At 70.2% G+C, this 113968-nt stretch carries 108 protein-coding genes and 1 tRNA gene (2 of these 109 cut by a window edge); 45 read left to right on the forward strand and 64 right to left on the reverse strand.

From position 1 onward, the window contains the following. Nucleotides 1-76 carry the 5' end (the start) of an exonuclease domain-containing protein gene (locus ASF17_RS07990; RefSeq protein WP_055798496.1) on the reverse strand. Its footprint begins 635 nt before the window's first position, so only the first 76 of its 711 coding nucleotides appear in the window; it begins with the start codon at nt 74-76; its stop codon lies off the left edge, out of view. A gap of 90 nt (nt 77-166) precedes the next feature. Beyond that, nucleotides 167-1906: a maltose alpha-D-glucosyltransferase gene (gene treS / locus ASF17_RS07995; protein WP_055797557.1), complete on the reverse strand. Its 1740-nt coding sequence runs from the start codon at nt 1904-1906 to the stop codon at nt 167-169. A 69-nt stretch (nt 1907-1975) separates the two neighbouring features. Here treS and ASF17_RS08000 point away from each other — a divergent pair, with 69 nt between their 5' ends. After that, nucleotides 1976-2881 carry an alpha/beta fold hydrolase gene (locus ASF17_RS08000; RefSeq protein ID WP_235476432.1) on the forward strand — a complete coding sequence of 302 codons (906 nt, stop codon included), beginning with the start codon at nt 1976-1978 and terminating at the stop codon, nt 2879-2881. After that, nucleotides 2878-3957, forward strand: coding sequence for a glycosyltransferase family 4 protein (locus ASF17_RS08005; protein ID WP_055797559.1), 1080 nt, complete (start codon nt 2878-2880; stop codon nt 3955-3957). Before ASF17_RS08000 ends, ASF17_RS08005 begins: the two co-directional genes overlap by 4 nt. Before the next feature lie 15 nt (nt 3958-3972). On the opposite strand, the gene ASF17_RS08010 is transcribed toward ASF17_RS08005, so the two are convergent. Next, the gene (locus tag ASF17_RS08010; RefSeq protein WP_055797563.1) at nt 3973-4617 is read right to left on the reverse strand and encodes a histidine phosphatase family protein; all 645 of its coding nucleotides are present in this window, start codon (nt 4615-4617) and stop codon (nt 3973-3975) included. 27 nt (nt 4618-4644) lie between these two features. Continuing rightward, nucleotides 4645-5511, reverse strand: a complete 867-nt coding sequence (locus tag ASF17_RS08015; RefSeq protein ID WP_055797566.1) for a Sir2 family NAD-dependent protein deacetylase — start codon at nt 5509-5511, stop codon at nt 4645-4647. Between the two features lie 102 nt (nt 5512-5613). Between ASF17_RS08015 and ASF17_RS08020 the strand changes: the two genes are divergently transcribed. Both ASF17_RS08020 and ASF17_RS08025 read left to right on the forward strand, forming a co-directional pair. Then, on the forward strand, nt 5614-6438 hold the full coding sequence (locus tag ASF17_RS08020; RefSeq protein ID WP_055797569.1) for a TrmH family RNA methyltransferase: 825 nt from the start codon (nt 5614-5616) through the stop codon (nt 6436-6438). After that, the gene (locus ASF17_RS08025) at nt 6435-7700 is read left to right on the forward strand and encodes a D-alanyl-D-alanine carboxypeptidase family protein (RefSeq protein ID WP_055797572.1); all 1266 of its coding nucleotides are present in this window, start codon (nt 6435-6437) and stop codon (nt 7698-7700) included. Before ASF17_RS08020 ends, ASF17_RS08025 begins: the two co-directional genes overlap by 4 nt. Nucleotides 7701-7733: 33 nt before the next feature. Here ASF17_RS08025 and ASF17_RS08030 read toward each other — a convergent pair whose 3' ends face one another. Further along, nucleotides 7734-8522: an SGNH/GDSL hydrolase family protein gene (locus ASF17_RS08030; protein ID WP_055797575.1), complete on the reverse strand. Its 789-nt coding sequence runs from the start codon at nt 8520-8522 to the stop codon at nt 7734-7736. Nucleotides 8523-8561: 39 nt separating this feature from the next. Here ASF17_RS08030 and ASF17_RS08035 point away from each other — a divergent pair, with 39 nt between their 5' ends. The 4 genes from ASF17_RS08035 to ASF17_RS15525 all read left to right on the forward strand — a co-directional run bounded on the left by ASF17_RS08035 (nt 8562) and on the right by ASF17_RS15525 (nt 13299). Next, a complete protein-coding gene (locus ASF17_RS08035; RefSeq protein WP_235476433.1) occupies nt 8562-9755 on the forward strand; it encodes an acyl-CoA dehydrogenase family protein in 1194 nt (397 codons plus the stop codon). A 36-nt stretch (nt 9756-9791) separates the two neighbouring features. Next, complete coding sequence (gene dinB, locus ASF17_RS08040; RefSeq protein ID WP_055797578.1) at nt 9792-11090, forward strand: DNA polymerase IV; 1299 nt, start codon at nt 9792-9794, stop codon at nt 11088-11090. Between the two features lie 77 nt (nt 11091-11167). Continuing rightward, nucleotides 11168-12946: a DEAD/DEAH box helicase gene (locus ASF17_RS08045; protein ID WP_055798502.1), complete on the forward strand. Its 1779-nt coding sequence runs from the start codon at nt 11168-11170 to the stop codon at nt 12944-12946. Nucleotides 12947-13044: 98 nt separating this feature from the next. Beyond that, on the forward strand, nt 13045-13299 hold the full coding sequence (locus ASF17_RS15525) for a hypothetical protein (protein WP_055797583.1): 255 nt from the start codon (nt 13045-13047) through the stop codon (nt 13297-13299). On the opposite strand, the gene ASF17_RS15530 is transcribed toward ASF17_RS15525, so the two are convergent. From ASF17_RS15530 to ASF17_RS08085, 7 genes are all read right to left on the reverse strand, one after another. Beyond that, entirely contained in the window at nt 13248-13814 is a 567-nt protein-coding gene (locus tag ASF17_RS15530; protein ID WP_156357343.1) for a hypothetical protein, read from the reverse strand. The two genes, ASF17_RS15525 and ASF17_RS15530, sit on opposite strands and share 52 nt — an antisense overlap. Before the next feature lie 130 nt (nt 13815-13944). Then, nucleotides 13945-14946 carry a glycine betaine ABC transporter substrate-binding protein gene (locus tag ASF17_RS08060; RefSeq protein WP_055798504.1) on the reverse strand — a complete coding sequence of 334 codons (1002 nt, stop codon included), beginning with the start codon at nt 14944-14946 and terminating at the stop codon, nt 13945-13947. A 45-nt stretch (nt 14947-14991) separates the two neighbouring features. Continuing rightward, complete coding sequence (locus ASF17_RS08065; protein ID WP_055797588.1) at nt 14992-15768, reverse strand: ABC transporter permease; 777 nt, start codon at nt 15766-15768, stop codon at nt 14992-14994. Then, complete coding sequence (locus tag ASF17_RS08070) at nt 15765-17090, reverse strand: ABC transporter ATP-binding protein (protein WP_055797592.1); 1326 nt, start codon at nt 17088-17090, stop codon at nt 15765-15767. The genes ASF17_RS08065 and ASF17_RS08070 overlap by 4 nt, the downstream gene beginning before the upstream one ends. Next, nucleotides 17077-17727 carry an ABC transporter permease gene (locus ASF17_RS08075; RefSeq protein WP_442855738.1) on the reverse strand — a complete coding sequence of 217 codons (651 nt, stop codon included), beginning with the start codon at nt 17725-17727 and terminating at the stop codon, nt 17077-17079. The genes ASF17_RS08070 and ASF17_RS08075 overlap by 14 nt, the downstream gene beginning before the upstream one ends. Before the next feature lie 118 nt (nt 17728-17845). Then, nucleotides 17846-19234: an LLM class flavin-dependent oxidoreductase gene (locus tag ASF17_RS08080; RefSeq protein ID WP_055797595.1), complete on the reverse strand. Its 1389-nt coding sequence runs from the start codon at nt 19232-19234 to the stop codon at nt 17846-17848. Nucleotides 19235-19311: 77 nt separating this feature from the next. Beyond that, nucleotides 19312-19944: a helix-turn-helix domain-containing protein gene (locus ASF17_RS08085; protein WP_055797599.1), complete on the reverse strand. Its 633-nt coding sequence runs from the start codon at nt 19942-19944 to the stop codon at nt 19312-19314. Nucleotides 19945-20089: 145 nt separating this feature from the next. Here ASF17_RS08085 and ASF17_RS08090 point away from each other — a divergent pair, with 145 nt between their 5' ends. From ASF17_RS08090 to ASF17_RS08100, 3 genes are read left to right on the forward strand one after another with little or no spacing between them, the layout of a single operon-like run. After that, a complete protein-coding gene (locus ASF17_RS08090; RefSeq protein ID WP_235476434.1) occupies nt 20090-21670 on the forward strand; it encodes an NCS1 family nucleobase:cation symporter-1 in 1581 nt (526 codons plus the stop codon). 11 nt (nt 21671-21681) lie between these two features. Beyond that, on the forward strand, nt 21682-22425 hold the full coding sequence (locus ASF17_RS08095; protein ID WP_055797606.1) for an aspartate/glutamate racemase family protein: 744 nt from the start codon (nt 21682-21684) through the stop codon (nt 22423-22425). Between the two features lie 27 nt (nt 22426-22452). Continuing rightward, nucleotides 22453-23700 carry an MFS transporter gene (locus ASF17_RS08100; RefSeq protein WP_055797609.1) on the forward strand — a complete coding sequence of 416 codons (1248 nt, stop codon included), beginning with the start codon at nt 22453-22455 and terminating at the stop codon, nt 23698-23700. 16 nt (nt 23701-23716) lie between these two features. Here the strand turns inward: ASF17_RS08100 and ASF17_RS08105 are convergent, their stop codons facing one another. From ASF17_RS08105 to ASF17_RS08120, 4 genes are all read right to left on the reverse strand, one after another. Further along, nucleotides 23717-25066 carry an NAD(P)/FAD-dependent oxidoreductase gene (locus ASF17_RS08105; protein WP_055797612.1) on the reverse strand — a complete coding sequence of 450 codons (1350 nt, stop codon included), beginning with the start codon at nt 25064-25066 and terminating at the stop codon, nt 23717-23719. Between the two features lie 91 nt (nt 25067-25157). Continuing rightward, nucleotides 25158-25379: a hypothetical protein gene (locus ASF17_RS08110; RefSeq protein WP_055797616.1), complete on the reverse strand. Its 222-nt coding sequence runs from the start codon at nt 25377-25379 to the stop codon at nt 25158-25160. Between the two features lie 79 nt (nt 25380-25458). Further along, complete coding sequence (locus tag ASF17_RS08115) at nt 25459-26436, reverse strand: aldo/keto reductase (protein WP_055797617.1); 978 nt, start codon at nt 26434-26436, stop codon at nt 25459-25461. Nucleotides 26437-26595: 159 nt separating this feature from the next. Beyond that, nucleotides 26596-26680 (reverse strand) — tRNA-Leu (locus tag ASF17_RS08120). Between the two features lie 98 nt (nt 26681-26778). Here ASF17_RS08120 and ASF17_RS08125 point away from each other — a divergent pair. The 5 genes from ASF17_RS08125 to ASF17_RS08145 are packed head-to-tail and all read left to right on the forward strand — an operon-like array spanning nt 26779 to nt 32333. Beyond that, nucleotides 26779-28116, forward strand: coding sequence for a M20/M25/M40 family metallo-hydrolase (locus ASF17_RS08125; RefSeq protein WP_055798510.1), 1338 nt, complete (start codon nt 26779-26781; stop codon nt 28114-28116). Nucleotides 28117-28141: 25 nt separating this feature from the next. After that, on the forward strand, nt 28142-28984 hold the full coding sequence (locus ASF17_RS08130) for an undecaprenyl-diphosphate phosphatase (protein ID WP_055797620.1): 843 nt from the start codon (nt 28142-28144) through the stop codon (nt 28982-28984). Further along, nucleotides 28981-30312: a cysteine--1-D-myo-inosityl 2-amino-2-deoxy-alpha-D-glucopyranoside ligase gene (gene mshC, locus ASF17_RS08135; protein WP_055797623.1), complete on the forward strand. Its 1332-nt coding sequence runs from the start codon at nt 28981-28983 to the stop codon at nt 30310-30312. Before ASF17_RS08130 ends, mshC begins: the two co-directional genes overlap by 4 nt. A gap of 6 nt (nt 30313-30318) precedes the next feature. Further along, complete coding sequence (locus ASF17_RS08140) at nt 30319-31605, forward strand: sensor histidine kinase (protein ID WP_055797625.1); 1287 nt, start codon at nt 30319-30321, stop codon at nt 31603-31605. After that, nucleotides 31602-32333, forward strand: a complete 732-nt coding sequence (locus ASF17_RS08145) for a response regulator transcription factor (RefSeq protein ID WP_055797627.1) — start codon at nt 31602-31604, stop codon at nt 32331-32333. Before ASF17_RS08140 ends, ASF17_RS08145 begins: the two co-directional genes overlap by 4 nt. Before the next feature lie 37 nt (nt 32334-32370). Here the strand turns inward: ASF17_RS08145 and ASF17_RS08150 are convergent, their stop codons facing one another. Beyond that, nucleotides 32371-33291: a proteasome assembly chaperone family protein gene (locus tag ASF17_RS08150; protein ID WP_055797629.1), complete on the reverse strand. Its 921-nt coding sequence runs from the start codon at nt 33289-33291 to the stop codon at nt 32371-32373. 121 nt (nt 33292-33412) lie between these two features. On the opposite strand from ASF17_RS08150, the gene ASF17_RS08155 reads away from it, so the two are divergent. The 9 genes from ASF17_RS08155 to lnt all read left to right on the forward strand — a co-directional run bounded on the left by ASF17_RS08155 (nt 33413) and on the right by lnt (nt 43695). Then, nucleotides 33413-34105, forward strand: a complete 693-nt coding sequence (locus ASF17_RS08155) for an HAD family hydrolase (protein ID WP_055797630.1) — start codon at nt 33413-33415, stop codon at nt 34103-34105. 79 nt (nt 34106-34184) lie between these two features. Then, on the forward strand, nt 34185-35216 hold the full coding sequence (locus tag ASF17_RS08160; protein ID WP_055797633.1) for a tRNA (adenine-N1)-methyltransferase: 1032 nt from the start codon (nt 34185-34187) through the stop codon (nt 35214-35216). Nucleotides 35217-35320: 104 nt separating this feature from the next. Further along, nucleotides 35321-36244, forward strand: coding sequence for a hypothetical protein (locus tag ASF17_RS08165; protein ID WP_055797637.1), 924 nt, complete (start codon nt 35321-35323; stop codon nt 36242-36244). Between the two features lie 74 nt (nt 36245-36318). Continuing rightward, nucleotides 36319-37359 carry a helix-turn-helix transcriptional regulator gene (locus ASF17_RS08170; RefSeq protein ID WP_055797640.1) on the forward strand — a complete coding sequence of 347 codons (1041 nt, stop codon included), beginning with the start codon at nt 36319-36321 and terminating at the stop codon, nt 37357-37359. After that, complete coding sequence (locus ASF17_RS08175; protein WP_055797643.1) at nt 37352-38347, forward strand: helix-turn-helix transcriptional regulator; 996 nt, start codon at nt 37352-37354, stop codon at nt 38345-38347. The genes ASF17_RS08170 and ASF17_RS08175 overlap by 8 nt, the downstream gene beginning before the upstream one ends. 76 nt (nt 38348-38423) lie before the next feature. Then, a complete protein-coding gene (tatA, locus tag ASF17_RS08180) occupies nt 38424-38693 on the forward strand; it encodes a twin-arginine translocase TatA/TatE family subunit (RefSeq protein WP_055797646.1) in 270 nt (89 codons plus the stop codon). Between the two features lie 75 nt (nt 38694-38768). Next, a complete protein-coding gene (gene tatC, locus ASF17_RS08185) occupies nt 38769-39524 on the forward strand; it encodes a twin-arginine translocase subunit TatC (protein WP_055797650.1) in 756 nt (251 codons plus the stop codon). 4 nt (nt 39525-39528) lie between these two features. Continuing rightward, nucleotides 39529-42030, forward strand: a complete 2502-nt coding sequence (locus ASF17_RS08190) for a DEAD/DEAH box helicase (RefSeq protein ID WP_055797654.1) — start codon at nt 39529-39531, stop codon at nt 42028-42030. Nucleotides 42031-42078: 48 nt separating this feature from the next. Continuing rightward, nucleotides 42079-43695, forward strand: a complete 1617-nt coding sequence (lnt, locus tag ASF17_RS08195) for an apolipoprotein N-acyltransferase (protein WP_082475156.1) — start codon at nt 42079-42081, stop codon at nt 43693-43695. A gap of 12 nt (nt 43696-43707) precedes the next feature. Here lnt and ASF17_RS08200 read toward each other — a convergent pair whose 3' ends face one another. The 4 genes from ASF17_RS08200 to ASF17_RS08215 form a co-directional block, all read right to left on the reverse strand. After that, nucleotides 43708-44073: an RNA polymerase-binding protein RbpA gene (locus ASF17_RS08200; RefSeq protein WP_055797658.1), complete on the reverse strand. Its 366-nt coding sequence runs from the start codon at nt 44071-44073 to the stop codon at nt 43708-43710. A 106-nt stretch (nt 44074-44179) separates the two neighbouring features. Then, nucleotides 44180-44959 carry a glycerophosphodiester phosphodiesterase family protein gene (locus ASF17_RS08205; protein WP_055797662.1) on the reverse strand — a complete coding sequence of 260 codons (780 nt, stop codon included), beginning with the start codon at nt 44957-44959 and terminating at the stop codon, nt 44180-44182. Then, nucleotides 44956-46044 carry an SPFH domain-containing protein gene (locus ASF17_RS08210; RefSeq protein WP_082475158.1) on the reverse strand — a complete coding sequence of 363 codons (1089 nt, stop codon included), beginning with the start codon at nt 46042-46044 and terminating at the stop codon, nt 44956-44958. Before ASF17_RS08210 ends, ASF17_RS08205 begins: the two co-directional genes overlap by 4 nt. 4 nt (nt 46045-46048) lie before the next feature. Continuing rightward, nucleotides 46049-46528 carry an NfeD family protein gene (locus ASF17_RS08215; RefSeq protein ID WP_055797665.1) on the reverse strand — a complete coding sequence of 160 codons (480 nt, stop codon included), beginning with the start codon at nt 46526-46528 and terminating at the stop codon, nt 46049-46051. A gap of 165 nt (nt 46529-46693) precedes the next feature. On the opposite strand from ASF17_RS08215, the gene ASF17_RS08220 reads away from it, so the two are divergent. From ASF17_RS08220 to ASF17_RS08245, 6 genes are all read left to right on the forward strand, one after another. Next, nucleotides 46694-47461 (forward strand): SDR family oxidoreductase, encoded by a 768-nt coding sequence (locus ASF17_RS08220; protein WP_055797668.1) that lies wholly within the window; start codon nt 46694-46696, stop codon nt 47459-47461. Next, nucleotides 47458-47904: an NUDIX hydrolase gene (locus ASF17_RS08225; protein WP_055797670.1), complete on the forward strand. Its 447-nt coding sequence runs from the start codon at nt 47458-47460 to the stop codon at nt 47902-47904. The genes ASF17_RS08220 and ASF17_RS08225 overlap by 4 nt, the downstream gene beginning before the upstream one ends. 176 nt (nt 47905-48080) lie before the next feature. After that, nucleotides 48081-48593 (forward strand): hypothetical protein, encoded by a 513-nt coding sequence (locus ASF17_RS08230; RefSeq protein ID WP_055797672.1) that lies wholly within the window; start codon nt 48081-48083, stop codon nt 48591-48593. A 12-nt stretch (nt 48594-48605) separates the two neighbouring features. After that, nucleotides 48606-49199 carry a GTP cyclohydrolase I FolE gene (gene folE / locus ASF17_RS08235; RefSeq protein WP_055797675.1) on the forward strand — a complete coding sequence of 198 codons (594 nt, stop codon included), beginning with the start codon at nt 48606-48608 and terminating at the stop codon, nt 49197-49199. Continuing rightward, a complete protein-coding gene (gene folP, locus ASF17_RS08240) occupies nt 49196-50137 on the forward strand; it encodes a dihydropteroate synthase (RefSeq protein ID WP_055797677.1) in 942 nt (313 codons plus the stop codon). The genes folE and folP overlap by 4 nt, the downstream gene beginning before the upstream one ends. Then, complete coding sequence (locus tag ASF17_RS08245) at nt 50134-50889, forward strand: pyrimidine reductase family protein (protein WP_055797680.1); 756 nt, start codon at nt 50134-50136, stop codon at nt 50887-50889. Before folP ends, ASF17_RS08245 begins: the two co-directional genes overlap by 4 nt. An 83-nt stretch (nt 50890-50972) precedes the next feature. Here the strand turns inward: ASF17_RS08245 and dhaM are convergent, their stop codons facing one another. Genes dhaM through dhaK form a run of 3 tightly spaced genes read right to left on the reverse strand, consistent with a single transcriptional unit; the run spans nt 50973 to nt 53349 of the window. Further along, a complete protein-coding gene (gene dhaM / locus ASF17_RS08250) occupies nt 50973-51656 on the reverse strand; it encodes a dihydroxyacetone kinase phosphoryl donor subunit DhaM (protein ID WP_055797683.1) in 684 nt (227 codons plus the stop codon). A 3-nt stretch (nt 51657-51659) separates the two neighbouring features. Next, nucleotides 51660-52310 carry a dihydroxyacetone kinase subunit DhaL gene (gene dhaL / locus ASF17_RS08255; protein ID WP_055797686.1) on the reverse strand — a complete coding sequence of 217 codons (651 nt, stop codon included), beginning with the start codon at nt 52308-52310 and terminating at the stop codon, nt 51660-51662. Nucleotides 52311-52347: 37 nt separating this feature from the next. Further along, nucleotides 52348-53349 carry a dihydroxyacetone kinase subunit DhaK gene (dhaK, locus tag ASF17_RS08260; RefSeq protein WP_055797690.1) on the reverse strand — a complete coding sequence of 334 codons (1002 nt, stop codon included), beginning with the start codon at nt 53347-53349 and terminating at the stop codon, nt 52348-52350. A 245-nt stretch (nt 53350-53594) separates the two neighbouring features. Between dhaK and ASF17_RS08265 the strand changes: the two genes are divergently transcribed. Both ASF17_RS08265 and glpK read left to right on the forward strand, forming a co-directional pair. Continuing rightward, the gene (locus ASF17_RS08265; RefSeq protein ID WP_055798513.1) at nt 53595-54269 is read left to right on the forward strand and encodes an MIP/aquaporin family protein; all 675 of its coding nucleotides are present in this window, start codon (nt 53595-53597) and stop codon (nt 54267-54269) included. Nucleotides 54270-54388: 119 nt separating this feature from the next. Beyond that, nucleotides 54389-55906: a glycerol kinase GlpK gene (gene glpK, locus ASF17_RS08270; RefSeq protein WP_055798518.1), complete on the forward strand. Its 1518-nt coding sequence runs from the start codon at nt 54389-54391 to the stop codon at nt 55904-55906. A 117-nt stretch (nt 55907-56023) separates the two neighbouring features. Here the strand turns inward: glpK and trpD are convergent, their stop codons facing one another. Then, nucleotides 56024-57079 (reverse strand): anthranilate phosphoribosyltransferase, encoded by a 1056-nt coding sequence (trpD, locus tag ASF17_RS08275; RefSeq protein WP_055797693.1) that lies wholly within the window; start codon nt 57077-57079, stop codon nt 56024-56026. Between the two features lie 106 nt (nt 57080-57185). Between trpD and ctaE the strand changes: the two genes are divergently transcribed. The 4 genes from ctaE to qcrB are packed head-to-tail and all read left to right on the forward strand — an operon-like array spanning nt 57186 to nt 61415. Beyond that, nucleotides 57186-57827, forward strand: coding sequence for an aa3-type cytochrome oxidase subunit III (ctaE, locus tag ASF17_RS08280; RefSeq protein ID WP_082475160.1), 642 nt, complete (start codon nt 57186-57188; stop codon nt 57825-57827). A 21-nt stretch (nt 57828-57848) separates the two neighbouring features. Next, complete coding sequence (gene qcrC / locus ASF17_RS08285; protein ID WP_055797696.1) at nt 57849-58658, forward strand: cytochrome bc1 complex diheme cytochrome c subunit; 810 nt, start codon at nt 57849-57851, stop codon at nt 58656-58658. 34 nt (nt 58659-58692) lie between these two features. Continuing rightward, nucleotides 58693-59760, forward strand: coding sequence for a cytochrome bc1 complex Rieske iron-sulfur subunit (gene qcrA / locus ASF17_RS08290; protein WP_055797700.1), 1068 nt, complete (start codon nt 58693-58695; stop codon nt 59758-59760). Continuing rightward, nucleotides 59757-61415 carry a cytochrome bc1 complex cytochrome b subunit gene (gene qcrB, locus ASF17_RS08295; protein ID WP_235476435.1) on the forward strand — a complete coding sequence of 553 codons (1659 nt, stop codon included), beginning with the start codon at nt 59757-59759 and terminating at the stop codon, nt 61413-61415. Before qcrA ends, qcrB begins: the two co-directional genes overlap by 4 nt. Before the next feature lie 1397 nt (nt 61416-62812). Here qcrB and ASF17_RS08300 read toward each other — a convergent pair. From ASF17_RS08300 to ASF17_RS08320, 5 genes are all read right to left on the reverse strand, one after another. Next, nucleotides 62813-63229, reverse strand: a complete 417-nt coding sequence (locus ASF17_RS08300) for a cytochrome c oxidase subunit 4 (RefSeq protein WP_055797702.1) — start codon at nt 63227-63229, stop codon at nt 62813-62815. A gap of 6 nt (nt 63230-63235) precedes the next feature. Continuing rightward, the gene (gene ctaD / locus ASF17_RS08305; RefSeq protein ID WP_055797705.1) at nt 63236-64981 is read right to left on the reverse strand and encodes an aa3-type cytochrome oxidase subunit I; all 1746 of its coding nucleotides are present in this window, start codon (nt 64979-64981) and stop codon (nt 63236-63238) included. Nucleotides 64982-64992: 11 nt separating this feature from the next. Further along, nucleotides 64993-65886, reverse strand: coding sequence for an aa3-type cytochrome oxidase subunit II (gene ctaC / locus ASF17_RS08310; RefSeq protein WP_055797708.1), 894 nt, complete (start codon nt 65884-65886; stop codon nt 64993-64995). Nucleotides 65887-66070: 184 nt separating this feature from the next. Next, entirely contained in the window at nt 66071-66451 is a 381-nt protein-coding gene (erpA, locus tag ASF17_RS08315) for an iron-sulfur cluster insertion protein ErpA (protein WP_055797711.1), read from the reverse strand. Between the two features lie 94 nt (nt 66452-66545). Then, a complete protein-coding gene (locus tag ASF17_RS08320) occupies nt 66546-67964 on the reverse strand; it encodes a dipeptidase (protein WP_055797715.1) in 1419 nt (472 codons plus the stop codon). 40 nt (nt 67965-68004) lie between these two features. On the opposite strand from ASF17_RS08320, the gene ASF17_RS08325 reads away from it, so the two are divergent. Beyond that, nucleotides 68005-68583, forward strand: a complete 579-nt coding sequence (locus ASF17_RS08325) for a DUF3043 domain-containing protein (RefSeq protein WP_082475162.1) — start codon at nt 68005-68007, stop codon at nt 68581-68583. A 77-nt stretch (nt 68584-68660) separates the two neighbouring features. Here ASF17_RS08325 and ASF17_RS08330 read toward each other — a convergent pair whose 3' ends face one another. Genes ASF17_RS08330 through hisD form a run of 3 tightly spaced genes read right to left on the reverse strand, consistent with a single transcriptional unit; the run spans nt 68661 to nt 71540 of the window. Continuing rightward, nucleotides 68661-69704: a quinone-dependent dihydroorotate dehydrogenase gene (locus ASF17_RS08330; protein WP_055797718.1), complete on the reverse strand. Its 1044-nt coding sequence runs from the start codon at nt 69702-69704 to the stop codon at nt 68661-68663. After that, entirely contained in the window at nt 69701-70183 is a 483-nt protein-coding gene (nrdR, locus tag ASF17_RS08335; RefSeq protein WP_055797721.1) for a transcriptional regulator NrdR, read from the reverse strand. Before nrdR ends, ASF17_RS08330 begins: the two co-directional genes overlap by 4 nt. 46 nt (nt 70184-70229) lie before the next feature. Beyond that, complete coding sequence (gene hisD / locus ASF17_RS08340; protein ID WP_055797724.1) at nt 70230-71540, reverse strand: histidinol dehydrogenase; 1311 nt, start codon at nt 71538-71540, stop codon at nt 70230-70232. A gap of 87 nt (nt 71541-71627) precedes the next feature. Between hisD and ASF17_RS08345 the strand changes: the two genes are divergently transcribed. Continuing rightward, the gene (locus tag ASF17_RS08345; RefSeq protein ID WP_055797727.1) at nt 71628-72158 is read left to right on the forward strand and encodes a flavin reductase family protein; all 531 of its coding nucleotides are present in this window, start codon (nt 71628-71630) and stop codon (nt 72156-72158) included. Between the two features lie 13 nt (nt 72159-72171). Here the strand turns inward: ASF17_RS08345 and dnaE are convergent, their stop codons facing one another. From dnaE to ASF17_RS08450, 21 genes are all read right to left on the reverse strand, one after another. Beyond that, entirely contained in the window at nt 72172-75633 is a 3462-nt protein-coding gene (dnaE, locus tag ASF17_RS08350; protein WP_055798528.1) for a DNA polymerase III subunit alpha, read from the reverse strand. Nucleotides 75634-75731: 98 nt separating this feature from the next. Beyond that, entirely contained in the window at nt 75732-76655 is a 924-nt protein-coding gene (locus ASF17_RS08355) for an RluA family pseudouridine synthase (RefSeq protein ID WP_055797731.1), read from the reverse strand. Continuing rightward, the gene (gene lspA, locus ASF17_RS08360) at nt 76652-77266 is read right to left on the reverse strand and encodes a signal peptidase II (protein ID WP_235476437.1); all 615 of its coding nucleotides are present in this window, start codon (nt 77264-77266) and stop codon (nt 76652-76654) included. The genes ASF17_RS08355 and lspA overlap by 4 nt, the downstream gene beginning before the upstream one ends. Nucleotides 77267-77270: 4 nt before the next feature. After that, on the reverse strand, nt 77271-78041 hold the full coding sequence (locus ASF17_RS08365; RefSeq protein ID WP_055797733.1) for a DivIVA domain-containing protein: 771 nt from the start codon (nt 78039-78041) through the stop codon (nt 77271-77273). A 214-nt stretch (nt 78042-78255) separates the two neighbouring features. After that, nucleotides 78256-78549 carry a YggT family protein gene (locus tag ASF17_RS08370; RefSeq protein WP_055797736.1) on the reverse strand — a complete coding sequence of 98 codons (294 nt, stop codon included), beginning with the start codon at nt 78547-78549 and terminating at the stop codon, nt 78256-78258. 80 nt (nt 78550-78629) lie between these two features. Then, nucleotides 78630-79178, reverse strand: coding sequence for a cell division protein SepF (locus tag ASF17_RS08375; RefSeq protein ID WP_055797739.1), 549 nt, complete (start codon nt 79176-79178; stop codon nt 78630-78632). Between the two features lie 35 nt (nt 79179-79213). Continuing rightward, nucleotides 79214-79909, reverse strand: coding sequence for a YggS family pyridoxal phosphate-dependent enzyme (locus ASF17_RS08380; protein ID WP_055797742.1), 696 nt, complete (start codon nt 79907-79909; stop codon nt 79214-79216). A 2-nt stretch (nt 79910-79911) separates the two neighbouring features. Beyond that, nucleotides 79912-81075, reverse strand: a complete 1164-nt coding sequence (gene ftsZ, locus ASF17_RS08385; protein ID WP_055797745.1) for a cell division protein FtsZ — start codon at nt 81073-81075, stop codon at nt 79912-79914. A 137-nt stretch (nt 81076-81212) separates the two neighbouring features. Next, nucleotides 81213-82340, reverse strand: a complete 1128-nt coding sequence (locus ASF17_RS08390; protein ID WP_235476439.1) for an FtsQ-type POTRA domain-containing protein — start codon at nt 82338-82340, stop codon at nt 81213-81215. 34 nt (nt 82341-82374) lie between these two features. After that, the gene (gene murC / locus ASF17_RS08395) at nt 82375-83805 is read right to left on the reverse strand and encodes a UDP-N-acetylmuramate--L-alanine ligase (RefSeq protein ID WP_055797748.1); all 1431 of its coding nucleotides are present in this window, start codon (nt 83803-83805) and stop codon (nt 82375-82377) included. Next, nucleotides 83802-84935, reverse strand: coding sequence for a UDP-N-acetylglucosamine--N-acetylmuramyl-(pentapeptide) pyrophosphoryl-undecaprenol N-acetylglucosamine transferase (locus ASF17_RS08400; protein WP_055797751.1), 1134 nt, complete (start codon nt 84933-84935; stop codon nt 83802-83804). The genes murC and ASF17_RS08400 overlap by 4 nt, the downstream gene beginning before the upstream one ends. Continuing rightward, complete coding sequence (gene ftsW, locus ASF17_RS08405) at nt 84932-86209, reverse strand: putative lipid II flippase FtsW (protein WP_235476442.1); 1278 nt, start codon at nt 86207-86209, stop codon at nt 84932-84934. The genes ASF17_RS08400 and ftsW overlap by 4 nt, the downstream gene beginning before the upstream one ends. Next, complete coding sequence (gene murD, locus ASF17_RS08410) at nt 86202-87770, reverse strand: UDP-N-acetylmuramoyl-L-alanine--D-glutamate ligase (protein ID WP_055797752.1); 1569 nt, start codon at nt 87768-87770, stop codon at nt 86202-86204. The genes ftsW and murD overlap by 8 nt, the downstream gene beginning before the upstream one ends. Beyond that, on the reverse strand, nt 87767-88870 hold the full coding sequence (gene mraY, locus ASF17_RS08415) for a phospho-N-acetylmuramoyl-pentapeptide-transferase (protein WP_055797754.1): 1104 nt from the start codon (nt 88868-88870) through the stop codon (nt 87767-87769). Before mraY ends, murD begins: the two co-directional genes overlap by 4 nt. Then, nucleotides 88867-90267, reverse strand: coding sequence for a UDP-N-acetylmuramoyl-tripeptide--D-alanyl-D-alanine ligase (locus ASF17_RS08420; RefSeq protein WP_055798541.1), 1401 nt, complete (start codon nt 90265-90267; stop codon nt 88867-88869). Before ASF17_RS08420 ends, mraY begins: the two co-directional genes overlap by 4 nt. Beyond that, complete coding sequence (locus ASF17_RS08425) at nt 90264-91751, reverse strand: Mur ligase family protein (protein ID WP_082475164.1); 1488 nt, start codon at nt 91749-91751, stop codon at nt 90264-90266. Before ASF17_RS08425 ends, ASF17_RS08420 begins: the two co-directional genes overlap by 4 nt. Nucleotides 91752-91828: 77 nt before the next feature. Next, on the reverse strand, nt 91829-93616 hold the full coding sequence (locus tag ASF17_RS08430) for a peptidoglycan D,D-transpeptidase FtsI family protein (RefSeq protein ID WP_235476445.1): 1788 nt from the start codon (nt 93614-93616) through the stop codon (nt 91829-91831). Between the two features lie 72 nt (nt 93617-93688). After that, nucleotides 93689-94363 carry a hypothetical protein gene (locus ASF17_RS08435; RefSeq protein ID WP_055797765.1) on the reverse strand — a complete coding sequence of 225 codons (675 nt, stop codon included), beginning with the start codon at nt 94361-94363 and terminating at the stop codon, nt 93689-93691. Continuing rightward, nucleotides 94360-95310 (reverse strand): 16S rRNA (cytosine(1402)-N(4))-methyltransferase RsmH, encoded by a 951-nt coding sequence (gene rsmH / locus ASF17_RS08440; RefSeq protein WP_055797768.1) that lies wholly within the window; start codon nt 95308-95310, stop codon nt 94360-94362. The genes ASF17_RS08435 and rsmH overlap by 4 nt, the downstream gene beginning before the upstream one ends. 102 nt (nt 95311-95412) lie before the next feature. Beyond that, nucleotides 95413-95844 (reverse strand): division/cell wall cluster transcriptional repressor MraZ, encoded by a 432-nt coding sequence (mraZ, locus tag ASF17_RS08445; protein WP_055797771.1) that lies wholly within the window; start codon nt 95842-95844, stop codon nt 95413-95415. A 297-nt stretch (nt 95845-96141) separates the two neighbouring features. After that, a complete protein-coding gene (locus ASF17_RS08450) occupies nt 96142-96549 on the reverse strand; it encodes a DUF3040 domain-containing protein (protein WP_055798544.1) in 408 nt (135 codons plus the stop codon). 98 nt (nt 96550-96647) lie between these two features. Between ASF17_RS08450 and ASF17_RS08455 the strand changes: the two genes are divergently transcribed. Further along, on the forward strand, nt 96648-97769 hold the full coding sequence (locus ASF17_RS08455; RefSeq protein ID WP_055797776.1) for a polyprenyl synthetase family protein: 1122 nt from the start codon (nt 96648-96650) through the stop codon (nt 97767-97769). A gap of 77 nt (nt 97770-97846) precedes the next feature. On the opposite strand, the gene ASF17_RS08460 is transcribed toward ASF17_RS08455, so the two are convergent. Next, on the reverse strand, nt 97847-98206 hold the full coding sequence (locus ASF17_RS08460; protein WP_326934179.1) for an Rv2175c family DNA-binding protein: 360 nt from the start codon (nt 98204-98206) through the stop codon (nt 97847-97849). A 204-nt stretch (nt 98207-98410) separates the two neighbouring features. Between ASF17_RS08460 and ASF17_RS08465 the strand changes: the two genes are divergently transcribed. Beyond that, the gene (locus ASF17_RS08465) at nt 98411-99724 is read left to right on the forward strand and encodes a muramidase family protein (protein ID WP_082475165.1); all 1314 of its coding nucleotides are present in this window, start codon (nt 98411-98413) and stop codon (nt 99722-99724) included. Nucleotides 99725-99799: 75 nt separating this feature from the next. Then, entirely contained in the window at nt 99800-101767 is a 1968-nt protein-coding gene (pknB, locus tag ASF17_RS08470) for a Stk1 family PASTA domain-containing Ser/Thr kinase (protein WP_055797781.1), read from the forward strand. A 120-nt stretch (nt 101768-101887) separates the two neighbouring features. Here pknB and ASF17_RS08475 read toward each other — a convergent pair whose 3' ends face one another. From ASF17_RS08475 to ASF17_RS08485, 3 genes are read right to left on the reverse strand one after another with little or no spacing between them, the layout of a single operon-like run. Further along, nucleotides 101888-103258, reverse strand: a complete 1371-nt coding sequence (locus ASF17_RS08475) for a class II 3-deoxy-7-phosphoheptulonate synthase (protein ID WP_055797785.1) — start codon at nt 103256-103258, stop codon at nt 101888-101890. A 55-nt stretch (nt 103259-103313) separates the two neighbouring features. Continuing rightward, entirely contained in the window at nt 103314-104003 is a 690-nt protein-coding gene (locus ASF17_RS08480; protein WP_055797788.1) for a lysophospholipid acyltransferase family protein, read from the reverse strand. Nucleotides 104004-104043: 40 nt separating this feature from the next. After that, nucleotides 104044-104994, reverse strand: coding sequence for an ROK family glucokinase (locus ASF17_RS08485; RefSeq protein ID WP_055797790.1), 951 nt, complete (start codon nt 104992-104994; stop codon nt 104044-104046). A gap of 103 nt (nt 104995-105097) precedes the next feature. Here ASF17_RS08485 and ASF17_RS08490 point away from each other — a divergent pair, with 103 nt between their 5' ends. Continuing rightward, complete coding sequence (locus tag ASF17_RS08490) at nt 105098-106936, forward strand: AMP-dependent synthetase/ligase (protein ID WP_055797793.1); 1839 nt, start codon at nt 105098-105100, stop codon at nt 106934-106936. Between the two features lie 55 nt (nt 106937-106991). On the opposite strand, the gene ASF17_RS08495 is transcribed toward ASF17_RS08490, so the two are convergent. Then, nucleotides 106992-107489, reverse strand: a complete 498-nt coding sequence (locus tag ASF17_RS08495; RefSeq protein ID WP_055798553.1) for a peptide deformylase — start codon at nt 107487-107489, stop codon at nt 106992-106994. A gap of 103 nt (nt 107490-107592) precedes the next feature. On the opposite strand from ASF17_RS08495, the gene ASF17_RS08500 reads away from it, so the two are divergent. After that, nucleotides 107593-108405: a ParA family protein gene (locus ASF17_RS08500; RefSeq protein WP_055797797.1), complete on the forward strand. Its 813-nt coding sequence runs from the start codon at nt 107593-107595 to the stop codon at nt 108403-108405. Nucleotides 108406-108502: 97 nt separating this feature from the next. Here ASF17_RS08500 and ASF17_RS08505 read toward each other — a convergent pair whose 3' ends face one another. From ASF17_RS08505 to ASF17_RS08515, 3 genes are all read right to left on the reverse strand, one after another. Then, nucleotides 108503-109051 carry a MerR family transcriptional regulator gene (locus tag ASF17_RS08505; protein ID WP_055797800.1) on the reverse strand — a complete coding sequence of 183 codons (549 nt, stop codon included), beginning with the start codon at nt 109049-109051 and terminating at the stop codon, nt 108503-108505. Nucleotides 109052-109208: 157 nt separating this feature from the next. Continuing rightward, nucleotides 109209-109907 (reverse strand): transcriptional regulator FtsR, encoded by a 699-nt coding sequence (gene ftsR / locus ASF17_RS08510; protein WP_055797803.1) that lies wholly within the window; start codon nt 109905-109907, stop codon nt 109209-109211. After that, nucleotides 109907-110395: an FHA domain-containing protein gene (locus ASF17_RS08515; protein WP_055797807.1), complete on the reverse strand. Its 489-nt coding sequence runs from the start codon at nt 110393-110395 to the stop codon at nt 109907-109909. The genes ftsR and ASF17_RS08515 overlap by 1 nt, the downstream gene beginning before the upstream one ends. A 231-nt stretch (nt 110396-110626) precedes the next feature. Here ASF17_RS08515 and ASF17_RS08520 point away from each other — a divergent pair, with 231 nt between their 5' ends. Then, nucleotides 110627-112141 (forward strand): S1C family serine protease, encoded by a 1515-nt coding sequence (locus ASF17_RS08520; protein ID WP_235476452.1) that lies wholly within the window; start codon nt 110627-110629, stop codon nt 112139-112141. Nucleotides 112142-112291: 150 nt separating this feature from the next. Here ASF17_RS08520 and ASF17_RS08525 read toward each other — a convergent pair whose 3' ends face one another. Together ASF17_RS08525 and ASF17_RS08530 are read right to left on the reverse strand one after the other, a co-directional pair. Beyond that, nucleotides 112292-113194: an NUDIX domain-containing protein gene (locus tag ASF17_RS08525; RefSeq protein ID WP_235476453.1), complete on the reverse strand. Its 903-nt coding sequence runs from the start codon at nt 113192-113194 to the stop codon at nt 112292-112294. A 38-nt stretch (nt 113195-113232) separates the two neighbouring features. Further along, nucleotides 113233-113968: the 3' portion of a J domain-containing protein gene (locus tag ASF17_RS08530; RefSeq protein WP_055797814.1), read on the reverse strand. The gene runs 206 nt beyond the window's last position; 736 of the gene's 942 nt are visible here — the last part of the coding sequence; the start codon falls outside the window, past its right edge — the gene reads right to left on this strand; its stop codon occupies nt 113233-113235.

Here is a 113968-nt window from a genome sequence, read left to right on the forward strand (position 1 = left end):
TCCGGGCCGTCTCGACGTCGATGCCGGTCGTCTCGAGGTCGAAGACGCCGAGTGCCTTCCACCACTCGGTCGGCACGGGGCCGACGGGGATCGGCTCACCGGACGCGACCGCGTCCGATGATGCGGTCGGGGTCGGGGAGAGGTCGGTGTCGGTCACGCCTCGAGTTTAGGAGGCACCACCGACGACGCCCTGCCCGGTGTTCGGCACGTCACCGACGTGGAGCCAGAAGAACGCCTGCGTGCCGAGGGTGAGCGTCACGCGACCCTCGTCGTCGAGCGAGGGGAACTGGGCTCCGCCGAAGAGGTCGTAGAGCGTCCGACCCGCGAACTGCGGGGCGTGGATCGTGACCGACGTCGGGTTGTGAGCGAACGAGAAGACGCACAGGATGTCTTCGGCAGAGTCGCCGAACTGCGTCTCGGACCCCTCGTACGAGCGGACGAACGAGAGCACCGACTCGTGGTCGGTGTCGAGCACCGAGAGGGTCCCCATGCCGAAGGTGGGGTGCGCCTTCCGCACGTGGATCACGTTGCGGATCCAGTGGAGCAGCGAGCGCGACTGCGCCAGCTGGCTCTCGACGTTGACCAGGTTGTAGTTGAAGACGAGCGACTGCACGACGGGCAGGAACAGCTTGCCCGGATCGGCGGTCGAGAACCCGGCGTTGCGGTCGGGCGTCCACTGCATGGGCGTCCGCGACGAGTCGCGGTCGGGCAGCCAGATGTTGTCGCCCATGCCGATCTCGTCGCCGTAGTACAGGAACGGGCTGCCGGGGAGGGCGAAGAGCAGGGCGTGCACGAGTTCGAGCTCGGCACGGGAGTTGTCGAGCAGCGGCGCGAGGCGACGACGGATGCCGATGTTGGAGCGCATGCGCGGGTCGTACGCGTACCAGCCGTACATGGCCTGCCGGTACTCCTCGCTCACCATCTCGAGGGTCAGCTCGTCGTGGTTGCGCAGGAAGACCGCCCAGGCGGCCCCCGGGGGGACCTCGGTCGTCTCGGACAGGATGCGCTTGAGCTCGCCGCCGTGCTGGGCGCGCAGGGAGTAGAAGATGCGGGGCATGACGGGGAAGTCGAACGCCATGTGGCACTCGGGCTCGTCCTCGGTGCCGAAGAACGCCGCCGTCTCGGCCGGCCACTGGTTCGCCTCGGCGATCAGCACCCGGCCGGGGAACTCCTCGTCGACCATGGCGCGCAGTCGCCTGATGAACTCGTGGGTGGCCGGCTCGCCCTCGCCGTTGCCCTCCTCCGTCTCGAAGAGGTAGGGGATGGCGTCGAGACGGAGCCCGTCGACGCCCATCGACAGCCAGTGCCGGACGACGTCGAAGACGGCCTCCTGGACGGCCGGGTTCTCGAAGTTGAGGTCCGGCTGGTGCGAGAAGAAGCGGTGGAAGAAGAACTGGCGCCGCACGGGGTCGAAGGTCCAGTTGGACTCCTCCGTGTCGACGAAGATGACGCGGATGTTCTCGTACTCGTCGTCGGTGTCGCGCCAGACGTAGAAGTCGCCGTAGGGGCCCTCGGGGTCCTCGCGGCTCTGCTGGAACCACTCGTGCTGGTCGGAGGTGTGGTTCAGCACCATGTCGATGACGATGCGCATGTTGCGTTCGTGCGCCTTGGTGACGAGGTCGCGGAACTCGTCGAGCGTGCCGAACTCGGGCAGGATCGACTTGTAGTCGGCGATGTCGTATCCGCCGTCGCGCAGCGGCGACTGGAAGAACGGCGGCAGCCAGAGGGCGTCGACTCCGAGCCACTGCAGGTAGTCCAGACGGGAGTGGAGTCCCTGCAGGTCACCCGCCCCGTCCCCGTTGCTGTCGACGAAGGATCGGACCATCACCTCGTAGAAGACGGCACGACGGTGCCAGTTCGGGTCGAGGGTCAGTCCGGGCTGCTGGATCGGGGCAGTGAAGCTCACCCGTGTCACTCTACGGTGGCGCGCGCGGCTTCGCGCATCGCGTTCGGATCCGACTCGTAGACTCGCCGGGTGATCGTCCGAGAGCCCCGCGTCCCGTCTCCCTACCGCTCGCGCCTGGCCGCCTCCGACGTCTCCGAGCACGTCGTCGACGTCGGCGGGAGTTCGACGCGCTACTGGATCTACGAGACACCCGATGCCGAGGAGGCGCGGGTCACGATCGTCGCGGTCCACGGCTTCCGAGGGGATCACCACGGTCTCGAGCCGGTGGTCGCCCATCTCACCGGCGTCCGCGTCGTGATGCCCGACCTCCCGGGCTTCGGCGAGTCGTCGCCTCTGACGGGGGAGCACACGGTCGCCGCCTACGCGCGGTGGCTGACCGCCTTCGTCGCCGCGCTGGGACTCGGCGACGACGTCGTCGTGCTGGGTCACTCGTTCGGGTCGATCGTGACCTCGGCCGCGCTGGCGGACGGACTCCGCGCCTCCCGCCTCGTCCTCGTCAATCCGATCGCCGCGCCGGCGCTGCGCGGTCCTCGCGGCGTCGTGACGCGGCTGGCCGTCCTCTACTACTGGGCCGGGGCCGCCCTTCCCGAACGCGCCGGGCTCGCGGCCCTGCAGAGCGCCCTGGTGACCCGGTTCACGAGCCTCGCGATGGTCAAGACGCGCGACCGGGGACTCCGGCGGTGGATCCACGACCAGCACGACGCGTACTTCTCGCGCTTCGCGGATCGTCGGGTCGTCCTCGACGCCTTCCGTGCCTCGGTCTCGAGCGACGTCAGCTCGTACGCGGCCCGGGTCGACGTGCCGACGCTGCTGATCGCGGCCGATCGCGACGACATCACCGCGCTCCCGGCCCAGCACGAGCTGCGCGCGCTGTTCCCCGACGCCACCCTCGACGTCATCGACGGGGTCGGGCACCTGATCCACTACGAGAAGCCCCGTGAGGCCGCCGCGGCCGTCGAGGCCTTCGTCCGATGAGGATCGTCGCCGACTGCCGGTACGTCCGCGTCGGCCGTCACGACGGCATCAGCCGCTTCACGGCGGGTGTCGTCGGGGCGCTGGCCGAGACCCACGACGTCACGCTGCTCGTCAACGATCCCCGTCAGCTCGAGAAGCTGCCCGACCGACCCCACGTCGTCATCAGCTCGCCGACGAGCCCGCTCGAGCCGCTCGTCGCGCTGCAGGTCAATCGTCTGCGACCCGACGTCGTCTGGTCGCCGATGCAGACCATGGGCTCGTTCGGACGCCGGTACCCCCTCGTCCTCACCCTGCACGATCTGATCTACTACACGAACCGCACCCCGCCGCCCGAGTTCGCGCTGCCGATCCGTCTGCTGTGGCGGCTGTATCACCTCGCCTGGTGGCCCCAGCGTCTGCTGCTCGACCGGGCCGACGCGGTGGTCACGGTCAGCCGGACGACGCGCGACGAGATGCGCCGACACCGCCTGACGCGTCGGCCCGTCACGGTCGTCGGGAACGCCACCGACCCGGTGGCACCGAGCGCGCCGCGCACCGCACCGGAGCGCCGCGACCTCGTCTACATGGGGTCGTTCATGCCGTACAAGAACGTGTCCGCGCTCGTGAGGGCGCTGCCCCTGCTCGACGGGTACCGGCTGCATCTGATGAGCCGGGTGTCCGAGCGCGAGCGCGCCTCCCTGTCCGCTCTGGCGCCCCGTGACGCGCTCGTGTTTCATCACGGGGTGGGGGACGACGAGTACCACGACGTGCTGAGGCGTGCGACGGCCGTCGTGACGGCGTCGCGCGCCGAGGGGTTCGGCATCCCGATCGTCGAGGGGATGGCGCTCGGCACGCCCGCCGTCGTCAGCGACATACCGATCTTCCGGGAGATCGGGGGAGAGGCCGCCCTGTACTTCGACCCGGAGTCCCCGGCCTCGATCGCCGCCGCCGTGAGACGTCTCGAGTCGGAGTGGGCGTCGCGGTCGAGGGCCTCGGTCGAGCAGGCCTCGCGATTCGACTGGGACGCCTCGGCGGCCGCTCTGGCCGCCGTGCTCGCCTCGGTCGCGTCGACGGGCGCCGCCGAGCCGACGGCCTGACCGAGGAGTCGCGGTTCAGTCCCTCCCGCTCGCCCCGTTCTCGAGAGCGTTCTGGTACTCGAAGTCGAACGTCCCCGGGCGCTCGGACTCGAGCTCGATGGGGTCGTCGAACTCGCGGAGCACGAGACCGCCCCCGTCGGACACGAAGGAGTGGATCGAGCCGTTGCGGATCGGCACGCCGACATGGGCCTCGGTCTCGGGCGAGACGTGATTGACGACGGCTCGGATCACGGCGCCATGCGTGGCCACCACCACCAGACCGCCGGCGTGGGAGCGGGCGATGTCGTCCAGTGCGGGCAGGACCCGCGCGACGAGATCGCGGCGGCTCTCGCGACCGGGCACCGGCGTTCCGGTCGGGAACCGGGTCTCGACCTCGGTTCCGGTGAGACCCTCGGCCTCGCCGTACCGGCGCTCGGCGAGTGCGGCCGCATGCGTCGGCGGAGCGAGGCCCAGGACCTCGGCGATGATGGCGCCCGTCTCGGCGGCCCGCGACAGCGGGCTCGCGACGACGGCCGAGACGCGGCGTCGCGCGAGCAGCGCACCGGCCTCACGGGCCTGCGAGCGGCCCAGGTCGTTCAGGGGGATGTCGGTGGCGCCCTGGATGCGCCTCGCGCGGTTCCAGTCGGTCTCGCCGTGGCGCACGAGGTAGAGAAGAGTCACGCGGGTTCCTCCGATCGGCGGAACGGGTCAGGGGATCAGTCGCTCCGCGAGGGCCGCCAGGGTCTCCGACGTGCCGGCGTTCAGCTTAACCGCCGCTCGGCCGTCGCCCTTGGTGACGCCGCGGTTCACGACGACGACCGGCAGTCTCCGCCGGGTGGCCTGATCGAGCAGCCGGATGCCCGAGTTGACGACCAGCGAGGACCCGGCGATCAGCAGGGCCTCGGCCCCGACGACCAGGGAACGGGCCTCGGCGAACCGCTCGACGGGCACGAACTCGCCGAAGAACACCACGTCGGGCTTGAGCATGCCGCCGCAGACGGTGCAGACGGGCACCTCGAAGGCGTCGATGTCGTCCACCTCGACATCGCCGTCCGGGGCGAGCCGCACGCTCTCGGGGTGCTCGAGCCACGGGTTCGCCTCGGCCAGACGAGACGAGACCATGTCGCGGGCGAACGACTGGCCGCAGGTCAGGCAGACGACGCGGTCGACCGTGCCATGCAGATCGACGACCCGTTGCGAGCCCGCCCGCACGTGCAGGTTGTCGACGTTCTGCGTCACCACGCCGTTCGTCACCCCGGCGCGCTCGAGCTCCGCGAGGGCGCGATGGCCGCGGTTCGGCTCGGACGCGCGGAAGGCCTTCCAGCCCAGGTGGCTGCCCGCCCAGTAGCGCTTGCGGTACCGGTCGCTCGACAGGAACTGCTGGAAGGTCATCGGGTTGCGCGGCGGCGCCCCGGCGCCGCGGTAGTCGGGGATCCCCGAGTCGGTGCTGACGCCGGCCCCGGTCAGGACCGCCACCCGCCGACCCCGCAGGAGCCCCACCGCCTCGTCTAGGGCCTCGGCGTCGAGAGGGGGATCGACGACGCTCCCGCCCCGGGGCGTGGTGTTCGAGACCATCGAGGCTCCTTCCGATCCGTGGACGTTAGCCTAAACGTCGTCACCTCCCGTTTCGTCTCCGTCAGCCGACCTCGGCCCGGACCCCACCGCCTCCGGAGCCCCGTGCGCATCACCCGCATCACCGATCTCGACCACCCGGCCCTCGCCGACTACCGCCGACTCACGGACGTCGCGCTGCGCCGGGTGAGCGAACCCGAGGGCGGGCTCTACATCGCGGAGTCGTCGAAGGTCATCGAGCGGGCCCTGCGGGCGGGCCATGTGCCCCGGTCTGTGCTCATGACGGAGCGCTGGCTCGCGGACATCGAGCCTCTGGTCGCCGACTTCGAGGGCGAGATCTTCATCGGCGACGCGGCCCTGCTCGAGACCCTGACGGGGTATCACCTGCACCGCGGGGCCCTCGCGGCGATGCACCGCCCCGCACTCCCCGACGTCGCCGCGGTCCTCGCCGACGCCAGACGGGTCGTCGTGCTCGAGGACATCGTCGACCACACCAACGTCGGGGCCATCTTCCGGGCCGTCGCCGGACTCGGGGCGGACGCCGTGCTCGTCACGCCCCGATGCGCCGATCCGCTCTACCGCCGGAGCGTGCGCGTCAGCATGGGCACCGTCCTGCAGGTCCCGTGGACGCGCCTCCCGGAGTGGCCCGAAGGCGGCGACCTGCTGCGGGCGGCGGGCTTCGAGGTGGCCGCCCTCGCGCTGTCCGACGACGCGGTGCCCCTCGACGCCTACTCCGCCGACCCTCCCGAGAAGGTGGCGCTGCTGCTCGGGACCGAGGGCGACGGACTGAGCCGCGCCGCCCTGCGATCGTCCGACGTCGTCGTCACGATCCCCATGCTGCACGGCGTCGACAGCCTCAACGTCGCGGCCGCTTCGGCGGTGGCCCTCTGGGCGCTCCGGGTGCCCACGATGACGTCCGTCGAGCGATGACGGCTGCGACCGGCCCCACCGCCGGGTCGCGGCTCGGCGCACGGCGCCGTCGGCGCGGGGTCGTCGCCGCCCTCACGGCGCTGGTCGTGGTCGCCGGGTCGTACACGTCGGTCATGCTGCTCGGCCCCACCTCGCCCGCGGCGGCGACGGCCTCGACCTTCGAGGCGCCCGAGCAGGCGGCCCCCGATCTGACGTTCCCCGGCTACGGGGCGACGGCCGTGCAGGCCCTCGGCTACGACGACAGCCTCACGACGAGCGGCGACGATCGCGCCCGTCCCATCGCCAGCATCAGCAAGGTCGTCAGCGCGCTGGTCGTGCTCGACGAGCGGCCCCTGGATGGCGGAGACGGTCCGACCATCACGTTCGACGCGGACGACGAGGCGCTCTACGACTCCTATCTGGCGCAGAACGGCAAGGTCGCGCCCATGCCCGCCGGCCTCCGCCTGACCGAGCGTCAGGCCCTCGAGGTCTCGCTGATCGAATCGGCGAACAACTACGCCGACGCGATCGCCCTGTGGGCCTTCGGCAGCTCGGAGGCGTTCGTCGAGGCGGCCGACGCCTGGCTCGACGACAAGGGCCTCACGTCGACCACGATCGTCGAGCCGACGGGCATGTCACCCGCGAACACGAGCACGGCCACCGATCTGGTCGCCCTGGGGCGACTCGCCCTCGAGGACCCCGTCGTGGCCGAGATCGTCCGCACCGACAGAGCGGTCATCCCGGGAGTCGGCGAGATCGAGAACTCCAACGAGCTGCTGGGCATCGACGGCGTGACCGGCATCAAGACGGGCACCCTCGACGAGGCGGGCGCGTGCCTGCTGTTCTCGGCGGACTACACGATCGGGGACGACACCGTGACGGTCGTGGGCGTGATGCTCGGCGGGGTCGACCACGACTCGCTCGACGTCGACGTCACGGCGCTGCTCGGCAGCGCGCTCGCGCGGTTCCAGACGATCGATCTGACCCGCTCGGGCGACCCCTTCGCGCGGTACGACCTCCCCTGGGGAGCGACGTCCGAGGCCGTGACGACCGAGGACGCCTCCGTGCTCGTCTGGGGGGACGAGACGATCGAGGCTCGCGTGACGACCGATCCGATCGGGCCCGACGCCGCTGGCGCCGAGGTGGGGGTGGTCCGTTTCACGGTCGACGACGAGACGGTCGAGGTGCCGCTCGTGCTCGCCCGCGACATCCCCGAGCCGGGCGCCTGGTGGCGGCTGACCCACCCGGGCGAGATCATCGACGGGCTGACGCGCGCCTCCTGACCCTCGCCTCCTGACCCTCGCTTCGGCGCGGCGTCAGACCTCGTCGCGGTAGACGACCGTGACGGCTTCGGGCCGTTTGGGCTGCCGGCCGTCGCCCGACGACTGATGGCGGATGCGACGGACCACCCAGGGCACGAGGTACTCCCGCGCCCAGCCCATGTCCTCGGAGCGGGCCTGACGCCAGGGTCGTCTCTGGAGCGGCTCCGGCTGGAAGGGCTCGAGGTCGTTCTCGACCGCCAGTGCGGCCAGGACCATCCGCGCGATGGTGTGATGACCGAGGGGGCTGAAGTGGAGGCGATCCGGCGCCCACATGCCCGGGCCCGACAGCTCGCGAAGCGCCCACATGTCGGCCACGACGGCGTCGTGACGCTGCGCGATCGCATGGACGTGCTCGTTGTAGATGGCGACCTTGCCCCGCATCCGACCGAGGACGGGGGTGGCGCCGATGTCGGGGCCGGTGAAGACGACGACGGTGGCGCCCTCGCTGCCGAGGCGCTCGACGAGACCCTCGAAGCCCGCCGCGACCTGGTCGGGGTCGGTGCCGGGGCGGATGATGTCGTTGCCCCCGGCGGAGACCGTGACGAGGTCGGGGCGGAGAGCGAGCGCGGCGTCGGCCTGCTCGTCGATGATCTGCTGCAGCAGGCGACCGCGGACGGCGAGGTTCGCGTAGGCGAAGTCGTCCGTCGACGATCCGAGGACCTCGGCCACCCGGTCCGCCCATCCCCGGTGCCCGCCGGGGGACTTCTCCTCCGGGTCGCCGATGCCCTCCGTGAACGAGTCTCCCAGAGCGACGTACCGCGACCAGGGGTGCTGCTGTGACATGCCCACCACGTTACCCGGCGACCGGAATACTCTCGACCCGTGCAGACACCAGGACCTCGGATCAGGATCGACCGCGACACATCGCCGGAGGACGCCCTGCCGGCCGACCTCCTCGACCGGTTCCGGGCCCGTGCGGCGGTCGCGGACCGGGAGAACGCGTTCCCCGGCGAGGACCTCGCCGAGCTCCGCGAGCGGGGGTGGCTGCGCCTGTTCGTCCCGCAGGACCGAGGAGGCGCGGGTCTCGGACTCGAGCAGGTCGCGGCCCTGCAGACCCGCCTCGCCACGGCCGCCCCGGCCACCGCCCTCGCGGTCGGGATGCACCTGGTCTGGACGGGCTGCGCCGCCGTGCTGCGGGCGAGAGGCGACGAATCGCTCGACTACGTCCTGGACGAGGCCGCCCGCGACGAGATCTTCGCCTTCGGCGTCAGCGAACCGGGCAACGACCTGGTCCTGTTCGATTCGGTCACCCGGGCGGAGCCGGACGACGACGGCGGCTACCGCTTCAGCGGGACGAAGATCTTCACCTCGCTGTCTCCTGTCTGGACCCGACTCGGGGTGTTCGGCCGCGACGACGCGGACCCGGGTCGACCGACGCTGGTGCACGGGTTCCTGAGGCGCGAGGACGGCGGCCACGAGTCGCTGGGCGACTGGGACACCATCGGCATGCGCGCGACCCAGAGCCACACCACCCGACTCGACCGGGCACCCGTCGCCGCCTCGCGGATCGTCCGACGACTGCCCGTCGGCCCCTCGTCCGACCCCTTCGTCTTCGCGGTGTTCGCCGTCTTCGAGACCCTCGTCTCGGCCGTCTACCGGGGGATCGCACGACGCGCCGTCGAACTCGCGGTCGAGGCGGCCACCACGCGCACGTCGCGTCGCGCGGGCGGGGCGCCGCTGTCGTCCGACGCGGTGATCCGGTGGCGGATCGCGGACGCCGCCATCGCCCTCGACGGCATGGAACCGCAGGTGGACACGGTCGCCCGGGACGTGGACCGGCTGGTCGACCACGGGGCGGCCTGGTTCCCGCGCGTGGTCGGGTTGAAGACGCGGACGACCGAGACCGCGCGCGCCGTCGTCGACCAGGCCGTCGCCGTGACGGGCGGCGCGTCGTACCGGACGTCGTCCGAGCTCGGCCGACTGCAGCGCGACGTGCTAGCCGGGCGCTTCCACCCGTCGAGCACGGACTCGGCTCATGCGACGACGGCCGCCTGGCTGCTCGGTCCCGCCTCCTGATCTCCGGATGTCGGAGGCCCGTGTGAGGATGCACGGGTGAGCAAACAGGACGGCAGCGGGCGACTGGTCACCAGCCATCCCACCGACGACGCGACGGCTCCGATCCTCCACGTCGACATGGACGCCTTCTTCGCCTCGGTCGAACTGCTCGATCGCCCCGATCTGGTCGGTCAGCCGGTCGTGATCGGTCATCGGTCGGAGCGCTCGGTCGTCACGGCCGCGACGTACGAGGCACGGAAGTACGGCGTGAACTCCGCGATGCCCATGGCGATCGCGCTCCGGCGATGCCCGCAGGCCGTCGTCCTCGAGCCCCACGGCGAGAAGTACCGTCACTACTCGTCGATCGTCATGTCGATGTTCGACGACGTCACGCCGATGGTCGAGCGGCTCGGCATCGACGAGGCCTTCCTCGACGTCTCGGGGTCCATCCGCCTGATGGGGTCGCCCTTCGAGATCGCGACCGAGCTCCGCCGCAGGGTGCACGACGAGACGGGACTGCACTGCAGCATCGGCGCCGCCTCCACGAAGTTCGTGGCGAAGCTCGCGTCGAGCGTCGCCAAGCCGGACGGCCTGCTCATCGTCCCTCACGACGAGACGCTCGGGTTCCTGCACCCGCGGCCGATCAGCGGGCTCTGGGGCGTCGGGGGCAAGACGGAGGAGACCCTGCTCAACCTCGGCCTGCGGACCATCGGCGATGTGGCCGCCGCACCCCTCGACACGCTCGTGCGGGCCGTGGGCCCGGCAGGCGGTGCGAAGCTGCACGCCCTCTCCTGGGGCCGCGACCCGCGGTCCGTCACGACGACGACCGAGGAGAAGAGCGTCGGGCACGAGGTCACGTTCTCGAGCGACGTGACCGACCCCGTCGAGATCCGTCGCGAGCTGCTGCGGCTCAGCGACAAGGTCGCCGTCCGTCTCCGTGCCGCCGGCATGAGCGGACGCACCGTCGTGCTGAAACTGCGGACCACCGACTTCGTCACCATCACGCGCTCGAAGACGCTCGCCGAACCCACGGATCTCGGTCGACGCATCTACGACGAGGTGCGTTCGGTGTACGAGGCGACGGGCAAGCAGCACGAACGCATCCGGCTCGTGGGCGTCCGGGTCGAGCAGCTGGTGGCGGGTGCAGGGGGCGGCTTCTCGCTCGGGCTGTGGGACGACGACGCCGACTGGCGCGAGGCCGAGTCGACGATGGACGCCCTCCAGGCGAAGTTCGGTTCGGCGATGCTCACGCCGGCGTCGCTCCTCCGCCCCGGCAACGGTCGGCCGGGCCGGCGCCGCACGGGCGCTTCGCCGGTCGAGCCGCCCGCCGACCCCGGGTACAGTGGGGTCGAGTGAGCACAGCTAGCGTGGACGACCCCTCGGGGCGCGACGACCCCCGCGGCGACAGCACCCTCGACCTCACGGACGTCGGCGTGTCCGCCGGCAACTCGGCCGCCGAGCACCTGTCTCCCGCCTTCCCCGAGCGAGCCGCCTGGGGCACCGCGGCCAAGCTCCGTGCCTGGCAGGCCGAAGCCCTCGAACAGTACTTCGCGACCTCGCCGGTCGACTTCCTCGCGGCAGCCACACCGGGCGCGGGCAAGACGACCTTCGCTCTGCGACTCGCGACGGAGCTCCTCTCGCGCGAAATCGTCGACCGGGTCGTCGTCGTCGCCCCCACCGAGCACCTCAAGAGGCAGTGGGCGGACGCGGCCGATCGGGTGAATCTCCGTCTCGACCCGATGTTCAAGAACGCCGACGTGACCTTCGGCCGCCACTACCACGGTGTCGCCGTGACCTACGCGCAGGTGGGCATGAACCCCGAGGTGCACCGGGCTCTGACCGAGGCCGGTCGCACCCTCGTCATCCTCGACGAGGTGCACCACGGCGGCGACGCCCTCAGCTGGGGCGACGGCATCCGCGAGGCCTACGGCAAGGCGACGAGGCGGCTCTCCCTGACCGGCACCCCGTTCCGCTCCGACACCGCACCCATCCCGTTCGTCACGTACACGGCCGACGAGCAGGGCATCCGGACCTCCCGCTCCGACTACGCCTACGGCTACGGCCGGGCTCTCGCCGACGGCGTCGTGCGCCCCGTGCTCTTCATGGCCTACGCCGGTCAGATGCGCTGGCGGACCCGCATGGGCGACGAGATGAGCGCCTCCCTCGGCGAGGCCGTCACCAAGGACATCACGGCGCAGGCCTGGCGCACGGCGCTCTCGCCTCAGGGCGACTGGATCCCGGCCGTGCTGTCCGCAGCCGACAAGAGGCTCACCGAGGTCCGGCGCGGCGTCCCCGACGCCGGCGGGCTCGTGATCGCGACCGACCACACCGCCGCCCGCCAGTACGCGGCCGTGCTGCAGAGGATCACGGGGGAGCGCCCCACGGTCGTCCTCTCGGACGAGAAGGCGGCCAGCGACCGGATCCAGGCGTTCTCGGACAGCGACAGCCGGTGGATGGTGGCGGTCCGGATGGTGTCGGAGGGCGTCGACGTGCCTCGGCTCGCCGTCGGCGTTTACGCGACCTCCGCCTCGACCCCGCTGTTCTTCGCCCAGGTCGTCGGCCGGTTCGTCCGAGCCCGTCGCCGCGGCGAGACGGCCTCGATCTTCCTGCCGAGCGTGCCGAGTCTCATGGCCCTGGCTGGGCAGCTCGAACTCGAGCGCGATCACGCCCTCGACCGGCCGACCACGGCCGACGACGGCATCTTCGCCCCCGAAGAGGACATGATGGCCGCCGCCAACCGCGAGGAGAAGGCCTCGAGTCTGCTCGAGCAGCAGCCGTTCGAGGCCCTCGATTCGCAGGCGTCGTTCGACCGGGTCCTCTACGACGGCGGCGAGTTCGGCACCGGTGGCGAGATCGGCAGTCTCGAGGAGCTCGACTTCATCGGCATCCCCGGTCTGCTGGAACCCGACCAGGTGCGCGATCTCCTCCGTCAGCGTCAGGCCACGCAGGCGCGCCGATCATCGAAGACGGGGATGCCGGCCGCGGCCGCCCCGATCGAGACCGCCCGACCGCTCTATCAGACCATCAAGGAGCAGCGTCAGGAGCTCAGCCGGCTGGTGTCCATCTGGTCGCGGCACTCGAACGAACCCCACGGCCTCATCCACGCGGACCTCCGTCGGATCAGCGGCGGCCCGTCGGTGGCTCAGGCCAGCACGGAGCAGATCCAGAAGCGGATCGACGTGCTCCGGGGACGCATCGGCAACCGCAAGTAGCCCCTGCGCCGCCGTGATCCGCCCCGGATCCGCTTGACCGGCTTCTCGGGCCGGGGCTCGCGCCGGACCCTGCCCCGGGGTCCGCGTACGATCGGGGGATGCTCGATCCGCTCGGAGAACGTCGCTGGGTCGTCCGTCGCGAAGACGGTTCCGCCCCGTTGGCGCTCGTGGAGCGGTTCGGCGGGGGTTACCGACTGACGCGGTGGTCCATCGTCGAGAGAGAGCAGCGCCCCCTCGGGGTCTTCACGTCGGCGGAGCAGGCCGAGACCGCCTGGTGGCGGCATCTCGACCGAGACCACGGTCACCGCAGCGGCAGCACCTCGGCGAGGGCGAGACGCCTCGGCGAGGACTGAATGCGCTCCCGTCTCGCCCCTCCGCCGATGTCCCGGCTCAGGCCGCCCTGATCCGCCCTCGACGACGCGCCCGCGATCGACGCGGACGCCGCGGACGCCGGTAACGCCGGCGCCACCACCCAGGGGCGGACGCCGACGTCGGTGCAGCCCAGCACGGAGCGGACGACGAGCCCCGGCGACGAGTCGAGCGTGCTGAGGGACTCGCACCACGCCCTGTCCGAATCGTTCGGCTCTGCCCCACCCGGGCGTTCGATGACGAACGACACCCAGGCGACCTCGAACTCGGCGACCACCGCCTCCAGGGCACGGCCCCATGCGAGGACGGCCGACCGCGACGGCCGCTCGGGGATCCCCTCGAGGGGGACCATCATCGGGAGCTGCACGTCATCGCGGTCGAAGAACAGCGTCCACAGCTGACGGCGGACGGCCACGGGCAGCAGCTCGGCCACCCGATCGGCGAGATCGTGAACGCTCGAGACGGGCAGATGGGCGGGTGAGGGAGGGCGGCAGGTCATGGCTTCAGCCTGCCGGGGGCCTGCAGCTGATCGGAGCCGCTCCACAGCCCGGGTCGCTCTCCGTGCCCGGCCTTCTGATGGGGAGGGATCATGGCCCTCTCGCCGGACGACCGTGCCACGACACCGGCCGTCAGGGACGCGTGACGAACCCCTTCTCGATCATCCAGTCGAAGGCCACGTCGGCCGGCTCCTCCCCTTCGACGTCGACCCTGAGATTGAGACCACGGAGCTCCTCGTCGGTGAGCTCGGGCGAGATCAGGTCGAACACGTCGGCCAGTTCGGGGTACGTCTCGAGCGTCGCGGTCGACAGCACCGGGGCCGCGTTGTAGGCGGGGAAGAACCCCTGGTCATCTTCGAGGACGGTGAGGTCGAGGGCGTCGATGCGACCGTCGGTGGTGAAGATCTCGCCGAAGTTGCAGTTGCCGCGATCGGTCGCCTCGTAGACGGTGCCGGTGTCGAGGATGCTCACGTTGCTCGTCGGCACCCCGTCCGGAGCGCCCAGCTCGAGGCCGTACCTCTCGAGCATGGGCTTGAAGCCGTCGGCACGACTGTTGAACTCGGCCTCGACGCAGAACGTGCGCTGCTCGACGGGGAGTGCGGCGATGTCCGAGAGCGTGGCGACGTCGCCCAGCTCGGCCACCGCCTCCGATCGGACGGCCATGGCGTACGTGTTGTTCAGGGGCGCCGGCTCCAGCCAGGTCAGGCCGTTGGCCGTGTCCGCGTCGCGGACCGCCTCGTACTGCTCCTGCTGGTCGGGGATGCCCGCGGCCTCGCCGAGGTAGGTCAACCAGGCCGTGCCCGTGTACTCGTACGTCATGTCGGCGTCGCCGTCGAGCATGAGCTGTCGGACGGCGACGCTGCCCGGCACGTTCGTGAGGTCGGTCACCTCGAAGCCCGCGGCCTGTGCCGCGAGGACGGCGATCTTGCCGAGGACGAGCTGCTCGGTGAAGTTCTTGGCGGTCACCGTGAGCGCCGCGTCGTCGGGCAGGCCCTCGATCGCCTCGATCGACCCGGGCGCCACGGCGGGCACGAAGGCGGTGGCGGGCTGCAGGCCGCACCCGGCGAGCCCGGCCACCGTCGCTGCGGCGAGCACGCCCGCGAGAGCGCCGCGGACGGCCGGCCGACGGTGGATGCGCGAGGTCGATGAGCGCGGGCGGGAGTCGTGATGGACCACGGGTCAGAGTCCCTTCGGCCGGGCGACGTGTTCGACGAGTCGCCCCAGCCAGTCGATGAGCAGGGCCAGCAGGGCGATGAGGATCGCGCCCGAGACGAGGACCCGGGGGAGGAACAGATTGACGCCGGTCGTGATGAGGAGCCCGAGCCCGCCCGCCCCGATGAACGTGGCGAGGGCGGCCGAACCGACGAGGAGGACGAGGGCGGTGCGGATGCCCGACAGCATCACCGGCACGGCGAGGGGCAGCTCGACCCTGAGCAGCACCGAGAAGGCGCTCATGCCCATCCCTCGTCCCGCCTCGACGAGTCGGGAGTCGACGCTCTGCAGACCGATCATCGTGTTGCGGAGCACCGGCAGGACGGCGTAGAGCACGAGGGCCACGACCGCTGCTCGGAACTCGAAGCCGAGCCAGAACGCCAGGAGGACGATGAGGCCGATCGCGGGGGCCGCCTGTCCGAAGTTCGCGACGGCGAGCACGCCCCCGCTGATCTTGACGAAGGGACGACGCGTGAGCAGGATCCCGAGGGGGATCGCGATCACGAGCACGATCAGCGCCGAGACGAAGGTCAACGAGAGGTGCTCGCTCATCAGCGACACCAGGGTGTCCGGGTTGAGCGTCGTCCGTTCGCCGGCGCTGAGGTCCGCTGCCGACAGCCAGACGGCGAAGGCCCCGAAGCCGAGGAGGACCGCCACCGGTTGCGGGACGAGCCCCAGCCAGGTCGGACGGTGTGCGCGACTCGACCCCGCGCCGGCGGTGCCGACTGCGGTGGCCGCGCTCACGATCGCCCCTCGGACGAGGCCGGGGTCTCAGCGCCGGTCGACCCGGGCTCGTCGACCGGTCCCGGCCCGCCCGAGGGCCGGGCGTCGCGCGCCGTGACGTCGACCACGTCGAGCTGGCCCGTGTTGGTGCCGACGGGCGTGTACTCGGCGGCCACGGCGGCCGCCTTCCGGGCACGGGTGATCGCCTCCATGACGACCTCGACCGTGATGACGCCGATGAACGAGTCACGGCGCCCGGTCACGAGCGCGGCCCCCGCGCTCGAGACGAGCATGGTGTCGAGCGCGTCGTTCAGGGTCGCCCCGCTGCCGATCACCGGGAGGTCGGCGTCGACGGTCGCGGCGACGGTGTCGACGCGCGAGAGCCGGCGCGTCGACGGCCAGGCGATGGGCCGGTTGCGCTCGTCGACGACGACGACGTGGTTGTGCCCGGCGGCCTTCGCCCGGGCGAGCACCTCAGCACCGGACTCGCCCGGGGACGCGACGACCGCCTCCTCGAGATCGACGTCGCCGACCCGGGACAGCGTCAGCTGCTTGAGCCCGGCGCCGGAGCCGATGAAGTTCTCGACGAACTCGTTCGCCGGCTCGGCGAGGATCCGCTCGGGGGTGTCGTACTGCACGATGTGCGCCCCCTCCGAGAACACGACGATCCAGTCGCCCAGCTTGACCGCCTCGTCGAAGTCGTGCGTCACGATGACGATGGTCTTCTGCAGCTCGTGCTGGATGTTGATGAGCTCGTCCTGAAGACGCTGCCGCGTGATCGGGTCGACGGCCCCGAACGGCTCGTCCATGAGCAGCACCGGCGGATCCGCGGCCAGGGCCCGGGCGACGCCGACGCGCTGCTGCTGCCCACCCGAGAGCTCGCGGGGGAATCGATCGCGATAGGTCTCCGGGTCGAGCGACACCAGCTCGAGCAGTTCGTCGACGCGGGCGGCGATGCGCTCCTTCGACCAGCCGAGCATCTTCGGAACGATGCCGATGTTCGTCGCGACGGTCATGTGCGGGAACAGCCCGCCGGCCTGGATGACGTAGCCGATCCGACGGCGCAGATCATCACCGTCGATGTCCGTCACGTCGTCGTCCCCGAGCACGATCCGCCCCTCGGTGGGCTCGATGAGGCGGTTGATCATCTTCAACGTGGTCGTCTTGCCGCAACCGGACGGGCCGACGAGCATGACGATCTTGCCGGCGGGGATCTCCAACGTGATCCCGTCGACGGCCGGCCTCGTCTGGCCGGGGTACCGCTTGGTGACCTGCTCGAGGCGGATCGCCTTGCCCGAGACCTCTCCGGTCGACGAGACGGCGGGGGAGTCAGTTCTGGACACGGATACCTCGCGAGATGGTCAGGCGGCCGAGGCCGACGAGCAGGAGATCGAGCACGGCGGCGAGGACGACGACGCCGACGACACCGGTGACGACGGAGGCGAGCGCGTTGGCGCCGCCGGTTCGGGACAGACCCGAGAAGATGAAGCCGCCGAGCCCGGGCCCCAGGCTGTACGCCGCGACGGCCGCGATGCCCATGACCATCTGAGCGCTGACGCGGACACCGGTCAGGATGATCGGCCAGGCGAGCGGCAGCTGGACCGTGAGCAGGGTCCGCATCGAGCCCATGCCCGCGCCGCGCGCGGATTCGAGCAGCGAGGCGTCGACCTCGTTCAACCCGACGACCGCGTTCCGGAGGATGGGCAGGGTCGCGAAGAACGTGACGATGGCGACCGCCGGAGGCACGCCGAAGCCGAGGAACGGGATGAGGAGGCCCACCAGGGCGAACGACGGGAGCGTCAGACCGACGGCGGACACGCCGTTCGCGACGGCGCTCAGCCAGGGGGTCCGGTGGACCAGCACGGCGATGACGACGGCGAGGACGACTGCCAGCACCACGCATTGGACCACGAGGCTGAAGTGCTGCCAGGAGGCGAACCAGATCTGGTCCCACCTCGCCGCCACGTACTCGAACACCATCGCCGCCCGCCCCTCGTCAGCCGGGCCGATCCGACCCTCACCCCACGGCCCGGACGGGCTGCACAGCACGTCAACCCTAACCGGGATGCGCGCCGGGCGTCACGGAGAGGCCGCGGGGTCAGCCGTCGGTCGGCTCCGCAGCGACCTTGTACCGCGCGCCGTGGTGCTCGTCGGGGAGACGATCGCCGCGACCGAAGAGCTTCTGCCGCAGGGTGCCGGGCTCGTACTCCGTGGGGTAGACGCCGCGGGCCTGCAGCACCGGGATCACGTGCTCGACGATGTCCTCGAAGGTCCCGGGGGTGATGGCGTAGGCCAGGTTGAACCCGTCGACGTCGGTCTCGTCCACCCACTCCTGCAGCTGATCGGCGATCTGCTCGCCCGAACCCACGATGCGCGGACCGAGACCCCCGATGCCGGCCGCCTCGGCGATGTCCCTGATCGTCCACTCCCTGCCGGTGTCGCCCTCCTGGGCCTGGAAGTTGGCGAGCGCCGACTGGATCGCGTTGCTCTCGACGTCTCCGACCGGATCGTCGAGCGAGTAGGTCGAGAGATCGACGCCCATCCAGCCCGACATGAGCGTCAACGCGCCTTCGTGCGACGCGTACCGCTGGTACTCCTCGTGCTTGGCCGCCGCGGCCTCGGGGGTCGCGTCCGTGATGACGGTCAGGAGCGTGTAGATGCGCGCCGAGTAGCGATCGCGCCCCGCCTCCTCCAGGGCGTCGCGCAGCTTCGTCACGGTGGACGCGAGGCGCTCCTTGGTGGGGGCCGCCACGAAGATCGACTCGGCGTTCCCGGCGGCGAAGCGGATGCCTCGGGGCGAGGCCCCGGCCTGGTAGATGACCGGGGTGCGCTGGGGGCTGGGCTCGGCGATGTGGATCCCCGGCACCTTGTAGTAGGTGCCGTCGTGCCCGATCGAGTGCACCTTCAACGGGTCGGTGAACACGCCGGTCTCCCGATCCCGGACCACCGCGTCGTCCTCCCACGACCCCTCCCACAGCTTGTAGAGCACCTCGAGGTACTCGTCCGCCTGGTCGTAGCGCGTGTCATGGTCGAGCTGGTCGTCGGCGCCCATGTTGCGGGCGGCGCTCGGGAGGTACCCGGTCACGACGTTCCAGCCCACCCGTCCCTCCGTCAGGTGGTCGAGGGTCGACATGCGTCGCGCGAAGGGGTACGGGTGCTCGTAGGCGGTGCCCGCCGTGATGCCGAACCCGAGGTGCTCGGTGGCGGCCGCCATCGCCGAGACCAGCAGGATCGGGTCGCCGACGGGGGTCTGGGTGCCGTTCCGCAGGGCGGCGTCGTGGTTCCCGCCGTAGACGTCGTAGGTGCCGAGCACGTCGGCGATGAAGAGCCCGTCGAAGACGCCCTTCTCGAGGAGGCGCGCGAGGGAGGTCCAGTAGCTCAGCTTCGTGTAGTCGGCCGACCGGTCGTCGGGGTGGCGCCACAGTCCGGGGGACTGGTGCCCCACGCAGTTCATGTCGAAGGCGTTGAACCGGATTCGTCGAGTCATGACCTCATTCTGGGTCGCCGTCCCGAGCGCGTCGCCGGATGCCGAAACACGGCGTCACACTCGCGCGCCCACCCGATCTACGCGCCGGGGTGGACGATGAGCCACGTGGCCACGGCGTCGATGTCGCCCCGGTTGCCCAGGCGGTGGGGGAGATCGCACGGGAACGTCACGGAGTCGCCGGCCCGGACGACGATCCGCTCGTCGGGGAACTCGATCGTCAGCTCGCCGGAGACCACCGTCCCCACCTCGTAGCCCTCGTGGGTGACGAGGTCGTTCACGCCGGTCGCCGAGGCGCCCGGCGGATAGGTCGACTCGAAGAAGTCGACGCCGCGCAGATGACCGGGCGAGAGACGACGGAAGACGACACCGCCGCCCAGGACGACGGGTCGGCTCTCGTCGGCCCGCTGCACGACGACGCTCCGAGGAGGCGCGGCGACGGTGCCACCCGGTGCCGCCGACGCCCCGGTCGCGAAGACGTCTGCCAGCGGGACCTCCAGGACCTGCACGATGGTGAGGAGTCGGCTCACGGACGGTCGCCGGGCCCCTCGCTCGAGCTGCGACACGGCGCTGGGCGAGATGTCGAGTCGGGTGGCGAGGGATCTCAGCGAGAGCCCTCGGGCGAGGCGGAGCTCGCGGAGACGTGCCCCGAGGGCGATCGCGTCGAGGTCGATCGCGGAGTCGTCCGGTCGCGACGAGGGTGTTCCGGGCACGGGCAGCCGATCTGTCGGGTGTGAAGCGATGGCTGTCACACGCTTGTTACCTCGCGGAAACCGACGACAGGTCGTGAAGCCATAGATTCACACCAGGACGAGGATCACCACCCCCTCACGCTACCTCGTCGATCAGGAGGAACTCGTGGAATCGAACACCGCTCCGACCGCCCCGGCGGAGGCGCCCGGCACCTCCCCGCTCGACCGGACGCCGTCCGGCCACGCTGCCGGGGGAGCCGGGTACCACCCGGACCTGACCAACGACGACCTCGCGCCTCTGACCCGCCAGACCTGGCGCAGCTACAACATCTTCGCGTTCTGGATGTCCGACGTGCACTCGGTCGGCGGGTACGTGACGGCGGGCAGCCTCTTCGCCCTCGGCATCGCCAGCTGGCAGGTCCTGGTGGCCCTCGTCGGCGGCATCGTGATCGTCAACGTCTTCACGAACATGGTCGCGAAGCCGAGTCAGCGCACGGGTGTTCCGTACCCCGTGGTCAACCGGGCGGTCTTCGGCGTCCGAGGAGCCAACATCCCGGCGATCATCCGGGGCCTGATCGCCACGGCCTGGTACGGCGTCCAGACCTACCTCGCCTCGCAGGCCCTCACGATCATGTTCCTGAAGTTCCTCCCGGGCAGCGCGGCCCTGCTCGAGCCGTCCTTCCTCGGCCTCGACGCCCTCGGCTGGATCAGCTACGGGATCCTGTGGGTGGCACAGGCGGCGCTGTTCTGGCGGGGGATGGAGTCCATCCGCCGTTTCATCGACTTCGCCGGCCCGGCCGTCTACATCGTGATGATCGCCCTGGCCGTCTATCTCGTCTCGCAGGCGGGCTGGGGCGGCGTGAGCCTCACCCTGTCGGCCGGGCCCCCGCTGGACCTCGGGGCGTCGATCCCCGTCATGCTCTCGGCCGTGGCCATCGTGGTGAGCTACTTCTCGGGACCGATGCTGAACTTCGGCGACTTCGCCCGATACGGTCGCAGCTTCCAGGCCGTGAAGAAGGGCAACCTCCTGGGACTGCCCGTCAACTTCCTCTTCTTCTCGCTGCTCACGGTGATCTGCGCATCCGCGACGGTGCCGGTCTTCGGGAGGCTCATCACCGACCCCATCGAGACCGTCGACGCCATCGGCACACCCTTCGCGATCCTCCTCGGCGGGCTGACGTTCGTCACGGCCACGGTCGGCATCAACATCGTCGCGAACTTCATCTCGCCGGCCTTCGACTTCACGAACGTGAGCCCGCGCCGCATCAGCTGGCGCGCCGGAGGGATGATCGCCGCCGTGGGCAGCGTCGCCCTCACCCCCTGGAACTGGTACGGGGACGCCCAGGCCATCCAGTACTCGCTGGGTGTGCTCGGCGCCCTCATCGGTCCGCTGTTCGGCATCCTCATCGCGGGGTACTACCTCGTCGGTCACCAGCGGATCGCAGTCGACGACCTCTTCACGATGGGCCCAGCCGGGCGCTACTGGTACCGGCGCGGCGTCAACCCGAACGCCGTCCGAGCCCTGGTCGCCTCGGGAACCGCATCCGTGGCCGTCGCCGTCGTGCCGGCGCTCGTCGTCGACCTCGGCGGCCCCTCGGTCGTCTGGGTCAGCGACTACAGCTGGTTCGTCGGCTGCGGTCTCGGCCTCCTCATCTTCCGCGCCCTCGAACGACGCTGGCCCCGCATGCCGTCGCTCGACCCCGCCGACGAGTCCGTCGACGACGGCACCGCCCCCACCCCCGCCTAGGAGACACCGCCGTGCACATCCGTGTCATCAACCCCAACACCAGCGTCGCCATGACCCGATCGATCGGCACCGCGGCGAGGGACGCCGTGTCGCCGTCGTCTCGGGTGAGCGCCGCCCATCCGACGATGGGCCCCGCCTCCATCGAGAGCCACTACGAGGAGGCGCTGGCCGTCCCCGGTCTCCTCGAGCAGATCTCCGTCGGGGAGCGCGAGGGGGTCGACGCGTTCGTGATCGCCTGCTTCGGCGATCCCGGACTCGACGCCGCGCGGGAGCTGGCGACGGTTCCGGTGGTGGGCATCGCGGAGGCGGCGTTCCATGCGGCCGCCTTCGTGGCCCGTCGGTTCGGCGTCGTGACGACGTTGGGACGCACCACGGGTCGCGCGCGCGAACTCGTCGACCGGTACGGGTTCGGGTCCGCCTGCACGGTGATCCGGGCCTGCGAGATCCCGGTGCTGGCACTCGACGACCCGGCGTCCTCGGCCCGGCGGGCGGTCGCCGACGAATGCCGCCTGGTCCTCGACTCGGGGGCCGAGGCGATCGTCCTCGGCTGCGCGGGGATGGCCGACCTCTGCCACGAGCTCACCGTCGAGCTCGGGGTCCCCGTCGTCGACGGCGTCCGGGCGGGTGCCGCCTTCGCCGAGTCCCTCGCTCGCCTCGGTCTGAGCAGCGGCGCACGGGGCGAGTACGCCGCACCTCCCGAGAAGGGCTTCTCGGGTCTGCTCAGCGGCTTCTCGCTCGCGGGGCCGTCCGCCTGACCCGAGGCGACGACGTACCCTGAGGGGATGTCCACACCGGCGCCCGACGTCCCCCACGAGGCGCCCCGCGTCCGACTCGGACGCGACGTGGTCGTCCTCGGCGTCATCGCGTTCTTCGTCATGGTCGGATTCGGCGTCGTCGTGCCCGTCCTCCCGGTCTACGCCCGGAGCTTCGGGGTCGACAACACCCTGGTCGGCGCCGTGCTGTCGGCCTTCGCCCTCATGCGCCTCGTGGCGAGCCCCTTCGTCGGCAAGCTGCTCGACCGGGTCGGCGAGCGACTCGTCCTCGCGGTCGGCATCGGCATCGTCGCCATCTCGAGCGGCCTGGCGGGGCTCGCCGAGACGTACCCGCAGCTGCTGCTGCTCCGTGGTCTCGGCGGCATCGGGTCGGCCATGTTCAGCATCGCGGCGATGACCCTCCTCCTCGCCACGACGGCGCCGTCGCATCGCGCACGGGCCATCGGCTTCTATCAGGGCGGCTTCCTGGTCGGCGGCATGGCCGGTCCGGCCCTCGGCGGGGTCCTGGCCACGATCTCCCTCACGGCGCCCTTCTTCTTCTACGCGGCCACCCTCGTGATCGCCGGCGTGGTGGGCGTCGTGCTGCTGCGATCGCCGCGAGGCCGCAGCACGACGGCACCGGGCGAACCCCCCGTCGCCTTCGCGGTCGTGATCCGCGACATCCGCTTCCGGGCGGCGTGCGTGGCGAGCTTCGCGCAGGGCTGGTCGTCCCTCGGGGTGCGCAGCGCGCTCGTCCCCGTCCTGGTCGTCGAGGTGCTCAAGGGGACGACGGCCTGGACGGGCGTCGTCTTCGCGGTGGCCGCGGTCGCCCAGACCGTCGCCCTCGCTCCCGCCGCCCGCCTGGTCGACACGGTGGGGCGCCGACCGGCGATGATCGTCGCGTTCCTCGTCGCCGGAGTCACGCTCGCCGCCGTGGCGTTCTCGACCGACGTCGTGATGCTCGGTGCGCTGCTGGCCGTCTACGGCGTGGCCACGGCCTTCATGGGCACGGCTCCCGCCGCGCTGGTCGGCGACGCGGCGGGCGGTCGCGGCGGTCGCCCCGTGGCCGTGTTCTCGATGTGCTCCGACGTGGGCGCGATCGCCGGTCCGCTGATCGCGGGTCTGCTGGTGGACACCACGTCGTACGCGGTCGCGTTCGGCTCTGCGGGGGCCCTCCTGGTGCTCAGCGCCGTCGTGTCGCTGCGACTGCCGCGGGCCCTGCCCGCCGACCACGATGCGAAGGAGGCGCGCCCCGGTTCCCCGGGACGCGCCTCCTGATCGACGGATCGGTCCGTTACTTCTTCTTGCCGGCCGCGTCGTCCGCCGAGATCGACGGGGTGACCTCGAGGAACCCGGCGCGGGGGTCGGCCATGCCGACGAGCGGCGTCTGGTCGCGTCCGCCGACGAAGTTGGTGATCCACCCGGTGAGGATGCGCCACTTGCGGTTCAGCGTGGGCATCGCGTACAGGTGGTAGCCGCGGTGCGCCAGCCAGGCCGGGACGTTCTTCATCTGCACGTTCTTGATGTTCGCCGCGCCCTTGCCGATGCCGAAGCTGGCGACCGTCCCGACGGATTCGTGGCGGTACTCCGCGATCGGCTGACCCGAGAGCTGCGCGATGATGTTGTCGGCCACGGTGACGGCCTGCCGGACGGCGTTCTGCGCGTTCGGCGGGTAGTAGGCGGGCTGCTGCTCGCTGAGCAGGTTCGGCACCTGGGCGCCGTCGCCGAGCGACCAGACGCCCTCGAGCACCTCGCCCTCGTCGCTCTGCACCTGCAGGGTGGCGGACACGTTGACGTGCCCGCGCGGACCGAGCGGCAGACCGAGGTCGGCCAGGACCGGGTTGGGCTTGACGCCGGCGGTCCAGACGATCGTGCCCGCCGGGATGGTCTCGCCGTCGCTGAGGACGACGTCGCCGTCGATGCACGAGGGCATCGTGGTCTTCAGTCGGATGTCGATGCCGCGCGAGCGCAGGTGGCCGAGGGTCCACTTCGAGAGCTCGGGCCCGACCTCGGGGGCGACGCGGTCGAGCGCCTCGACGAGCACGAACCGGAGCTCGTCGCGAGAGAGGTTCGGGAACGAGTCGACGGCCGCCTTGGCCGCGTCGTCGAGCTCGGCCATGGCCTCGACGCCCGTGTAGCCGCCGCCGACGAACACGACGGTGAGGAGCTTGCGCCGCGTGGCCGGGTCGCTCACGGACGCCGCCTCGGCGATGTTGCCGAGGATGCGGTCGCGGACGTACTGGGCCTCCTCGACGCTCTTGAAACCGACGCCGTTCTCGGCGAGCCCGGGGGTCGGGAACGTGCGTGTGACGGCGCCGAGCGCGACGACCAGCTGGTCGTAGGGGATGGTGCTGGTGACGCCGTCGCCGGTCGTCACGGAGACCGTCTTGGCCTCTCGGTCGTGACCCGAGACGGACGCCTCGACGACCTTGGTCCTGCGGAGCGCCTTTCGGAGCGGCACGGTGACGTCGCGGGGTGCGATGTGACCGCCGGCGACCTCGGGCAGGAACGGCTGGTACGTGAAGTACGGAGCCTGATCCACGAGCGTGATGCTCGCGTTCTGCGGGGGTCGGCGTTTCTGGAGCTCGAGAGCGGTGGTCAGCCCGGCGGAACCGCCGCCGAGAATTACGATGCGCGTTGTCATAGATGTTTCCTCCCGCGTCGACCGTACCGTGCGAGATGCCCGGGGGTCCGACGCGCACGATGGCGGTGTGGTGGTCGGCGGTGGGCGAGCCTCAGCGGTCGCCGGGGATGTCCGAGTCGGTGAACTCGCCGTCGGCCTCGTCGGAGTCCGAGCCCTTGCGCCCGGCACCGTCCTCGGGGATGTCGCTGTCGACGTACGAGCCGTCGGTCTCCGAGGTGGTCGTCTCCGAGTGGGTCACGGTCTCGTGACCCGGGCCGCCGGTCTTCTCGGTCGACTCGTCGTGCTCGATGTTCTCGTGGTGGTCGTTGCCCATGGTGGCCTCCGTCGGATCGGTCGCGCGGCGAGAGCGTCGCGTGTGCGGCTCACAGTAGGCCCGCCGGGGCCCCTCCGGGTCAGAAGCCCTCGCTCTCGCGGGTGACGTAGGGGGATTCGAGCAGATCGAGCTCGTCATCCGACAGCCAGAGGTCGACGGAGGCGACGGCGTCGTCGAGATGCTGCTGCTTGGTGGCGCCCACGATGGGCGAGGTGACGGCGTCCTGCTGGCGGACCCAGGCGAGCGCGACCTGCGCACGCGACACGCCCCGCGCCTCCGCCACCTCGGCGACTGCGGCCGCCACACGGCGATCGCCGTCCTCCTGCTGCCGGTAGAGGGTCTGGCCGAAGCGGTCCGTCTCGCTGCGCGCGGTGCTGGCGTCCCAATCGCGTGTCAGGCGTCCCCGCGCGAGGGGCGACCACGGGAGGACGCCGACCCCCTGATCGACGCAGAAGGGATGCATCTCGCGTTCCTCCTCTCGCTGCACGAGGCTGTACTGATCCTGCATGGAGACGAAGCGGGTCCAACCGCCGAGGTCGGCGGCGTGCTGCATGACCGCGAACTGCCAGGCCCACATGCTCGACGCGCCGAGATACCGGACCTTGCCCGCGCGGACGAGGTCGTGCAGCGCCTCCATGGTCTCCTCGACCGGCACCTCCGGGTCGAAGCGATGGATCTGGTAGAGGTCGATGTAGTCGGTGCCGAGCCGCCGGAGGCTGTCGTCGACGGCGCTCATGATGTGCCCGCGACTGAGACCGGCGCCGTTGGGCCCGGGCCGCATCCGCCCATGGACCTTCGTGGCGAGCACGATCTCCTCTCGCACGGCGAAGTCGCGGAGAGCGCGTCCCACGATCTCCTCGCTGGTGCCGTCGGAGTAGACGTCCGCCGTGTCGAAGGTCGTCACGCCGAGCTCGAGCGCCCGGGCGATGAAGGGGCGGCTGGCCTCCTCGTCGAGGGTCCATTCGTGCGCACCGCGGTCGGGTACCCCGTAGCTCATGCAGCCGAGAGTGACGGCCGAGACCGTCAGGCCGCTGGTGCCGAGTCGTGCGTATTCCATGGGGAGTCCCTTCGTCGTGACGTCATCGGCACGATACGCCGCGGGGGCATCGGTCCTCCGACCCCGAGAACCAGAAAGACCCGATCACCAAGGGTGATCGGGTCTTTCGTCTGTCTCAACACAGATCGTGTGAACCGGTCTCTCGCGAGATCCGTTCGGTGTCCGAGGGGGGACTTGAACCCCCACGCCCTATACGGGCACTAGCACCTCAAGCTAGCGCGTCTGCCATTTCCGCCACCCGGACTGGATGGTGCCTGCCGAAGCCGACCACGAAACATTAGCACGAGTCGACGGGCCCTCTCGACCACGGTCGTCGTCGACCCGCCGGGTAGCGTGGTCGACATGACGACGACACCCGCGCAGCCCCTCGACGGCGACGCCGCCGGTCCCGACCTCGACGAGACGGCGACGATCGCTCGCGACCTCATCCGGTTCGACACGTCGAACTACGGCGGCGGTCGATCGAACGGCGAGGCGGAGGCCGCCGAGTACGTCGCCGACAAGCTGCGCGCGCTCGGGGTCGAGCCCCGGCTGTTCGAATCCGAGCCGGGCCGGGTGAGCGTCGTGGCCCGCATCGAGGGCCGGGACCGCGCCAAGCCGGGTCTCGTCGTCCACGGTCATCTCGACGTCGTGCCGGCCGATCCCGCCAACTGGTCCGTCGACCCCTTCGCAGGCGTCGTCCGCGACGGCATGCTCTGGGGCCGGGGCGCGGTCGACATGAAGAACATGGACGCCATGATGCTGTCGTCGATCGGCGACATCCTGCGGGCGGGCGATCGACCGGCCCGCGATCTCGTCGTCGGCTTCCTGGCCGACGAGGAGGCCGGGGGAGTGCTCGGCTCGCACTACCTCGTGCGCGAGCACCCCGAGCTCTTCGACGGCGCGACCGAGGCCATCAGCGAGGTCGGCGGCTACTCGACCTTCATCGACGGCCGTCGGTCCTACCTCCTGCAGACCGGCGAGAAGGCGCTGATCTGGATCAAGCTGATCGCGCGCGGCACGGCGGGCCACGGCTCGCAGATGATCGAGGCCAACGCGGTGACCCGGCTCGCCGAGGCCGTGGCCGCCCTCGGGCGCCGGCAGTGGCCCATCACGCTCACCGACACCACGGCGGCGCTCCTGCGGCAGGTCGCCTCGATCCTCGACGTCGACGTCGAGCAGACGTCGCCCGACGAGCTCGTGCTGCGGACCGGGACGGCGCGCGGGTTCATCCGCGGGTCCCTCCGCACGACGACGAACCCGACGATGCTGACGGCCGGCTACAAGCACAACGTCGTCCCCGACACCGCGGAGGCGCTGGTCGACATCCGCTGCATGCCCGGTCACGAGGAGACCGTCCTCGACGAGGTGCGCGCACTCATCGGCGACGACATCGAGATCGTGACGATGCACACCGACATCGGTCTCGAGACGCCCTTCGCCGGACCCCTCGTCGAGGCGATCGAGGCGACGCTCCACCGGCACGATCCCGGAGCCCCCGTCCTGCCCTATCTGCTCTCGGGAGGGACCGACAACAAGGCCCTGAGCCTCCTCGGCATCGCGGGCTACGGCTTCGCTCCACTCCGTCTCGACGAGGGCATGGACTTCCCGGCCATGTTCCACGGCGTCGACGAGCGAGTGCCCCTCGACGCACTATCCTTTGGCAGTCGCGTCCTCCGGGACCTGCTGGCGACGTACTGAGCACCCCGCACCAGAAGGATCCCGCATGGAGCAACTCCTCCAGGCACTCCTCCTCGGCCTCGTCCAAGGCCTCACGGAGTTCCTGCCCATCTCGTCCAGCGCGCATCTGCGCATCGTCGGCCTGCTGTTCTCCGACCCGAACAGCGCCGTCGAATTCGACCCCGGGGCCACGTTCACCGCCATCACGCAGCTGGGCACCGAGCTGGCCGTCGTCATCTACTTCTGGCGCGACATCAAGCGCATCGTCGTGCGGTGGTTCCAGGGTGTGAGCGGCAGGATCCCGCGGACCGACCCGGACGTCCGGATGGGCTGGCTGGTCATCATCGGCACGATCCCGATCGTGGTCGTGGGCTACGTCGCGCAGGAGTACATCCGCTCGGTGTTCCGCTCCCTCTGGATCGTCGCGATCGTGCTGATCGTCTTCGGCATCCTGCTGGGTCTGGCCGACCGCCTCGGCAAGAAGGCCGCGCGCTTCGAGGACATGTCGTACTCCCACGGCATCGCCGTCGGCGTCGCCCAGGTGCTGGCGCTGTTCCCCGGCGTCTCCCGTTCCGGCGCCACGACGACGACCGCTCTGGCCCTCGGCTACACACGCCCGGCCGCCGCGAGGTTCTCGTTCCTGCTCGCCGTGCCGGCGGTCTTCGGCAGCGGTCTGTACGAGCTCGTCCAGAGCTTCAGCGACCCGGGCCCGTACTCCCTCGGCCTGACCCTCGCGGCCACGGTGGTGGCGTTCGTCGTCGGGTTCCTCGTCATCGCGTTCTTCATGAACTACATCTCCCGACGCAGCTTCATGCCCTTCGTCGCCTACCGTCTCGTGCTGGGCGTCGTGCTGATCGTCCTCCTCTCGACGGGCGTGGTGACGGCGTGAGGTCGTGGACCGCGCCCCGCGTCCCATCGCTGCCCGGAGCCGGCACGCCGCCCGTCCTCCATGACACGGCGACCGGGTCTCTCCGGAGCCCGCGCCTGGTGGAGGGGACGGCATCGCTCTACGTGTGCGGCATCACCCCCTACGACGCCACGCACCTCGGACACGCGTCGACCTACCTCGCCTTCGACACCCTCGTGCGCGCCTGGACCGACGCCGGCATCGACGTCGCGTACGCGCAGAACACCACCGACGTCGACGATCCCCTCCTCGAGCGGGCGGCCGCCACGGGTGTGGACTGGCGCGAGCTCGCAGCGTCGCAGACCGATCTCTTCCGCAGCGACATGGAGCACCTCGCCGTCATCCCCCCGACGCACTACGTCGCGGTGACCGACGTCGTGACCGATGTCGCCCGGGCCGTGACGCACCTCCTCGAGTCGGGTGCCGCCTATCGGGTGCCCACGCCGGACGGCGCCGTCGACGACGTCTACTTCGACGTGCGAGCGGCCGAACGCGACACGTCGTGGCACCTCGGGCTCGAGAGCCGGCTCGACCTGGACGCCATGACGCGATTCTCGGCCGAGCGGGGCGGCGACCCGTCTCGCGCAGGCAAGCGGGACCCCCTCGACCCGCTCCTCTGGCGGGGCGCGCGGGAGGGCGAGCCCTCGTGGGACTCGCCCGTGGGCGAAGGGCGGCCGGGGTGGCACATCGAGTGCACCGTGATCGCCGCGCAGACCCTGCCGGCGCCGATCTCCGTCAACGGCGGAGGCAGCGACCTGGTGTTCCCTCACCACGAGATGAGCGCAGCCCACGGGATAGCCCTCACGGGGCACCGGTACGCCGACGTCTTCGCGCACACGGGCATGGTCGCCTATTCGGGCGAGAAGATGAGCAAGTCGCTCGGCAACCTCGTCAAGGTCAGCGAGCTCGTCTCCGGGGGCGCCGATCCGCGCGCGATCCGCCTGGCCGTCGCCGCCCACCACTACCGCTCCGACTGGGAGTGGTTCGACGACGACCTCGCCGCTGCCGACGATCGACTCCGGCGGTGGACGACGTGGGCTCGGGCCGCGGCGGTCACCCCCGTCGGCGTCGCAGGCGACTCCGAGCCGGCGGGCGACCTCCCCAGCGCGCTGCTGACCAGGGTGCGGGCCGCCCTCGCCGACGACCTCGACACCCCGTCCGCCCTCGACGCGGTCGATCAGGCGGTCGCCTCGGGCGCTCCCGCCACACGGGTCGACGTCGACGCGGTCGACGCGCTGCTCGGCGTCGATCTGCGGCGTGCGGTCGACGATCGACCGGATCCCGACTCGATGAGCCCTCTGACGGACTGAGGGGCCATGGCCCCGGACGAACGCCCAGTCGACGAGCCCGCGGGCGGCGACGGACCGCTCCGGTCCGTCGGCCGGCGCGACCGGGTCGTCGACGGGTGGTCGGCCGCGGCCCTCCTGGTGGTCGCCCTCGTGACCACCGCACTCGCCTCGGTGATCCTCCGCTCCGACGGGCACGACACGCCGCCGCCGATCGAGTCGCTGGTCGGGCTGCTGGCCGTGACCCTGCCCCTCGCCCTCCGGCGTCGGTTCCCCGTGGCCGTCCTGGTCGCCGTCTCCGCTGCCTTCGTCTTCCTCGGCGTCCGAGGGCACCCCGACACCCTCGTGCCGTCGATCGCCGAGTTCGTCGCCGTGTTCTCGGCCAACGTCTGGTCGCCATCCCGCCGCCGGTCGCTCATCGGGAGCCTCATCGTCGTGGCCGGCATGTTCGTCTGGCTGGGGATCGACATCTCGGCGCAGGCGCGGGCGTCCTCGGGTCCGACCGACGTCGTCCTGGCGGCCAGCCTGTACTCCGTCGTGCTGACCGCGCTGTTCTTCGTCGCGGCCATCCACTTCGGCCGGGCGTCGCGCGTCTCCCGGGCGAGACTGCGCGCCCTCGAGCACACCGGGGCGGCTCTCCGTGCTGCCCACGACCGGATCGCCGAGCGGGCCATCGACGACGAGCGCACGCGCATCGCCCGCGAGCTGCACGACGTCGTCGCCCATCACGTCGCCGTCATCGGCATCCAGGCCGGCGCCGCCCGGCGCACGCTCGACCGTCCCGAGAGAGCGAGCGCCGCCCTGGCCGCCGTCGAGGAGACGGCACGAAGCACCATCGACGAGCTCGACAGCCTCCTGAGCGTCATGAGGTCCCGCGACGGGCGCCCGGCCGACCCGGTCGTCGGGCTCTCGTCGCTGCCCGACCTCGTCGCCGACACTCGCGGTCCCGGGCTCGACGTCGCTCTCGAGATCGACGGGGACACCCGCGACATCCCCGACGGAATGGGCGCGACCCTCTACCGGGTCACCCAGGAGGCGCTGACCAACACCCTCAAGCACGGCGCCGCGTCGAGGGTGATCGTCCGACTGGTCCGCCTCGACCGGGCCGTCGTGCTCGAGGTCGACGACGACGGTCGCGGCGACGCGGCCGCCGCCGACTCGCCGGCCGGCTCCGGTCTCGGGCACCGGGGGATGCGCGAACGAGTCGATCTGCACGGCGGCCGGCTCTCCGTGGGGCCGCTCCCCGGGGGCGGCTACCGCGTCCGCGTCGACCTCCCGGTCGTGCCGAAGGGGGCTACCCTCGTCGAGGGGGAATGAGCATGCAGACGACGAACGGCCCGGTGACGGGCGCGACCAGGGTCCTCCTGGCCGACGACCAGGATCTCGTGCGCGCCGGTCTCCGGGTGATCCTCGAGACGGAGGACGGCATCGAGGTCGTCGGCGAGGCGCGTGACGGCTCCGAGGCGGTCGAGCTGGCCGTCACGCTGGCCCCCGACGTCGTCGTCATGGACATCGAGATGCCGGGCGTCGACGGGGTCGAGGCGACCCGGCGCATCCGCCGGGCCGGATCGGGTCCGACTCCCTCGGTGCTCATCCTGACCACCTTCGCCCGCGGCGACTACCTCTTCCGCTCCCTGCAGGCGGGTGCGAGCGGCTTCCTGCTGAAGACGGCCGGCCCGGAGGAGCTCATCGAGGCCATCGGCGTCGTCGATCGCGGTGATGCGCTGGTCTGCCCCGAGCTCACCCGGGCGATCGTCGAGAGGGCTCTCGTCGACGCGCCGGGTGCGGCGGTGGTCCCGAGCGCACGGCTGGCCCTGCTGACGGGACGCGAGCGCGAGGTCCTCGACGGAATGGCCCGCGGCGCGTCGAACGGCGAGATCGCCCGCGGGCTCTTCGTCGGCGAGGCGACGGTCAAGACGCACGTGTCGAACGTCCTCGCGAAGCTGCAGCTGCGCGATCGCACCGCCGCCGTCGTGTACGCCTACGAGAACGGCGTCGTCGTTCCCGGCGAGAACCCCGACCGGACCGACCGCCCACCGATCTGACGTCCGCCGCCGAGCCGAGGAGGTGCGGCGCGCGTCGTCAGGGGACCGGCGGGTACCGAGGGTCGTCGCCCTTGCCGTCGCGGCGGCGGAGGTACTTCTCGAACTCCTGCGCGATGGCCTCCCCGCTCGCCTCGGGCGAGTCGACGGTGTCCCGGGCCTGCTCGAGCTGCTCGATGTAGCCGGCCATGTCCTCGTCGTCGGCCGCCAGGGCGTCGATGCCCGACTCCCAGGCGACCGCCTCGCCCTCGAGATCCCCGCGGGGCACGCTGACCCCCGAGAGCTCGTCGAGCTTCTCGATCAGAGCGAGGGTGGCCTTCGGAGACGGCGCGTTGTGCACGTAGTGGGGGACCGAAGCCCAGATCGACAACGCGGGGACCCCCGCCGTCTCGACCGCGTCGCCCAGCACCGACAGGATCCCGACCGGGCCCTCGTAGGAGCTCCGCTCGAGACCGAGCTGTCCGCGGACGTCGGCGTTCTCGCTGCTGACGAAGACGGAGATGGGGCGCGTGTGGGGGACGTCGGCGAGCATCGCCCCGAGGAACACCACGGAGGTGATGGCGTGGACGTCCACGAGATCCACGATCTCGGCGGCGAATCCGCGCCAGCTCCGCGACGGCTCGGCACCCAGCAGGACGAAGACCTCGGTCGACGATCCCTCGGGCGCGCCGACCTCGCCCGACGCCGCGAGCACCTCGGTCGCATCGGGAGCCGCGAGGAGCTCGATCCTCGGCCAGACCAGGCTCCGCTCGCCGTCGTCGTCGAGACCGATCTGCGGACGGTTGAACTGGTAGTCGATGTACCGCTCGCCGTCGAGCTCGGCGACGGGCACGAGACCGAGCGTCTCGGCCAGGCTCCGCGCCACGCCGCTCGCGGCCTCGCCGGCGTCGTTCCACCCCTCGAACGCGACGACGAGGAGGCGCCCCTTCGCGAAGTCCGACGTGTTCGACGTGTTCGTCACCTGTGTCCTCACCGAGCCGGGCCCGCTGCACCGGCGTCTTGACCCTCCACAGTAGACCGTGCGCTCACCGGCCCCCTCCCGTCGACGGCGCCGGCGGGAGGCTCCCGTAGACTCGTCGCCCGTGACCTCCTCTCTCCCCGCCGCGGTCCTCTGGGACATGGACGGCACCCTCGTCGACACCGAGCCCTACTGGTACGAATGCCAGGTCGCGCTCGTCGAGTCGTTCGGCGGCACCTGGACCAGGGCCGACGGCGACGCCATGATCGGGACGGGCCTCTGGGACTCCGCCCGCGTGATCCAGGCCCACGGCGTGGATCTGACGGCGGAGGAGATCATCGACCGTCTGACCACCGGCGTCCTCGCCCTCGTCGCCGACGACGTCCCCTGGCGCCCGGGGGCCCGCGAGCTCCTCTCCGCGCTGCGCCGCGAGGGCGTGCCCACGGCCCTCGTCACGATGTCGATCCGCCGCATGGCCGACTTCATGATCGCGGCCATCGACTTCCCGGCCTTCGACGCCGTCGTCGCCGGAGACGAGGTGGAGAACAGCAAACCCCACCCCGAGGCGTATCTCCGCGGCGCCGCCCTGCTCGGCGTCGACGTCGCGGACTGCGTGGCCATCGAGGACTCCCCGCCGGGGGCGGCGTCGGCCGTGGCCGCCGGCGCGGTCGTCCTCGGGGTCGAGCACGCGGCGCCGTTGTCCGACGACGCCGGCTACACCCGCGCGACCACCCTGGTCGGGACGACCGTCGACGATCTGCGCCGACTCCACGCCGCCGTGCGCGGCTCGGGCGTCCCCTCCCCGTCCGCCGGCTGACGGTCGGGCGCCGACCCGCGCCTCCTCGGCTCCGGCCGACCGCCGAGACAGACCACACCCCGATCGAAAGCAGCACCGCATGACCGCCACCCGTCGCCAGTCCGGCCCGTTCCTCGAGGGCGACAAGGTCCAGCTGACCGGCCCCAAGGGCAAGATGAACACCGTCGTCCTCACCCCGGGCGCCGTGTTCCACACGCACCGCGGCATGATCGCGCACGACACGCTCGTCGGGCTCCCCGACGGCTCCGTCGTCGCGAGCACGACCGGTGACGAGTACCTGGCCCTGCGCCCTCTGCTCAGCGACTTCGTCATGTCGATGCCGCGGGGCGCCGCGATCGTCTACCCGAAGGACGCCGCGCAGATCGTCGCCTTCGCCGACATCTTCCCGGGAGCGACGGTGGTCGAGGCCGGTGTCGGCTCGGGTGCGCTGTCGCTCTGGCTGCTGCGCGCGATCGGCCCTCAGGGCCGTCTGGCCTCGTTCGAGCGCCGACAGGAGTTCGCGGACGTCGCGGAGGGCAACGTCGTCAGCTTCTTCGGCTCCGAGCAGCCGAACTGGAGCGTCACGGTCGGAGACCTGGTCGACGAGCTGCCGAAGACGATGCCCGACGGCTCGGTCGACCGCGTCGTGCTCGACATGCTCGCGCCGTGGGAGTGCGTGGACGCGACGGCGGCGGCGCTGACCCCGGGTGGACTGGTCGTCTGCTACGTGGCCACGGCCACCCAGCTGTCGCGGGTCGCCGAGGCGCTCCGCGCGTCGGGGGTCTTCACCGAGCCCGACGCCTCCGAGACGCTCGTGCGCGGCTGGCACGTCGAGGGTCTCGCCGTGCGCCCCGACCACCGGATGATCGGCCACACGGGCTTCCTGATCACCGCGCGGCGTCTCGCCCCGGGCGCCGAGCTGCCTCAGCTGAAGCGCCGCCCCTCCAAGTCGGACTACTCCGACGAGGACGTCGAGCTCTGGACGCCGGGCGCCCTGGGCGACCGCACGGCCAGCGACAAGAAGCTGCGCAAGACGGCCCGCCAGGCCCGCTCCGCCGCCGACGCCGCGATCGCCGCCACCGAGGCGGAGGCCGGTCCGCGATCGCCCGACGACGAGGCCTCCACCGCCTGACCGGCCCGGGCGTCCGCCCCGCTCCACCCCACTAGGCTGTTCCCGCATCCGCCCGGCCCCGGCCGCCTTCCGGCCCCTCGGCCGCCGCAACGAAATGAGGACTCGTGCGCAAGATCCCCGCACTCGTCGTGACCCTCGGCCTCGTGGCCTCCCTCTCGGCCTGCGCCACCGGCGCCGCGCCCGGGTCGCCCGGCTGCCCGCCCACGGGCGACGCCGCCTCGGTCGTGACGGCCACGGGCGCGTTCGGCGAGAAGCCCGAGACCACGGTCCCGAGTCCCATCGTCACCACCGAGACGCAGGTCGCCACTCTCATCGAGGGCGACGGCGCGCGTCTCGTGGACGGCTCGCCCGTCCTCATCGACTACACCCTGATCGACGGCGCGACGGGCACCGAGGTCGAGAACAGCGGGTACGACGGCTCGATCGCGAACCCCGTGACGGTCGGCGGCTCCGCTCTCGCTCCGCTGGCCGACGCCCTCGAGTGCTCGACGGTCGGCTCCCGCGTCGTCGTCACCATGAAGGCCTCCGACCTCCAGGCGTCCGTCTCCGGATCCGACGCGCCCGAGTCCGACGACCCCGACGCCGCGTACGTGGCCGTCGTCGACATCCGTCAGTCGTTCCTCGCGAAGGCGAACGGTCGACTGGTCCCCGGGGCCGACGGCCTTCCCGCCGTCGTGACGGCTCCGGACGGCGCTCCCGGCATCACGGTCCCCGTCTCGGCGCCGCCCACCGAGCAGAAGACCCATCTGGTGCGCGAGGGCGACGGCACGACCCTGACGGCCGACTCGACCGCGGTCGTGCAGTTCACCGCCGTCACCTGGGCCGAGCCCTCGACGGTGGCGGGCTCCACCTGGACGAACGGCGACACCGCGACGACCGTCGCGCTCGACGACACCACCCTGCCGGCTCCTCTCCGTGACGCCCTCGTCGGCCAGAAGGTCGGCTCGCAGGTCATGACCGTCGTTCCCGCGACCGACGCCGACGGCGGCACCTACGTCTACGTGTTCGACGTCCTGGGTGCGATCTGACGATCATCCTGTCGTCGTCGAGACCCGTCGGGCGGCCCGGCCCTCGGGGCCGGGCCAGGGCCTAGGATCGATCCGTGTCAGCCGCCCGCGCCCCTCGGATCCCCGTCGAAGAGCGCCTCTTCAGCCTCGTGCTCGCCCTGCTCGCCACCGAACCCGGTCTGACCAAGTCCGAGATCCTCTCCACCGTCCAGGGGTACCGGCAGAAGCACTCCCCGAACGGGGACAACACTGCTCTCGAGCGTCAGTTCGAGCGAGACAAAGACGACATCCGCGAGCTCGGCGTCCCTCTCGAGACCCTCGACGACCCCGCCGCCTCGGGCAACAACCAGATGCTGCGCTATCGCATCCCGCGCGGGGCGTACGAGCTGCCCCTCGACATCTCGTTCTCGTCGGAGGAGTCCGCGCTGCTCACGCTGGCCGCCATGGTCTGGCGCGAAGGGACCCTCTCGGGCGAGAGCCGGCGGGCCCTCCTCAAGCTCCGATCGCTCGGCGGTCACGCCGCCGTCCCCGAGCTCGACTACGCACCGCGCATCCGGTCGCGTGACGCGGCCTTCGAACCGCTCCGCGACGCCCTCGACCGTGCCGTGCTCGTGCGGTTCCCGTACCTCAAGCCGGGGGAGTCCGAGCCCCGGAGGCGCGAGGTCGCGCCGTTCGCGCTCGTCCAGCACCAGGGGCGATGGATGGTCGCGTGCATCGAGCCCGACACCGGTCGACGCAAGACGTTCCTCCTGTCGCGCATCATCGGCCCCGTCCAGGTCACGACCGTCGCTGCGGAGCGCCCCGCCGATGCGACGGCCGAATCCGCTCTCGCCGCCCTGGACGAGGTGTGGGAGGCGCGCACGGCTCTCATCCGCGTGGTCCCCGGCTCCGATGCCGAGACCAGACTCACCAAGCGCCGTTCGACGTCCGTCCGCGACGACGGCCTCCTCGAGATCCATTTCGCCGACCTCCAGATCGTCGCCGACGAGCTGGTCTCGTTCGGACCGGAGGTCACCGTGCTCGAACCCGAGTCCGTCCGGCAGCTCGTCGTCGCCCGCCTGCGGCGGCTGGTGGCGGCGCACGCCCCGACGACCGGACAGACGCCGGTCGAGTCCTCCGGAGGACACCATGGCTGAGCGGCGATCGTCCCTCCACGCCACGGACAAGCTGGCGTTCCTCCTGTCGCTCGTCCCCTATCTCATCGACCGGGGCCGGGTCGGCGTCGCGGAGGCCGCCGAGCACTTCGGGGTGACCGTGGCAGACATCCGCCGCGCGGTCGAGCTGATCGCCGTCTCCGGCATCCCCGGCGAGACCAGCCAGTATCAGCACGGCGACCTCTTCGACATCGCCTGGGACGACTTCGAGCAGAACGACGTCATCGTCCTGACGAACATGGTCGCCATCGACGAGTCGCCCCGCTTCTCGGCACGGGAGGCCGCCGCCCTCATCGCCGGACTCCAGTACCTCTCGTCGCTGCCCGAGAACGCCGACCGCGGCGCCATCGCGTCGTTGATGTCGAAGCTCGCCCGCGGCGCCTCGTCGGAGCCGAGCCAGGTCGCCGTCGACCAGCGCGACACCGACGACCTGCTCTCGCTCGTGAGCCTCGCCGTCTCGCAGGGCAGGCAGCTCGAGTTCGACTACTCGGGCGTCCGGGGTGTGGTCGAGCGGCGGCGGGTCGATCCGCTGCGCGTGGAGTCCGCCGACGCCGACTGGTATCTCCGAGGCTACGACCACCTCCGCGAGGCGCTGCGGACCTTCCGACTCGACCGCATCGCCCGACCGGCGATCACCGACGCGCCCATCGCCTACCGGGCCGCCGACGTCGTGCTCCCGGACATGCTCTTCGAGGGATCGCCGGACGACGAGACGGTCACGATCGACATCGACGCGGCCGCCGCGGCACTGCTGGCTGACTACGCGCCCGACGAGATCGAACCGCTCGACGACGGTCGCTGCCGCATGCGCGTCCGGGTGGGGCAGTTCGGCACGGTGGCCCGCCTCGTCGCCGGACTGCCGGGGGATCCCATCGTCATCGCGCCCGACGCGGCGCGCGCCGCCGTGAGCGACTGGGCCGCCCGTGCGGTGGCGCTCTACGAGCAGGCTCCGCCCGATGATTCCCCGTGACCCCGAGCGGGTCGGCTCCCGGCGGTCGGGCCGGGGTTAGACTGGATTCTCCCCTGCCCCGCAAGGAGAACATCTCATGCTCGGAAATCTCACCGGATTCCACCTGATCATCGTCCTGGCCATCATCCTGCTGCTCTTCGGCGCGCCGAAGCTCCCCGCTCTCGCGAAGAGCATCGCGCAGTCGATGCGCATCTTCAAGAACGAGGTGCGCGACGACGACAAGACCCCCGCAGACGACTACGGTCGCCGCGACGAGCCGAACCGCCGCGACGACGGCACGGCTCGCTCGAACGCCGACGGTCCGGTCGTCCGCCCGTCGCAGAGCGACCTGCCTCCGAAGTCCTGATCCGTGGCCACGACGACGACTCGTGGCCGTGGCGGGGGCGAGAAGCAGCCGAGGAGTCGGACCAACGACGGTCGGATGTCCCTCGGCCAGCATCTCATCGAGCTCCGCAAGCGGCTGTTCCTGGCCGCACTCGCACTGATCGTCGCGAGCATCGCCGGGTGGTTCCTCTCGCAGTTCGTGCTCGACTTCCTGCGCGAGCCGGTGACGCGCATCGCCGAGGCCAGGTCCCGAGAGGCCACCCTGAACTACCCGGGCGTGAGCTCGAGCTTCGACCTGCGCATCCAGATCTCCGTCACGGTCGGCGTGATCCTGTCGAGCCCGGTGTGGCTCTACCAGATCTGGGCGTTCATCGTGCCCGCGCTCGTGCGGCGCGAGAAGCTGTACGCCATCGGCTTCATCGGGACGGCCATCCCGTTGTTCCTGCTCGGCTGCACGAGCGGGCTCTTCGTCCTGCCGCACATCGTCGAGGTCCTCACCGGGTTCGCCGCCCAACAGGACGCCGCGATCATCGATGCGAAGCAGTACTACGACTTCGTCCTGAAGCTCGTCCTGGCCGTCGGGATCGCCTTCGTCCTTCCGGTCTTCCTCGTGCTCCTGAACTTCGTCGGGGTCATCTCGGCCGTGACGATCATCAAGGGGTGGCGGGTCGCGATCCTCCTCATCACCCTCTTCACCGCCATCGCCACCCCGGCGGCGGACGTCTTCTCGATGTTCCTCCTCGCCGTGCCGATGGTGATCCTCTACTTCCTCGGAGCCGGCGTGGCCTGGCTCCACGACAGACGAGTGGCCAAGCGGGCCGCGGCCCTCGACGCCGAACTCGCGGCAGGATGACCCCATGACCTCCGACGCCAGCCCGGCCGAACGATTCGCGGCCTCGAAGAACCGGGTGCGGACGCCGCAGCTCCAGTCCTTCCGCTCCCGGCTCGGATTCGCCCTCGACCCGTTCCAGATCGCCGCCTGCGAGAGCGTCGAGCAGGGCAACAGCGTGCTCGTCGCGGCGCCGACCGGCGCGGGAAAGACCCTGGTCGCCGAATTCGCGATCCACCTGGCGATGCAGCAGGCCCGCGACAAGGTCTTCTACACCGCGCCCATGAAGGCGCTGAGCAACCAGAAGTTCCAAGAGCTGGTGGCCGAGTACGGGGCGTCCGAGGTCGGTCTCCTCACGGGCGACACGAACGTCAACTCACGGGCCCGGATCGTCGTCATGACGACCGAGGTCCTCCGCAACATGATCTACGCGGGCTCCGAGATGCTCGACGACCTCCGCTACGTGGTCCTCGACGAGGTCCACTTCCTGGCCGACCGCTTCCGGGGGGCGGTCTGGGAGGAGGTCATCATCCACCTGCCTCTCGACGTCCGGCTCGTGTCCCTGAGCGCCACCGTCTCGAACGCGGAGGAGTTCGGCGACTGGCTGCAGACCGTCCGGGGCGGCACCGACGTCATCGTCTCGGAGGATCGTCCCGTCCCGCTCGATCAGCACGTGCTCGTCGGCGGCAAGTTCCTCGACCTCTTCGATTCGAGCGGTCAGGCCGCCACGAACCGCGTCAACCCCGAGCTGCTCCGTGCGACGTCGTTGTCGCGGAAGAGCGGCGGCTCCGGGCGCCGGGGCGACGGCTGGTCCAAGCGCGGGCCGCGCGGTCACGTGATGGCGCCGATCCAGCACGGCCAGGGTCGCCTCGACCGCTGGAAGATCGTCGAGATGCTCGACGACCAGAATCTGCTGCCGGCGATCTTCTTCGTCTTCAGCCGCGTGGGTTGCGACCAGGCGGTCAAGCAGGTCCTGCGGTCCGGCATCCGTCTCACGACGGCCGATCAACGTCAGGAGATCCGCGAGATCGTCGAGGCACGGTGCCGCACCCTCCGCGACGAGGATCTCGCCGTGCTCGGGTACTGGCAGTGGCTCGACGGACTCGAGCGCGGCGTGGCCGCTCACCACGCCGGTCTGCTGCCGGCCTTCAAGGAGGTCGTCGAGGAGCTCTTCCAGAGGAAGCTCGTCAAGGTGGTCTTCGCGACCGAGACCCTCGCCCTCGGCATCAACATGCCGGCTCGCACGGTCGTGCTCGAGAAGCTCGAGAAGTTCAACGGCGAGGCACGGGTCCCGATCACGCCGGGGGAGTACACCCAGCTCACCGGTCGCGCCGGCCGCCGGGGCATCGACGTCGAGGGGCATTCGCTGATCCAGTGGCAGCCCGGGCTCGATCCGCAGGCGGTCGCCTCGCTCGCATCGCGTCGCACGTACCCGATGAACTCCAGCTTCCGTCCGACCTACAACATGGCCGTCAACCTCATCGAGCAGTTCGGCCGGTCGCGGACCCGCGAGGTCCTCGAGACGTCGTTCGCGCAGTTCCAGGCGGACCGGGCCGTCGTCGACCTCGCCCGCAAGGTCCGCACCCAGCAGGCCAGTCTCGACGGGTACGCCGCCAGCATGGAGTGCCATCTGGGCGACTTCCGCGAGTACACGCTGATCCGTCGGGCGCTCGGCGATCTCGAAAAGCAGGGGGCGGCACGGGCGGATGCACAGTCGCGGAGCGAGCACGAGAAGCGTCAGCGCCGACTCGGCGACCTCCGTCGCGAGATGCGCCAGCACCCGTGCCATGCATGCCCCGACCGCGAACAGCACGCCCGGTGGTCCGAGCGGTGGTTCAAGCTGAAGAAGCAGACCGACCAGCTCTCGGCTCAGATCCGCAGCCGCACGGGTGCGGTGGCCAAGGTCTTCGACCGGGTCACCGACGTGCTCCTCGATCGCGGGTATCTCGTGCCCCGCGCCTCCTCGGACGTTTCGGCGGTCACGCGAGGAGGCGCGGGTCGGGTGTCCGCGACGACCGAGGTGGACGTCGCCCCGGCCGGGCGCACCCTCCGCCGCATCTACGGCGACCGCGATCTGCTCGTCGCCGAGAGCCTGCGGCTCGGACTCTGGAACATGCTCGACGTCCCGTCGATGGCGGCGATGGCCGCCACCCTCGTCTACGAGCCCCGTCGAGACGAGGGCATGCTCTCCGAGCGCTTCCTACCCCGAGGCGAGTTCCGCACGGCTCTCGACGAGACGCAGAAGCTCTGGGCGGACCTCGACGATCTCGAGCAGGAGCACCAGCTGCCCGGCAGCATCCCGCCGGCGCCGGGGCTCGCTCTCGCGATGCATCGCTGGGCCCGGGGGGCCAGCCTCGACAGCGTGCTCGAGGACGCCGAGCTCGCGGCGGGCGACTTCGTCCGCTGGACGAAGCAGACGATCGACCTGCTCGATCAGCTGTCGGTCGTCGCCGACCTCCCGGTCGGCCCGATCGCCCGTCAGGCGCTCGACGCCGTGCGCCGGGGGATCGTCGCCTACTCGGCGGTCTGACGGGCGGGCACGGCGGGTCTCCCAGACTCGCCGACCTAGAATCCTCAGGTGCCCTCCCGTGTGACCGAGCTCCGTCTGCCCCTCTGGTTGGCCCTCCTCGTGGCGCTCGGCGCCGGGCCCGTGCTCGACGGAGGGTTCCCCGACGGTGACGTCTGGCCCCTCACGTTCGTCGGCATCGGCTTCGTCCTGATCGCCCTCCGCGGTCGGCGTGCGGGCAGCGCGTTCCTCGTCGGGCTGGTGGCCGGTCTCTCGTTCTATCTGATCCACATCCAGTGGGCGACGCTCTTCCTCGGTGTCGTCCCGTGGGCGGCCCTCGCGGGACTCGAGGCCCTGTTCTTCGCCGGGGGAGCGACGCTGATAGCGCTCGCCTACCGGTGGCTGCCCGTGATCTGGCCGGGCACCCTCGGGCGCGCCCTCCTCCTCCCCGTCGTCGTCGCGGGTCTGTGGACCCTCCGCGAGTTCATCGCGGGCAACTGGCCCTACGGCGGGTTCGCCTGGGGCCGGGTGGCGCTGAGCCAGTCCGAGAGCCCCTTCGGCAGCCTGGTCGCCTATCTCGGCATCTCCGGACTCAGCTTCCTCATGGTGGCCATCGTCGCCGTCGTGATCGAGCTGGCACTGCTCAGCACTCTGCGCTCGTCGACACGGGTCCTCGCGGGGGCGACGGTCGTCGTCGCGGCTCTCGCCGTGCCGGCCTGGCCCACCTTCACCGACGGGACGGCGACGATCGCCGGCGTCCAGGGCAACGGCAAGGCCGGGTACTTCGACTCCGCCGATCGCGCCTACGGCGACCTCACCGACTCCCAGGTGCTGGCCATGCAGGGGGTCGATCCGACTGCGGACGACCTCGACCTCATCGTCTGGCCCGAGGGCGGCAGCGATCGGGACCCGACCCGCGACGAGTTCGGCCGCTACGTGTTCGACGCGATCAGCGAGGGCTACGGCGCCCCGCTGCTGTCGGGGGTCATCACCGAGAGCCCCGACGGCGAGACGACGTACAACTCGTCGATCCTCTGGGACGACGGCGAGGTGCGTGGCCAGTACGACAAGAAGCACCCCGTCCCCTTCGGGGAGTACGTTCCCGACCGTTCCTTCTGGCGACCGTTCGCGCCCGAGCTCATCGATCTGATCGGGCGCGACTACACGCCGGGCACGCGCGACGAGACCATCGACGTCGGCGACTTCGTGGCAGGCGTCTCCATCTGCTTCGACATCGTCGACGACCAGCTGATCACCAACATGATGGATCAGGGTGCGCAGGTCATCGTCGCCCAGACCAACAACGCCGACTTCGGTTCGCGCCCCGGGCAGACGGACGAGAACGAGCAGCAGCTCGCCATCGCCAAGATGCGGGCCATCGAGACCGCGCGTTCCGTGGTGAACGTCTCGACGGTGGCATCGACCCGGGTCATCGACGCGCAGGGCGACGTCGTCGACGGGACACCCGACTACCAGGCCGGGACGATGGTCACGGAGGTGGCACTCGGCACGGGCACGACGCCGGCGGTGGTCGGCAGTCGAGCCGTCGAGCTGCTCGTCTCGTTCTTCGGCCTGGCCATGCTCGTCATGGCGGGCGCCTGGCGGGGGCGTCGCAGAAGCGCCCGGGAACAGCGGAACGACCCCGTCACCGCGGTCCGCGGTGTCGACGGGGTCGTTCTGGTGCGCTGACCGGTCTCCGGATCAGGCTCCGATCTTCGTCTGACCCTTGCGGGCCCGGAGGAAGTCGAGCCGCTCCTGGAGCAGTTCCTCCAGCTCGTCGCGGGTGCGACGCTCGAGCAGCATGTCCCAGTGCGAACGAGGGACCTTGACGTCCGCCTCGTCGATCTCGACGGGCTTGCCGTCGGCCGACAGCAGGCGGCCCTCGAGTCCGCTCTTCGGCGACTGCCAGATGTCGGGGATGTCGGCATCGGCCGCGAACACCATCTCGAACGTGGTGCCGTCGGTCGTCTGGTAGACGGCCTTCTTCCGGGGCGAGAACTCGACGCCCTCTTCGCTCTGCAGGCTCTGACTACCCAGTCTCATACCGCGCAAACTGCGATCTGCCATTGTGTGGTCTCCTCTCGCGGTGCAATCTCCCTGTGTAACCCGGAGTTCGGTGCGATTGTTTCGCCGGATGGCCTTTCACAGTGCCTTCACAGTGGACGACCCGTCGTCAGCGCAGTGCGGCCAGGGCGAGATCGGGGCGGTCCGAGACGATCCCGGTGACCCCGAGGGCGACGAGCCGACGCATCTCGGCCGGATCGTCGATCGTCCAGACATGCGTCTCGACGCCGACCGCGAGCAGATCGGCCACCCGGCGTGCGGTGACCACGACCACCGGTCCCCGTCGCACGGGCACCTGGATCGCGCCGCAGCCTCGCAGCGCCACGGAGAGCAGCCGACGACGGAGAGCCCTCCAGGGCACGATCCCGATGATCATCGTGGCGACCACGCCGCGGGATGAGGCCGAGGTGGCGACGCCCGGGAGACCCGCCGCGGTCCGGGCACGTCGGGATTCGTCGAACGAGGTGACGAGCACCCGGTCGGCGGCGTCGGCCCGGCGGATGGCCAGGATCGTGGGTTCGACGGCGTCGTCCGACTTGACGTCGATGTTGAAGCGGGTGTCGGGGAACGCGTCGAGCGCCTCGGCGAGCGACGGAAGACCCTGATCGTGGGGCAGCCGGATGGCCGCCACCTCGGACCAGTCGAGGTCGAGGAGGCGCGTGTCGATTCCCGCGATCCGACGGAGGTCGGGATCGTGGCTGATCACGGCGACCCCGTCACGCGTGGCGTGGACGTCGGTCTCGATGCAGTCGACGCCGAGGGCCACCGCCGAGGCGAAGGCGAGCATCGTGTTCTCGGGTGCTTCGAGATGGTGGCCCCGGTGCGCGAGGACACGCGGCGTCGCCGGTTCGAACCAGCGGGTGGGCCGAGGCGCTCCGGACCGTGTCACGCTCGGGACTCGGGCGGCGGGGTGCTCCCCTCGTCGGGGCCGCTCGAGGGCAGGTCCGATCCGGGACCCGTGACGGTCGGGAAGCCGAGATCGGGCTCGGAGCCGAGATCGACGGTGCTGGCGAGGTCGGGGGTGGTGTCCATGTCCGACACCGACGGCCCCGGTTGAGGGTCCCATCCCGGGGCATCGGGGTTCTTCGGCGCGAAGAATCCCGAGCCGATGCCCTTCAGCGCTTCGGTGAGCTCGCTGGGGATGATCCAGAGCTTGTTCGCCGAGCCCTCCGCAAGCTTCGGCAGGGTCTGCAGATACTGGTAGGCCAGCAGCTTCGGGTCCGGGTCTCCGGCGTGGATGGCGTTGAACACCGTCTGGATGGCCTCGGCCTCGCCCTGCGCCCTGAGGACCTGCGCCTTGGCGTCGCCCTCCGCCCGCAGGATGGCCGACTGGCGCATGCCCTCCGCCTCGAGGATCTGCGACTGCTTGGTGCCCTCGGCCGTCAGGATGGCTGCGCGCCGGTTCCGCTCGGCCCGCATCTGCTGCTCCATCGAGTCCTGGATCGACAGCGGGGGATCGATGGCCTTGAGCTCGACGCGACCCACCCGGATGCCCCACTTGCCCGTGGCCTCGTCCAGGACGACACGCAGCTGCCCGTTGATGTTGTCACGGCTGGTGAGGGCCTCCTCGAGGTTCAGTCCGCCCACGACGTTGCGCAGCGTGGTGGTCGTGAGCTGCTCGACCGCGCCGAGGTAGTTGGCGATCTCGTAGGTGGCGGCCCGGGCGTCCGTGACCTGGAAGTACACCACCGTGTCGATCGACACCACCAGGTTGTCCTCGGTGATGACCGGCTGCGGCGGGAACGACACGACCTGCTCGCGCATGTCGATGAGGGGCCGGACCCGGTCGATGAACGGGACCAGGAGGTTCAGGCCCGGGTTGAGCGTCTTGTGGTACTTGCCGAGACGCTCGACGACCCCGGCCGAGGCCTGCGGGATGATCCGCACGGCTCGGAACAGGATCACGAGGACGAGCACGACGACGATGGCGACCACCACGATCGTCGCGATCGTCCCGGGGGTGACGGAGTCCATGGCTTCAGTCCTTTCGCACGGGCACGACCAGCGCGGTCGAGCCCTGGATGGCGGTGACGACGACCGGCGATCCCGTGTCGAGCATCGACGGCGGGATGCCGCCCGACGGGGGAGTCTCGAGCACGCGCGCCGTCCAGGTCTCGCCGTTGGCGAGCTTGACCTGCCCGGCATCGACCCCGATCGGGACGACGACCGTTCCGCGGGAGCCCAGCAGGGCGTCCAGGTTGCTCGGGGTCGGATCGCCCCCTCGGTTCAGCGCCCTGAGGAGCGCCGGGCGGACGGTGAAGAGCAGGAGCACCGCGACGAGCGCGGCGATGACGATCTGCAGCCACCAGGGTGCGCCGAGCACGCCCGAGATGAGTCCGCCCGCGCTGCCGATCGCGATCATGAGGAACGTCAGTTCGAGGGTCGTGACCTCGATGACGACGAAGAGCAGGAGCAGACCGATCCAGATGACCCAGGCGTACTGCGCGACGACGTCCATCTCCGGCCCCTCTCGTTCCCCCTGCCAGCGAAAGTAGCACCTCCCACCGACGCCGTTCGGGCCCTTGGTAGTCTCGGTGCTGGTCCTCAGGGAAGCGCCCGTCGTCGACGTCGGGAGCGCGCCTCCTCGGCCCCCCGGTTCCGCCCGCACAGTCTGGAGTTCGTCTTGTCCAATCCCCTCGCCGCCGGCTCGTTGTCCGGCACCCGCGCTCTCGTCACCGGCTCGTCGCGCGGCATCGGCGCCGACACGGTCCGGTACCTCGCCGAGGCCGGGGCGAAGGTCGTCGTCAACTACCGCAACAAGGAGCGCCGGGCGCTGCAGCTCGTCGACGCGATCGAGGCGGCGGGCGGCGAGGCCATCGCCATCGGCGCCGACCTGACGGACCCCGAGAGCGTCCGCGGGATGTTCGCGACCGTCGGCGAGCGTTTCGGCGGACTCGACGTCCTCGTCATGAACGCCTCGGGCGGCATGGAGTCGGGCATGGCCGAGGACTACGCGCTGAAGCTCAACCGCGACGCCCAGGTCGACCTGCTCACCGCGGCCCTGCCTCTCCTGGCCCCGGGCTCGCGGGTCGTCTTCGTGACGAGCCACCAGGCGCACTTCATCAACACGACCGAGACGATGCCCGAGTACCTGCCCGTCGCCCTCAGCAAGCGCGCGGGGGAGGACGCCCTGCGCGACATGATCCCGCAGCTCGAGGCCGCCGGGGTGGAGTTCGTCGTGGTGTCCGGCGACATGATCGAGGGGACGATCACGGCGACCCTGCTCGAGCGCTCGAACCCGGGAGCCCTCTCGGCTCGCAAGGAGAGCGCGGGGAAGCTCTACAACGTGGCCGAGTTCGCCGCCGAGGTGGCTGCGGCCGCCGTCGACCCGGTGCCTTCGGATCACACCCGGTATGTCGGAGACGTCAGCGGCTTCACCCCGATCTCGTGACCGGGCGGATCGTCCGGGCGACGTCGCGACTGCTGGTCGTCGACGAGTCCGAGAGGGTCCTGCTCATGTTGACGAAGGCGCCGGACACGAGCGGGACGGCGCGCTGGATCACGCCCGGCGGGGGAGTCGACCCCGGTGAGTCGCACGCCGAGGCGGCCGTGCGGGAGCTCCGCGAGGAGACCGGTCAGGTCATCGCCGATCCGGGCGACGTCGTCGCCGTCGACGACTTCGTCGTCGCGTGGGACGCCGCCGACCACACGCACGGGCACGCCGAGTTCTTCGTCACGAGACTGCCGCACTTCGAGATCGACGACGCCGGATGGACCGACGACGAGCGAGTCGACATCCTCGAGTCGCGCTGGTTCACGATCGACGAGCTCGACGACGCCGACCTCGCGATCGAGCCGGCCGATCTCGCGAGTCTGCTGCGTCGCGTGCTCTGACTCGCCGACATCGCGTCGCTGCTGCTCGCGTCGCAGGAGGCTCGGGTCGTCATCGGATCGAATGGGTGCTCAGCCAACCCCTTCCGGCCTCTACCCGATGCGCTGATAATGCACATTATGTCAGCAAGCTGTCATCGACCGCCCCTCACGCGCCTCCCCGGTGTTGGCTCGACGTCATGACGATCTCAGACGACGGACAGCGCGAACGCCGGATCGACGGACCGGACGCGGCCCATCGACGACCCGACGGCCTCGACGACGAGACCGTCGAGGCGCTCGGCGATCTGTCGGCGGCCCTCGAGGTCGTCGAGCAGGCCCGCGGGTTCCTCTACGGCTTCCACCGACTCACCGGGAAAGCCGATCTGGCCCTCGGCGAGGCGGTCGAGAAGCTGCGGGCCGCCGGGCACGCCGAGATGGCCGACGGGCTCGAGCGCGACCTCGTCGGACGGAACGTCATCGAGGGCCGCTGGACCTTCCAGATCGTCGAGGACTACGACGACGGCTACTACGCGGCCTTCCGCGAGAGCGAGAAGTACATCCGTGATGCACTCGCGGCGGGTCGTCGGCATCTCTTCGAAGCCGAGATGAAGGAGGCGCGGCGCACGACGGGACGCCGCCACCACGAGGCGCTCCCCCGCGAGTCCGTCGACGGAGCGGGCCCGGCGACGGAGGAGTCCGGTCCCGCCTGACAGGATGAGCCCATGACGCCGATCGATCAGCCCCGAATCGAGTCCGCCGTCCGCGAGCTGCTCGCCGCCGTCGGCGAGGACTCCGAGCGCGCCGGTCTCGAGTCGACCCCCCGACGGGTCGCCGAGGCCTACGCCGAGTTCTTCTCGGGCGCCGACGTCGATCCCGTCGCGTTGGTGCGTGCCAGCGCCGTCGTGTCGCCCGAGGATCGGCTGGGCGAGCTCGTCGTCGTCCGCGACATCTCGTTCCGGTCGATGTGCGAGCACCATCTCCTCCCGTTCACGGGCGTCGCCCACATCGCCTACATCCCCGGGGCGACGATCGTGGGACTGGGCGCACTCCCCCGGCTCGTCGACGCCATCGCCTCGCGTGCCCAGCTGCAGGAGCGCCTCGGCGAGGAGATCGCCGAGGCGCTCGACGAGGGTGTCGAGCCGCGCGGCGTGCTCGTCGTGCTCGACGCGGTGCACGGCTGCGTCACGACGCGGGGGCCTCGGCAGACGGCCAGCTCGACCGTCACGCTCGCCAGCCGCGGCTCCCTGACCGACCCGGCCTCTCGGGCCGAGGCCGTGGCGCTCATCGGATCGTCGCGCCGCGAGGAATCCGCATGACCTCGCCCGGCGGGGCTCGCGCCGAGCGGGGCCTCCCGTTCCTCCCTCCGCTCAGCTCCCCCGTGCGCCGCATCGGCGCGCGGGACTTCGACTTCTCGCGTCGCATCGCGGTCATGGCGATCGTCAACCGCACCCCCGACTCGTTCTTCGACCAGGGGGCCACCTTCGCCCTCGATCGCGCAGTCGGAGCCGCCGTCGCGGCCGCCGACGACGGAGCCGACTGGGTCGACATCGGCGGGGTCCCCTTCAAGCCCGGCCCCGAGCTCTCCGTGCGAGACGAGACGGAGCGCGTGCTGCCCGTCGTCGAGGCTCTGGCCGCCCGATCGGACGTCGTGGTGTCGGTGGACACCTTCCGTGCCGACGTCGCCGCGACGGTCATCGCCGCGGGCGCCTCGGTGATCAACGACACCACGGGGCTGCACGACCCCCGGCTGGCCGACGTGGTGGCCGACAGCTCGGCGACCCTCGTCATCACCCACAGCCTGGCCGCGCCTCGTCGTCCCCACCCGCGCCCCCGATACGAGGACGTCACGGCCGAGGTCGTCGACTTCCTCCGGCGCAGGGTCGACGTGGCCCTCGACCACGGCGTCCCCCTCGAGAGGATCGTCGTCGACCCCGGGCACGATCTGAACAAGACGACACGGCACACCCTCGAGGTGACGCGTCGACTGCGCGAGGTGGCCGAGCTCGGTCACCCGGTGCTCGCCGCGGTGTCGAACAAGGACTTCATCGGCGAGTCCCTCGGCCGCGAGAAGCCGGACCGCCTCGCCGGCACCCTCGCGGCGGCCACGACGAGCATCCTGCTCGGCGCCCGCATCGTCCGGATGCACGACGTCCGCTCCGCGGTGGACGCCGTCCGGATGATCGAGGCGATCGCCGGCTGGCGCGAACCCGTCTTCGAGGCGCACAACCTCGGCGCGGACGACGGAGCCCCGTGACCCGCCCGATCATCACGCGCCTCCTGCCCGCTCCCTCCCGGCCGCTCGACGACGAGGATCTGCTCACGCTGTTCGCCGCCGACGACCGGGGTGCGCCGCATGTGAGGGCGAACGCCGTCACGAGCGTCGACGGCTCGGCCAGCGTCGACGGTCTCTCGGGCGGTCTCGGCGGGCCCGCCGACCTGCTGGTGTTCGACCTCCTCCGGCGGCTCTGCGACGTGGTCGTCGTCGGCGCCGGCACGGTGCGGAGCGAAGGCTACGGCCCGATGCGCCTGCACGACGCCGACGTGGCGTGGCGTCGCGCGCACGGTCTCCCCGATCATCCCGTGCTCGCCATCGTCTCGGCGTCGCTCGCCCTCGACCCCGCCGCATCGATGTTCGCCGACGCCCCGGTCCGCCCCCTGGTGATCACGAGCGACGAGGCGCCGCGCCAGGCACGGGTAGGGCTCGAGGAGGTGGCCGACGTGGTGACCTGCGGGGCGCACCGGGTCGACCCGCGCCTCCTCGTGACCGCCCTCGTCGCTCGGGGACTCCCCCGCATCCATTCCGAGGGAGGCCCGAGTCTGCTGGCCGATCTCGTCGAGGCCGATCTCGTCGACGAGATCTGCGTGACGACGTCCCCGACGCTCGTCGCCGGTTCCGGCCCCCGCATCGTGGCCGGCTCGGGGCCGGGCGCGGCCCGCGGCATGCGGCTCGATCATCTGCTCGAGTCGGAGGGCACGCTGCTCGCGAGGTACACGCGACGCCGGTAGACGCCGAGGAGGCGCGCCCCGGGTGATCGGGACGCGCCTCCGACGATCTCGGCCGACGGCGTGTCAGGCCCCCGGCGCCCCGATCAGGCCTTCTCGCCGAACCCGCCGTCGATGAGCGCGATGAGCTCGTCGACCGCGGCTTCGGCGTCCGGACCGGTGGCCATGATGGCGACCGTCGACCCGGCACCGACGTTGAGGCCCATGATGCGCAGCAGGCTCTTGGCGTCGACGCCGTTCACCGTGACGTCGGCCTGGAACGCGGATGCGTGCTTGACGAGCTCGGCCGCCGGGCGCGCATGCAGACCCGACGCGTTCACGATGGTCGTCGAGCGCTCGACGGCGTCGCCGCCGCGGAGGTCGCGCTCATCGGCGTGGACGTCGGCCACCCCCGTGGCGGAGGAGGCCGCCTGGGCCACCTGGTCGAGGTCCCCACCGGTCTCGGCGGCCACAGCGGCGGCGACCGCTCCTTCGACCAGCGGGGCGTCCGCGATGACGACGCGCTCCTTGTCCGCATCGTCGAGGAAGTCCACGACCGTCTCGGAGGTGAGGATGGCGGACCCGAGATCGCACAGGACGACGGCTCCCCCGCCGGCCGAGGCGGTGGCGACCGCGGCCGAGATCCGATCGAAGCTCGTTCCGATTCCGCTCTCGTCGGTGCCTCCCGCCGCGAGGAGCGTGGTCGACGGAGCCATCTGGCGAGCGAGCTCGACGACCCCCTCGGCGATCTTGGCGCTGTGCGAGACGATGACGATTCCGATGGTGGGCATGCTCTACGACTCCTTGGTGGACTCGGCCGCCGTGTCGGCGGCCGCGGTGATGATGAGGGACGACGACTGGGCGCCGGGGTCCCGATGGCCCACGGCTCGATCGCCGAGATAGCTGGCCCGCCCCTTGCGAGCGACGAGCGGCTCCGTCGACGCGGCGCCGAGGGCGGCGGCGTCGGCCGCGGAGCGGAGCACGGCCGCGGGATCGGCGCCGGCGCCGGCCGACTCCGTCGCGGCCTCGACCGCCGGCGTCCAGGCGTCGACCATGGTCTTGTCGCCGCTGTCGGCCTTGCCGCGCAGCACGATGCCGTCACGGGCCGCCGTCAGCAAGGAGACCACCGAATCGGAGTCGAGCTCGCGGGCCTCCCCGAGCGCGGCGGCGGCCTTCAGGTAGGCGGTGCCGAGCAGGGGACCGGCGGCTCCCCCGACGGTGGAGATCAGAGTGGTCGCGACGAGTCTCACGACGACCGCCGGCGGAGCGTCGTCGGGCAGCTCGGTCATCCTCTCCCGGACGGCGGCGAAGCCCCTCGCCAGGTTCTCGCCGTGGTCGCCGTCGCCTATCTGACGGTCGAGCTCGCTGAGGGCGTGCCGCTCGGCGGTCACGACCTCGGCCGTCCGCTCGATCCAGGCGCGGACCCAGGTGGAGTCGAGTGTCATGCGATGTTCCTCTCTCGGTCTAAGGGGTGGGGCACGATCATCGCCCTCGGCGGAGGGCGGCGGTCTCGACGGGTGCGTCCCAGAGCTCGGTGAGCTCGTCGTCGAGACGGGTGACGGTGAGCGAAAGCCCCTGCATCTCGAGAGACGTGACGTAGTTCCCCACGAGGCTCCGCGAGACGACGACGCCCTGCTCTCCGAGCACCTCGGCCGCGCGCCGATAGGCGATGTAGAGCTCGACGCTCGGCGTCCCGCCCATGCCGTTCACGAACAGCAGCACCCGATCGCCGCTGACGACGCCGAGATCGTCGACGATCGCCGCGAGGAGGCGGTCGACGATGGCGTCGACGGGCTCCAGGGGGATCCGTTCGCGGCCGGGTTCGCCGTGGATCCCCACGCCGAACTCGATCTCGTCCTCGGCGAGGACGAAGCCTGGTTCGCCGGCGTGCGGGACGATCCCCGCCGCGAGGGCGACGCCCATGGACCGGGTCGCGGCGACCGTCCTCCGGGCGATCTCCGCCACGGCGGCCAGGTCGTCCCCGCGCTCGGCCGCGGCACCCGCGGTCTTCTCCACGATCACGGTCCCGGCGACGCCGCGGCGACCCGCCGTGAACAGGCTGTCCTTCACGGCGACGTCGTCGTCGACCAGCACGGACTCGACCGTCACCCCCTCGGCCTCCGCGAGATCGGCCGCCGTCTCGAAGTTCAGGACGTCGCCCGTGTAGTTCTTGACGATGTACAGGACGCCGGCTCCCCCGTCCACCGCCAGGGTGGCGGCGACGATGGGGTCGGGCGTCGGCGAGGTGAACACCGGCCCGGGCACGGCCGCCGACAGCATGCCGTGTCCGACGAAGCCCGCGTGGAGGGGCTCGTGCCCGCTGCCGCCACCGCTGACGAGGGCGACCCGACCTGCGACGGCGCCACCTGCCCGCCTGACGAAGACGGGATCGTGCGAGACGACGACGAGGTCGGCGTGCGCCAGGCCGAAGCCGGCGACCGCCTCCCGGACGACATCGGCCGGGTCGTTGATCAGCTTCTTCATCGAAGGTCCTCCTGGTGATGGGAGCCCGGTGCGGACCCGCTCCATTCCTCCACGAAAGTACTCCCCCTGATCCGCTGTGCACATATGTGCAAACCCGGTGGTTCTGGCACTCCCCCGACGCGATGCCGCGACTAGGGTGTGGGCACACGCTCACCGCGGGATGCACAGTCGCACCCGCCCGACGACTAAGGAAGGTCGACGTGGACCTGGGACAGATTTTTCTCTCTGAAGTGGTGGGCACCGCGATGCTCATCCTGCTCGGCGGCGGTGTCGTCGCCAACGTCGCCCTGACCAAGACGAAGGGGTTCAACGGCGGATTCCTCATGGTCAACTTCGGCTGGGGCCTCGCGGTCTTCGCCGGTGTGACCGTCTCGTACTCGTCCGGCGGCGCGCTCAACCCCGCCGTCAGCCTCGCGCAGCTGATCCTCGGCAACATCGACTTCGTCGCCTTCCTGGTCTACCTGGCCGCCCAGATGATCGGCGCCATCATCGGCGCCGTCCTGATCTGGCTCGTCTACAAGAACCACTTCGACGAGGAACCCGACCCCGCGGCCAAGCTGGGCGTCTTCGCGACCGGCCCCGCCATCCGCAACTACGGCTGGAACCTCGTCACCGAGATCATCGCGACCTTCGCCTTCGTGCTCGTCGTCCTCGGCTTCACCAACGGCGGCACCCCGGCCGAGCTCGGCGCCATCCCCGTCGCCTTCCTCGTGATCGCGATCGGCGCCTCCCTCGGTGGCCCGACCGGCTACGCCATCAACCCCGCCCGTGACCTCGGACCGCGCATCGCGCACGCCTTCCTCCCCATCAAGGGCAAGGGCACGAGCGACTGGGGCTACGCCTGGGTGCCCGTCGCCGGTCCGCTGATCGGCGGCGCGCTGGCGGCCATCACCTCCGGCGTGCTGCTCCCCGTGGCCTGACCACGACACCACGACACCACGACACCACGACTCATCGCTGACCGCGGCGGGGCCGGGCTCTTGCGAGCCGCGCGCCCTGGTCCGTGGTCGACACCATCAACGACGAAGGAGACACACCCGTGAGCGACGACTACATCCTGGCGATCGACCAGGGCACCACCAGCACCCGCGCCATCATCTTCGACCACTCGGGCACCATCGTGTCGACCGGTCAGAAGGAGCACGAGCAGATCTTCCCCCGCGCCGGCTGGGTCGAGCACGACCCGCTCGAGATCTGGACGAACACCCGCGAGGTCATCGGTCAGGCCCTCTCGCGTGCCGACATCACCCGTCACAACATCAAGGCCGTGGGCATCACCAACCAGCGCGAGACCGCCGTCGTCTGGGACCGCACGACGGGCAAGCCGGTCTACAACGCGATCGTCTGGCAGGACACCCGCACGCAGTCGATCGTCGACCGCCTCGCTGCGGACGGCGGCGTCGAGCGCTTCAAGCCGATCGTCGGGCTGCCCCTCGCGACCTACTTCTCGGGCACGAAGATCGTCTGGATCCTCGAGAACGTCGAAGGCGCACGCGAGAAGGCCGACGCCGGCGACCTCATGTTCGGCACCACCGACTCGTGGGTCATCTGGAACCTGACGGGCGGCGTCGACGGCGGCGTTCACGTCACCGACGTCACGAACGCCTCGCGAACCCTGTTCATGGACCTCGAGACGCTGGAGTGGCGCGACGACATCCTCGAGGCGTTCGACGTCCCGAAGTCGATGCTCCCCGAGATCAAGAGCTCCTCCGAGGTCTACGGAACCGTCGAGTCGTCCAACCTGCTGCGCGAGGTGCCGATCGCCGGCATCCTCGGCGACCAGCAGGCGGCCACCTTCGGTCAGGCCGCCTTCGACCAGGGCGAGTCGAAGAACACGTACGGCACCGGCAACTTCCTCATCTTCAACACGGGTGAGGAGATCGTGCACTCGAAGAACGGCCTGCTGACCACGCTGGGCTACAAGCTCGGCGATGCGGCGCCGCACTACGCGCTCGAGGGCTCCATCGCCGTCACGGGCTCGCTCATCCAGTGGCTGCGCGACAACCTCGGCATCATCGGCTCGGCGGCCGAGGTCGAGACCCTGGCGACGACCGTCGACGACAACGGCGGGGTGTACTTCGTCCCGGCGTTCTCGGGCCTGTTCGCCCCCTACTGGCGCTCCGACGCCCGCGGTGCCCTCGTCGGATTGACCCGGTACGTCAACAAGGGCCACATCGCGCGCGCCGCCCTCGAGGCGACCGCGTTCCAGACCCGCGAGGTCCTCGACGCCGTGAACGCCGACTCGGGCGTCGACCTGACAGAGCTGAAGGTCGACGGCGGCATGACCGCCAACGACGCCCTCATGCAGTTCCAGGCCGACATCCTCGACGTCCCGGTGGTCCGCCCCGTCGTCGCCGAGACCACGGCCCTCGGTGCGGCGTACGCGGCCGGTCTCGCGGTCGGCTTCTGGGAGACCCTCGACGACCTCCGTCAGAACTGGCAGGAGGACAAGCGCTGGACCCCGAACATCGATGCGGACGAGCGCGACCGCACCCTGCGACTCTGGAAGAAGGCTGTCACGAAGACCTTCGACTGGGTCGACGACGACGTGAACTGAGCTCCGACCGCGAACGGGCCCGCTCCCCTCGGGGGCGGGCCCGTCGTGCATGCAGGGCGACGGCGCTCACCCGGCCTCCGGCGCCGAGGAGGTGCGGGTCGATCCCCCGGGACGGCGTCAGGCCGAGCGGGTGGCCGCCACCCAGGCGTCGAGCTTCCGACTCGCACTCCCCGAGTCGATGGCCTCCGCGGCGACGGCGAGCTGCTCGCGGAACCGGACGATCACCGGGCGGTCCCGCTCCGACGGGTCGACCGCGAGCCGGTACGACACGAGACCCGCGGCCGCGTTCAGCAGCACGATGTCGCGTACCGGACCGGTCTCGCCCGCCAGCACCCGACGGGCGACGTCGGCGTTGTGCTCGGCGTCGCCGCCGACGAGGTCGTCGATCGTCGCCCGCGCGATCCCCAGCTCGAGCGGATCGAGATCGTGTTCGGTGACCGACCCCGACGAGATCTCCCAGATGTGGCTGTGGCCGGTCGTCGTCAGCTCGTCGAGCCCGTCGTCGCCGCGGAACACCAGGGCGGTCGCGCCACGCGTCTGGAACACGCCCACGATCAACGGCACCTTGTCGAGGGAGGCCACGCCCACGGCGCTGGCCTCCGGCCGTGCCGGGTTGACGAGCGGGCCGAGGAAGTTGAACACCGTCGGCACGCCGATCTCGCGGCGGACTCCCGCGGCATTGCCGAAGCCGGGGTGGAACGCAGCGGCGAAGGCGAAGGTGACGCCGACCTCCCGGAGCACCGCGGCGACGCGCTCGGCGGACAGGGTGAGATCGATGCCGAGGGCCGCCAGGACGTCCGAGGACCCGGACGACGAGCTGGCTGCGCGGTTCCCGTGCTTGATGACGGGCACACCGGTCGAGGCCACGACGATGGAGGCCATGGTCGACACGTTGACCGTGCCGAATCGGTCCCCGCCCGTCCCGACGATGTCGACGGCCAGGGAGTCGACGGGCAGAGCCACGGCGTGCGCGAGGACGGCGTCGCGGAAGCCGACGATCTCGTCGACGGTCTCGCCCTTCGACCGCAGCGCGACCAGGAAGGCCGCGAGCTGAGCCGGCGTGGCCTCGCCCAGCATCACCCGCTCCATGGACCAGGTCGCCTCGGTGATCGACAGGTCGCGTCGCGCGAGGAGCGACTCGATGATCAGGGGCCAGGAGAGCTCGTGGGTCATGCCGCCAGGTTAGCGGCGTGCGCCTAGTCGCTCTGATAGCTCGTCGTCAAGAGAAATTCCCGACCCGGGGTTTCCTGCGCAAACCCAAGGGGACTTTCCAGGCATAATGGACCGCGTGACAAGTACCTCTCTCTCGAGACCTTCCGGACCGGTCGTCAACCGACCGAGCACCGTTGCCGTGGGCACCATCGTGTGGCTGGGCAGCGAAGTCATGTTCTTCGCGGGTCTGTTCGCCATCTACTTCACGCTGCGAAGCACCTCGCCCGGTCTCTGGGAGTTCGAGACGGCCAAGCTCGACGTGCCGTTCGCCCTGACCAACACGATCATGCTGGTGCTCTCGTCGGTGACCTGCCAGTTCGGCGTCTTCGCCGCCGAGCGGATGCAGTCGCGGCGGACCGGTCGGCTGTTCCAGGTCGGCCAGTGGGGCATGGTCGAATGGTTCTTCCTCACCTACGCGATGGGCTCCGCGTTCATCTGCCTCCAGGTGTTCGAGTACGCGCACCTCATCTCCGAGCACGTCACGCTCAGCTCCAACGCCTACGGTTCCGCCTTCTACATGACGACCGGGTTCCACGGAGCCCACGTCATCGGCGGCCTCATCGCGTTCCTCCTCACCATCGGCCGGGCGTTCGCCGTCAAGAACTTCGGTCACAAGGAGGCGACGACCGCCATCGTCGTCTCGTACTACTGGCACTTCGTCGACGTGGTGTGGATCGGCCTCTTCATGGTCGTCTACGTCCTCAAATAGGCATTGGATCGCTCACACAGCATGTTCTCTCGAACCTCGTCCTCACGTCGCAAGACGGGCCGTCGCAGCCCCCTCGCCACGGCTTCACTCATCCTCGTGGGGCTCCTCACGACCGGCGGTGCGTACGCGCTCTTCTCGTCGACGGCCACCGCAGATGAGAGCGCCGCGCCCGTCGCGTCCCAGCAGAGCATCGACGAGGGCCAGAAGCTCTTCGCGTCGAACTGCGCGACGTGCCACGGTCTGAGCGCCGCCGGCACCGCCGACGGCCCCAGCCTCATCGGCGTCGGATCCGCAGCGGTCGACTTCCAGGTCGGCACGGGTCGCATGCCGATGGCCGTCAATGGCCCCCAGGCGGAAGAGAAGCCCACGCAGTTCAGCGACGAGCAGGTGGCCGACATGGCCGCGTACATCGCGTCGCTCGCCCCCGGCCCCGCCATCCCGGCCGAGGAGTACCTCCAGGCCGACGGCGACACCACGAACGGCGCCGAGCTGTTCCGCATCAACTGCGCCATGTGTCACAACGTCGCCGGAGCCGGAGGCGCGTTGACGGAGGGCAAGTTCGCCCCCGCTCTCGACGGCGTCGAGTCGCACCACATCTACGAGGCCATGCTCACGGGCCCGCAGAACATGCCGGTCTTCAACGACATGAACCTGTCGCCCCAGGACAAGGCCGACATCATCACGTACCTCAAGTACCTCGAGAACAACCCGTCCCCCGGCGGGTTCGAACTGGGAAGCCTCGGCCCCGTCGCCGAAGGCCTCTTCATCTGGATCTTCGGACTCGGCGCGATCGTCGCCGTGACCATCTGGCTCACGGCCCGATCCAACTAGTCGTTCTCCCGTACTTCACCGAAAGGCAAAATCCATGGCACAGCACGACGACGAGGCCCCGATCACGGGCTCGGCTGTCGAGAGGCACGAGCCTCGACAGGTGTCGGCCGGTACGGCCGTCGTCTCTGCCGACGTCTTCGACAACCCGGGCGAGCCGCCGCACCGTGATCGCATCACGGATGTCGACCCGAAGGCCGAGAAGCGCGCGGAGCGACAGGTCAGCGTCTGGTTCTTCCTCTCGATCGTCGGCAGCATCGCGGCCATCGGGGCCTACGTGGCCTTCCCGATCACGTCGGGCGACTCGAACTCGGTGCGGCTGAACAACCTCTTCCTGGGTCTCGGCATCGCACTCGGTCTGATCTCGATCGGCATCGGTGCGGTGCACTGGTCGAAGACGCTCATGCCGGCTCGTGAGATCACCGAGATGCGTCACTCGACGCGCGGCTCCGACGAGACCCGGGAGAAGGCGGTCGAGGTCTTCGCCCTCGGCAATCAGGAGTCGGGCTTCGGTCGCCGCACCCTGATCCGCAACAGCCTCATCGGTGCGCTCGTCGCGACGCCGCTCCCCGCCGTCGTGATCTTCCGCGACCTGGCGCCGGCCGAAGACCCGAACGAGGTGCTCCGCCACACCCTGTGGGAAGAGGGCATGCACCTCGCGATGGACCCATCCGGAGCCCGCATCAAGGCGTCCGACATCACCCTCGGATCCGTGTTCCACGTCATCCCCGAGAACCTCAACGAATCCGAGCACCTGCTCGAGGAGAAAGCCAAGGCCGCAGTCCTGCTGATGCGCCTCAAGCCGGAAGACCTCAACATTCCGGAAGGACGCGAGGGCTGGCAGTACGACGGCATCGTCGCGTACTCCAAGATCTGCACGCACGTCGGCTGCCCTGTGGCCCTGTACGAACAGCAGACACACCACCTGCTCTGCCCCTGCCACCAGTCGACGTTCGACGTGACCAACAACTGCGAAGTGATCTTCGGACCGGCCAAGCGCCCGCTCCCGCAGCTGCCGATCGCCGTGGACGCCGAGGGTTACCTCGTCGCGCAGAGTGATTTCCACGAGCCCGTGGGCCCTAGCTACTGGGAGCGCGAAAAGTGATCACCACCACCCCTGCACCGGAGACCGAGACCAAGACGTCGAACACCACGACGACGGTCCCGGCCTTCGCTCCGACGAAGACGAACAAGTTCTTCGGCGCGGCCGCGAACTACGTCGACGAGCGCACCAGCATGTCCGGCCTGGTGAAAGAGGTCGGTCGCAAGATCTTCCCCGACCACTGGTCGTTCATGCTCGGCGAGGTCGCGCTGTACTCCTTCGTCGTGATCCTGCTCTCGGGCACGTTCCTGACGTTCTTCTTCCAGCCCTCGATGGCCGAGGTCAACTACAACGGCTCGTACGTCCCTCTCAAGGGGCTGAACATGTCTGCGGCGATGGCCTCGACCTTGGACATCTCGTTCGACATCCGCGGTGGACTGCTGTTCCGTCAGATCCACCACTGGGCCGCGCTGCTGTTCGTCGCGGCGATCATGCTCCACATGCTGCGCGTCTACTTCACCGGTGCGTTCCGCAAGCCCCGCGAGATCAACTGGGTCGTCGGATTCACCCTCTGGGTGCTGGCCATGGCCGAGGGATTCACGGGCTACTCGCTCCCCGACGACCTGCTCTCCGGTAACGGCGCTCGGATCATCGACGGCATGGTGAAGGGGATCCCCGTCATCGGCGTCTGGATCTCGTACCTGCTGTTCGGAGGCGAGTTCCCCGGAACCGACATGGTCGCGCGCTTCTACTCGCTGCACATCATGCTGTTGCCCGCGCTGCTGATCGCCCTCCTGGGTGTCCACCTGCTGCTGCTGATCATCAACAAGCACACCCAGTGGGCCGGCCCGGGCAAGACCAACGAGAACGTCGTCGGCGTGCCGGTCATGCCGGTGTTCGCCGCCAAGGCCGGTGGGTTCTTCTTCATCGTCTTCGGGGTGATCGTCCTGATCGCCTCGCTCTTCACGATCAACCCGATCTGGAACTACGGGCCGTACGACCCCTCCCCCGTGTCGGCTGGTACGCAGCCGGACTGGTACATCGGATTCGCCGACGGCGCCCTGCGACTCGTTCCCCCGGGATGGGAGTTCGTCATCGGCGGCTACACCGTCTCGATGAACATCCTGGCTCCCATCGGGGTCCTGGTGATCTTCATCCTGGCCGTCCTGCTGTACCCGTTCCTCGAGGCCTGGGTCACGGGTGACAAGCGAGAGCACCACATCCTCGACCGTCCCCGCAACGCCCCGACCCGGACGGCCATCGGCGCTGCCGGAATCGTGGTCTATGCCAGCCTCTGGGCGGCTGCCAGCTCCGACCTCATGGCGACTCACTTCCATCTGTCGCTGAACTACGTCATCCACACGGTGCAGGCCTGCCTGATCATCGGACCGTTCATCGCCTTCTGGATCACGAAGCGCGTCTGCCTCGGACTTCAGAAGAAGGACCGCGAGATCGCCCTTCACGGCTATGAGTCCGGGCGCATCGTGCGTCTGCCTGGTGGCGAGTACGTCGAGGTGCACGAGCAGTTGGACGAGTACGAGCGCTGGCGTCTGCTGAACTTCACGGAGTACGAGCCTCTCATGATCCGACCGAATGCGAATGGTCAGATCACGCCGGTGCAGCGTCTGCGGGCGTCGATGTCGTCCTTCTTCTTCGAAGACCGCATCGCCCCGGTGAAGCGCTCCGAGATCGAAGCACCGCACAACGACGGTCACTGACCCGAAGCACTGAGAGGCCCGACCACCCCTGGTGGTCGGGCCTCTCGTCTTTCCGGCCCGCCACTCGGAGGCCCTCGCCCCTGTGGACGCCTTGAGCCATCGAGACGCCGTCGAGTCGACCTCGAGTCGACCGCGAGGTCGACCCTGTACGCCTCGACCTCCAGCACGTCCCTCCAGAGTCCGCACGAGCGGGCTGGGGGCTCGACCGGAACGACACCGAGCCCGTCCGTCTCCTGTCGCCCGTATCCGGCTACGAGAGAGCGTGCCGTCTTGCCCATGGCGAGGATCCACAGCAGCGGAGGAAAACCCGCGAGCCTCACCACGGTGGAGCGCCTCGATCTTCCAGGGTCGGTGCAAATTTGCGGGGCAGCACCCTCTCATCCACGTGCTCACCTTCCCCCAGGCCCCGTCTGAACTGTGTAGACGACCGCGCCTTCCCGCAGACCGGGTGCAACCCGCCGATCAGTCTCCCCGCTTACTCGGGTGCCATCGACCGGTCACTGAGACACCGCTCGGGGCGGACAACGCCCGCATCGGGTCCCTCGCAGCGCGCACGGCAGGACGTAGCGACGTCCCGGCGCGCGACCGGCAGGGTCACTGGAACATTGCCGGACGCACGGTTCGGGTCGATCGCAGCGCGCACGGCAGTCCGGCTCCCGCGACGGCGCAGGACGAAACTCAGTGCTCGCCGTCCCGACGTCCCTGCGTCCCGACGTCCCTGCGTCCCGACGTCCCTGCGTCCCGACGTCCCTGCGTCCCGACGTCCCTGCGTCCCGACGTCCCTGCGTCCCGACGTCCCTGCGTCCCGACGTCCCTGCGTCCGGACAGTGAGCTGGAGAACTGCAGTCGTCTCCCCCATGGGTGCCGCTCACCGCAGCGGTAGCCCACATGAGTGCGATGCTTCTCGAGTGCGGAGGCGGTCGTCGCCTTTGCATGCGAGCTCCCGGCCCTTGAGACGCTCGCCATGCCGGTAGCTCGCAAGACGCCTTGCCGCTACCGGGAGGTCACACGGCCGCCCCGTCTGGCGGCTGGGCCGTCGCACGCGCCTCCCGGCACCAGGCGGGCGGGAGAAGGCGGATGTTCATCCTCCGGTCGTCGACTGGCCGCCCCTCCCGTCCCGAGGTGCGCAAGCCCTTGCCCCGTGAGGCCGCAGCCGCCGATGGTTCTCGTGGCAAGGGACCATCCACGGCTTGCGCCTCGGACCCTGTGTCAGCCAGCGGAGCAGCCGGCTTCTCCGAGCTGACGAGATGGGGGGCATCTCTCGTGTCTGCGTGGCTCCGCCTGGTCACCTGACCCATCGCCAGCGTCATCGCGCCTCTCGTGTACTCGAGCGGTCGTCTAACGACGAACGGCGCCCACCATGTGGACGCCGTTCGAAGTGCTTGTCGTGCGATGACTCAGTGGACGAAGTTGCCCCGGTAGTACTCGTAAACCCAGCCGACGAGGGAGACGGCGACGAGAGCCGCACCGATGTAGATGATCCACATGCCGACGGCGAGTGCCAGGAAGACGAGACCGCAGGCGAAGGCCAGCAGGATCGGCCACCAGGACCAGGGGCTGAAGTGTCCGAGCTCGGGGTCACCGTCGTCGATGTTGGCGTCGAGACGGTCCTCGGGGAGCTCCCCGCCCTGAGCGCCGTGCGAGCGACTCATGTAGAAGGCCAGGAAGACGCTCAGCATGCCGGCGAGGGGGATGGCCACGGTACCGGCCCATTCGACCTGACCGGTGTCGATGATGTTCCACACCGTGTACACGGCGCCCATCAGGAAGAAGAAGATCGCGAGGATCCAGAACAGCGTTGCGTTGGTCTTCATGGCGTTCTACTTCACCTTGTCGCTGGCGGCATCGTACGTCGGGGCATCCGGAGCGTCCTTGACCGGACCGATTCCGACCGGCAGGCCGGCCTCGGGGTGGTTCAGGTCGAACGCCGGAGACTCCGACCGGATGCGGGGGATCGACGTGAAGTTGTGACGGGGCGGCGGGCACGACGTGGCCCACTCGAGCGAGCGCGAGTAACCCCAGGGGTCGTTCACCTCGACCTTCGGAGCCCGACGAGCCGTGATGTAGACGTTGTAGAGGAACGGCAGGATCGAGACGCCGAGCAGCATGGCGCCGATGGTCGACAGCTGGTTCATCCACGTGAAGTGGTCCTCGGGCTGGTACGTCGCGTAACGACGGGGCATGCCCATGACGCCCAACCAGTGCTGCACGAGGAACGTCGTGTGGAACCCGACGAACAGCATCCAGAAGTGGATCTTGCCGAGACGCTCGTTGAGCATCTTGCCGGTCATCTTCGGCCACCAGAAGTAGAAGCCGGAGAACATCGCGAACACGACAGTCCCGAACACCACGTAGTGGAAGTGCGCCACAACGAAGTACGTGTCGGACACATGGAAGTCGAGCGGAGGAGAAGCGAGGATGACACCGGTCAGACCACCGAAGGTGAAGGTGATCAGGAAGCCGATGGCCCAGAGCATCGGGGTCTCGAACGTCACCGATCCGCGCCACATCGTGCCGATCCAGTTGAAGATCTTTACGCCCGTCGGCACCGCGATGAGCATCGTCATCAGCGAGAAGAACGGCAGAAGGACGGAGCCGGTGACGTACATGTGGTGAGCCCACACGGTGACGGACAGGGCGGCGATCGAGATCGTCGCGTAGACCAGCGTCTTGTACCCGAAGATCGGCTTACGGCTGAAGACGGGCAGGACCTCGCTGATGATGCCGAAGAACGGCAGAGCGATGATGTAGACCTCGGGGTGCCCGAAGAACCAGAACAGGTGCTGCCAGAGGATGGCCCCGCCGTTGGCCGGGTTGAAGACCTGCGCGTCGAACACGCGGTCGAAGCCGAGGCCGAAGAGGGCGGCGGCGAGCACGGGGAAGGCCATGATCACGAGGATCGCGGTGATCAGCGTGTTCCAGGTGAAGATGGGCATCCGCCACATGGTCATGCCGGGCGCGCGCATGGTCACGATGGTCGTGATGAAGTTGACGGCTCCGAGGATGGTGCTGAAGCCGGTCATGCCCAAGCCGAAGACCCAGAGATTCCCGCCGAGACCTGGTGAGAAGGTCGTGTCCGACAATGGCGCGTAGGCGAACCACCCGAACGACGCTGCACCCTGGGGGGTGAGGAAGCCGGCGACGGCGATGAGCGAGCCGAAGAGGTAGAGCCAGAAGGCGAACCCGTTCAGTCGGGGGAAGGCGACGTCGGGAGCACCGATCTGAAGCGGCATGAGGACGTTCGCGAACCCCGAGAACAGGGGCGTCGCGAACATGAGCAGCATGATCGTTCCGTGCATCGTGAAGAGCTGGTTGTACTGCTCTTTGGTCTGGATGACGTCGAGACCCGGTGCGAAGAGCTGAGCGCGGATGATCAGCGCCATGACTCCGCCGAGGCAGAAGAACAGGAACGACGCGATCAGGTACATGTACCCGATGGTCTTGTGGTCGGTCGACGTGATCCACGTGACGACGACGTTGCCCTTGCGGCCGACCTTCGAGGCTCCGAAGTTCGGACCGGAGGAGGATGCTCCTCCGGTGGGGCGGGTGGCGGTGGCTGAGCTCATCGAACCGTGCCTTACTTCTCGGAGTCTTCGGTGCCGGAGGCGACGGGCGCCTCGTTGTTCGGCTGGTTGGTGTTGGTGTTGTACTCGTCGCCGAGCAGACCCGTGTTGCCGTCGTCGGTGAGCGTCTGCTGGTAGGCGTCGTACTCGTCCTGGCTGACGACCTTGACGTTGAAGAGCATCAGCGAGTGGTACTCACCGCAGAGTTCCGCGCACTTCCCGGTGAACGTGCCCTCTTTCTCGGGCGTGAAGTACATGTAGTTCGTCTTGCCGGGGATCGTGTCCTTCTTGTAGAGGAAGTCGACGACCCAGAAGGAGTGGGCGACGTCGCGCGACTTGAGCTCGATCTCGACCGACTTGCCGACGGGCAGGTACAGGACGGGGAGCTGGTCCTGGTCGACGGTGCCGTCCGCCTCCTCCTGGGCCTGGATGCCCTGCGAGTAGGTCGACTCGTCTTCGTTCTGCTGGTCGATGTAGTTGAAGTCCCAGGCCCAGCGCTTCGCGTAGACGTCGATCTTGACGTCGGGGCTGGCCGTGGGGGCTTCGATCGCGGCCTGGTCGCGTGCCGTGAAGGCGAAGAAGCCGAGGACGAGGATCAGCGGGACGACCGTGTAGAAGATCTCGACCGGGAGGTTGTAGCGGAGCTGCACCGGGAGGCCGGTCTGACCCTTCCGGCGGCGGTAGGCGATCGAGGCCCAGATGACGAGACCCCACACGATGAGGCCGACGATGAGGAGGACGATCCACGAGGTGACCCAGAGGCCGATGATGCTGTCGACGTGATTCGTCGTGCCCGGCTCGGTCGGCAACCACCCCTGGAGCTGGTCCTGCGTGCATCCTGCGAGCACGAGGATCATGACGGCTGCCACGGGAATGGCGGCCCAACGATTACGGCGATGAGAACGCACTGTTACCTCTCGGATGACGCGACTTCGGGGGGTGCTCCCAGTCTGGACGGGGACTTCCCTAGCCTACTCGCAGGTTGCACCGCCCTCCGCACACAGCACGCCGCAATGTTCGACGCCGAACCATTAAACGACCATCGGGGCCGCCCCGAGGGGCGGCCCCGATGGGGCGACGTCGTCGAGACCGTCAGTGGAAGCTGTCGCCGCAGGCGCAGCTGCCCTGGGCGTTGGGGTTGTCGATGGTGAATCCCTGCTTCTGGATGGTGTCCTCGAAGTCGATGGCCGCGCCGTCGAGGTACGGGACGCTCATCTTGTCGACGACGACCTCGACGCCGTCGTAGTCGACGGTCGCGTCGTTCTCGAGCAGACGCTCGTCGAAGTACAGCTGGTAGATGAGACCCGAGCAGCCGCCCGGCTGGACGGCGACGCGCAGACGGAGATCGTCGCGCCCCTCCTGCATGAGGAGGCTCTTGACCTTCCCTGCTGCGGTGTCGGTGAGCTTCACGCCGTGGGCGGGCGCTTCGGTCGGAACGGCCGTGTCGACGACGGGGGTCGCTGTGTCGGTCATGGAGCCTCCTTCGGGCGGGTGCGAGTGCTCTGCACTCCTCGTCGACCAGTGTAAGCAGCCGACCCTCGGATTTGTTCCCTCCGGGCCGACGACGTCATCGACCCGCCGCGTCGAGCCGGGCGAGCAGGATCGCCTCGCTGAGGATCGCCTTCTGCAAGACGCCGAGGTGCTGCGACTCGTTCGGGCTGTGGGCCCTGGTGTCGGGGTCCTCGACGCCCGTGACCAGGATCTCGGCCTCCGGGAACGTCTTGACGAGGTCGGCGATGAACGGGATCGAGCCGCCGATCCCGATCTGGACGGGGCTCTCGCCCCAGCCCTCGCTCATCGCGACGGTCACATCGGCGATGGCCGGCCCCGTCGTGTCGACGAGGAAGGGGTCGCCGGTGTCGACGTCGTCGATGCTCACGTGCGCACCGAAGGGCGGGTCGGTCAGGAGGTGCGCTCGGAGCGCCTCGAAGGCCTCGGCGGCCGGCTGCCCGGGGGCGATGCGCGCGCTGATGCGCACCGACACCTCCGGCGACAGCGTGTTGGACGCGTTGGCGACGCTCGGCGCGTCGATCCCGGTGACGGTGATCGAGGGCTGCGACCACACCCTGCTCAGCAGGGGGCCGCGGCCGATCGTACGGACGCCCTCGAGCAGGCCGGACTCCTCGCGGAGGGTCTCTTCGCTCTGGTCCGGGTGCTCCGCCTCCCGGCTGCGGAGGCCGGCGACGGCGACGCCGCCCTCGTCGTCGTGAAGCGTCGCGAGGAGTCGCACCATGGCCATCATGGCGTCCGGCACGACGCCGCCGAGCATGCCCGAGTGCGATGCGTGGGCCAGGGTCCGCACCGTGAGGCGGAACGTGACGTTCCCGCGGAGTGCGACGGTGATGGCGGGCACCGTCGTGCTCCAGTTGTCGGAGTCGGCGACGACGATGACGTCCGCGGCGAGCTCGGTGCGGTGCTGCTCGAGGAAGTCGGCGAACGAGCGCGAGCCGAACTCCTCCTCGCCTTCGATGAACAGCGAGACCCCGACGCCCAGGTCGTCGCCGATCACGTCGCGGACCGCGCGAAGGGCCGCGATGTGGGTCATGACACCGGCCTTGTCGTCCGACGCGCCACGACCGTAGAGGCGGTCCCCTCTCAGGGTGGGCTCGAAGGGCGGGGTGTCCCAGTGCGCGTCGTCGCCCTGCGGTTGCACGTCATGGTGCGCGTAGAGCAGGACGGTCTTCTTCCCGTCGCGCGCCTCCCGACGGGCCAGCACAGCGGGCTGACCCATCGCACCGCTCGACCCGATGGGCGCCCTGCTGACCGTGACCTGGTCGAAGAGACCCGTCTCGCGCACGAGACGAGCGACGGCCTCGGCGCTCTCGGCGACGTGCACCGGGTCGAACGCGTCCCACGAGACGGACGGGATGCGCACGAGCGACGAGAGATCGGCGATCGTCGACGGGAGGCCGCCGTGCACGGCCTCCGCGAGTTCGCTGACAGTACGAGGATCGGTCGGGTGGACGGGATGCTGCGAGACGGTCATGGAGGTAATCTTAGGAACTCGTTCAACCCCGAGGATTCCCGTGGCCAAGGCAGAAGAGAAGACCGACTCGTCGACGCAGGTCGTCGACACCGAATCGACGACGATCGGCAAGGGCCGTCCGACCCCGACGCGTCGGGAGCGTGAGGAGGCCAACCGCCGCCCGCTCGTCGCCACCGGCAAGGAGGCGCAGAAGGCGCAGCGCGCCCGCCTCGCCGAGGTCCGCGAGCGTCAGCGCGTCGGCATGGCCAACGGCGAGGAGAAGTTCCTGCCGGAGCGCGACAAGGGCCCCCAGCGCCGGTTCATCCGCGACTACATCGACGCCCGATACAGCGTCGGCGAGGCGATGATCCCGATCATGGTGCTCGTCATCGTGATGAGCATCGTCCAGATCGCGGCCGTGCAGATGATCACCCTGTTCGTCCTGTGGGGCTTCTTCCTCGTGGCGATCGTCGACTGCCTCGTCGTCGGGCGCATCGTCACCGCGAAGCTCGCCGAGAAGTACGGCGCAGGCAACGTGCAGCGGGGCAACAAGTGGTATGCGGCCATGCGTGCGATGCAGATGAAGCCCATGCGCATGCCGAAGCCCCAGATCAAGCGCGGGCAGTACCCCACCGCCTGACCTGGCAGAGACCACCACGGCGCCGGTCCCCTCCGTCAGGAGGCGACCGGCGCCGTTCTGTCACCCCCGTCGACGGGTCACGGGCGCTTGCGCAGCCGTCGCAGTCCTCGATTGATCTGTCGTGCCCACAGCGGTCCGCGGTAGAGGAACGCCGTGTACCCCTGGACGAGCGTCGCCCCGGCACGCAGGCGCTCGTCGACGTCCGCTGCGGTCGTCACTCCCCCGACGGACACGATGCAGGTGCCCGGCGGCACGGCCGCGACGAGCAGGCGGAGCACCTCGAGGGACCTCGCCGCGAGAGGAGCGCCGGACAGCCCCCCGGCGCCCGCCGCCTCGACGGCGACCGAGTCGGTCGAGAGCCCGTCGCGCGACAGGGTCGTGTTGGTGGCGATGACGCCGGCCAGGCCCAGCTCGCCGACGAGCTCTCCGATCCGACGGATGCCGTCGTCGTCGAGATCCGGAGCGATCTTGACGAGCACCGGTGTCGATCCGGCGGCCCGGGCCACCTCCGTCAGCAGCGGTCCCAGTCGATCGAGCTCCTGGAGCCCTCGGAGTCCGGGGGTGTTCGGCGAGCTGACGTTGACCGCCAGGTAGTCGGCGAGCGGAGCGAGGAGGCGCGTGCTGACCAGGTAGTCGTCGACGGCGTCATCGACGTCGACCACACGGCTCTTGCCGATGTTGACGCCGATGACCGGACGGCGGGAGGCGCTGCGTGCCGAGGCGAGCTCCGTTGCGGCCTGCTGCGCGCCTCCGTTGTTGAAGCCCATGCGGTTGACGACCGCCAGGTCGGGCACGAGCCGGAACAGGCGGGGCCGCTCGTTGCCCGGCTGCGGACGCGCGGTGATGGTGCCGACCTCGACGTGACCGAACCCCAGGGCTCCGAGCCCGGCGATCCCCCGAGCGTCTTTGTCGAAGCCCGCCGCCACGCCGAACGGGGAGTCGAAGCGGAGTCCGAGGGCGGTGACCGCGAGAGAGGGGTGCGGGGCCGTCAGCCGACGCACGAGCGGCGCCAGGCCGAGCCTCGGCACGGCCCGGATGACCCGGAAGGCGAGGTGGTGGGCGTCTTCGGGATCCATCTTCGACAGGACGAGGTCGAACAGGACGCGGTAGGGGGTCGTCATTCGTCCACCGACCGGGAGGGGCGCGGATGATCGGCGTGCTCTTCGCGGAGGGTGGCGATGGAGGCCTCGAAGTCGTCGAGCGAGTCGAACGCCTGGTAGACGCTCGCGAAGCGGAGGAACGCCACCTCGTCGAGCTCGCGGAGCGGGGGCAGGATGGCCAGGCCGATGTCGTTCGCCTCGATCTGGGACGTGCCGCTCGCGCGGACGGCCTCCTCGACCCGCTGGGCGAGGACGGCGAGATCGCCGTCGGTCACGGGGCGGCCCTGGCACGCCTTGCGCACGCCGGAGATGATCTTCTCTCTGCTGAACGGCTCGAGCACCCCGTTGCGCTTGACGACGTTGAGGCTGGCCGTCTCGGTGGTGCTGAAGCGACGGCCGCAGTTGGGGCACTGCCGTCGCCGGCGGATCGAGGTGCCGTCGTCGCTCGTGCGCGAGTCGACGACGCGGGAATCGGGGTGGCGGCAGAAAGGACAGAACATGGTGCCCTCAGCGTACTGGGGAGCGCGCCCCGCCCCCGTCGTGACCTCAGGGGCGCCGGATGCGCGCCGCGACCGCCTCGCCGTGCGCCGGAAGCAGCTCCGCCCGGGACAGCGCCACGAGACGGTCGGCGACCTCGGCGAGGGCGTCGTGGTCGTAGCGCACGATCTGCTGCGGTCGCAGGAACGTGTACGCCCCGAGACCCGACGAGAAGCGCGCCTGCCCGCCGGTCGGGAGCACGTGGTTCGACCCGGCGAGGTAGTCCCCCAGGCTGACCGGCGTGGTGCTCCCGACGAAGACGGCGCCGGCGCTCGTGATCGATCCGAGCACCGCCTCGTCGTCACGGGTCTGGATCTCGAGGTGCTCCGGGCCGTAGGCGTTGCTGAAGGCGACGGCCGCCTCCATGTCGTCGACCAGGACGAGGGCGGACTGACGGCCGCCGAGGGCCGTCCGCACCCGCTCGGCGCTCATGGTCGACGGGACCAGACGCTCGAGCTCGGCTCGCACGGACTCGACGAGGGCCGGCGAGTCCGTGACGAGGACGGCCGCCGCCTCCTCGTCGTGCTCCGCCTGGCTGATGAGGTCGACGGCCACGAGGACGGGATCGGCGTCGCCGTCGGCGATGACCAGGATCTCCGTGGCGCCGGCGACGGCGTCGATGCCCACCTGGCCTCGGACGATCTGCTTGGCCGCGGCGACGAAGTTGTTGCCGGGGCCCGTGATGACCTGGACGGGTTCGAGGCCGATCTCGGGGACGCCGTAGGCCAGGGCGGCGATCGAGCCCGCGCCTCCCATGGCGTAGACCTCGTCGATGCCGAGGAGCCCGGCGGCGCCGAGGATCACGGGGTGCACTCCCCCGCCGAAGGAGCGCTGCGCGGGGCTGACGACCGCGATCGACCCGACGCCGGCCACCTGCGCCGGGACGACGTTCATGACGACGCTGGACGGATAGACGGCCTTGCCACCGGGGACGTAGACGCCCGCCCGGGTCACGGGCTGCCAGCGCTGCTCGATGACCGCGCCGTCGGCGGGGCGCGTCACGGTGTTCGCGGGGACCTGCGCGCGACTGCCCTCGGTGACTCGGGCTATGGACTCCTCGAGGGCTGCGCGCACGAGGGGGTCCAGACCTGCCACGGCCGCGGCGATCTCGTCGGCGGGGACGCGGAAGGTCTCGGTCCGGACTCCGTCGAAGCGCTCGGCCTGGTCGCGCAGAGCGGTCGCGCCCCTCTCGCGCACGTCGGCGACGAGTCCGGCTGCGGCGTCCGCCGCCGACGAGACGTCGGCTCGGGCGCGCGGCACGAGATCGAGGAGGTCGGCGTGGGTAGTGTGGGTTCCGCGGAGGTCTGTCGTCTGGATCATGGCCGGTTCAGCCTAGTCGTGCGCTCCTGCGTCGGGTCCGATCAGCACGGGCGACGAGACCCGGAACCGAGGAGGAGCGGCCCTGTCATGACGGAACCCCAGCAGCAGGATCCTCGGCCCGAGAGCGCAGCCGGCGACGACGTCGAGGCGTTCCGGGCCGCGTTCCGCCGTCACGCCGCGGGCGTGGCCATCGTCACGACACGGGGCCAGGACGGCTCCCCCGTCGGATTCACCGCCACGTCGCTGGCGTCCCTGGCCGCCGCCCCTCCGCTGGCGACCTTCAACATGGCTCGGACCGCGAGCTCCTGGCCCGCCATCGCCTCGGCCGAGGCGGTCATCGTCCACCTCCTCGGGCGCCGCGATCTCGACGCCGCGCGTCGGATGGCCGGCCCGGCCGACCGGCGTTTCACCGGACGGCACTGGACCGAGGGACCGCGGGGACTCCCCCTCCTGCGTGGCGCCACCGCCTGGTTCAGCGGCCGGATCGTCGAGCGGGTGCCCGTCGCCGGCAGTGCGGTCGTGGTGGTCCGGATCGACGGCGGGGGCGTCGGCGCGGAGGACGACGCCCTGCTGTATCACGACCGGACGTACCTGACGCCCGGTCCCCCGGCGGACTGACCGCGGACCGGCGTCAGACCAGGCAGCCGGGGCCCAGGAGGCTCTTGAGCTCCCCGAACAGATCGGCCGTGATGTCGACCGGCATGGGGATCTCGAAGGTCCGGGCGTTGTCGCCCTTGAGCAGACGCAGACGGACCTCCGTCCGGCCGGAATGACGGCCGAGCACGGCTGCCAGCTCGGTCACCGTGTCGGTCGTCGCGCGGTGCTCGGGCATCTGCAGCACGAGGGGGCCGTGGTTGACCCCGGCGCCGAGATCCGGGCTGAACATGCTGACGGCGTGGAGGTTCATCCCGTCGTCCCGGAGGCTGACCCTCCCCTTCAGCACGATGATCGAGTCGCCGACGAGCGTCGGGCCGAACTCCTGATACGTCTTGCCGAGGAACATGGCCGTGATCTCGCCGCCGAAGTCCTCGACCGTGATGATCCCGTAGGGGTTGCCGCTGTTCCGAGCGACGCGATGCTGCACGCTCGTGATGAGCCCCGCGATGGTGACGGTCTCGCCGTCGATCGACGCGTCGCTCGCCAGGAGGTCCGTCACCGTCGTCTGAGCGTGCTTCGCGAGCGGGAGCTCGAGACCGGCCAGAGGATGGTCGGAGACGTAGAGGCCCAGCATGTCGCGCTCGAACGCGAGCTTGTCGCGCTTCGACCATTCGGGTCGCTCGGGCACCTGCTGCACGTCGGCCGGTTCGTCCCACAGGCTGTCGAAGTCGAAGCCCACCTGGCCGTTGGCCTCGGCCCGCTTCTCGCTGACCGCCGCCTCGACGGCGGATTCGTGCACCTCGACCAGCGCCCGCCTGGTCGAGCCGAGGGTGTCGAAGGCACCGGCCTTGACGAGCGACTCGACCGTGCGCTTGTTCGTGACCGGCAGCGGCACCTTGCGGAGGAAGTCGTGGAAGGTCGTGAAGGCGCCCTCCTTCTCGCGGGCGGCGATGATGTGGTCGACGACGTTGAACCCGACGTTGCGGACGGCGCCCATGCCGAAGCGGATGTCGTCGCCCACGGCGGCGAAGAAGCCGATGGACTCGTTGACGTCGGGTGGCAGCACCTTGATGCCCATGCGCCGGCACTCGTTCAGATAGAGACCGAGCTTGTCGCGCGAGTCGCCGACGCTCGTCAGCAGGGCCGCCATGTACTCGGCGGGGTAGTGCGCCTTGAGATACGCCGTCCAGTACGAGACGACGCCGTAGGCCGCGGAGTGCGCCTTGTTGAACGCGTAGTCGGAGAACGGCAGCAGGATGTCCCAGATCTTCTGCACCGCATCGGGCGAGTAGCCGTTGTCGGCCATCCCCTGAGAGAAGCCGGCGAACTGCTTGTCCAGTTCGGACTTCTTCTTCTTGCCCATGGCACGGCGGAGGATGTCGGCCTGGCCGAGCGAGAAGCCGGCGAGCTTCTGCGCGACGCTCATCACCTGCTCCTGGTAGATGATCAGGCCGTAGGTCCCTCCGAGGACCTCCGACAGGGGCTCCTCGAGCTCGGGGTGGATCGCCGTGATCTCCTGTTGGCCGTTCTTCCGCAGGGCGTAGTTCGTGTGCGAGTTGGCACCCATCGGGCCCGGTCGGTAGAGCGCGATGACGGCCGAGATGTCCTCGAAGTTGTCGGGCTTCATGAGACGCAGCAGCCCGCGCATGGGCCCGCCGTCCAGCTGGAAGACGCCGAGCGTATCGCCCGATGCCAGGAGCTCGTAGGCTCCGGCATCGTCGAGCTCGAGGTCTTCGAGGACCAGATCGAAGCCGCGGTTGGTCTTGATGTTGTCGAGCGCGTCGTTGATGATCGTGAGATTGCGCAGACCCAGGAAGTCCATCTTGATGAGGCCGAGCGACTCGCAGGCGGGGTAGTCGAACTGCGTGACGATCTGGCCGTCCTGCTCGCGCTTCATGATGGGGATGATGTCGAGCAACGGGTCGCTCGACATGATGACGCCCGCCGCGTGGACGCCCCACTGCCTCTTGAGGCCCTCGAGACCGAGGGCCGTGTCGAACACCGTCCGCGCCTCCGGGTCGGATTCGACCACCGCTCGGATGTCGCCGGCCTCTTTGTAGCGGTCGTGCTGCTTGTCGAAGATGCCCGTCAGGGGGATGTCCTTGCCCATGATGGCCGGGGGCATGGCCTTCGTCAGCTTCTCGCCCATGCCGAACGGGAAGCCGAGCACCCGTGAGCTGTCTTTCAGGGCCTGCTTCGCCTTGATCGTGCCGTATGTGACGATCTGGGCGACCCGCTCGTCGCCGTACTTCTCGGTGACGTACTGGATGACCTCGCCACGACGGCGATCGTCGAAGTCGACGTCGAAGTCGGGCATCGAGACGCGGTCGGGGTTGAGGAACCGCTCGAAGATGAGTCCGTGACGGAGAGGGTCGAGATCGGTGATCCCCATGGCGTACGCGGCCATCGAACCGGCGCCCGAGCCGCGGCCCGGGCCCACCCTGATGCCGTTCTCCTTCGACCAGTTGATGAAGTCGGCCACGACGAGGAAGTACCCGGGGAAGCCCATGCCGGCGATGACGCCGATCTCGTACTCGGCCTGCTTGCGGACGTCGTCGGGGATCCCGGTCGGGTACCGGTGGACGAGGCCCTTCTCGACCTCCTTGATGAACCAGGTCTCTTCCGTCTCGCCCTCGGGCACGGGATACCGCGGCATGTAGTTGGCGGACGTGTTGAACTGCACGTCGCATCGCTCGGCGATCAGGAGCGTGTTGTCGCAGGCCTCGGGGTGGTCGCGGAACAGATGCCGCATCTGCTGCGCGGTCTTGAGGTAGAACTCGTCGGCGTCGAACTTGAACCTGTTCGGGTCGTTCAGCGTCGAACCCGACTGCACGCAGAGCAGCGCGGCATGGCTCGTGGCGTCGTGCTCGTGCGTGTAGTGCAGATCGTTGGTGGCCACCAGGGGCAGGTCGAGGTCCTTGGCGAGCCGGAGCAGGTCTCCCATGATGCGGCGCTCGATGCCGAGGCCGTGATCCATGATCTCGGCGAAGTAGTTCTCGCGACCGAAGATGTCGCGGAAGTCGGAGGCCGCCTTCACCGCCTCGTCGTACTGCCCGAGACGGAGCCTCGTCTGGACCTCGCCGCTCGGGCAGCCCGTCGTCGCGATCAGACCGTCGCTGTACTGCGAGAGCAGCTCGCGGTCCATCCGGGGCTTGAAGTAGTAGCCCTCGAGCGAGGCTCGGGACGACAGCCGGAAGAGGTTGTGCATGCCGCCGGTGTTCGCGGCGAGGAGCGTCATGTGCGTGTACGCGCCGGCACCCGACACGTCGTCGCGTCCGCCGTCGCCCCAGCGCACCCGCGTCTTGTCACCGCGGTGCGTGCCCGGGGTGATGTAGGCCTCGGTGCCGATGATCGGCTTGATGCCCGCCTCGGTCGCCGACTTCCAGAAGTCGAAGGCCCCGAAGACGTTGCCGTGGTCGGTCACCGCGACGGCCGGCATTCCCTGCTTCGCCGCCTCGGTGACGAGCGGGGTGACCCGTGCCGCCCCGTCGAGCATCGAGTACTCGCTGTGGACGTGCAGGTGGACGAATGAGTCGTTACTCGAGGCCAAGGGGCTCCCCGTCTGCTGGTGGTTCCGACGACTGGAGGATCAGCCTAGCTCTCGCCCAGGACATCGAGCGCGTGACGCAGATCGGCGGGATGGTCGGACCGGTAGACGACCTGCTCGCCCGTCGCCGGATGACGGAAGCCGAGGCTCACGGCGTGCAGCCACTGCCGTGTCAGCCCGAGTCGGGCGGTCAACGTGGGGTCGGCCCCGTAGGTCGTGTCCCCCACGCAGGGATGCCGCTGGGCCGACATGTGCACGCGGATCTGGTGGGTGCGGCCGGTCTCGAGATGGATCTCCAGGAGGGACGCGGCGGGGAAGGCCTCGATCGTCTCGTAGTGCGTGACCGAGGGCTTCCCATCGACGACGACGGCGAACTTCCAGTCGGAGGACGGATGACGGCCGATGGGTGCGTCGATCGTGCCGGTGAGAGGATCCGGATGACCCTGCACGACCGCGTTGTAGATCTTGTCGACCGTCCGCTCCCGGAAGGCCTGCTTCAACACCGTGTAGGCCCGCTCCGTCTTGGCGACGACCATGAGGCCGCTCGTGCCCACGTCGAGCCGATGCACGATGCCGGCCCGTTCGGCCGCGCCGGAGGTCGCCACGGTGAAGCCCGCTGCCGCCAGCCCGCCCAGGACGGTCGGACCGGTCCATCCGACGGAGGGATGCGCTGCGACGCCGACGGGCTTGTCGACGACGACGATCTCGTCGTCGTCATGCACGATGCCCATCCCGGGAACGTCGCGGGCGACGATGGAGGGCCCCTCCTTCGGCGTCCATTCGACCTCGAGCCACGCACCGGCGTCGAGACGATCGGACTTGCCGACCGGCTTCGAGTCCACGGAGACGCCGCCGCCGCCGACGACCTCGGCGGCGAAGGTGCGGCTGAAGCCCAGGAGCTTGGCGAGGGCGGCGTCGACCCGCTCGCCGGCCAGTCCGTCGGGTACCGGCAGCGACCGGTACTCGCTCACGATCGCTCCGTGGCGTGGCCTGCGGGAGGCGCGGTGTCGGTGCGCCCGGAGGCCTCCGCCTCGCGATCCAGCTCGCGTCGACGTCTCTTCGACGGCACGCGCGTGCCGTCGAGGTTGACCCCGAGGAGCGTCAGCAGGAGCAGGAGTCCCATGCTGGAGACGATGAAGATGTCGGCGACGTTGAAGATCGCCGGCAGCAGATCGGGGAAGTACAGGAAGTCGATCACGTGTCCCATGCCGAACGAGGGCTCGCGGAGCAGGCGGTCGGTCAGGTTGCCGAGCGTGCCTCCCAGGAGCATGCCGAGCATGACGGCCCAGGCCCGGGAGCGGATGCGTCTCGCGAAGACGATGATCGCGACGACCACGGCCGCCGCCGCCAGGGAGAAGATCCAGGTGGACCCGCTCGCCAGCGAGAACGCCGCGCCGGGGTTCTTGACGAAGTGGAGCTGGAAGAACGTGCCGATGACGTCGATGGTCTCGCCCTCGGCCATGGTCGTCGTGACGAGGTGCTTGGACGTCTGATCTGCGGCGTAGACGCCGACAGCGACGAAGGCCAGCGCCGCCAGGAGGCGGGCGCTGACCTTCGTCGGAGTGTTGTCGTTCGGTGCCAAGAACTTAGTTGGAGCCGTAGCCCTGGGCACTGGCGGGTGCACCGGCGGGCTGGTTCTCGCCGGTGGACTCGCCGTCGAGGTCGCGGAGCTGGCCCTCGATGTAGCTCTTGAGCTTCTGGCGGTAGTCGCGCTCGAAGGTGCGGAGGTCGTCGATGCGGCGCTCGAGACCCGTGCGCTCGTTGGCGAGTCGCTCGAGGGTCTCGCGCTTCTCGGCTTCCGCCGTCTGCACCAGGTCGCGGGCGCGGCCCTCGGCGTCGGAGACGAGCTGACGGTTCTTCGCCTCGGCCTCGGAGATGACGCGAGCGGCGGTCGAGTGACCCTCGGCGATGAGCGCGTCGCGCTTCTCGACGCCCTCGCGGACGTGCTCCTCGTGGAGACGACGAGCCAGCTGCAGGAGGTTGTTCGTGCTCTCGGTCTCGTCGGCGGTGGGGCCGACGTAGGCGGGGGCTGCCGGGGCGACGACCGCTGCGACGGCGGGCTCCGGCGCGGGGACGGGAGCCGAGGCGGGTTCGACGACGGGTGCGGAGACCGGGGCCGGCGCCTCGGGGGCGCTGACGGCGGACACGGGGGCGGAGACGGCCTGCGACGACGAGTCGTCGCCCCGGGTCTCACCGGCGTCGAGGCGCTGGCGGAGCTCGTCGTTCTCCTGGTTGAGGCGGCGGAGTTCCGCGACCACCTCGTCGAGGAAGTCGTCGACCTCGTCTTGGTCGTAGCCCTCGCGGAACTTCGTCGGCTGGAACCGCTTGTTGACTACGTCTTCAGGCGTCAAAGCCATTGCCGTCACCTCGTGCATCTGTTGGATCGTCTGATCGTGGTCTGAGTCGATCGTGGTCTGAACCGATCACTGCGTTCCGTGATCGGCCTGTTGGTCGTGGCGCCGCGTCAGGCCACCCCGAGGCGATGCTCGGATAACCTGACGACGCGACGCTCATGTATACCGTAGCGAACATTCGAAGTGCTGGTGCGGAGCACCCGGCGCGCCGCGCGGTTCAGCGCAGGTACGACGTGACGCTCATCAGGATGACGACGGCGAGCATGATGAGGCTCCAGCCGAAGTCCAGGGCCACGGAACCGAGTCGGACCGGCGGCAGGACCTTGCGGACGGCGCGGATCGGCGGGTCGGTGACCGTGTACGTGATCTCGGCGAGGACGAGCACGGCACCGCGAGGACGCCACCCCCGACTGAACGACTGCGCGAGGTCGAGGACGAACCGGGCCCACATCAGGAGGAAGAAGAGCAGCAGGAGGTAGTAGGCGATCGTGGCGATCAGGGAAACGATCATCGGGGTGTCATCAGCTCACACGAGTCGGCGCGGTCGGGCCGCGATCTGAGAGGGCGGCGCGGCGATGACGCCTCGGCCGATCAGGACTGGGCGAAGAAGGACGCCTCGATGTCGGATTCTACCTCAGCCTGCTCACCGCTCACGGCGATGTGCGCCGGGGACAGCAGGAACACCTTGTTCGTGACCCGCTCGATCTTCCCGTAGAGGCCCTGCGAGAGGCCGCTGGCGAAGTCGACCAGGCGTCGGGCGTCCGCCTCCGTCATCTGCGACAGGTTGATGATGACGGGGATGCCGTCGCGGAAGCTCTCGGCGATGGCCTGGGCGTCCTTGTACTCGCGCGGGTGGACCGTGAGGATCTCGTTCATGTCGTGGGGCACCGTGTTCTTCGTCGTGGTGGTGGTCTGTGTGCGGCGCAGGGGCGTCACGGGAGCGCGGGTGGCCGTCGGCGCGGCCGCGGGTGCCGCCACCGGGGCGACCGGCGCCACGGGCGAGGTGGCCGTCGGGGCGGTGGACTGACGCCCGGTCTGCGAGGAGGAGGAGGCGGCGGGAGCCGGCGTCTGCTCGTCGTACTCGAGTTCCTCGTCGGCGAGGCCCAGGTAGACCATCGTCTTGCGCAGCGGGTTGGCCATGTGTTTCCTCCGGATCGTGGACGTCTCCCCCGACATTAACGAGCGGAGGGTCGCATTCCCGTGATTGCCGTCCCGATTCGTAGGTGTGTCGCGCCCTCGGCTATCGCCTCGGCGAAGTCGCCGGACATCCCCGCCGAGATGTCGCCGGCGCCGGGCTCGATGGAGCGCACCCTGTCGGAGACGGCCCGGAGGCGCGCGAACGCCGGTCGCGCCGGCTCGTCCAGGGGAGCCACGGCCATGACTCCGCGGAGGCGGAGACCCGGAGTCGACGCGATGCGCTCGGCCAGGGCGTCGACGTCGCCCGGAGCGACCCCGCCGCGACCGGGATCATCGGTGAGGTTTACCTGAACGAACCCGTCGATGAGCGAGCCGTCGTCGACGGCGAGGGCGTCCACCACGCTCACGCGATCGAGCGAGTGCACCGCGGAGGCGTAGCGGCGTGCCTGCCGCGCCTTCTTCGACTGCAGCTGACCGACGAAGTGCCAGTTCAGGCCCTCGAGATCGTCCAGCTCCGAGGACTTGACCTGCGCCTCCTGGTGGCGGTTCTCGCCGACATCGCGGACCCCGACGGCATGGAGACTGCGGACGAGCCCCGCCGGATGGAACTTGGTCACCACGATGGTCGTGATCTCGTCAGGGCGACGCCCTGCGACGCGGGCCGCGTCGGCGACCTCGGCGGAGACCCGGGCGAGTCTCTCGCCCAGGTCTCCGCCCACTGGATCGGTCGGCATGCCTACTTGAGGAAGTCGGGCACGTCGAGATCGTCGTCGCCGTCGTCGAAGACGGGGTCGGCGGCCTGGGTCGAGGCCGCCTCGTCGGGCCGCTTCCAGGAGGGCGTGTCGTGGGACGAGCCGCTGTCGGCGATGGCAGAGACGCCCGCGACCGACGTGGAGGCCGGGGACTCGGACTCGACGAAGCTGGACCGACGCTCCTTGGTCTTCGTGGAGGGCTCCCCGCCGTCGAAGCCCGCGGCGATGACGGTGACGCGGACCTCGTCGCCGAGGGTGTCGTCGATGACCGCGCCGAAGATGATGTTCGCCTCGGCGTGCACGGCCTCCTGGACCAGGCGAGCGGCGTCGTTGATCTCGAAGATGCCGAGGTTCGAACCGCCCTGGATGGACAGCAGCACCCCGTGGGCGCCGTCGATGCTCGCTTCGAGCAGAGGCGAGGCGACGGCGAGCTCGGCGGCCTTGATGGCGCGGTCGGCGCCCCGGGACGAGCCGATCCCCATGAGAGCCGAGCCGGCGCCCTGCATGACGGACTTGACGTCGGCGAAGTCGAGGTTGATCAGACCCGGGGTCGTGATGAGGTCCGTGATGCCCTGGACGCCGGCGAGGAGGACCTGGTCGGCCGTGCCGAAGGCCTCGACCATGCTGATGCCGCGTTCGCTGATCTCGAGGAGGCGGTCGTTCGGGACGACGATGAGCGTGTCGACCTCGTCCTTCAGAGCTGCGACACCCGCCTCGGCCTGGGCCTGACGACGCTTGCCCTCGAAGCCGAAGGGCTTCGTGACGACGCCGATGGTGAGTGCCCCGATGGACTTCGCGATGCGGGCCACGACGGGAGCGCCGCCGGTGCCCGTGCCACCGCCCTCGCCCGCCGTGACGAAGACCATGTCGGCGCCGGCCAGCGCCTCCTCGATCTCCTCCGCGTGGTCCTCGGCGGCACGACGACCCACCTCGGGGTCCGCGCCGGCGCCGAGGCCCCTGGTGAGCTCGCGGCCGACGTCGAGCTTGACGTCGGCGTCGCTGAGCAGGAGCGCCTGCGCGTCCGTGTTGATCGCGATGAACTCGACTCCGCGGAGCCCGAGCTCGATCATCCGGTTGACGGCGTTGACGCCACCGCCGCCGACACCGACGACCTTGATCACGGCTAGGTAGTTATGGTTCGTTGTCACGTCCGGGCCTCCGCTGAAACCTTAACTCGCAAGTTGAAGGTTAAGGTTGTACATGGTATGCAAGTTCTGCAGTCACAAGGTATGTGCCCCGACGGGGCGGTGACACCATCGTGCCAGGCGTGTCGCGAACGACATCGTCAGATGGGGCGGATGATGCCGTTGTCCGGTGCCGAGACGTCGTACTCGACCGAGGCCCCGGCGTCCCGTGACGCCTGGTCGGCCATCAGCCCGGCCAGGACCTCCGCCTTGCGATCCGAATGCTCGGCGCTACCCCAGACCACGCGCTGACCGGTCGTCAGCGTCAGCGTCACGTCGTCGGCCGTCGACGCCGTGACCTGATCGACCGTGGTCCGCAGTGCGGCGGGCAAGGCGAGCAGCACCTCCGCCGACGCCCGGAAGGGCGTCCCGTCGAGGGCGGTGCCGCCGACGTCCACGGAGGGCACCCCCTCGGGGCGCGCGTCGAGGCTCTGCACGACGATCCCCGCGGGATCCACCAGGTCGAAGGCGTCGCCATCCGCCACGGTGGCGATCGGCTGCCTCTCCGTGATGCGGATGACGAGGGTGTGCGGCGGGGCGGTCTCGGTCACGTAGCTCGCGATCAACGGGAACGCCTCCAGCTCGCGCGTGATCCTGTCGAAGTCGATCCTCGCGAGCGGCGTGCCGATCTGATCGTCCACAGCCTCCTGGACGGCGGCGGCGTCGACCCGGTCGGCCCCGTCCACGGTGATCGTCTGCAGGGAGAGCAGGGGCGAGAAGACCGCGACTCCGACCGATGCACCGAGCAGGAGCGCCACGACCCCGACCGCGACCCAGGTCGCGCGTCGGTGCCGGGAGCGACGGGTGAAGCGACGGACCTCGAGTCGCTCGACGCGCCTCCTCTGTCGCGAGGCCCGACGACTCGCCCGACGCGCCTCGAGCGCGCGACGCCGAGCCTCGTCGCGCGAGGTGTCGACCGTCGCCAGCCGCACGGGTTCGGCGGGACGAGCGGCCCGGGAGCCCGTCGTGCGACCCGGGTCGTCGAGATCGGACCGATCGGCGCCCGGGTCGACCCGCGCCGCCTCGGCGGTGGTCGACGGCTCGTCGGACGACTGCCGATCCGGTCGCGCGGCCGGCGAGCCCGGGAGGCGCAGCCAGGCGAACCGGGACCGGAGACCGGACGGAGAGCCGGCGCCGTCACCCGGACCGTCCGCCCCGGACGGGCTCGGACCGGACTCGGGCTCGCGTTCCGGATGCGCCGAGGGGTCGAAGCCCTGAGGACGCTTCACGACCGCTGGCCGTCGGAGGACGTCGTCGGGCGCCTCACGCTCCGGTCTCCTCCGACACGGGGTCGACCGGGGCGGCTACCGCGTCGAGGGCGCCGAGCAGCTGAGGGACGATGCGGTAGACGTCGCCGCACCCCAGGGTGATGACGAAGTCGCCCGACCGTGCCACCTCGGCGGTGCGGTCGGCGGCGGCCTGCCAGTCGGCCACGAAGTCGACCTTCGACGGGTCGCTGAAACGCTCGGACACGAGCGCGCCCGTGACACCCGGCTCGGGGTCCTCCCGCGCTCCGTAGACGTCGAGCACGATCGTGTGGTCGGCCAGCGCCTCGTAGGTCTCGGCGAAGTCGCCGGCCATCATGCGCGTCCGACTGTAGAGGTGCGGCTGATGCACCGCGATCAGCCGTCCGTCGCCCACCACGGATCGGGCCGCCTGCAGAGCGGCCGCGACCTCGGTCGGGTGATGCGCGTAGTCGTCGTAGACGCTCACGCCGGCGACGGTGCCGTGCAGCTCGAAGCGGCGCTCGGTCCCCCCGAACGTCTCGAGACCCGCGATCGCGGTCTCGGGATCAACGCCCAGACCGACCAGCACGGCGTAGGCCCCGGCCGCGTTGATCGCGTTGTGCACGCCGGGCACCCGCAGCTGGACGGCGCGGCTCGTGCCGTCGTGGTGCAGCGTGAACGAGACGGGACCGACCGAGGCGATGTCGTCGATCCGCACGTCGGCGTCGTCGTCCTGACCGAAGGTGACGACGTGGTCGTGCCGGAGCGCGGCACGGACCCGACGCGCGCCGAGGTCGTCGCTCGAGATCACGACGAGCTCGGAGGCGGCGCCGGCGAACTCCACGAAGGCCTCGTCGAAGGCGTCGTGCGAGCCGTAGTGATCGAGGTGGTCGGCGTCGACGTTCGTCACGAGGGCGACCGACGTGTCGTACAGCAGGAACGAGCCGTCCGACTCGTCGGCCTCGACCACGACGAGCTCCTCGCCGCCGCCGCGCGCGCTCACGCCGAGGGACTGGATGACCCCGCCGTTGACGAAGCTGGGATCGCGCCCGGCCGCCAGGAGGGCCGTGACGATCATCCCGGTGGACGTCGTCTTGCCGTGCGCGCCGGCGACGGACACGAGACGCTGGCCCCCGATGAGCCACGCGAGGGCCTGCGACCGGTGCAGGACCGGGATGCCCGCCGCCAGCGCGGCCTGGTACTCGGGGTTGTCCTGCCAGAGGGCTCCGGTGACGACGAGCGTGTCGGCGTCGCCCAGGTTGGCGGCGTCGTGCCCGATCGCGATCTCGGCGCCGAGATCTCGCAGCGCCCGGACGCCCGGCGTGTCGCGGATGTCCGAGCCGGAGACGGCGTGCCCGGCGGAGAGGAAGACACGGGCGATTCCGCTCATGCCGGAGCCGCCGATGCCGACGAAGTGCACGTGACCGAGCTCGGTCGGGATCTGCTGGCTGAGGTCGGGCTTGATCATCGGTTCTCGTCGTTCGTCGCGGAGGACTCCGTCGGGGTGCCGGCGGAGGTGCTGACCCGGGGGCGGGCCGCGTCGACCACGAGGTCGACCGTGCGGTCCGTGCCGTCGAGCACGCCGACCGTCGACGCCTGCACGGCCATGTCGGCGATGCGCGAACGGTCGAGCAGGAGGGGCACCAGGGTCGAGGCGACCCACTCGGGAGTGAAGTCGGCGTCGTCGACCAGCACCGCGCCTCCGGCCTGGACGACGTCGGTGGCGTTGTGCCGCTGCTCGCCGTTGCCCACGGGGTAGGGCACGAGCACGGCGGGGAGGCCCAGGGCGGTCAGCTCGCTGACCGTCGCCGAACCCGACCGCGATACGACGAAGTCGGCCGCCGAGAGGGCGAGGTCCATGCGATCGCAGTATCGGAGGAGGTGGTGGCCCGGCAGTTCGCTCGGCCCCAGGTCGGACTTCGCGCCGGTGATGTGCAGGATCTGCCACCCCGCGCCGAGGACGGCGGCGGCGGCGGCGGACATCGTCTCGTTGAGTCGTCTCGCACCGCTCGAGCCGCCGGTGACGAGCAGCGTGGGCTTCGCGGGGTCGAGCCCGAACTCGGCGAGGGCCTCGGCCCTGCTGCCCCGACGATCGAGGGTCTCGATCTCGTGACGGAGCGGCATGCCGACCTGGCGACCGTGACGGAGCGACGTGGATCGGAAGACCGTGCCGACGTGCGACGTCAGATACGACCCGAGCACGTTCGCGATGCCCGGCTTGGCGTTGGCCTCATGCACCACGAAGGGGACCTTCGAGCGCCAGGCAGCGACGTAGGCCGGAGCCGACGCGTAGCCGCCGAATCCGACGACGACGTCGACCCGGTGCTCGGCGAGGATGTCGCGGACGCCCTGGACGGCCTGGGCGAGTCGCGACGGGAAGCGCAGCGCCGCAGCGGACGGGCGCCGTGGGAAGGGCAGCCGGGCCACGGTCAGGAGCTCGTAGCCCCGGAGCGGGACGAGCCGCGCCTCGAGTCCCTCGGCGGTGCCGAGGACCAGCACGACCGATTCGGGCTCTCGGAGCCGGATCCGATCGGCGACGGCCAGGAGGGGGTTCACATGCCCGGCGGTTCCGCCGCCGGCGAGGAGGTACGTCGTCACCGGAGAGACCCTACCCGCTGGCGAGCGACCCTCGGCCTCGGCGCCGGCTCCTCGGGGTGGCGCGTGAACGAGAGCACCACGCCGATCGCCACGAGGGTCACGATGAGCGCCGATCCGCCGGCCGAGATCAGCGGGAGCGGTACGCCCAGCACGGGCAGGAGGCCGAGGACGACGGCGACGTTGATGAGGGCCTGCCCGACGATCCAGGCCGCGACGGCCCCGGTGACCACGCGGACGAAGGGGTCGCCCGTCTTGCGGATGATCTTGATGAAGGCGATGGCGAGCACCACGAACAGGGCGAGGACGACGACTCCCCCGATCAGGCCGAGCTCTTCGCCGAGCACGGCGAAGATGAAGTCGTTGTCGGCCTCGGGCAGCCAGGACCACTTGGCCTTCGAGTTCCCGAGTCCGACGCCGAAGAGGCCCCCGGAGGCGAGGGCCCAGGTGCCGTGCAGCGACTGCCAGCAGATGCCCTGGTACGCGCTGTCGTCCGTGCACCCGGCCATCCACGCGGCGATGCGGTCGTTCCGCGAGACCGACCCGAAGGCGATCAGGGGGATGACGACGGCCAGGAGCGCGATCGGGATCATCAGGTAGCGGAGCTTGATGCCGGCGAACCACACGGCGCCGAAGACGAGGAGCAGCATGACCATCGTCGTCCCGAGGTCTCCGCCCGCGACCACGAGTCCGACGGCGACGAGCACGACGGGCACCAGGGGGATCGCCAGGTGACGCCAGTCGTCGAGGAGGTCGCGCTTGACCGCGAGGATCATGCCCAGCCAGATCGCCAGGGCGAGCTTGACCGCCTCGGAGGGCTGCGCGGTGAACGAGCCGAGGTCGATCCAGTTGCGGTTGCCGCCGACCTCGATTCCGAGCGGCGTGAAGACGAGCAGCTGCAGCACGAGGGTCGCGCCCAGGATGTGCCAGGACCAGCGCTTCCAGAACCAGACCGGGACGCGCGAGACGATTAGCATGAGCGGGATGCCGATGGCGGCGTAGATCCCCTGCCGGACGAACGACCCGAAGAACGACGTCTGACCCGAGGCGATGAAGGCCTCGACCGACGAGGACGACAGGACCATCACGAGGCCGAGCACCACGAGGAACAGGGTCGTGCCGAGGATCACGAAGAACGAGCCGGTCTCGGCCGCGAACAGCCGCTTGACCGCGACGACGGCCGCCGCCGGGCGGTCGGCCTCGTCGGCGTCGGACTCGAGGGGGTGCTCTCGAGCGCGGTCTGCGGGCCGACCGCCGCGTCGTGCGAGGTCAGTCAAGCGGCGACGCGGAGGGCTGGACGGTGCTGGGGCCATCGGCCGTGCCTCCCGGGAGATCGTTGACGGCGGAGGCGAATGCACGCCCCCGCGCGGTGTAATCGGTGAACTGGTCGAAGGACGCCGCCGCCGGAGCGAGCAGCACGGTGTCGCCGGTTCGGGACGCCCCGACCGCGAGCCTCGCAGCCGTGGGCATCACCTGCTCAGTGTCGGTCTCCTGGACCTCGAAGACGGGCAGGTCGGGCGCGTGTCGCCGGAAGGCCTCCATGACCTCGTTCCGCTCGACGCCGATGACGACCGCCGCCCTCAGGCGATCGGCGGCCTCGGCGATGACCGGTTCGACGTCGACGCCCTTGAACACGCCGCCCACGATCCAGATGACCGACGGGAAGGCCGACAGGGACGCCTGGGCGGCGTGCGGGTTGGTGGCCTTCGAGTCGTCGACCCAGGTGACGCCGTCGACGACCGCGACGACCTCCATGCGATGGTGGTCGACGCGGAACGCCCCGAGGGCGTCGCGGATCGAGACCGGGTCGACCCCCGCAGCCCGCACGAGAGCCGAGGCGGCGAGCACGTCGGCGAGCAGGTGATCGGCCCCGAGGCCCACGGCGTCGAGCGCCGTCGTGGTCGTGAGCTCCAGCGCGCTGGTGCGCCGCTCGGCCAGGAACGCGCGGTCGACGAGGACTCCCCCGTCGTCGCCGGTCACGATGCCGAAGTCGCTCGGCCCCGGTGCGGACAGCCCGAAGCCGATCGCCCGGCAGCCCTCGGCCACGTCGGCGTCCTCGACCATGCGTCGCGTCGCGTCGTCCGCCTTGTTGTAGATGCAGGCTCGGACCGTGTTGGCGTAGACCTTCGACTTGGCCAGGCGATAGGGCTCCGCTCCGCCGTGCCACTCGAGGTGGTCGTCCTCGAGGTTGAGGCAGACCGCGGAGAGAGGCCGGAGGGCTCCCGGTCCGCTCTGGGGCAGGGCGTCCAGCTGGTGGCTCGACAGCTCGACGACCAGGAGGTCGTGCCCCTCGGGATCGCGGACGCAGTCGAGGACGGGTACGCCGATGTTGCCGCACGCCGCCGCACGTCGACCGTCGGCCGCGGCCATGGCGGTCGCCAGCTGCGTCGTGGTCGTCTTGCCGTTCGTGCCGGTGACGAGCAGCCACTCGGCGGGCGGAGCGACCTTGTCACGGACGCGCCAGGCCAGCTCGATGTCGCCCCAGACGGCCGCCCCGCTGGAACGCGCCCAGACGGACAGCGGGTGGTGCGGAGCGAATCCCGGCGAGATGACGACGACCTCGGGATCGAAGGCGACCAGCGCCTCCGGAGCCTCGGCCATCTCGGGTTCGAGGAGCAGCTCCGCACCGATCAGGTCGAGCAGCTCGGCCCGGTCGTCGTCCACGCTCGGTGCGACGACGACGACCCGGGCGCCCAGCTCGGCGAGGGTGTCCGCGACCGAGAATCCGGTCACGCCGAGACCGAGGACCGCCACACGGAGACCGGACCAGTCGGCGTGCCAGCTGTCGAGGCCGAGGAGGCGCTGCTCGAGTCGCGCGTCGAGGGGTGCGTCGGTCATGAGGTGCGGGAGATCCATTCGAGGTAGAAGACTCCGACGCCGGCGGCCACGAAGAGCCCCGCGATGATCCAGAAGCGGACCACCACCGTGACCTCCGCCCAGCCCTTCAGCTCGAAGTGATGATGGAGGGGACTCATCAGGAAGATGCGTTTGCCCTTGGTGATCTTGAAGTAGGCGCGCTGCAGGATCACGGAGCCGGTCACGACGATGAAGAGCCCGCCGATCAGCACGAGCAGGATCTCCGTGCGGCTGAGGATCGCGAGTGCCGCCAGGGCGCCGCCGAGGCCCAGCGACCCCGTGTCGCCCAGGAAGATCTGCGCCGGGGAGGTGTTCCACCACAGGAACCCGATGAGTCCGCCGCAGATCGCCGCCGCCACCACCGCGAGATCGAGCGGATTCGCCACGGTGTAGCAGGCGGACCGCGTCGTCTCGTCGAGACGCGTGCTGAAGCACGACTGATTGAACTGCCAGAACCCGATGAAGATGTACGACGCGATGGCGAGGATCGACGAGCCCGTGGCGAGACCGTCGAGCCCGTCGGCGACGTTGACGCCGTTCGACGTGCTGACCGTGATGAGCACGACCCAGATGAGGAAGAGTCCCCCGCCGACGATGCTGCCGAAGAACATGAAGTCGAGCCACGGGATGTCGCGGATAAACGAGATCTTCGTCGAAGCGGGGGTCAGCCCGTTGGCGTTCGGGAAGGACAGGGCGAGGATCGCGAAGACCGCACCCACGACGACCTGGCCGATGACCTTGGCCCAGCCGCCGAGTCCGAGGCTCCGCTGGTTGCGCACCTTCAGGAAGTCGTCGAGGAATCCGACCGCGCCGAGCCCGACCATGAGGAACAGCACGAGCAGCCCGCTGGAGGTGAGTTCGTCCTGTGCACCGAGGTGACCGACGAAGTACCCGATCACGGTGCCGAGGATGAGGACGATGCCGCCCATCGTGGCCGTGCCGCGCTTGGTGTGATGCGACTGCGGCCCGTCGTCGCGGATGAACTGACCCCAGCCGAGCCGGTGGAACAGCTTGATGAACAGGGGCGTCATCAACAGGGTGAAGACGAGGGAGACCGCACCGGCGATCAGGAGCGCGATCACTCGGACACCCCCGCGAGCCGGTCGCCGAGGAATCTCAACCCGGCGGACTTGGAGGACTTGACGAGCACCACGTCGCCCGGCTGGAGGGCCGGACGCAGGAGATCGTGAGCCTCCTCGATGGTCTCGACCATCAGCGACTCACCGTCCCAGGAGCCCTCGAGCCCCGCCGCCATGTGGATGTGCCTCGCGGCCTGTCCGACGACGATCAGCTGCGAGATGTTGAGCCGGACGACGAGTCGGCCGATGCGGTCGTGCTCGTCGCGGGCGTACTCGCCCAGCTCGGCCATCTCGCCGAGCACGGCGATCGACCGGCCGTCGCCCGGCGTGATCTGCGCGAGCGTCTTGAGGGCCGCTGCGACCGAGTCGGGGCTGGCGTTGTAGGCGTCGTTGACGACGGTGACGCCGCCGGGCGCCGCGAAGAGCTCCATGCGCCAGCGCTCGGCGCGGGCGACGCCTTCGAGGACGGTCGCCGCGCGGTCGAGGTCGAGACCCCATTCGCCCACCACGGTCAGCGCCGCGAGGGCGTTCATGACGTGGTGCTCGCCGAGGATGCGCAATGCCACACGGCGACGGAGGTCGCCGTGCTCGAACACGAACGTCGTGCCCGTCGCCGAGACATCGACGTCGCCGGCCCGGTAGTCGGCCGACGGGCTCTGCCCGAACGTGACGACCCGCGCCGCGGTGACCGAGGCCATGCCCGCGACCCGCTCGTCGTCCGCGTTCAGGACGGCTGTGCCGGACTCGGGGAGGTCGGTGACCATCTCGGCCTTGGCGGCACGGGTGCCCTCGATGCCGCCGAACCCGCCGGCGTGGGCGAGCCCGACCTTGAGGACGACGCCGGTGTCGGGCCGGGCGATGTCCACGAGACGGGCGATCTCGCCGGGACCGGCTGCGCCCATCTCGACGACGAGGAACTCCGTCGCGTCGTCGATGCGCAGCATCGAGATCGGGGCGCCGACGTGGTTGTTGAACGACCCCTCGGGCGCGACGGTGGGAGCCACGTCGGAGAGGATCGCCCGAAGCATGTTCTTCGTGCTCGTCTTGCCGTTCGACCCCGTGATGCCGACGACCTTGAGCCGGCCATGGCGACGGACGCGCTCGACGACCGCCGCGGCGAGACGCGACAGCGCGGTCACGCCGTCGGCGACGACGACGACCGGCACGCCGGTCTCGATCGGACGCTCGGCGACGATGAGCGCGGCGCCGTTGGCGACGGCCGCGTCGACGAAGAGGTGACCGTCGGTGACCTCGCCCCGGAGGGCGAAGAAGATGGACCCGGGTGAGACGAGTCGGCTGTCGGTCTCGACCGAGCCCGACAGGACGAGGTCGCCCGCCGGCGTACCGCTCGGCGTGCCCTCGGTGATGTCGGCGATCTCGGTCGCGGAGAGGGCGATCACTCGGCCCACCCGGCCTCTCGGAGCGCCGCACGGGCCTCGTCGCGCGCCGAGTAGGGCGTGCGCTCGCCTCGGATGTCTCGGTAGTCCTGGTGTCCGGGACCGGCCCAGAGGATCGAGTCGCCTTCGCCCACCAGTGCGATGGCTGCGCGGATCGCCGCCTCGGGCGGACTCACCTCGTGGATCTCGTGCTCGGGGAAGGCCTCGCGGGCGGCGTCGACCAGGGTGCGCCGGATGGACGCCGGGTCTTCGAAGCGCGGGTGGTGGTCGGTCACGACGAGGATGTCCGATCCGGCGGCGGCGACACGGGCCATCTCGCCGCGCTTCGTCGTGTCGCGGTCGCCGTCGGCGCCGAAGAGCATGACGACCTTGCCCGGGGTGAAGCGCCGGACCGCGGCGAGGGTGGTGAGGAAGGCGTCCGGGCTGTGACCGAAGTCGACGTAGACGCTCGGTCCGCGGTCTCCCGAGACCCGCTCGGTGCGACCGGGCAGATACGCGACGATGCCGTGCTCGGCCTCGAGGGCCTGGGCGATGGCGCCGAGCTCGAAGCCCGCCTCGACGAGCATGACGATGGCCAGGGCGGCGTTCGCCACCATGTGCCAGCCGATCAGCGGCACGCGCGTGACGAGGGAGCGGTTCTCGGGGCCCGAGAGGCGGAACTCGGTGTACGCCGCCTGCTCGTCGACGATCTCGACCGTCCAGTCGGCCTCGACGTCGGGGAGGACGGTGATGGTCGTGAGGGGGATGCGGGCGTTGTCGACGACCCGCTGCCCGTAGGGCGAGTCGAGCGAGATGACCGCGCGCCGGGCCCTGTCGGGCTGGAAGAGCGGCAGCTTCGCCTGGAAGTACTCCTCCATGTCGGCGTAGTCGTCGAGGTGATCGTGGCTCAGGTTGGTGAAGGCGGCCACGTCGAAGACGAGACCGTCGACCCTGTTGCGGCTCAGCGCCTGGGCGCTGACCTCGACCACGACCGCGCGCACCTCGCTCTCGCGCATGCGCGCCAGGAGCGCGTGCATCTCGCTCGCCTCGGGAGTGGTGAGACGGCTGACGACGGTGAGGTCGCCGATGTGACGCTCGGCGGTGCTGCTCAGGCCGGTGACGAGCCCGAGCTGGCGGAGGACGCCCTCGAGCAGGTAGGCCGTGGACGTCTTGCCGTTCGTGCCGGTGATCGCGAAGAGCTGGGGCGAGCCCTCGCCGCCGGTGCGGTAGATCCACGCCGATACGTCGCCGAGCGCGGCTCGCGGCGAGTCGACGAGGACGACGGGCAGACCCGACTCGCGAGCGAGTTCGAGACCCGCGCGGTCGGTGAGCAGCGCGACGGCTCCGCCGTCACGGGCCTGCACGGCGAACTCGGCCCCGTGTCGGTGAGCGCCGGGCACGCCGACGTACAGGTCGCCGGGCTGGAGGTCCGTCGTGCTCAGCGTGACGCCCGTGACTTCGATGCCGTCGAGGGAGCCCTCGTGCTCGAGTCCGAACTCGCTGACCATGTGGGCGAGGGACCTCGCCGACGGATGTTCCGGTCGGAGGACCGGGGGGATCCGGGCGTTCAATGAATCCTCTTCTCTCACCAGGTCTCGGGGATGTCCGGGGCGGGCTCCGTCGACGGAGGGACGCGGTACATCTCGAGTGCCTGGGACATGATCTTGTTGAAGGTCGGCGCCGCAGCGGCCGACGTCTTGATGGTACTTGGCTTGGTGAAGGTCACGACCACGACGAACTGGGGATCCTCGGCCGGCGCGATGCCCGCGACCGACACGATGCGGTCCGAACCGTAGCCCGTGCCGTCCGACTTCGCCACCTCGGCCGTGCCGGTCTTGGCGGCCACGCGGTACCCCGGGATCGTCAGGACGTCTTTGAGGTCGCCCGCGCTGACGACCTTCTCGAGCATGTTCACGGTCGTGTCGGCGGCGTAGGCGGAGACCACCTGAGTCCCCTCGGTGCTCGGCGTCTGCGAGACCGTCCCGTCGGGTGCCGTGCACTTCTCGACCAGGTTCACGGGCAGACGCTCACCGTGGTTCGCGAGCGTCTGGAAGACGGAGGCGAGGTGAACGGCCGTCGTCGAGACGCCCTGTCCGAACATCGAGTTGATGCTCGTCTGCTGGTCCCATTCGGAGACGTTGCGCACGCCCTGAGTGGGCTCACCCAGGAACCCGACGGCCGTCGGCTCGTTCAGCCCGAACTTGAGCATGTAGTCGTAACGCGCCTGCGCCGACAGGTTCTCACCGAGGAGGGAGATGCCGACGTTGGACGAGTCGCGGAGGATCCCCGTCAAGGTCAGCTGCTCGGTCGGGTGGAAGACGGCGTCGTGGATCGAGCCGCCCCACGGGAAGGTGCGGGAGTAAGGCACGGTCGCGCGACTCGTCGGCGTCGCGGTGCCCGTGTCGAGCAGCATCGCGGCGGTCATGGCCTTGAACGTCGAACCCGGCTCATAGGAGGCGGTGAACGCCAGCGAGCCGAGGTTGTCGACGTCGGTGGCGTCGACGTCGTTGGGATCGACGGCGGGATAGTCGGCGACGGCGAGGAGAGCCGCCGTGTCGGCCTTCATGACGACGGCCGTGGCGCTCACGGCACCGATGGCCTGAGCCTGCTCGGCGAGGGACTGCTGCGTCATGTACTGCAGGTCTTTGTCGATCGACAGCGTGAGCGAGCTGCCCGGGACGGCGGCTTCGGTCGTCACCGTGCTGCCGGGCAGCTGGACGCCGTCGGCACCTCGTTCGTAGGTCTCGCTGCCGTTCGTGCCCGCGAGGCAGCTGTCGGCGCTCAGCTCGAGACCCGCCTGCGGGCCGTCCGTGCCGATGAAGCCCGTGAGGTTGCCGGCGACCGACCCGTTGGGATACGTGCGAGCTGATTGCCGCTCGTAGTAGAGATACGAGATGCCGCTGTTCTTGAGGTCCCGCACCGCGCGGAAGGCGTCGACGTCGACGCCTTTGACGAGATAGGCGAAGTTCGCCGTCGGGTCACGGGTGATGCTCTCGTACATGGCGTCCGCGTCACCGCCGGTGATCTCCGCGATCTGCGCCATGACCTGCTCGACCGTCAGGGTCTTCTTCGTCTTCGTGCCGTCGGCCGCCTTCTCGGTGATCGTCCGCGTCTTGGCGAACGCCGGGGCGGCGGTGATGTTGTATCGGGTCACGCTGCCGGCCAGCACGGTGCCGTCGGCGGCCAGGATGTCGCCGCGGTCGCCGTACGTCACCTGACTGATCTGCCGCTTGTTCTTCGACTGCTCGTTCAACTCGGCCGCCTGGACCAGCTGGATGTCGGCGAGTCGCACGACGAAGACGCCGATCAGGGCGATCACCAGGGCCATGGCCAGAGTGGCTCGGAGCCGCCGGCTGCGTGGTGCTGCGTTCACGAAGGATTCCTCACCGCGGCGGGCCGTGCCGCCCTGCCGCTGTCGTCGTCCGGTACCCCGGGTGGGACACCGCTAACGGGTCTGGGGAGCCGCCAGCTGGTTCGGGTCAGACGCTACCGACTGCTCGGGAGATCCCCCGCTCGCCGCGCCCGCCGCGGCGGAGCCGGACACGGGAGCGGCGACGCCGGTGGAGGCGACGCTCGCGTCCGCCGTCGACGTCGACCCCTGGTCGGCGGGGGCCTTCGCACCGGCGGTGGCCGAGGCCTCGGGCTTCTGGGCGGTGGCGAGGGGGACGCCGTCGAGGAGCGTGTTGGGGATCAGGTTGTCCGTGCCGTCGGCGCCGCCGTCGGCGGGAGACGGCTGCCCGTGCACCGCGCCCGTCGCGGGGTCGAGGTAGACGGGGTTCGAGTTGCGGACCATGCCGAGCTCCTCGGCGTTGTTGGCCAGGTTCTGAGGCGACGACAGCACGTCGAGCTGCTCGGAGTACTTCTGCTGGTCCCGCGTGAGCTCGGTCTGCTGCGCCTGGAGCGCGGAGATCCTGTAGGCGCCGTCGCTGAGCGCGATGCTGATGGCGAGCTGAGCCAGGAGGAGCACGAAGAGCGACGCCGTCGCGACGAGCGCGTAGACGATCTTGGGACGCGCACGACGCTGAGCCCGGCTGGTCACGATCTCGACAGGCCGAGGCGTCGCCGAGGGGGACCGCTCGAGGAGAGGCGTCGGGTCGACGAGGGCGAACTGGCTGCTCATGCTGATCTCCGGATTCGTTCGGCTGCGCGGAGGCGCACGGGTTTGGCCCGGGGGTTGCGGTCGATCTCGTCGGCCGAGGCGAGCTCGGCTCCTCGGACGAGGAGACGGAACTCGGGCCGGTGCTCGGGCAGTTCGATCGGGAGGTCCTGGGGAGCGGTCGAGGTGGTCCGCGCGGCGAGCTCGCGCTTGACGAACCGGTCTTCGAGCGACTGGTAGGCGAGGACCACGATGCGGCCCGAGTCGCCGAGACGGTCGAGGGCGACCGGCACGGCGGCCTCGAGCGAGGCGAGCTCGCCGTTGACCTCGATGCGCAGGGCCTGGAAGACGCGCTTCGCGGGGTGACCGGCTCGCTGGAGGGCCATGGGGGTCGCCGCGACGAGCACGTCGACGAGCTCGCCGCTCCGGGTCAGCGGGTTGTCGACCCGGTGCTCGACGATGCGGCGGGCGTACCGAGGAGCGAGCTTCTCCTCGCCGTACTGGTAGAAGATCCGACGGAGCTCGGATTCGGGGTACTCCGCGAGGATCGTCTCCGCGGTGACGGCGGAGGTCGGGTCCATCCGCATGTCGAGCGGAGCGTCCTTCGAGTACGAGAAGCCGCGCTCCACGCGATCGAGCTGCAGAGACGACACCCCCAGATCGAAGAGGACGCCGTCGACGGTCGCGAGGCCCAGGCCGTCCAGCGCCTCGCCGATCCCGTCGTAGGTCGTGTGCACGAGCCGGGCCCGCTGCCCGAAGGGACGGAGCCGCTCGCCGGCGATCTCGAGCGCCTCCGTGTCGCGGTCGAGACCCACGACGGTGAGCTCCGGGAAGCGCGTCAGCAGGGCTTCCGTGTGACCGCCCATGCCGAGGGTGCAGTCGACGGCCACGGCACCGGGTGCGCCGAGCGAGGGTGCGAGCAGCTCGAGGGTGCGTTCGAGCAGTACGGGGGTGTGGATCTGATCTGCCATGACGATGTCGGCTCCTGTTCATCTGCCCTGATCCCCATCCGTCCCGACCTGGCACCGGGGAAGGTGCGCCAGGGCGGACGGCTGGGAGTCGGGGCCGACGACTCAGAAGAGGCCGGGGATCACCTCCTCCGTGGTGTTGGCGAAGGCGGCCTCTTGAGCCTCGTAGTAGGCGGTCCAGGCATCGGTGGCCCAGATCTCGGCGCGGTTCCCGGCACCGATGACGGTGAGATCGCGACCGAGCCCGGCGTACTCGCGCAGCTGCGCGGGGATGGTCACACGGTTCTGCTTGTCGGGGATCTCGTCGCTCGCACCCGAGAGGAACAGTCGCATGTAGTCGCGCCCCTCCTTGCTCGTGATGGGCGCCTGACGGATCCGCGAATGCATGTCCTCGAACTCGCGCTGGGAGAAGACGTAGACGCAGCGCTCCTGCCCGCGCGTCATGACGAGCCCGGAGGCCAACTCGTCACGGAACTTCGCAGGAAGGATGATGCGGCCTTTCTCGTCGAGCTTGGGCGAGTAGGTGCCGAGGAACATGCGCCCCGCCCCTTCCGCTCCACACCCCGGAGTGGGACGTGGCTCCACTTTACTCCACAACGCACCACTCGACAACGGATCTCCCCGTTCTGGGCACAGAAGAACCCCTGCGGACCCTGGATTCTCAGGGTCCGCAGGGGTGGAGGGCTGTGGAGCGTCCGGGGCCGAGGAGGCGCGCTCAGCGGGGCGAGAGGAGGCTCACCCGGCTGGACTCGGCCTGGCGACTGCCTGGCGGCACGACGAAGGGGCCGACCCGGAGGTCGGCCCCTTCGTGGTGGAGCGGGGTGGAGGGATACGTCAGCGGCGCTCGTCGCCGTCGTTGCGACGGTCCCATCGTTCGTTGAGCCGGTCCATCATGCTCGTGCGGGACGAGCCGGCCGAGGGGCCCGGGCGGGAGCCCGTCGATCGGGGAGCCTTGGACGCAGTCGGGGCCGGCCCGCCCTTCCGACGAGGAGGGGCGATCGCGAATAGGGCTCCGGCGACGACGAGCACGAAACCCAGCACGCCGACCACGGGCTGACGGAAGATCACGCCGGCGACGATGACGGCGATCCCGAGCAGACCCCCGAGGACGCCGACGACGACCATCGTGTAGTTGGGTCGCCCCTGCCGAGTGCCGACGGTCGCGACGAAGTCGGAGTCGTTGCTGTAGAGACTGCGCTCCATCTCGTCGAGGAGCCGCTGCTCCTGTTCGGAAAGTGGCATCTTGGTGTTCCCTTCGAGCACAGGCCCTACGACCTCGGGATCGACGCGTATGAGTAGCTGGCAGTGTATGCCGGAGTGCTGTCGCTAGGCTAGGCAGCGTGGCTGAGAGTACGCGGTTAGTGGATGTCGTTCAACAGCGGATCGACCAGTTCCTCGAGAGGCAGCGCCCGGTCCTGCGGACGATCGCCCCGGACCTCGATCCGTTCGCTCTCTTCTCCAGCGACCTGCTTCGCGGAGGCAAGCGATTCCGCGCCTTGTTCTGCTACTGGGGATGGCAGTCCGTCGCCGGTCTCGACACGGGGTTCGATCCTCTGGGGACTCCCCCGGACGCACGATCCCTCGACTCGGTGATGGGCGCCTCCACGGCTCTCGAGTTCTTCCACGCGGCCGCTCTCGTCCACGACGACATCATGGACAACTCCGACACGCGGCGCGGACTGCCCTCCGCGCACCGGCGCTTCGAGCGGCTGCACCGCGAGGGGTCGTGGCTCGGCTCCGCCGAGGACTTCGGCACGTCGGGGGCCCTCCTGATGGGCGATCTCCTCCTCGCCTGGAGCGACGAGCTCGTCTCCGAGGCCTTCGACGGCCTGCTCTCGCGAGACGCCGCGCGCGCGGCACGCGTCGAGTTCAACCGGATGCGCACCGAGGTCACCGTCGGTCAGTACCTCGACATCCTCGAGGAGAACGCGTGGCGGACCGTCCCCGACATCGACCTCCTGCCGCGCGCTCAGCGGGTCATCGTCTACAAGTCGGCCAAGTACAGCGTCGAGGCGCCGCTGACCATCGGCGCCGCCATGGCCGGGGGCTCCCCCGAGGCCCTGGAGTCGCTCCGTCACTTCGGGCTGCCCCTCGGGATCGCCTACCAGCTCCGCGACGATCTGCTGGGCGTCTTCGGCGACCCCGAGGTGACCGGCAAGCCGGCGGGCGACGACCTCCGCGAGGGCAAGCGGACCGTCCTGGTCGCGATGGCACGCCGCTCCCTGCCGGCGGGTGCTGTGCGCCTGCTCGACGAGCTCCTCGGCGACCCCGAGCTCGACGACGACCAGATCGCGATGCTCCAGGCGACGCTCCGGGATTCGGGAGCGGTCGACGCGGTCGAGCAGTCGATCAGCGACCAGGTCGAGCGGGCGACGCACGCCCTCGACCGCTCGGCGCTGTCGCCGTCCGCCCGAGCCCAGCTGACCCGACTGGCCGACACGGTCACGCGCCGCACCTCCTGACGAGGCGCACGCGCGTTCACCCGATGACGGACGACCTCTCCGTCACAGATGACGACGGCCGAAGTCGTCCGTCCGGGCTAGAGCAGGCCCTGCGCGATCCGGCGGACCTCCGCCTTGCGACCCGCGCGCAGAGCCTCGATGGGGCTCGTGCCGAGAGAGTCGTCGTCCGACATGATCCAGTCGAGCGCCTCGTCGTCTGTGAACCCGTTGTCGGCGAGCACCGTGATCGTGCCCCGGAGATCACCCCGGGGCTGACCCTCGTCGTCGAGGAACACCGCCGGCGTGCGGAGGGGGCCGCCGAGCCTGGTCCCGACGAGCGCGTGCTCGTCGAAGAGCCGGCGGACGCGGCTGACGCTCATCCCCGTCTTCTCGACGAGGTCGGGGACGGCCAGCCACTCGGTGTCGGCGAACCAGGGCTGCTGCGAGAGATCGATCACCGGACAACCTTGCCATGAGAGCGCCCATCGTGTCTCCGCCAGACAACTCCTGTCACAGCTGTCACATCAGCCACATGAGTCGCACAGACCTCAGGAGGCGCACTGATTGACTTGACACACCACCTGTGTCAACTTGATAACTTCGAGACACGTCGTCCGATCAGGCCGTCGACGTGCTTGCCCCCGAGACTCGAGGATCACCTCATGAACGACAGCCAGACGACGAGCGCCTTCGGCCGCATCGACACCACCGGCGACGACCCCCGGGCGACCGGTCGCATCGCCCGTTCGATGATGAACACCGTGCCGATCATGCTCGTGGGCTCGATGGCCCTCGGCCTCGGGCTGACCGGCCCGATCTCCTCACTCGACGAGGCCTCCGACAAGGTGAAGAAGCCCCAGGCCGCGCCCCGCCCCGTGCTGCCGGCGATCGAGACCGCCGGGACGACCGTGGTCGAGGAGGCGGTGGTCGAGCTGGCCGCCTCCCGCGCCTCCGTCATCGCCCCGTCGTCGTACACGGTCAAGAGCGGCGACACCGTGGCGACCATCGCCGGGTCCTTCGGCCTGAGCACAGCCTCGGTCCTGGCCCTCAACGGACTGAGCTGGAAGTCCACGATCTTCCCCGGGCAGACGCTGAGCCTCGTCGCGGGAGGGGCCTCGACCCAGCCGAGCCGCGCCTCCTCGGGCTCCGCGCGCAGCTACACGATCAAGCGCGGCGACACCCTCAGCTCGATCGCCGGCGCGCACGGCGTCGCGACCTCCGCGCTCCTGGCCGCGAACGGCCTCGGCTGGTCGAGCATCATCTACCCCGGCCAGAAGCTGTCGGTCCCGGGAGGATCGTCTTCGGCCTCCCCCGCCCCGTCGAGGACCCCGTCCGCTCCGGCCGCTTCGGGGGGCTCGTACACCATCAAGACGGGCGACACCCTCTCGCGCATCGCCGCGAACACGGGCACGAGCGTCCAGGCCCTGCTGTCCGCCAACGGCCTGCGCATCACCAGCACGATCTACGCGGGCAAGAAGCTGACCATCCCCGGCCGGGGCGGCGCCTCCACCTCCGCTCCCACGACGACCCCGGCGGCCACGTCGGCCGTCCCGGTCTCGTCCGGCACGTCCCTCAGCGCCGAGCAGCAGCGCAACGCGCGCACCATCATCGCCGTCGGCCGGCAGATCGGGGCGAGCGACCGCGCGATCGTCATCGCCCTGGCCGCGGCGGCTCAGGAGTCGAGCCTTCGCAACATCGATCACGGCGACCGCGACTCGGTCGGCCTCTACCAGCAGCGACCGAGCACCGGATGGGGCACCCGCGCCCAGCTCACGGACCCGGTGCATGCGACCAAGCTGTTCTTCGGCGGACCGACGAACCCGAACAGGGGCTACACCCGCGGCCTGCTGGACATCCCCGGCTGGACGTCGATGTCGCTCACGGGTGCTGCCCAGGCCGTGCAGATCTCGGCGTACCCGACGGCCTACGCGAAGTGGGAGGCCCCCGCTGCCTCCTGGCTCGCGGCCCTCGGCTAGGCGGCTCTCCGGCCACTTCTCGGTCGGCCGGTGAGTTGACGCGTCTCGGGCGCATGATCACCGTAAAATCAGCGCGTGAGCGTGAACCAGACTGACCCGATGATCGGCCGGCTCATCGACGATCGCTATCAGGTCCGTTCGCGCATCGCCCGCGGAGGCATGGCCACCGTCTACCTCGCGACCGACCTCCGCCTCGAGCGCCGCGTCGCGATCAAGATCATGCACGGGCACCTCGCCGACGACGCCTCCTTCAAGGAGCGCTTCATCCAGGAGGCGCGCTCGGCGGCGAGACTCGCCCACCCGAACGTCGTCAACGTCTTCGACCAGGGCCAGGACGACGACTCGGCCTACCTCGTCATGGAGTACCTCCCCGGCATCACCTTGCGCGAGCTCCTGCAGGACCACAAGGTGCTCACCTCCGAGCAGGCCATGGACATCCTGGAGGCCGTGCTGTCGGGTCTCGCCGCCGCCCACCGTGCGGGCATCGTCCACCGCGACCTGAAACCCGAGAACGTCCTCCTCGCCGACGACGGTCGCATCAAGATCGGCGACTTCGGCCTCGCCCGGGCCGCCACGGCGAACACCGCCACGGGCGCGGCGCTGCTCGGGACCATCGCCTACCTCTCCCCCGAGCTCGTCACCCGGGGCATCGCCGACACCCGCAGCGACATCTACGCGCTCGGCATCATGCTCTACGAGATGCTCACCGGCGAACAGCCCTACAAGGGCGAGCAGCCGATGCAGATCGCCTACCAGCACGCGAACGACACGGTCCCCGCCCCCGGCATCGTCAACCCCTCGGTCCCCGTCGAGCTCGACGAGCTCGTCCTCTGGGCGACCGCCCGCGACCCCGAGCACCGACCCCGCGACGCCCGCGCCCTGCTGGACCAGCTGCTCGACGTGCAACGGGCCCTGGCGGACCCCTCCGGCCCGCCGGCGAACCGCACGATGGTCCTGCCCTCCGCGGCTGCGACCGCGGTCCTCCCCGGACCTGGCCGCGGAGCCACGGCCGACACGCAGATCGTCCCCAAGGCACGGCACCGGACCGGCCCGATCGGCCCGGACTCCGACAGCAACGCCGAGCGACTGCAGAACGACGCCGCCCGCCGTCACCGTCGCGGCGCGATCCTGCTCGTGATCGTCATCCTGCTCGCGCTCGTCGCGGGAGGTGCGGGCTGGTGGTTCGGCTCCGGCCCGGGCGCAGAGGCCGCTGTACCCGACGTCGCGGGCCAGGACCCGGCGGCGGCGGCCTCGCAGCTGATCGAGGCCGGCTTCGAGGTCGCGCCCGACAACCGCGGGGACTTCTCCGTCGACGTCCCCGCCGGGCAGGTGACGGGCACCGAGCCCGACGCGACGAGCCGTCAGCCCAAGGGATCGACGGTGACGATGGTGGTCTCGCAGGGGCCGCGGCAGCTGGATGTGCCGTCCGTCGTCGGCGGTTCATTCGACGCCGCTGAATCAGCACTGGCGGACTTCGCGCTCACCGACCCGATCCGACAGTTCGACGAGAAGGACGCCGGCACCGTGATCGGCATCGCCGGCGTCGGCGGCGACGGCAACGCCATGGGACTCGCCGAGGGCTCGACGTACGGCGAGCAGCAGCCGGTCACACTGACGGTGTCGCTCGGACCTCTCCCCGACGTCGCCGGACAGGAGCTCTCGGAGGCCCAGGCCACGCTGCAGAAGGCCGGGCTGACCGGGGCCGAGGCTGGTCGCGAGTACAGCAGCGATGTCCCCGCCGGGGCGGTCATCCGTTCGCAGCCCCAGGCCGACGGCCCCGTGAAGCCGGGTGCGACCCTCGACCTCGTCGTGTCGGACGGCCCGGCCCCGGTGACCGTCCCCGACGTCACCGGGCAGACCCTGGACGACGCGACGGCGCAGCTGCAGGCCCTCGGGCTGCGGGTCAGCTACGACGACTGCGCCAAGTTCACCTGCGCGTTCTACGACTGGGAGGCCGCGCTGCCCGTCACCGCGTCGGATCCCGGCGCCGGGGGGACGGCCCTCGTGGGCTCGACCGTGACCCTCAGCTACCGGGCGGACTGACGCCGACGGACCCTGCGGGCCCGCGCCTCCTGATCCGCTCGTCGTGATCCGCTCGTCATGACGTGACGACGGGCCCCCGCCGGTGAACGACGGAGGCCCGGGACGGCAGGGAGGGGCGGCTCAGTTCGCCGCGAGCTCCTCCGCCACGAGGAACGCCAGCTCGAGCGACTGCATGTGGTTCAGTCGCGGATCGCACAGCGACTCGTAGCGAGTGGCCAGAGTCGCCTCGTCGATGTGCTCCGAACCGCCGAGGCACTCGGTGACGTCGTCGCCCGTCAGCTCGATGTGGATGCCGCCCGGGTGCGTGCCGGCCGCGCGGTGGGCCTCGAAGAAGCCCTTGACCTCGTCCATGATCTCGTCGAAGCGGCGGGTCTTGTACCCGGTGGGCGTCGTGAGGCCGTTGCCGTGCATCGGGTCGCTCACCCACAGGGGCGTGGCGTCCGCACGCGTGATTGCCTCGAGGAGGGGCGGCAGCGCATCGCGGATCCTCCCCGCGCCCATGCGCGTGATGAACGTGAGTCGACCCGGCTCGCGCTCGGGGTCGAGCTTGTCGATCAAGCGCATCATGTCGTCGGGTGTCGTGCTCGGGCCGAGCTTCACGCCGATCGGGTTGCGCACCCTCGACAGGAAGTCGACGTGCGCCCCGTCGAGGTCGCGGGTGCGTTCGCCGATCCACACGAAGTGCGACGACAGCACGTAGGGGTCGCCCGTCCGCGAGTCGATGCGCGTCATCGGGCGCTCGTAGTCCATGAGGAGACCCTCGTGGCTGGTGTAGAACTCGACGCGCTTGAGCTCGTCGAAGTCCGCCCCGGCAGCCTCCATGAATCGGATCGCCTTGTCGATCTCCTTCGCGAGGTGCTCGTAGGCGGCGTTCGCCGGGTTGGCCGCGAAGCCGCGGTTCCAGCTGTGCACCTGACGCAGGTCGGCGAAACCTCCCTGTGTGAAGGCCCTGATCAGGTTTATCGTCGACGCCGAGGTGTGGTACCCCTTCACGAGTCGCGCCGGGTCGGCCCGCCGGGACTCGGGGGTGAAGTCGTAGCCGTTGACGATGTCGCCCCGGTAGGCCGGCAGGGTCACGCCGTCTCGCGTCTCGTCGTCGCTCGATCGGGGCTTGGCGAACTGACCGGCCATGCGGCCCATCTTGATGACCGGCATGGAGGCGCCGTACGTCAGGACGACGGCCATCTGCAGGATCGTCTTGACGCGATCGCGGATCTGATCGGCCGTCGCGCCGGCGAAGGTCTCGGCGCAGTCGCCCCCTTGCAGGAGGAAGGCCTCGCCCCGCGCGGCGGAGGCCAGCCGATCGCGGAGGGTGTCGATCTCGCCCGCGAACACGAGCGGAGGCAGCGTGGCGATCTCGGCCGAGGCCGCCTCGACGGCCGCGGGGTCGGGCCATGACGGCTGCTGCTTGATGGGAAGGGTGCGCCAATAGTCGAGACCCTCGACGACGTCGGTGTCGGACGTTGCGAACGGATCTCTGAGCTGGGTCACGGTCTTCCTTGCGGGCGTCAGCGGGCTCGGGGCCGAACGACCCCGACGAGCGAGCCTACCGCGTGGAGGCGGAGCGCTTCTCCTTGACGCTGGAGGCGTACACGTCGGCGTACTCCTGCCCGCTCAGCGCGTTGAGCTCGTACATGATCTCGTCCGTGATGGACCGCAGGATGAAGCGGTCGCCCTCCATGCCCTCGAAGCGGCTGAAGTCGAGGGGCTCGCCGAAGACGATGCCGACCCGGCGGATCTTGGGGATCTTGGTCCCCGTCTTCATGACGTGCTCGGTGTCGATCATCGCCACGGGGATCACGGGCACGTGCCCCTCGAGGATCATCCGGGCGACGCCCGTGCGACCGCGGTAGAGACGGCCGTCGGGACTGCGGGTCCCCTCGGGGTAGATGCCGAGCTGCTCACCCCGGCGGAGGACCGAGAGACCCGTCGCCAGAGAGGCCTCCGAGGCCTTGCCGCCCGAGCGGTCGATCGACAGCTGACCCGTGGCCGTGAAGAACAGACGCATCGCCCAGCCCTTGATGCCCCGGCCGGTGAAGTAGTCGCTCTTCGCCAGGAACGAGATGCGACGGTCCAGGGCGATGGGCAGGAAGATCGAGTCGACGAACGACAGGTGGTTGCTGGCGAAGATCACGGCGCCCGACGCCGGAACGTTCTCGGCGCCGCGGACCCACGGACGGAACACCGAGAGGACGAGAGGCGTCGCGATGAGCGTCTTCAAGAACCAGTAGAGCATCGGTGCATCCCTCGTCGATGGAGCGGTCGGTCGGTCGGGCTCAGAGCCCGGTCGCGTGCAGTCTGGCGAGGTCGGCCGCGCCGACGACGCCGGCGTCGTTGACGAGCTCGGCGATGACGAACTCGGGCTCCGGGTGATAGCCGCGGGCCGGCAGGTGCGCCAGATAGGCCTCGCGCACCGGGGCGAGCAGCAGCTCGCCCGACTGCGCGACGCCGCCGCCGAACACGAAGATCTGAGGGTCGAGGACGACGGACAGGGAGGCGGCCGCCTGACCCAGCCAGCCGCCCAGTTCCCGGAGGGCCTCGATGGCACCCGGGTCTCCGGCCTTCATGAGCTCGCTGACGTCATGACCGGTGAGCTCCCCCTTGGCCTCGCGGACGGCCGCCAGAGCGGCACCCGCACCGGGCCGGTCGGCGACCTCGCCGGCCATGCGGAGCAGTGCACGACCCGAGCCGTACTGCTCGATGCACCCGCGGGCGCCGCAACCGCACGGGAGACCGTCAGGGACGACGCGGAGGTGGCCGAGCTCGCCACCCGTGCCGAAGCCGCCGCGGAGGAGACGGTCCTGGGCGACGATGGCGCCGCCGACGCCGGTGCCGATCGTCAGCATGGTCATGTCGCTGGCCAGCCGGCCGGCGCCGAAGCGGAACTCGGCCCAGCCCGCGGCGTTCGCGTCGTTGTCGATCGTGATGTGCAGATCGAGTCGTTCGGACAGCAGAGCGCGGAGGGGCTCGTTCCGCCACGCGATGTTCGGCGTGTAGTAGACGGTCGACTGGGCCGCGTCGATGAAGCCCGGCGCGGCCACCCCGGCCGCGACGACGTCGCGGTGCTCGGACTGGAGGGAGGTGATCATCTCGACGACGGCGTCGACGATCGCTCGCGAGTCGCCCGCGGGGGTCGGCACCCGTCGTTCGGCGACGATCTCGCCGAGCTCGGTGACGACGCCACCCGCGATCTTCGTTCCGCCGATGTCGATTCCGATTGCCTGCACGAGCGTCGAGTCTATCCCCGGCGTCCCCTCGACGAGGCATGCCGCACCGGCGGCCTCCCCGCTAGGGTGAGGAGGACCATCGTTCGGTACCGAAGGAGCTGCCGTGAACGAACACACCGTCCCCCTGGCCGTGGAGCCCGACGTGAACGCCAACGCGACCGACCTCCTGATCGACCGCGTCCGGGCCACGCCCGACGCCGCTCTCTTCGCCGTCCCCGACGGCGTCGGGGGCTGGTCGGACATCAGCGCCGCCGACTTCCTGGCCAGGGTGCGAGCCCTCGCCAAGGGACTGATCGCCGCGGGCATCCGTCCCGGCGACGCCGTCGGGCTCATGTGCCGCACCCGGTACGAATGGACCCTGGTCGACTTCGCCACCTGGTTCGCCGGAGCGCTGCTCGTGCCCGTCTACGAGACGTCGTCGCCGGCCCAGGTCCAGTGGAACCTCAGCGACTCGGGTGCCGTGGCTCTCATCCTCGAGACGCCCGACCACTTCGCGCGATTCGACGAGGTGCACCCCGACCTCCCCGACGTATCCCACGTCTGGCAGATCGACCTCGGCGACCTCGACAAGCTCGCGGCCGCGGGCGCCGACGTCGACGACGACGAGCTGGAGCGCCGCCGCTCGGCGGCCGGACCGGACGACCTCGCGACGATCATCTACACCTCGGGCACCACGGGACGCCCGCGCGGCTGCATGCTGACGCACGCCAACTTCGTCGAGACGAGTCGGAACGCCGCGCTCGCCATGTCCGACGTCGTGGCCCCCGGCTCGTCGACGCTGCTCTTCATCACCACGGCCCACGTGTTCGCCCGGTTCATCGCGGTGATGTCGGTGCACGCGGGGGTCCGCGTCGGGCACCAGGCCGACACCAAGCAGCTCCTCCCCTCGCTCGCCTCGTTCAAGCCCTCGTTCCTGCTCGCGGTGCCCCGGGTGTTCGAGAAGGTCTACAACTCCGCGGAGCAGAAGGCCGAGACCGGGGGGAAGGGAGCGATCTTCCGTCGCGCGGTGGCGGTCGCGATCGCCCACAGCAAGGCCCTCGACGAGGGCACGGTGCCCCTCGGCCTGAAGCTGCGCTTCGCGCTCTTCGACCGGCTCGTCTACAGCAAGCTGAAGAAGGCCATGGGCGGGAACATCCGCTACGCCGTGTCGGGCTCCGCCCCGCTCGGCACGCGTCTCGGGCACTTCTTCCGCAGTCTCGACATCCGCATCCTGGAGGGCTACGGGCTGACGGAGACGACGGCTCCGGCATCCGTGAACCTCGTCTCGAAGTTCAAGATCGGCACCGTCGGCCCCGCCCTGCCGGGCGTCTCGCTCCGGACGGACGACGACGGCGAGATCCTCATCAAGGGCGAGAACGTCTTCGCCGGCTACTGGAACGACCCGGAGGGGACGGCCGCGGTGCTGCAGGACGGCTGGTTCCGCACCGGGGACCTGGGATCCATCGACTCCGACGGCTATCTCACCATCACCGGTCGCAAGAAGGAGATCATCGTCACCGCCGGCGGGAAGAACGTGGCACCGGCCGTCCTCGAGGACCCGATCCGGGCGAACCCCCTCGTCGCACAGGTGGTCGTGGTCGGCGATCAGAAGCCGTTCATCTCGGCCCTGGTGACCCTCGACACCGAGATGCTGCCGGTCTGGCTGAACAACGCCGGTGAGGCCGCGGACATGCCGCTCGCCGAGGCCGCCGAGCACCCCGTCGTCCTCGCGGAGATCCAGAGGGCCGTCGACGAGGCGAACACGGCCGTCTCTCGCGCCGAGTCGATCCGGAAGTTCATCGTGCTGCCCCTCGAACTCACCGAGGAGAGCGGACACCTGACGCCCAAGATGAGCATCAAGCGGGCGATCGTCCTGAAGGACTTCGCCCCGCAGATCGCGGACCTCTACACCGTCTACCCCAGCACGGACTCCGTCCGGACGGTCACCCACCCCGCGAGCTGAGCTGCCGTCGACCGGCCGGGCCCAGCCCGGCCGGCTCGGCCCGGCTCGCCGAGGATCAGGCGCGCCACCAGTCGCTCATGCGGATCTCGCGGAGGGCCTCGCGTCGCGTCGCGGGCTCGAGCGTCATCACGTAGAGGGTGCCGTCGAGGTGGTCCGTCTCGTGCTGCAGAGCCTGGGCCATGAGACCGGTCCCCTCGAGGACCACCGGCTCTCCGTCGAGATCGACGCCCTCGACCCGCGCATACGACCAGCGCGGCGTCGGGAACCAGAACCCCGGAACGGACAGACATCCCTCGTCGACCAGCTCCCGCTCGCCCGACGCCTCGACCAGCACGGGGTTCAGGACGTAGCCGACCTCGCCGTCGACGTTGTAGCTGAAGGCGCGGAGGCCGACGCCGATCTGCGCGGCCGCGACCCCGGCGCGACCGGGCTCGCGGACGGTGTCGAGGAGGTCGGCCACGAGCGACGCCAACCGCGGGTCGCCGAGCGTGACGGGGTCGGACGTCGACCGCAGGACCGGGTCGCCGAACAGACGGATGGATCTCACGCTCACGGCGTGCACCTCCTTGGGTGCTCAGGTGGGACGGACGAGGGGATTCGAGCTCGCCGACGTGGCTTTTAGGCTCTTCAACAGTAGTGAAGGTATCGTGAGGGTCGTGCATGTACTCAGCGTCAGCTCACTCAAGGGGGGCGTCGGCAAGACGACGGTGACGCTCGGACTCACGTCGGCCGCCTTCGCCAAAGGCCTCCGGACCCTCGTGGTCGACCTCGATCCGCAGTCGGACGTGTCGACCGGCCTCGACATCACCGTCGCCGGTCACCTCAACGTGGCGGACGTCCTGGCGTCTCCGAAGGAGAAGACCGTCCGAGCGGCCATCGCACCGAGCGGCTGGACGAAGGGCCGACAGGGCAAGATCGACGTGATGATCGGCAGCCCCTCCGCCATCAACTTCGACGGTCCGCACCCCTCCATCCGCGACATCTGGAAGCTCGAGGAGGCGCTCGCCAACGTCGAGGCCGACTACGACCTCGTCCTGATCGACTGCGCGCCCTCGCTCAACGCCCTCACCCGGACGGCGTGGGCCGCTTCGGACCGCGTGACCGTCGTCACCGAGCCCGGACTGTTCAGCGTCGCGGCGGCTGACCGTGCCCTCCGGGCCATCGAGGAGATCCGCCGGGGACTCTCGCCCCGCCTGCAGCCGCTGGGCATCATCGTCAACCGCGCCCGGGTGCAGTCCATCGAGCACCAGTTCCGCATCAAGGAGCTCCGCGACATGTTCGGCCCGCTGGTGCTCAGTCCTCAGCTGCCCGAGCGCACGTCGCTGCAGCAGGCTCAGGGCGCGGCGAAGCCTCTGCACGTCTGGCCCGGGGAGAGCGCGCAGGAGATGGCGCGCAACTTCGATCAGCTGCTAGAACGAATCATGCGCACCGCGAAGATCGGCGATTACGCGGAGCCCGCGGCCCGCTGACGCCGACTCCCCCGCTTCTCACACGAAGAGCCCCCGCCGATCGGCGGGGGCTCTTCGGCGTTCTGGTGCGAGGTCTCGAAGCGGGAGGGAGACCGCCTCAGCTGGCGCGAGTCCCGCGACGCGCGGCCAGCTCGTCGGACGGGTCGGCCGCCGGGGTGCTGTCGAGTTCGACGAGGCTGGTCTCGACCTCGCGGAGCACCTTGCCCACGGCGATGCCGAAGACGCCCTGCCCGCGGCTCACGAGGTCGATGACCTCGTCGTCGGAGGTGCACAGGTAGACGCTCGCACCGTCGGACATCAGCGTGGTCTGAGCCAGGTCGCTGACACCCGACTCGCGCAGCTGGTTGACGGCCGTCCGGATCTGCTGGAGCGAGATGCCCGTGTCGAGGAGCCGCTTCACGAGCTTGAGGACGAGGATGTCGCGGAATCCGTAGAGCCGCTGGGATCCCGAACCCGCGGCGCTGCGGATCGTGGGCTCCACGAGACCCGTCCGGGCCCAGTAGTCGAGCTGGCGGTAGCTGATTCCGGCCGCTCGAGCGGCGACGGTGCCGCGATACCCGCTGTCGGCGTCGAGGTCGGGCATCCCGTCCGTGAACAGCAGGCCCAGCTCGTAACGGGACCCCTCGGGGGAACCTGACTCACTCATGCCGCTGCCTTCCGCTGTGCTTCGTCCAGACCCGGAACGTTCAATGTCGGGTTGATGGTTTGACCTGGACCCACGGTACCCACAACGGGACCTGGACGAGACGACATTCGCGTGGACACCCCGGCGTGTCGAGGATATTCGCCGCGCGGCCGCGCGTCTACGTGTCGAGTCGGTCGAGGGCCGAGCGGACCAGCGCCCGACGGACGACGTCGAGCTGCTCGGCGAGCTCGCGGGACAGCTCGGCGACCCGGGCTCGACCCGCCGCGTCGCGGCGCCGGGCGACGGAGGCGACCGCGGACTCGATCAGGTCGAGCTCCCGCTCGGCGGCGACCCGGACGGTCCGGAGATGACGCGGCTCGATGCCCGTCTTCTTGAGCTCGACGAGGGCCGTCAGAACGGTGACCGAGTCGTCGCCGTGGTGCTCCGCCGCGGGGATCAGCGAGGCCGCCACCGCGTCGTCGAGCAGCCCCGGGGTCGCACCGGTGCGCGCGATCAGCTCGTCGCGGGACAGGCGGCGAGGAGACGTCACCAGCGAGACCCCGCCGGCACCGGACGGCAGCACCGTCGGACGACCGGCGTCGAGGTCGGCCAGATGCTGGCGGATGACCTTGAGAGGGAGGTAGTGGTCTCTCTGCAGACCGAGGATGAATCGGAGACGCTCGACGTCGGCCGGCGAGAACTTGCGATATCCGGACGGCGTGCGCACGGGCGTGACGAGCTCGCGCTCCTCGAGGAACCGGAGCTTGCTGTTGCTGAGGTCGGGGAACTCGGGCTTCAGCCTCGAGAGGACCTGGCCGATCGTCAGGAGATCCGTCGGCCCGGTCTGCGGCGACCGAGCGGCGGCGGTTCGGGGCACTACTTGATCGCCAGGTGCGCCAGGTCGACGCGCGACGCGTAGAACGTGAGACGGAACTTGCCCACCTGGACCTCGGCGCCGTCGCTGAGCAGCGTCTCGTCGATGCGCACCCCGTCGAAGTACGTGCCGTTGAGGGAGCCGAGGTCGACGACGCTGAACGTCGTGCCCGAACGGCGGAACTCGGCGTGCTTGCGACTGACCGTGACGTCGTCGAGGAAGATGCCGGCATCGGGGTGCCGCCCGGCCACCGTGACGTCGGAGTCGAGGAGGAAGCGAGCCCCGATGTTCGGCCCGCGACGGACAACGAGGAGCGCCGAGCCGGACGGGAGCGCCGCGACGGCCTCGCGCTCGTCGGTCGAGACGCCGCCCTCGAGAGCAGCCAGCTGAGCCTGGAACTCCTCGTTGAAGCTGAGAGTGGTGTCGACCTCGCGATGGGCGCCCTGAGCACCGGAGTGCTCGCCGGGTACCTGATTGGCGTGCTCTGCCATCGTGGACCTCCTTCGGCCTCCCAGCGTATCGGAACTCGCGGCCCGCTCCGCAACGTCGGAGGGAAGACCCTCCCGTCGGGCGGGAACGATCCGCCTGTCGTCGCGCCTCCGTCCGCCTCCGTGCTGCTCCTCATGGAACTCCCCACCGCCTCCGAGGCTGGTCATAGGGGTTCCTTGGGGAGCGGCGCTTGTCTGATCTCACCGCACCACCGCAGCCACAGGAGGCACCCCATGTACGACCGAGAGAGCGACGCCGCGAACGGCACGAACGGCACGAACGGCGAGACGACGCCCCCGACGCCCCCCACCGACGGAACGCGTCCCTCCCCGGAGGACGCCGCCCGACTCGGGACTCCCCCCGCCGAGGCCCGCACCCTCCCCCACGTCACCGGGGCGTCCGACGCGCGCTACGTGAACTCGTCGGCACCGTCGTGGATGAGCGGCGGCGACGGGACGCACCAGTCGTACGACGCGAGCCCGAACGCCGACCGGACCCGCCCCTCCGGAGCTCCGGGCGTCCCCGAGGCGTTCGCCCGACCGACGCGCCGCCGCCCTCGCCGCTGGATGCTGGTCACCGGCGCCGCCGCCGCGTTCATCATCGCCGCGAGCGGGACCGGAGGCGCGGCCTACGCCCTCGGGCACACCGTCGGCACGGCGGCGGCCGAGGCGGCGTCGCAGCAGCAGTCGATCCAGCTGGCGCCCCAGTACACGGGCCCTCAGGGCGGGGCGGGAACGTCGCCGTTCGGAGACGGCCAGGGCACCGGCGACGGACAGGGCGGCACGTCGGGATCGCAGGGATCGACGGGAACGACCGAGTCGACGGCGACGCCGGCCACCGCGGAGGAGACCGCCGGAGTGGTCACGATCGTCTCCACCCTGAACTACGACGACTCGTACAAGTCCGCGGGCACGGGCATGATCCTCGACTCCGACGGGCTCATCCTGACCAACAACCACGTCGTGCAGGGCTCGACCAGCATCGAGGTGACCGACGAGTCCACCGGTCGCACCTACACGGCCGACGTCGTCGGCACGGACGCCACCAACGACGTCGCCGTGCTGCAACTGCGCGACGCGTCGGGTCTCGAACCCGTCTCGTTCGCCGACTCCGCCGACGTCTCGGCCGGCGACGCCGTGCACTCCACCGGGAACGCCGAGGGCACCGGCGATCTCGTCACCGCGGAGGGCAGCGTCCTCGCCACCGATCAGTCCATCCAGGTGCGCAGCGAGACCGGCACGGGCGGCGAGTCGCTGTCGGGGCTGATCGAGATCCAGTCCGACGTGGTCTCGGGCGATTCGGGCGGCCCGCTCCGGGACGCGGACGGCGACGTCATCGGCATCGTGACCGCCGCCTCCTCGGGGACGACCCCGATCACCGGGTACGCGATCCCCGTCGACCAGGCCCTCGACATCGCCAAGCGCATCGTCGCCGGGACCGGCGGCGGCACGATCCGGATCGGACTCCCGGCGTTCCTGGGGGCGCAGATCGCGGACACGACCACCGGCGGCGGCGTGGCTGGCGTGACGATCGCCGGGACGGTCGAGGGCAGCGCGGCGGCGTCCGCCGGACTCGTCGCGGGAGACACCATCACGGCGCTGGACGGTGCACCGGTCGGCGACGCCTCCGCTCTGACGGCCGCGGTGCAGGCCCACGACTCGGGCGACAGCGTCTCGATCGCCTGGACGGACGCGGCCGGGGCATCGCACACGGCCACCGTCACCCTCGGCGACGGCCCCGCCGCCTGATCCCTGCTGCGGACCTCCTCCGCACGCTGACGCGCCCGTCGTCGCCCACCCGGCGACGGCGGGCGCAGTCGTATGGACGGCCGGACCGGGTGGCCGCGAGGTCGGCTCAGTCGCGGGCGCGGCCGGACCACGTCGCGAGCGAGGGCGGGCTCAGTCGCGGGCGAGGGCTGCCAGGAGTCGCTGCGGCCCCACGACACGAGCCCCGAGGCGCTCGACGCGACCCGCGAGGGCCCGGTCGGCGGTGACCACGATGACCCGCGCCTCCGGGGCCGATCCCAGGATGCCGTCGACGCGCTCGACGACCGCCGCGTCGCCGTCGGCGGGCGCACGGACGACGTCGATGCCGGGGCCCGTGGACTGCGCCGCCGCCGCCTCGCCCTCGAGCACGACGCTGATCGACGGCCACCACGAGGTCGGCGCCCCCGCGGACGGCTCGGCGTCCGTCGTCTCGTCGAGGACGAGAGACGCGGGCAGGCCCTCCGCCGAGCCCGCCTGCAGATCGCCGAGGAGGCGCGCGGCAGCCCCGGCACGATCACGCCACCAGCCGTCGGGTCGGGATCCGACGACGTTGGCGGCGTCGACGATCAGGTGGACGCGAGTGTCGAGGTGCGCCGACAGCCCCGACCACGAGGCCGCGAACCCGGGATGGAGCGGCAGGGCGTCGACCTCGTCTCGCGGCACCCAGCGGAGCTCGAGGCTCTCGGCGTCGGAGACGATCGCGTCGAAGGGCTCGGTCACCCGCGCCACGACGGTGGTGTACGACCAGAAGCCGAGATCGAGCACGGAGGCGAACAGCAGCTGCAGGGCCTCCCCCGGCACGGCGGCCTCCTCGCCGCTCTCGCGGAGGGCGCCCTCGACGGCTGTCTCGTCGAACTGCCGTGCCCCGCCGGGCAGACCCCAGGTGCCGCCGAAGTGGCTCCACTCGACGCGATGCTGCAGGAGGACGCGGTCGTCGGCATCGATGACCAGCAGCCCTGCGGCCCCGGCCCGCCCCCAGAACCTGCGGCCGTCAGGGCTCTCGACCCAGCCGTCGGCGGGTCCGTGGATGCTCACGGGTCGAGCTTGCCACACCCGGGACGACGGGGTCGTCCTCAGACGAAGCGCACGGTCTGCTGCAGTCGCTCGCGGATCTCGAAGACGTCGGAGATGGTCGTTCGATCCGACAGATCGGGCCCGTGACGCAGCACCTGGGGCAGGAGCGAGCGCCGCAGGACGTGGGTCGCACCCCGGCGACCCCGACCGGCCGGCTCGAGCGCCGCGGCGAAGTCGTCGTCGGGCACGACGATGAGCTGGTGCGTGAACGACACCCGGGTGTCGCGCCGGACGGCGCGCGCCTGACGGGTCAGATCGCGGACGGGACTCTCGTGCTCGGGGATGCCGGCGCCCGTCAGCTCGCCTCGGGTCAGGGCGACCTCGCCGCCCCAGTCGGACGACTGGATGGCGAAGAGCCCGGCGGGGCCCAGCACGATGTGATCGAGCTTGCCCTCGACCCCCGCGTCGACGTCGCTCCAGATCGTGAAGGCGATGCCGAGATCCGTCACGGTCGCCACCGTGGCCTCCTCGGCGAGGGCGTCGGCCAGGACGTGCCGGATCTCGGGAGGCGCGGTGCGGACCAGTCTCTCGTCGTACGGATCGTCGAGGGGGACGCCACGACCGACCCACTCGCGCATGAGCTCGAGATAGCGCTCCCGGTTCGCGCCGCCGGGGTGCCCGTGCACGCGGGCGCGCGGCTTCGAGTCGGTGCGCGGCGCCTCCCGGGCCGGCGGTGCCCAGGTCGGGGCCGCCGAGGACGCGGACGTGCGCGCGGAGTCGGCGGACGTCGGCCGA

Origin of the sequence: Frigoribacterium sp. Leaf263, from assembly GCF_001422285.1 — a bacterium.
Taxonomy (GTDB): domain Bacteria; phylum Actinomycetota; class Actinomycetes; order Actinomycetales; family Microbacteriaceae; genus Frigoribacterium.

Bases quoted from the DNA above. Each gene is read 5' to 3' on its own strand.
- ASF17_RS08005 (WP_055797559.1), top strand. From the start codon at position 2,878: ATGAGGATCGTCGCCGACTGCCGGTACGTCCGCGTCGGCCGTCACGAC.
- ASF17_RS08015 (WP_055797566.1), bottom strand. From the start codon at position 5,511: ATGGTCTCGAACACCACGCCCCGGGGCGGGAGCGTCGTCGATCCCCCT.
- ASF17_RS08025 (WP_055797572.1), top strand. From the start codon at position 6,435: ATGACGGCTGCGACCGGCCCCACCGCCGGGTCGCGGCTCGGCGCACGG.
- ASF17_RS08030 (WP_055797575.1), bottom strand. From the start codon at position 8,522: ATGTCACAGCAGCACCCCTGGTCGCGGTACGTCGCTCTGGGAGACTCG.
- ASF17_RS15525 (WP_055797583.1), top strand. From the start codon at position 13,045: ATGCTCGATCCGCTCGGAGAACGTCGCTGGGTCGTCCGTCGCGAAGAC.
- ASF17_RS15530 (WP_156357343.1), bottom strand. From the start codon at position 13,814: ATGACCTGCCGCCCTCCCTCACCCGCCCATCTGCCCGTCTCGAGCGTT.
- ASF17_RS08075 (WP_442855738.1), bottom strand. From the start codon at position 17,727: ATGGTGTTCGAGTACGTGGCGGCGAGGTGGGACCAGATCTGGTTCGCC.
- ASF17_RS08080 (WP_055797595.1), bottom strand. From the start codon at position 19,234: ATGACTCGACGAATCCGGTTCAACGCCTTCGACATGAACTGCGTGGGG.
- ASF17_RS08100 (WP_055797609.1), top strand. From the start codon at position 22,453: ATGTCCACACCGGCGCCCGACGTCCCCCACGAGGCGCCCCGCGTCCGA.
- ASF17_RS08105 (WP_055797612.1), bottom strand. From the start codon at position 25,066: ATGACAACGCGCATCGTAATTCTCGGCGGCGGTTCCGCCGGGCTGACC.
- ASF17_RS08110 (WP_055797616.1), bottom strand. From the start codon at position 25,379: ATGGGCAACGACCACCACGAGAACATCGAGCACGACGAGTCGACCGAG.
- ASF17_RS08115 (WP_055797617.1), bottom strand. From the start codon at position 26,436: ATGGAATACGCACGACTCGGCACCAGCGGCCTGACGGTCTCGGCCGTC.
- ASF17_RS08125 (WP_055798510.1), top strand. From the start codon at position 26,779: ATGACGACGACACCCGCGCAGCCCCTCGACGGCGACGCCGCCGGTCCC.
- ASF17_RS08130 (WP_055797620.1), top strand. From the start codon at position 28,142: ATGGAGCAACTCCTCCAGGCACTCCTCCTCGGCCTCGTCCAAGGCCTC.
- ASF17_RS08140 (WP_055797625.1), top strand. From the start codon at position 30,319: ATGGCCCCGGACGAACGCCCAGTCGACGAGCCCGCGGGCGGCGACGGA.
- ASF17_RS08145 (WP_055797627.1), top strand. From the start codon at position 31,602: ATGAGCATGCAGACGACGAACGGCCCGGTGACGGGCGCGACCAGGGTC.
- ASF17_RS08160 (WP_055797633.1), top strand. From the start codon at position 34,185: ATGACCGCCACCCGTCGCCAGTCCGGCCCGTTCCTCGAGGGCGACAAG.
- ASF17_RS08175 (WP_055797643.1), top strand. From the start codon at position 37,352: ATGGCTGAGCGGCGATCGTCCCTCCACGCCACGGACAAGCTGGCGTTC.
- tatA (WP_055797646.1), top strand. From the start codon at position 38,424: ATGCTCGGAAATCTCACCGGATTCCACCTGATCATCGTCCTGGCCATC.
- tatC (WP_055797650.1), top strand. From the start codon at position 38,769: ATGTCCCTCGGCCAGCATCTCATCGAGCTCCGCAAGCGGCTGTTCCTG.
- ASF17_RS08190 (WP_055797654.1), top strand. From the start codon at position 39,529: ATGACCTCCGACGCCAGCCCGGCCGAACGATTCGCGGCCTCGAAGAAC.
- ASF17_RS08200 (WP_055797658.1), bottom strand. From the start codon at position 44,073: ATGGCAGATCGCAGTTTGCGCGGTATGAGACTGGGTAGTCAGAGCCTG.
- ASF17_RS08210 (WP_082475158.1), bottom strand. From the start codon at position 46,044: ATGGACTCCGTCACCCCCGGGACGATCGCGACGATCGTGGTGGTCGCC.
- ASF17_RS08215 (WP_055797665.1), bottom strand. From the start codon at position 46,528: ATGGACGTCGTCGCGCAGTACGCCTGGGTCATCTGGATCGGTCTGCTC.
- ASF17_RS08230 (WP_055797672.1), top strand. From the start codon at position 48,081: ATGACGATCTCAGACGACGGACAGCGCGAACGCCGGATCGACGGACCG.
- folE (WP_055797675.1), top strand. From the start codon at position 48,606: ATGACGCCGATCGATCAGCCCCGAATCGAGTCCGCCGTCCGCGAGCTG.
- folP (WP_055797677.1), top strand. From the start codon at position 49,196: ATGACCTCGCCCGGCGGGGCTCGCGCCGAGCGGGGCCTCCCGTTCCTC.
- dhaM (WP_055797683.1), bottom strand. From the start codon at position 51,656: ATGCCCACCATCGGAATCGTCATCGTCTCGCACAGCGCCAAGATCGCC.
- dhaL (WP_055797686.1), bottom strand. From the start codon at position 52,310: ATGACACTCGACTCCACCTGGGTCCGCGCCTGGATCGAGCGGACGGCC.
- dhaK (WP_055797690.1), bottom strand. From the start codon at position 53,349: ATGAAGAAGCTGATCAACGACCCGGCCGATGTCGTCCGGGAGGCGGTC.
- ASF17_RS08265 (WP_055798513.1), top strand. From the start codon at position 53,595: ATGCTCATCCTGCTCGGCGGCGGTGTCGTCGCCAACGTCGCCCTGACC.
- trpD (WP_055797693.1), bottom strand. From the start codon at position 57,079: ATGACCCACGAGCTCTCCTGGCCCCTGATCATCGAGTCGCTCCTCGCG.
- ctaE (WP_082475160.1), top strand. From the start codon at position 57,186: ATGGACCGCGTGACAAGTACCTCTCTCTCGAGACCTTCCGGACCGGTC.
- qcrC (WP_055797696.1), top strand. From the start codon at position 57,849: ATGTTCTCTCGAACCTCGTCCTCACGTCGCAAGACGGGCCGTCGCAGC.
- qcrA (WP_055797700.1), top strand. From the start codon at position 58,693: ATGGCACAGCACGACGACGAGGCCCCGATCACGGGCTCGGCTGTCGAG.
- ASF17_RS08300 (WP_055797702.1), bottom strand. From the start codon at position 63,229: ATGAAGACCAACGCAACGCTGTTCTGGATCCTCGCGATCTTCTTCTTC.
- ctaD (WP_055797705.1), bottom strand. From the start codon at position 64,981: ATGAGCTCAGCCACCGCCACCCGCCCCACCGGAGGAGCATCCTCCTCC.
- erpA (WP_055797711.1), bottom strand. From the start codon at position 66,451: ATGACCGACACAGCGACCCCCGTCGTCGACACGGCCGTTCCGACCGAA.
- ASF17_RS08320 (WP_055797715.1), bottom strand. From the start codon at position 67,964: ATGACCGTCTCGCAGCATCCCGTCCACCCGACCGATCCTCGTACTGTC.
- ASF17_RS08330 (WP_055797718.1), bottom strand. From the start codon at position 69,704: ATGACGACCCCCTACCGCGTCCTGTTCGACCTCGTCCTGTCGAAGATG.
- nrdR (WP_055797721.1), bottom strand. From the start codon at position 70,183: ATGTTCTGTCCTTTCTGCCGCCACCCCGATTCCCGCGTCGTCGACTCG.
- hisD (WP_055797724.1), bottom strand. From the start codon at position 71,540: ATGATCCAGACGACAGACCTCCGCGGAACCCACACTACCCACGCCGAC.
- ASF17_RS08345 (WP_055797727.1), top strand. From the start codon at position 71,628: ATGACGGAACCCCAGCAGCAGGATCCTCGGCCCGAGAGCGCAGCCGGC.
- dnaE (WP_055798528.1), bottom strand. From the start codon at position 75,633: ATGCTCGACGGGGCGGCACGGGTCACCCCGCTCGTCACCGAGGCGGCG.
- ASF17_RS08365 (WP_055797733.1), bottom strand. From the start codon at position 78,041: ATGGCTTTGACGCCTGAAGACGTAGTCAACAAGCGGTTCCAGCCGACG.
- ASF17_RS08370 (WP_055797736.1), bottom strand. From the start codon at position 78,549: ATGATCGTTTCCCTGATCGCCACGATCGCCTACTACCTCCTGCTGCTC.
- ASF17_RS08375 (WP_055797739.1), bottom strand. From the start codon at position 79,178: ATGGCCAACCCGCTGCGCAAGACGATGGTCTACCTGGGCCTCGCCGAC.
- ASF17_RS08380 (WP_055797742.1), bottom strand. From the start codon at position 79,909: ATGCCGACCGATCCAGTGGGCGGAGACCTGGGCGAGAGACTCGCCCGG.
- murC (WP_055797748.1), bottom strand. From the start codon at position 83,805: ATGATCAAGCCCGACCTCAGCCAGCAGATCCCGACCGAGCTCGGTCAC.
- murD (WP_055797752.1), bottom strand. From the start codon at position 87,770: ATGACCGACGCACCCCTCGACGCGCGACTCGAGCAGCGCCTCCTCGGC.
- ASF17_RS08425 (WP_082475164.1), bottom strand. From the start codon at position 91,751: ATGGTCAGCGAGTTCGGACTCGAGCACGAGGGCTCCCTCGACGGCATC.
- ASF17_RS08435 (WP_055797765.1), bottom strand. From the start codon at position 94,363: ATGAGCAGCCAGTTCGCCCTCGTCGACCCGACGCCTCTCCTCGAGCGG.
- rsmH (WP_055797768.1), bottom strand. From the start codon at position 95,310: ATGGCAGATCAGATCCACACCCCCGTACTGCTCGAACGCACCCTCGAG.
- mraZ (WP_055797771.1), bottom strand. From the start codon at position 95,844: ATGTTCCTCGGCACCTACTCGCCCAAGCTCGACGAGAAAGGCCGCATC.
- ASF17_RS08450 (WP_055798544.1), bottom strand. From the start codon at position 96,549: ATGCCACTTTCCGAACAGGAGCAGCGGCTCCTCGACGAGATGGAGCGC.
- ASF17_RS08465 (WP_082475165.1), top strand. From the start codon at position 98,411: ATGAACGACAGCCAGACGACGAGCGCCTTCGGCCGCATCGACACCACC.
- ASF17_RS08480 (WP_055797788.1), bottom strand. From the start codon at position 104,003: ATGCTCTACTGGTTCTTGAAGACGCTCATCGCGACGCCTCTCGTCCTC.
- ASF17_RS08505 (WP_055797800.1), bottom strand. From the start codon at position 109,051: ATGAGTGAGTCAGGTTCCCCCGAGGGGTCCCGTTACGAGCTGGGCCTG.
- ASF17_RS08515 (WP_055797807.1), bottom strand. From the start codon at position 110,395: ATGGCAGAGCACGCCAATCAGGTACCCGGCGAGCACTCCGGTGCTCAG.
- ASF17_RS08520 (WP_235476452.1), top strand. From the start codon at position 110,627: ATGTACGACCGAGAGAGCGACGCCGCGAACGGCACGAACGGCACGAAC.